At 57.9% G+C, this 113,335-nt stretch carries 106 protein-coding genes and 1 pseudogene (2 of these 107 running past the window's edge); 50 read left to right on the plus strand and 57 right to left on the minus strand.

The window, feature by feature from the left end; translation table 11 throughout:
- The 3 genes in view from gnd to AB4N73_RS08090 are tightly spaced (each overlapping or abutting the next) and all read left to right on the plus strand, a layout consistent with a single transcriptional unit that may run on beyond the window.
- Positions 1-464, plus strand: partial view of a phosphogluconate dehydrogenase (NAD(+)-dependent, decarboxylating) gene (gene gnd / locus AB4N73_RS08080; RefSeq protein ID WP_095179978.1) — the final stretch only. 517 nt of this gene lie to the left of the window's left edge; 464 of the gene's 981 nt are visible here — the last part of the coding sequence; the start codon falls outside the window, past its left edge; it ends in the stop codon at positions 462-464.
- Positions 461-1,984: a glucose-6-phosphate dehydrogenase gene (zwf, locus tag AB4N73_RS08085; protein ID WP_256809779.1), complete on the plus strand. Its 1,524-nt coding sequence runs from the start codon at positions 461-463 to the stop codon at positions 1,982-1,984. The genes gnd and zwf overlap by 4 nt, the downstream gene beginning before the upstream one ends.
- Positions 1,981-2,802 carry an HAD family hydrolase gene (locus AB4N73_RS08090; RefSeq protein WP_256809780.1) on the plus strand — a complete coding sequence of 274 codons (822 nt, stop codon included), beginning with the start codon at positions 1,981-1,983 and terminating at the stop codon, positions 2,800-2,802. Before zwf ends, AB4N73_RS08090 begins: the two co-directional genes overlap by 4 nt.
- Before the next feature lie 160 nt (positions 2,803-2,962).
- On the opposite strand, the gene nhaB is transcribed toward AB4N73_RS08090, so the two are convergent.
- The 3 genes from nhaB to AB4N73_RS08105 all read right to left on the minus strand — a co-directional run bounded on the left by nhaB (position 2,963) and on the right by AB4N73_RS08105 (position 6,384).
- Positions 2,963-4,465, minus strand: a complete 1,503-nt coding sequence (gene nhaB / locus AB4N73_RS08095) for a sodium/proton antiporter NhaB (RefSeq protein WP_056785902.1) — start codon at positions 4,463-4,465, stop codon at positions 2,963-2,965.
- Positions 4,466-4,563: 98 nt separating this feature from the next.
- Positions 4,564-5,853 (minus strand): NHL repeat-containing protein, encoded by a 1,290-nt coding sequence (locus tag AB4N73_RS08100; RefSeq protein ID WP_256809781.1) that lies wholly within the window; start codon positions 5,851-5,853, stop codon positions 4,564-4,566.
- 264 nt (positions 5,854-6,117) lie between these two features.
- The gene (locus AB4N73_RS08105) at positions 6,118-6,384 is read right to left on the minus strand and encodes a hypothetical protein (RefSeq protein WP_095179983.1); all 267 of its coding nucleotides are present in this window, start codon (positions 6,382-6,384) and stop codon (positions 6,118-6,120) included.
- A 522-nt stretch (positions 6,385-6,906) separates the two neighbouring features.
- Between AB4N73_RS08105 and AB4N73_RS08110 the strand changes: the two genes are divergently transcribed.
- Entirely contained in the window at positions 6,907-8,232 is a 1,326-nt protein-coding gene (locus AB4N73_RS08110; protein ID WP_041479695.1) for a sigma-54 dependent transcriptional regulator, read from the plus strand.
- A gap of 42 nt (positions 8,233-8,274) precedes the next feature.
- Here AB4N73_RS08110 and AB4N73_RS08115 read toward each other — a convergent pair whose 3' ends face one another.
- The 10 genes from AB4N73_RS08115 to AB4N73_RS08160 form a co-directional block, all read right to left on the minus strand.
- Positions 8,275-10,485, minus strand: coding sequence for a hypothetical protein (locus AB4N73_RS08115; RefSeq protein WP_256809782.1), 2,211 nt, complete (start codon positions 10,483-10,485; stop codon positions 8,275-8,277).
- Positions 10,486-10,707: 222 nt separating this feature from the next.
- The gene (locus AB4N73_RS08120; protein WP_056785917.1) at positions 10,708-12,024 is read right to left on the minus strand and encodes a hypothetical protein; all 1,317 of its coding nucleotides are present in this window, start codon (positions 12,022-12,024) and stop codon (positions 10,708-10,710) included.
- A gap of 45 nt (positions 12,025-12,069) precedes the next feature.
- Positions 12,070-12,816, minus strand: coding sequence for a hypothetical protein (locus AB4N73_RS08125; RefSeq protein WP_041479693.1), 747 nt, complete (start codon positions 12,814-12,816; stop codon positions 12,070-12,072).
- A gap of 43 nt (positions 12,817-12,859) precedes the next feature.
- A complete protein-coding gene (locus tag AB4N73_RS08130) occupies positions 12,860-13,540 on the minus strand; it encodes a C39 family peptidase (RefSeq protein ID WP_024012915.1) in 681 nt (226 codons plus the stop codon).
- 64 nt (positions 13,541-13,604) lie between these two features.
- Positions 13,605-14,597 (minus strand): heme utilization protein, encoded by a 993-nt coding sequence (locus AB4N73_RS08135; RefSeq protein WP_150635355.1) that lies wholly within the window; start codon positions 14,595-14,597, stop codon positions 13,605-13,607.
- 73 nt (positions 14,598-14,670) lie between these two features.
- Positions 14,671-15,243, minus strand: a complete 573-nt coding sequence (locus AB4N73_RS08140; RefSeq protein WP_041479691.1) for a hypothetical protein — start codon at positions 15,241-15,243, stop codon at positions 14,671-14,673.
- Between the two features lies 1 nt (position 15,244).
- Positions 15,245-15,694, minus strand: a complete 450-nt coding sequence (locus tag AB4N73_RS08145; protein WP_041479690.1) for a hypothetical protein — start codon at positions 15,692-15,694, stop codon at positions 15,245-15,247.
- A gap of 331 nt (positions 15,695-16,025) precedes the next feature.
- Positions 16,026-16,550 (minus strand): AAA family ATPase, encoded by a 525-nt coding sequence (locus AB4N73_RS08150; protein ID WP_460143223.1) that lies wholly within the window; start codon positions 16,548-16,550, stop codon positions 16,026-16,028.
- Complete coding sequence (gene pnuC / locus AB4N73_RS08155) at positions 16,547-17,110, minus strand: nicotinamide riboside transporter PnuC (protein ID WP_460143224.1); 564 nt, start codon at positions 17,108-17,110, stop codon at positions 16,547-16,549. The genes AB4N73_RS08150 and pnuC overlap by 4 nt, the downstream gene beginning before the upstream one ends.
- 1,102 nt (positions 17,111-18,212) lie before the next feature.
- Positions 18,213-19,847, minus strand: a complete 1,635-nt coding sequence (locus AB4N73_RS08160) for a methyl-accepting chemotaxis protein (protein WP_423661429.1) — start codon at positions 19,845-19,847, stop codon at positions 18,213-18,215.
- 304 nt (positions 19,848-20,151) lie between these two features.
- Between AB4N73_RS08160 and AB4N73_RS08165 the strand changes: the two genes are divergently transcribed.
- Positions 20,152-20,982, plus strand: coding sequence for an undecaprenyl-diphosphate phosphatase (locus tag AB4N73_RS08165; protein WP_016774688.1), 831 nt, complete (start codon positions 20,152-20,154; stop codon positions 20,980-20,982).
- On the plus strand, positions 20,979-21,407 hold the full coding sequence (locus AB4N73_RS08170; RefSeq protein WP_071172405.1) for a DUF1294 domain-containing protein: 429 nt from the start codon (positions 20,979-20,981) through the stop codon (positions 21,405-21,407). Before AB4N73_RS08165 ends, AB4N73_RS08170 begins: the two co-directional genes overlap by 4 nt.
- A gap of 166 nt (positions 21,408-21,573) precedes the next feature.
- Here AB4N73_RS08170 and AB4N73_RS08175 read toward each other — a convergent pair whose 3' ends face one another.
- Positions 21,574-21,933, minus strand: coding sequence for an MmcQ/YjbR family DNA-binding protein (locus AB4N73_RS08175; protein WP_110645259.1), 360 nt, complete (start codon positions 21,931-21,933; stop codon positions 21,574-21,576).
- On the minus strand, positions 21,930-22,838 hold the full coding sequence (locus AB4N73_RS08180; RefSeq protein ID WP_056785936.1) for a LysR substrate-binding domain-containing protein: 909 nt from the start codon (positions 22,836-22,838) through the stop codon (positions 21,930-21,932). Before AB4N73_RS08180 ends, AB4N73_RS08175 begins: the two co-directional genes overlap by 4 nt.
- Before the next feature lie 126 nt (positions 22,839-22,964).
- Between AB4N73_RS08180 and AB4N73_RS08185 the strand changes: the two genes are divergently transcribed.
- Together AB4N73_RS08185 and AB4N73_RS08190 are read left to right on the plus strand one after the other, a co-directional pair.
- Positions 22,965-23,576, plus strand: coding sequence for an FMN-dependent NADH-azoreductase (locus AB4N73_RS08185; protein WP_460143225.1), 612 nt, complete (start codon positions 22,965-22,967; stop codon positions 23,574-23,576).
- A gap of 167 nt (positions 23,577-23,743) precedes the next feature.
- Positions 23,744-24,781 (plus strand): alpha/beta hydrolase family protein, encoded by a 1,038-nt coding sequence (locus tag AB4N73_RS08190; RefSeq protein WP_460143226.1) that lies wholly within the window; start codon positions 23,744-23,746, stop codon positions 24,779-24,781.
- Positions 24,782-24,838: 57 nt separating this feature from the next.
- Here the strand turns inward: AB4N73_RS08190 and AB4N73_RS08195 are convergent, their stop codons facing one another.
- The 9 genes and pseudogenes from AB4N73_RS08195 to AB4N73_RS08235 all read right to left on the minus strand — a co-directional run bounded on the left by AB4N73_RS08195 (position 24,839) and on the right by AB4N73_RS08235 (position 32,983).
- Positions 24,839-26,026, minus strand: a complete 1,188-nt coding sequence (locus AB4N73_RS08195; protein ID WP_024012925.1) for an MFS transporter — start codon at positions 26,024-26,026, stop codon at positions 24,839-24,841.
- 282 nt (positions 26,027-26,308) lie between these two features.
- A complete protein-coding gene (locus AB4N73_RS08200; RefSeq protein WP_016774693.1) occupies positions 26,309-27,895 on the minus strand; it encodes an ABC-F family ATPase in 1,587 nt (528 codons plus the stop codon).
- A 20-nt stretch (positions 27,896-27,915) separates the two neighbouring features.
- A pseudogene (locus AB4N73_RS08205) lies at positions 27,916-29,108 on the minus strand (tyrosine-type recombinase/integrase).
- A gap of 177 nt (positions 29,109-29,285) precedes the next feature.
- A complete protein-coding gene (locus AB4N73_RS08210) occupies positions 29,286-30,065 on the minus strand; it encodes a DNA cytosine methyltransferase (RefSeq protein WP_460143227.1) in 780 nt (259 codons plus the stop codon).
- Entirely contained in the window at positions 30,062-30,529 is a 468-nt protein-coding gene (locus tag AB4N73_RS08215) for a hypothetical protein (RefSeq protein WP_460143228.1), read from the minus strand. Before AB4N73_RS08215 ends, AB4N73_RS08210 begins: the two co-directional genes overlap by 4 nt.
- A complete protein-coding gene (locus AB4N73_RS08220) occupies positions 30,526-30,906 on the minus strand; it encodes a pyocin activator PrtN family protein (protein WP_460143229.1) in 381 nt (126 codons plus the stop codon). Before AB4N73_RS08220 ends, AB4N73_RS08215 begins: the two co-directional genes overlap by 4 nt.
- A gap of 158 nt (positions 30,907-31,064) precedes the next feature.
- Positions 31,065-31,346 carry a phage antirepressor KilAC domain-containing protein gene (locus AB4N73_RS08225; protein ID WP_083368984.1) on the minus strand — a complete coding sequence of 94 codons (282 nt, stop codon included), beginning with the start codon at positions 31,344-31,346 and terminating at the stop codon, positions 31,065-31,067.
- A 9-nt stretch (positions 31,347-31,355) separates the two neighbouring features.
- The gene (locus AB4N73_RS08230; RefSeq protein WP_460143230.1) at positions 31,356-31,946 is read right to left on the minus strand and encodes a hypothetical protein; all 591 of its coding nucleotides are present in this window, start codon (positions 31,944-31,946) and stop codon (positions 31,356-31,358) included.
- Between the two features lie 254 nt (positions 31,947-32,200).
- Positions 32,201-32,983: a S24 family peptidase gene (locus AB4N73_RS08235; RefSeq protein ID WP_460143231.1), complete on the minus strand. Its 783-nt coding sequence runs from the start codon at positions 32,981-32,983 to the stop codon at positions 32,201-32,203.
- 661 nt (positions 32,984-33,644) lie between these two features.
- Here AB4N73_RS08235 and AB4N73_RS08240 point away from each other — a divergent pair.
- From AB4N73_RS08240 to AB4N73_RS08265, 6 genes are all read left to right on the plus strand, one after another.
- Complete coding sequence (locus tag AB4N73_RS08240; protein ID WP_083368989.1) at positions 33,645-34,163, plus strand: phage regulatory CII family protein; 519 nt, start codon at positions 33,645-33,647, stop codon at positions 34,161-34,163.
- Positions 34,156-34,380 carry a TraR/DksA family transcriptional regulator gene (locus AB4N73_RS08245; protein ID WP_116254822.1) on the plus strand — a complete coding sequence of 75 codons (225 nt, stop codon included), beginning with the start codon at positions 34,156-34,158 and terminating at the stop codon, positions 34,378-34,380. Before AB4N73_RS08240 ends, AB4N73_RS08245 begins: the two co-directional genes overlap by 8 nt.
- A complete protein-coding gene (locus AB4N73_RS08250) occupies positions 34,370-36,589 on the plus strand; it encodes a VapE domain-containing protein (protein ID WP_460143232.1) in 2,220 nt (739 codons plus the stop codon). The genes AB4N73_RS08245 and AB4N73_RS08250 overlap by 11 nt, the downstream gene beginning before the upstream one ends.
- Entirely contained in the window at positions 36,582-36,941 is a 360-nt protein-coding gene (locus AB4N73_RS08255) for a PA0613 family protein (protein ID WP_460143233.1), read from the plus strand. Before AB4N73_RS08250 ends, AB4N73_RS08255 begins: the two co-directional genes overlap by 8 nt.
- A 529-nt stretch (positions 36,942-37,470) precedes the next feature.
- The gene (locus AB4N73_RS08260; RefSeq protein WP_047598490.1) at positions 37,471-37,803 is read left to right on the plus strand and encodes a phage holin family protein; all 333 of its coding nucleotides are present in this window, start codon (positions 37,471-37,473) and stop codon (positions 37,801-37,803) included.
- Between the two features lie 329 nt (positions 37,804-38,132).
- Entirely contained in the window at positions 38,133-38,735 is a 603-nt protein-coding gene (locus tag AB4N73_RS08265) for a terminase small subunit (protein WP_460099357.1), read from the plus strand.
- 276 nt (positions 38,736-39,011) lie between these two features.
- Here the strand turns inward: AB4N73_RS08265 and AB4N73_RS08270 are convergent, their stop codons facing one another.
- The 5 genes from AB4N73_RS08270 to AB4N73_RS08290 all read right to left on the minus strand — a co-directional run bounded on the left by AB4N73_RS08270 (position 39,012) and on the right by AB4N73_RS08290 (position 44,454).
- Positions 39,012-40,244 (minus strand): MFS transporter, encoded by a 1,233-nt coding sequence (locus AB4N73_RS08270; protein ID WP_460143234.1) that lies wholly within the window; start codon positions 40,242-40,244, stop codon positions 39,012-39,014.
- A gap of 374 nt (positions 40,245-40,618) precedes the next feature.
- Positions 40,619-41,365 carry an SDR family NAD(P)-dependent oxidoreductase gene (locus tag AB4N73_RS08275; protein WP_150734421.1) on the minus strand — a complete coding sequence of 249 codons (747 nt, stop codon included), beginning with the start codon at positions 41,363-41,365 and terminating at the stop codon, positions 40,619-40,621.
- 48 nt (positions 41,366-41,413) lie between these two features.
- Positions 41,414-42,163: an SDR family NAD(P)-dependent oxidoreductase gene (locus AB4N73_RS08280; protein ID WP_092280701.1), complete on the minus strand. Its 750-nt coding sequence runs from the start codon at positions 42,161-42,163 to the stop codon at positions 41,414-41,416.
- A gap of 147 nt (positions 42,164-42,310) precedes the next feature.
- The gene (locus AB4N73_RS08285; protein WP_460143235.1) at positions 42,311-43,318 is read right to left on the minus strand and encodes an alpha/beta fold hydrolase; all 1,008 of its coding nucleotides are present in this window, start codon (positions 43,316-43,318) and stop codon (positions 42,311-42,313) included.
- 254 nt (positions 43,319-43,572) lie between these two features.
- Entirely contained in the window at positions 43,573-44,454 is an 882-nt protein-coding gene (locus tag AB4N73_RS08290; RefSeq protein ID WP_092280705.1) for an NmrA family NAD(P)-binding protein, read from the minus strand.
- Positions 44,455-44,559: 105 nt separating this feature from the next.
- Here AB4N73_RS08290 and AB4N73_RS08295 point away from each other — a divergent pair, with 105 nt between their 5' ends.
- Positions 44,560-45,135: a TetR/AcrR family transcriptional regulator gene (locus AB4N73_RS08295; protein WP_150734419.1), complete on the plus strand. Its 576-nt coding sequence runs from the start codon at positions 44,560-44,562 to the stop codon at positions 45,133-45,135.
- Here the strand turns inward: AB4N73_RS08295 and AB4N73_RS08300 are convergent.
- A complete protein-coding gene (locus AB4N73_RS08300) occupies positions 45,132-45,725 on the minus strand; it encodes a TetR/AcrR family transcriptional regulator (RefSeq protein ID WP_212621872.1) in 594 nt (197 codons plus the stop codon). The two genes, AB4N73_RS08295 and AB4N73_RS08300, sit on opposite strands and share 4 nt — an antisense overlap.
- Before the next feature lie 126 nt (positions 45,726-45,851).
- On the opposite strand from AB4N73_RS08300, the gene AB4N73_RS08305 reads away from it, so the two are divergent.
- A complete protein-coding gene (locus AB4N73_RS08305) occupies positions 45,852-46,829 on the plus strand; it encodes a zinc-dependent alcohol dehydrogenase family protein (RefSeq protein ID WP_150734417.1) in 978 nt (325 codons plus the stop codon).
- Positions 46,830-46,877: 48 nt separating this feature from the next.
- Here the strand turns inward: AB4N73_RS08305 and AB4N73_RS08310 are convergent, their stop codons facing one another.
- Positions 46,878-47,543, minus strand: a complete 666-nt coding sequence (locus tag AB4N73_RS08310) for a glutathione S-transferase family protein (protein ID WP_212621873.1) — start codon at positions 47,541-47,543, stop codon at positions 46,878-46,880.
- Between the two features lie 150 nt (positions 47,544-47,693).
- Between AB4N73_RS08310 and AB4N73_RS08315 the strand changes: the two genes are divergently transcribed.
- Positions 47,694-48,605 carry a LysR family transcriptional regulator gene (locus AB4N73_RS08315; protein ID WP_460099374.1) on the plus strand — a complete coding sequence of 304 codons (912 nt, stop codon included), beginning with the start codon at positions 47,694-47,696 and terminating at the stop codon, positions 48,603-48,605.
- Here the strand turns inward: AB4N73_RS08315 and AB4N73_RS08320 are convergent.
- Positions 48,602-49,237, minus strand: coding sequence for a TetR/AcrR family transcriptional regulator (locus AB4N73_RS08320; RefSeq protein WP_212621874.1), 636 nt, complete (start codon positions 49,235-49,237; stop codon positions 48,602-48,604). The genes AB4N73_RS08315 and AB4N73_RS08320 overlap by 4 nt on opposite strands.
- Before the next feature lie 110 nt (positions 49,238-49,347).
- Between AB4N73_RS08320 and AB4N73_RS08325 the strand changes: the two genes are divergently transcribed.
- From AB4N73_RS08325 to AB4N73_RS08335, 3 genes are read left to right on the plus strand one after another with little or no spacing between them, the layout of a single operon-like run.
- Entirely contained in the window at positions 49,348-49,950 is a 603-nt protein-coding gene (locus tag AB4N73_RS08325; RefSeq protein ID WP_150734414.1) for an NADPH-dependent F420 reductase, read from the plus strand.
- 41 nt (positions 49,951-49,991) lie between these two features.
- On the plus strand, positions 49,992-50,321 hold the full coding sequence (locus tag AB4N73_RS08330) for a YciI family protein (protein WP_092280719.1): 330 nt from the start codon (positions 49,992-49,994) through the stop codon (positions 50,319-50,321).
- A 47-nt stretch (positions 50,322-50,368) separates the two neighbouring features.
- A complete protein-coding gene (locus AB4N73_RS08335) occupies positions 50,369-50,698 on the plus strand; it encodes a YciI family protein (protein WP_092280721.1) in 330 nt (109 codons plus the stop codon).
- A gap of 62 nt (positions 50,699-50,760) precedes the next feature.
- On the opposite strand, the gene AB4N73_RS08340 is transcribed toward AB4N73_RS08335, so the two are convergent.
- Positions 50,761-51,336, minus strand: a complete 576-nt coding sequence (locus tag AB4N73_RS08340; protein ID WP_150734413.1) for a TetR/AcrR family transcriptional regulator — start codon at positions 51,334-51,336, stop codon at positions 50,761-50,763.
- A gap of 168 nt (positions 51,337-51,504) precedes the next feature.
- Between AB4N73_RS08340 and AB4N73_RS08345 the strand changes: the two genes are divergently transcribed.
- The 4 genes from AB4N73_RS08345 to AB4N73_RS08360 all read left to right on the plus strand — a co-directional run bounded on the left by AB4N73_RS08345 (position 51,505) and on the right by AB4N73_RS08360 (position 57,788).
- Positions 51,505-51,783, plus strand: a complete 279-nt coding sequence (locus AB4N73_RS08345; protein ID WP_092280725.1) for a LysR family transcriptional regulator — start codon at positions 51,505-51,507, stop codon at positions 51,781-51,783.
- A 141-nt stretch (positions 51,784-51,924) separates the two neighbouring features.
- Positions 51,925-53,184, plus strand: coding sequence for a multidrug efflux RND transporter periplasmic adaptor subunit MexE (mexE, locus tag AB4N73_RS08350; RefSeq protein WP_150734412.1), 1,260 nt, complete (start codon positions 51,925-51,927; stop codon positions 53,182-53,184).
- 12 nt (positions 53,185-53,196) lie between these two features.
- Positions 53,197-56,388 (plus strand): efflux RND transporter permease subunit, encoded by a 3,192-nt coding sequence (locus tag AB4N73_RS08355; RefSeq protein WP_150734411.1) that lies wholly within the window; start codon positions 53,197-53,199, stop codon positions 56,386-56,388.
- On the plus strand, positions 56,388-57,788 hold the full coding sequence (locus AB4N73_RS08360; protein WP_212621877.1) for an efflux transporter outer membrane subunit: 1,401 nt from the start codon (positions 56,388-56,390) through the stop codon (positions 57,786-57,788). Before AB4N73_RS08355 ends, AB4N73_RS08360 begins: the two co-directional genes overlap by 1 nt.
- Before the next feature lie 48 nt (positions 57,789-57,836).
- On the opposite strand, the gene AB4N73_RS08365 is transcribed toward AB4N73_RS08360, so the two are convergent.
- Positions 57,837-58,733: an NAD-dependent epimerase/dehydratase family protein gene (locus tag AB4N73_RS08365; RefSeq protein WP_150734409.1), complete on the minus strand. Its 897-nt coding sequence runs from the start codon at positions 58,731-58,733 to the stop codon at positions 57,837-57,839.
- Between the two features lie 62 nt (positions 58,734-58,795).
- Here AB4N73_RS08365 and AB4N73_RS08370 point away from each other — a divergent pair, with 62 nt between their 5' ends.
- From AB4N73_RS08370 to AB4N73_RS08380, 3 genes are all read left to right on the plus strand, one after another.
- Positions 58,796-59,755 carry a LysR family transcriptional regulator gene (locus AB4N73_RS08370; protein WP_460143236.1) on the plus strand — a complete coding sequence of 320 codons (960 nt, stop codon included), beginning with the start codon at positions 58,796-58,798 and terminating at the stop codon, positions 59,753-59,755.
- 206 nt (positions 59,756-59,961) lie between these two features.
- Entirely contained in the window at positions 59,962-60,624 is a 663-nt protein-coding gene (locus AB4N73_RS08375) for an EF-hand domain-containing protein (RefSeq protein WP_460143237.1), read from the plus strand.
- 37 nt (positions 60,625-60,661) lie between these two features.
- Positions 60,662-61,276 (plus strand): glutathione S-transferase family protein, encoded by a 615-nt coding sequence (locus AB4N73_RS08380; RefSeq protein ID WP_460099390.1) that lies wholly within the window; start codon positions 60,662-60,664, stop codon positions 61,274-61,276.
- A 108-nt stretch (positions 61,277-61,384) separates the two neighbouring features.
- Here AB4N73_RS08380 and AB4N73_RS08385 read toward each other — a convergent pair whose 3' ends face one another.
- From AB4N73_RS08385 to AB4N73_RS08395, 3 genes are all read right to left on the minus strand, one after another.
- Entirely contained in the window at positions 61,385-62,434 is a 1,050-nt protein-coding gene (locus AB4N73_RS08385; RefSeq protein WP_212621878.1) for an SDR family oxidoreductase, read from the minus strand.
- A 662-nt stretch (positions 62,435-63,096) separates the two neighbouring features.
- On the minus strand, positions 63,097-63,843 hold the full coding sequence (locus AB4N73_RS08390) for a hypothetical protein (protein ID WP_460143238.1): 747 nt from the start codon (positions 63,841-63,843) through the stop codon (positions 63,097-63,099).
- A 5-nt stretch (positions 63,844-63,848) separates the two neighbouring features.
- Positions 63,849-64,931, minus strand: coding sequence for a hypothetical protein (locus AB4N73_RS08395; protein ID WP_460143239.1), 1,083 nt, complete (start codon positions 64,929-64,931; stop codon positions 63,849-63,851).
- 526 nt (positions 64,932-65,457) lie between these two features.
- Between AB4N73_RS08395 and AB4N73_RS08400 the strand changes: the two genes are divergently transcribed.
- Positions 65,458-67,146, plus strand: a complete 1,689-nt coding sequence (locus tag AB4N73_RS08400; protein WP_460143240.1) for an RNA-directed DNA polymerase — start codon at positions 65,458-65,460, stop codon at positions 67,144-67,146.
- Positions 67,136-67,858 carry a hypothetical protein gene (locus AB4N73_RS08405; protein WP_460143241.1) on the plus strand — a complete coding sequence of 241 codons (723 nt, stop codon included), beginning with the start codon at positions 67,136-67,138 and terminating at the stop codon, positions 67,856-67,858. The genes AB4N73_RS08400 and AB4N73_RS08405 overlap by 11 nt, the downstream gene beginning before the upstream one ends.
- Before the next feature lie 206 nt (positions 67,859-68,064).
- On the opposite strand, the gene AB4N73_RS08410 is transcribed toward AB4N73_RS08405, so the two are convergent.
- Positions 68,065-68,925: a hypothetical protein gene (locus tag AB4N73_RS08410; RefSeq protein WP_460143242.1), complete on the minus strand. Its 861-nt coding sequence runs from the start codon at positions 68,923-68,925 to the stop codon at positions 68,065-68,067.
- 710 nt (positions 68,926-69,635) lie between these two features.
- Between AB4N73_RS08410 and AB4N73_RS08415 the strand changes: the two genes are divergently transcribed.
- From AB4N73_RS08415 to AB4N73_RS08430, 4 genes are all read left to right on the plus strand, one after another.
- On the plus strand, positions 69,636-70,862 hold the full coding sequence (locus AB4N73_RS08415; RefSeq protein WP_460143243.1) for a zinc-dependent alcohol dehydrogenase: 1,227 nt from the start codon (positions 69,636-69,638) through the stop codon (positions 70,860-70,862).
- Positions 70,863-70,877: 15 nt separating this feature from the next.
- Positions 70,878-71,807 (plus strand): ZIP family metal transporter, encoded by a 930-nt coding sequence (locus AB4N73_RS08420; protein ID WP_460143244.1) that lies wholly within the window; start codon positions 70,878-70,880, stop codon positions 71,805-71,807.
- A gap of 109 nt (positions 71,808-71,916) precedes the next feature.
- Positions 71,917-73,284 carry an iron-containing redox enzyme family protein gene (locus AB4N73_RS08425; RefSeq protein WP_460143245.1) on the plus strand — a complete coding sequence of 456 codons (1,368 nt, stop codon included), beginning with the start codon at positions 71,917-71,919 and terminating at the stop codon, positions 73,282-73,284.
- Positions 73,285-73,298: 14 nt separating this feature from the next.
- Positions 73,299-74,243: a methyltransferase gene (locus tag AB4N73_RS08430; protein ID WP_460143246.1), complete on the plus strand. Its 945-nt coding sequence runs from the start codon at positions 73,299-73,301 to the stop codon at positions 74,241-74,243.
- A 33-nt stretch (positions 74,244-74,276) separates the two neighbouring features.
- Here the strand turns inward: AB4N73_RS08430 and AB4N73_RS08435 are convergent, their stop codons facing one another.
- Complete coding sequence (locus tag AB4N73_RS08435) at positions 74,277-74,711, minus strand: short chain dehydrogenase (protein WP_150742113.1); 435 nt, start codon at positions 74,709-74,711, stop codon at positions 74,277-74,279.
- A gap of 309 nt (positions 74,712-75,020) precedes the next feature.
- Here AB4N73_RS08435 and lpxO point away from each other — a divergent pair, with 309 nt between their 5' ends.
- Complete coding sequence (lpxO, locus tag AB4N73_RS08440) at positions 75,021-75,920, plus strand: lipid A hydroxylase LpxO (RefSeq protein ID WP_150635344.1); 900 nt, start codon at positions 75,021-75,023, stop codon at positions 75,918-75,920.
- A 131-nt stretch (positions 75,921-76,051) separates the two neighbouring features.
- Here the strand turns inward: lpxO and ku are convergent, their stop codons facing one another.
- A complete protein-coding gene (gene ku, locus AB4N73_RS08445) occupies positions 76,052-76,918 on the minus strand; it encodes a non-homologous end joining protein Ku (RefSeq protein ID WP_056785952.1) in 867 nt (288 codons plus the stop codon).
- Positions 76,919-77,106: 188 nt separating this feature from the next.
- Between ku and AB4N73_RS08450 the strand changes: the two genes are divergently transcribed.
- The 4 genes from AB4N73_RS08450 to nudC all read left to right on the plus strand — a co-directional run bounded on the left by AB4N73_RS08450 (position 77,107) and on the right by nudC (position 80,481).
- Positions 77,107-77,427 (plus strand): hypothetical protein, encoded by a 321-nt coding sequence (locus tag AB4N73_RS08450; RefSeq protein ID WP_056785955.1) that lies wholly within the window; start codon positions 77,107-77,109, stop codon positions 77,425-77,427.
- Between the two features lie 52 nt (positions 77,428-77,479).
- Entirely contained in the window at positions 77,480-78,625 is a 1,146-nt protein-coding gene (locus AB4N73_RS08455) for a PQQ-dependent sugar dehydrogenase (protein WP_460143247.1), read from the plus strand.
- 205 nt (positions 78,626-78,830) lie between these two features.
- Positions 78,831-79,643: a crotonase/enoyl-CoA hydratase family protein gene (locus tag AB4N73_RS08460; protein WP_310215941.1), complete on the plus strand. Its 813-nt coding sequence runs from the start codon at positions 78,831-78,833 to the stop codon at positions 79,641-79,643.
- Positions 79,644-79,650: 7 nt separating this feature from the next.
- Entirely contained in the window at positions 79,651-80,481 is an 831-nt protein-coding gene (gene nudC / locus AB4N73_RS08465) for an NAD(+) diphosphatase (RefSeq protein ID WP_095180000.1), read from the plus strand.
- Here the strand turns inward: nudC and AB4N73_RS08470 are convergent.
- From AB4N73_RS08470 to AB4N73_RS08480, 3 genes are all read right to left on the minus strand, one after another.
- Positions 80,449-81,228 carry a TSUP family transporter gene (locus AB4N73_RS08470; RefSeq protein ID WP_016774706.1) on the minus strand — a complete coding sequence of 260 codons (780 nt, stop codon included), beginning with the start codon at positions 81,226-81,228 and terminating at the stop codon, positions 80,449-80,451. The two genes, nudC and AB4N73_RS08470, sit on opposite strands and share 33 nt — an antisense overlap.
- A 252-nt stretch (positions 81,229-81,480) precedes the next feature.
- Positions 81,481-81,960 (minus strand): nuclear transport factor 2 family protein, encoded by a 480-nt coding sequence (locus tag AB4N73_RS08475; protein ID WP_460143248.1) that lies wholly within the window; start codon positions 81,958-81,960, stop codon positions 81,481-81,483.
- 54 nt (positions 81,961-82,014) lie between these two features.
- Entirely contained in the window at positions 82,015-82,578 is a 564-nt protein-coding gene (locus AB4N73_RS08480) for a TetR/AcrR family transcriptional regulator (protein WP_460062419.1), read from the minus strand.
- A gap of 215 nt (positions 82,579-82,793) precedes the next feature.
- Here AB4N73_RS08480 and pssA point away from each other — a divergent pair, with 215 nt between their 5' ends.
- Positions 82,794-84,137 carry a CDP-diacylglycerol--serine O-phosphatidyltransferase gene (pssA, locus tag AB4N73_RS08485; RefSeq protein WP_460143249.1) on the plus strand — a complete coding sequence of 448 codons (1,344 nt, stop codon included), beginning with the start codon at positions 82,794-82,796 and terminating at the stop codon, positions 84,135-84,137.
- Positions 84,138-84,242: 105 nt separating this feature from the next.
- Here pssA and efeO (AB4N73_RS08490) read toward each other — a convergent pair whose 3' ends face one another.
- The 4 genes from efeO (AB4N73_RS08490) to efeU are packed head-to-tail and all read right to left on the minus strand — an operon-like array spanning position 84,243 to position 88,442.
- Positions 84,243-85,067: an iron uptake system protein EfeO gene (efeO, locus tag AB4N73_RS08490; protein WP_252867591.1), complete on the minus strand. Its 825-nt coding sequence runs from the start codon at positions 85,065-85,067 to the stop codon at positions 84,243-84,245.
- 26 nt (positions 85,068-85,093) lie between these two features.
- Entirely contained in the window at positions 85,094-86,392 is a 1,299-nt protein-coding gene (gene efeB, locus AB4N73_RS08495) for an iron uptake transporter deferrochelatase/peroxidase subunit (protein WP_460061317.1), read from the minus strand.
- A gap of 17 nt (positions 86,393-86,409) precedes the next feature.
- Complete coding sequence (efeO, locus tag AB4N73_RS08500; RefSeq protein ID WP_460143250.1) at positions 86,410-87,594, minus strand: iron uptake system protein EfeO; 1,185 nt, start codon at positions 87,592-87,594, stop codon at positions 86,410-86,412.
- Positions 87,595-87,602: 8 nt separating this feature from the next.
- A complete protein-coding gene (gene efeU / locus AB4N73_RS08505; RefSeq protein ID WP_460095404.1) occupies positions 87,603-88,442 on the minus strand; it encodes an iron uptake transporter permease EfeU in 840 nt (279 codons plus the stop codon).
- 273 nt (positions 88,443-88,715) lie between these two features.
- Between efeU and AB4N73_RS08510 the strand changes: the two genes are divergently transcribed.
- The 7 genes from AB4N73_RS08510 (at position 88,716) to AB4N73_RS08540 (ending at position 97,004) form a co-directional block, all read left to right on the plus strand.
- On the plus strand, positions 88,716-89,732 hold the full coding sequence (locus AB4N73_RS08510) for an AraC family transcriptional regulator (RefSeq protein ID WP_406229119.1): 1,017 nt from the start codon (positions 88,716-88,718) through the stop codon (positions 89,730-89,732).
- Between the two features lie 291 nt (positions 89,733-90,023).
- Positions 90,024-91,688, plus strand: a complete 1,665-nt coding sequence (locus AB4N73_RS08515) for an AMP-binding protein (protein ID WP_460143251.1) — start codon at positions 90,024-90,026, stop codon at positions 91,686-91,688.
- Positions 91,689-91,706: 18 nt separating this feature from the next.
- Positions 91,707-92,468, plus strand: a complete 762-nt coding sequence (locus tag AB4N73_RS08520) for an SDR family NAD(P)-dependent oxidoreductase (RefSeq protein WP_460143252.1) — start codon at positions 91,707-91,709, stop codon at positions 92,466-92,468.
- 12 nt (positions 92,469-92,480) lie between these two features.
- A complete protein-coding gene (locus tag AB4N73_RS08525; RefSeq protein WP_460143253.1) occupies positions 92,481-93,674 on the plus strand; it encodes an acetyl-CoA C-acyltransferase in 1,194 nt (397 codons plus the stop codon).
- 142 nt (positions 93,675-93,816) lie between these two features.
- The gene (locus AB4N73_RS08530; protein ID WP_073474453.1) at positions 93,817-94,944 is read left to right on the plus strand and encodes an acyl-CoA dehydrogenase; all 1,128 of its coding nucleotides are present in this window, start codon (positions 93,817-93,819) and stop codon (positions 94,942-94,944) included.
- Between the two features lie 15 nt (positions 94,945-94,959).
- Positions 94,960-95,733, plus strand: coding sequence for an enoyl-CoA hydratase (locus AB4N73_RS08535; RefSeq protein WP_095180013.1), 774 nt, complete (start codon positions 94,960-94,962; stop codon positions 95,731-95,733).
- Between the two features lie 128 nt (positions 95,734-95,861).
- Entirely contained in the window at positions 95,862-97,004 is a 1,143-nt protein-coding gene (locus tag AB4N73_RS08540) for an IS481 family transposase (RefSeq protein WP_460143254.1), read from the plus strand.
- A gap of 285 nt (positions 97,005-97,289) precedes the next feature.
- Here AB4N73_RS08540 and AB4N73_RS08545 read toward each other — a convergent pair whose 3' ends face one another.
- The 5 genes from AB4N73_RS08545 to AB4N73_RS08565 all read right to left on the minus strand — a co-directional run bounded on the left by AB4N73_RS08545 (position 97,290) and on the right by AB4N73_RS08565 (position 103,441).
- Entirely contained in the window at positions 97,290-98,441 is a 1,152-nt protein-coding gene (locus AB4N73_RS08545) for an acyl-CoA dehydrogenase family protein (protein ID WP_460061334.1), read from the minus strand.
- A 3-nt stretch (positions 98,442-98,444) separates the two neighbouring features.
- Positions 98,445-99,551 carry an enoyl-CoA hydratase/isomerase family protein gene (locus AB4N73_RS08550; RefSeq protein WP_460143255.1) on the minus strand — a complete coding sequence of 369 codons (1,107 nt, stop codon included), beginning with the start codon at positions 99,549-99,551 and terminating at the stop codon, positions 98,445-98,447.
- Between the two features lie 244 nt (positions 99,552-99,795).
- Positions 99,796-100,482, minus strand: a complete 687-nt coding sequence (locus AB4N73_RS08555) for an HPP family protein (RefSeq protein WP_460119283.1) — start codon at positions 100,480-100,482, stop codon at positions 99,796-99,798.
- A 156-nt stretch (positions 100,483-100,638) separates the two neighbouring features.
- The gene (locus tag AB4N73_RS08560) at positions 100,639-101,817 is read right to left on the minus strand and encodes an MFS transporter (protein WP_460061341.1); all 1,179 of its coding nucleotides are present in this window, start codon (positions 101,815-101,817) and stop codon (positions 100,639-100,641) included.
- 244 nt (positions 101,818-102,061) lie between these two features.
- A complete protein-coding gene (locus AB4N73_RS08565; protein WP_460143256.1) occupies positions 102,062-103,441 on the minus strand; it encodes a UDP-glucose dehydrogenase family protein in 1,380 nt (459 codons plus the stop codon).
- A 241-nt stretch (positions 103,442-103,682) separates the two neighbouring features.
- Between AB4N73_RS08565 and AB4N73_RS08570 the strand changes: the two genes are divergently transcribed.
- Positions 103,683-104,621, plus strand: a complete 939-nt coding sequence (locus AB4N73_RS08570) for a site-specific integrase (RefSeq protein WP_460143257.1) — start codon at positions 103,683-103,685, stop codon at positions 104,619-104,621.
- A 6-nt stretch (positions 104,622-104,627) separates the two neighbouring features.
- Here AB4N73_RS08570 and AB4N73_RS08575 read toward each other — a convergent pair whose 3' ends face one another.
- The 5 genes from AB4N73_RS08575 to AB4N73_RS08595 all read right to left on the minus strand — a co-directional run bounded on the left by AB4N73_RS08575 (position 104,628) and on the right by AB4N73_RS08595 (position 110,993).
- Positions 104,628-105,176, minus strand: coding sequence for a PqiC family protein (locus tag AB4N73_RS08575; protein WP_460143258.1), 549 nt, complete (start codon positions 105,174-105,176; stop codon positions 104,628-104,630).
- Between the two features lie 17 nt (positions 105,177-105,193).
- The gene (locus AB4N73_RS08580; RefSeq protein ID WP_252876296.1) at positions 105,194-106,849 is read right to left on the minus strand and encodes a PqiB family protein; all 1,656 of its coding nucleotides are present in this window, start codon (positions 106,847-106,849) and stop codon (positions 105,194-105,196) included.
- Between the two features lie 244 nt (positions 106,850-107,093).
- Positions 107,094-108,395, minus strand: a complete 1,302-nt coding sequence (locus AB4N73_RS08585) for an NAD(P)/FAD-dependent oxidoreductase (RefSeq protein WP_460143259.1) — start codon at positions 108,393-108,395, stop codon at positions 107,094-107,096.
- Positions 108,392-109,480, minus strand: coding sequence for a polyamine ABC transporter substrate-binding protein (locus tag AB4N73_RS08590; protein ID WP_460143260.1), 1,089 nt, complete (start codon positions 109,478-109,480; stop codon positions 108,392-108,394). The genes AB4N73_RS08585 and AB4N73_RS08590 overlap by 4 nt, the downstream gene beginning before the upstream one ends.
- A gap of 154 nt (positions 109,481-109,634) precedes the next feature.
- Positions 109,635-110,993: a glutamine synthetase family protein gene (locus AB4N73_RS08595; protein WP_016774729.1), complete on the minus strand. Its 1,359-nt coding sequence runs from the start codon at positions 110,991-110,993 to the stop codon at positions 109,635-109,637.
- 162 nt (positions 110,994-111,155) lie between these two features.
- On the opposite strand from AB4N73_RS08595, the gene AB4N73_RS08600 reads away from it, so the two are divergent.
- From AB4N73_RS08600 to AB4N73_RS08610, 3 genes are all read left to right on the plus strand, one after another.
- Complete coding sequence (locus AB4N73_RS08600; protein WP_460143261.1) at positions 111,156-112,052, plus strand: helix-turn-helix domain-containing protein; 897 nt, start codon at positions 111,156-111,158, stop codon at positions 112,050-112,052.
- A gap of 81 nt (positions 112,053-112,133) precedes the next feature.
- Positions 112,134-112,643, plus strand: coding sequence for a sigma-70 family RNA polymerase sigma factor (locus tag AB4N73_RS08605; RefSeq protein ID WP_375123712.1), 510 nt, complete (start codon positions 112,134-112,136; stop codon positions 112,641-112,643).
- A protein-coding gene (locus tag AB4N73_RS08610) for a FecR domain-containing protein (RefSeq protein ID WP_460143262.1) crosses the window boundary here: on the plus strand, positions 112,643-113,335 show its 5' portion. 258 nt of this gene lie beyond the right edge of the window; 693 of the gene's 951 nt are visible here — the first part of the coding sequence; the start codon lies at positions 112,643-112,645; its stop codon lies beyond the right edge, outside the window. Before AB4N73_RS08605 ends, AB4N73_RS08610 begins: the two co-directional genes overlap by 1 nt.

Below are 113,335 nucleotides of genomic sequence, written 5' to 3' on the forward strand. Positions count from 1 at the left end.
AGCACGGTTACATCCACGCCGGTCCCGCCGGCGCCGGGCACTTCGTGAAGATGATTCACAACGGCATCGAGTACGGCATGATGGCCGCGTTCGCCGAGGGCTTCGATATTCTCAAGACCAAATCCAGCGAACGCCTGCCGGAAGATCAGCGATTTGATCTGAACGTGGCCGATATCGCTGAAGTCTGGCGTCGTGGCAGCGTGGTGTCGTCGTGGTTGCTTGACCTGACTGCCGACGCACTGGCCAGCGATCCGAAGCTCGACGGTTTCTCCGGTTCCGTGGCTGACAGCGGCGAAGGCCAATGGACCATCGAAGCGGCCATGGAGCAAGCAGTGCCAGTACCGGTGCTGTCCAACTCGCTGTTCTCCCGTTACCGCTCGCGCGGGCAGGGCACCTTCGGTGACAAGATCCTGTCGGCACAACGCTTCGGCTTCGGCGGCCACGTGGAGACCGCGAAAAAATGACCCGTACGATCCGCAGAAAATCCAAGGCAGAACCCGCACCACCGACCACGCTGTTCCTGTTCGGTGCCCACGGCGACCTGGTCAAGCGCCTGCTCATGCCGGCGCTGTACAACCTCAGTCGCGACGGCCTGCTCGACGACAATCTGCGGATCGTCGGCGTTGATCACAACGCCATTACCGATGAAGCCTTTGCGCAGAAGCTCGAAGACTTCATCCGTACCGAAGTGGCGGCGAAGGTCGGCAAGGGCGATCAGATGCTTGATCCGGTCTTGTGGGCCAAGCTCGCCAAAGGCATCAGCTACGTCCAGGGCGATTTCCTGGACGACAACACCTATTCAGCGCTGGCGGCGAAAATCGCCGACAGCGGTACCGGCAATGCGGTGTTCTACCTGGCCACCGCGCCGCGTTTCTTCAGCGAAGTAGTGCGCCGCCTCGGCAGCGCCGGTTTGCTTGAAGAAACCCCCGAAGCGTTCAGAAGAGTGGTGATCGAGAAGCCGTTCGGCTCCGACCTGCACACCGCCGAATCCCTGAACGCTTGCCTGCTCAAGGTCATGAGCGAGAAGCAGATCTACCGGATCGACCATTACCTGGGCAAGGAAACCGTGCAGAACATCCTGGTCAGCCGGTTCTCCAACAGCCTGTTCGAAGCGTTCTGGAACAATCATTACATCGACCACGTGCAGATCACCGCGGCGGAAACCGTCGGTGTGGAAACCCGTGGCAGCTTTTACGAACACACCGGCGCACTGCGCGACATGGTGCCCAATCACCTGTTCCAGCTGTTGGCCATGGTCGCCATGGAACCTCCCGCTGCTTTCGGCGCTGACGCGGTGCGCGGCGAGAAAGCCAAAGTGGTCGGGGCGATTCGTCCCTGGTCGACAGAGGAGGCCCGGGCCAACTCGGTGCGCGGCCAGTACAGCGCCGGCGAGCGCGATGGCCAGCCATTGAAGGGTTATCGCGAAGAAGCCAACGTGTCGCCCGACAGCACCACGGAAACCTACGTAGCGCTCAAGGTGATGATCGATAACTGGCGCTGGGTCGGCGTGCCGTTCTATCTGCGCACCGGCAAGCGCATGAGCGTGCGCGACACAGAGATCGTCATCTGCTTCAAACCGGCGCCGTACGCGCAGTTCCGCGACACCGAAGTCGACGAGTTGCAGCCGACTTACCTGCGCATCCAGATCCAGCCAAACGAAGGCATGTGGTTCGACTTGCTGGCCAAGCGCCCGGGGCCGGCGCTGAACATGGCCAATATCGAACTGGGTTTTGCGTATAAGGATTTCTTCGAGATGCAGCCTTCCACCGGCTACGAAACCTTGATCTACGACTGCCTGACCGGTGATCAGACGCTGTTCCAGCGTGCCGACAACATCGAGAACGGTTGGCGAGCCGTGCAGCCTTTCCTTGATGCCTGGCAGCAGGATGCGAGCGTCGAGACGTATGCGGCCGGCGAAGATGGCCCGCAAGCAGCCGAAGATCTCCTGACTCGCGATGGTCGCGTCTGGCATGGTCTCGGATGAGTGATTTGCCGAAACAACCCATACGTTTTCTGCTCAGCGACATGGACGGCACGCTGTTGCTGCCGGATCACACGCTGAACCAACGCACCATCGACGCCGTGCGCTCGCTGCGCGATGCCGGCGTGCTGTTCAGCCTCGCCAGCGGCCGTCCGCCGAAAGCCATGTTGCAGCAGATCGAGGCGCTAGGCGTTGATCTGCCGACAGCGGCGTTCAATGGCGGCACCATCGTCAAAGCGGACGGCACGCTGTTGGCCGCGCATTATTTGCCGGCGACGACCGCGCTGATTGCTCTGGCGCAGTTTGCCGATCAACCGGAGGTGGAAATCTGGGTGTTCAGCGGTGGCGACTGGCTGCTCAAGGACCCGCACGGGCCGATGGTCCCACGTGAACAGAGTGGCCTCGGCTATCCGCCGGTGGTGGTCGAGAGTTTTGAACCGTATCTGGAGCGCATCGACAAGATCGTCGCTACCAGCAACAACACTGAGTTGCTGATTGAGCTGGAGGCGCAGTTGTTGCCCAAGGTCAACGGCATGGCGCAAGTGTCGCGCTCGCAGCCGGTGTATCTCGACGTTACGGCGCTTGAGGCCAACAAAGGCACGGCATTGACGACCATCGCCGAATACCTCGGCGTGCCGCTGGAGCAAACCGCTGTCATCGGCGACGGCGGCAACGACCCGGCGATGTTCAAATGCGCTGGCTTTTCGATTGCCATGGGCCAGGCGGAAGAGGCGGTGAAGCACCAGGCTGATGTCGTTACAGCGCCAAACACTGAAGACGGCGTCGTCCTGGCGATCGAAAAATACATCCTCCCGCACTGACCCAACACCAAAACCAATGTGGGAGCGAGCCTGCTCGCGAAGGCGGTGTGTCATTCAACAGATTCGTTGCCTGACACGACCTCTTCGCGAGCAGGCTCGCTCCCACAGGTTTTCGCGGCGCGTGCAAACCCCGGTAACCCACAGGTTTATTCAGTGTTGCTTAGAGCCAATAGCTCACCGCATACCAGCCCAGCAGTCCCATCACCACGGTATACGGCACCGCCATCCACACCATGCGCCCGTACGACAAACGCACCAGCGGTGCAATCGCCGAGGTCAGCAGGAACAGAAACGCTGCCTGACCATTAGGGGTCGCCACGCTCGGCAGGTTGGTGCCGGTATTGATCGCAATCGCCAATGTCTCGAAGTGCTCGCGAGTCATGTGCCCGGCGAGAAAAGCCTGTTTCACTTCGGTAATGTAAATGGTCGCAACGAATACGTTGTCGCTGATCGCCGAGAGCAAGCCGTTGGCGATGAACAACATGCCCGGCTGTTGATCCATCGGCAGCGCCAAGACCCACTCGATCAGTGGGACGAACAGATGCTGATCGTGAATGACCGCCACCACGGCAAAAAACACCACCAGCAGTGCAGTAAACGGCATGGCGTCCTTGAACGCGCTGCCCAGACGATGCTCGTCGGTGATCCCGGTAAACGCGGTGATCAACACGATTACCATCAACCCGATCAGGCCAACTTCAGCCAAGTGAAACGCCAGGCATCCAATCAGGATAAGCGCCGCCGCCCCTTGCACCAGCAGCGCCGCCGTCTGACGAGGCGTGCGTTTGGCGTTGTCCTCGGCGGCGTAGTTGGCCAACACGGCGCGGACGTTGTCTGGCAGCAGCGTGCCGTATCCGAACCAGCGCAGCTTCTCCAGCAGCACGCAAGTGACCAGACCCGCCGCCAGTACCGGCAGCGACACCGGGGCTACCTTCTGGAAGAACTCGCCGAAATGCCAGCCCATCTCATGGCCGATCAACAGGTTCTGCGGCTCACCGACCAAGGTGCAAACCCCACCGAGCGCTGTGCCGACCGCTCCGTGCATCAACAGGCTGCGCAGGAAAGCGCGGAATTGATTCAAGTCCTCATGGTGTCGCGACGGTAAATGCTGATCGTCAGCGAATTCGCTGTCCTTGCGTGGATCATTGCCCGACGCGACGCGGTGATACACCGAGTAAAAGCCGACAGCCGCACTGATGATCACCGCCGTCACGGTCAGCGCATCCAGAAACGCAGAGAGGAACGCTGACAAGAAGCAGAACATCAGCGCCAGAATCGCTTTCGAGCGCACGCCCAACAGGAGCCGCGAGAAGAGAAACAGCAGCAGATCTTTCATGAAGTAGATGCCGGCAACCATGAACATCAGCAGCAGGATCACCGGAAAGTTGTGCAGCAACTCATCGTAAAGCGCTTGCGGCGTGGTCATCTTCAACAGCAACGCTTCAATCAACAGCAGGCCGCCAGGCATCAACGGATAACACTTGAGGGCCATGGCCAGGGTGAAGATGAATTCGATCACCAGCAACCAGCCTGCGGCGACCGGCCCGACGGTGAACAGCACCACGGCGTTGAGAATGAGAAAACCGACGATGGTCGCCTTGTACCAGCGTGGCGATTGCCCGAGGAAGTTGTGCGCGAACGCCTGGGCGATTGAACCGGACATCGGCTGCTCCTTTTATTTAGAAGCGCGAAAGTTGCCGGATGTTTCAGGGAAGATCAAGTCGCCGATAACCTCGATCCTCATGTCGGCTGTTGAATGCTCTATGGATTCAGATAACGCGCAACCATTGCCCGGTAGTTGCCATCCAGCGAATAGCCACCTACCACAATCGCCCCGTCAGTATGTACGGTCAGTGAATTGGCGGTATCGAGACTTCGCCCCAGTCGCGTGCGCAACCAGCCATGGCCCTCACCGAACGCTGGATCAAGGCTGCCATCGAGTTGATAGCGCGCCACCATGAAGTCAGCTTCGACTCCGCCGATGGTCGCGCCCACGGCGACGATGCGGCCGTCGCTCATTTGCTGGGCGGCGTTCCATTGGCATCCGCTGGGGCCGATGTCCAACACCTGTGGCTGGCCATGATGACAGTGCAGGTCCGGTCGACCGTTGGCGTGCAGGACAAACGTCAAACAGCGGATTGGATCGCGGCTGCTGCCGAAGCAATAAAGCCTGTCGTCGGACTCAATAATCTGGCTGACCTGAGCGCTGTTGCCGTGAGCCTTGAAGGCCATGAAGCCATCGACGGCGAAGCGCTCGTCCAGGCTGCCATCGGGCCGATACACCGCCAGCAGGCCTTGCTGAGGAAAGTCGATGGAACCTGCGACGACGATGCGCCCATCCTCCTTCAACAACAGCGTGCTCAGCCAGGTATTGAGCAGCAGGTGGCGGACCACTACAAATCCGCGTCCGTTGAATGATTCGTCGAGAAATCCATCGGGTTGCAGGCGGATCAATATGCCGGCGTGGTCGGCAAGGCTGAAATGATGGTTGGCGATCAGTAGAATACGGCCGTCTTCCTGCACCACAAAGTCACAGGCTTCGACGCCCGGCACGCCCGGCGGCAACCAGTTGTCGCGGGTGCCCATGGACAGCTCGCCGGGCAGTCGCACCACCTGGAAACCGTCATCGCCGAAGAATCGGTCTGGCTGGCCGTTGGCATCGAACAGGGCGAGGGCGGGCAGGGTGCGTTGGGTATTTTCATAATGCAGGCCGGCCAGCAGAATCTTGCCGTCGGCTAACACCTGAACCTTGCCGGCCTTGGCTTCGAAACCCTCGACGAAACTGCCGATCACGCTGCCCTGAAAGCCGAACGACAAATCCGCCGAACCATCGGCCAGCAGCCGCGCGAGGCCAAAACGACTCCCCTTGGATGTACCGACCTTGGCGGCGACCAGAATCCGACCCTGTGCATCGAGCGTGACATGTTGGGTCTGGCTGGACAAACTGCCGGCAAAGTACACCTGCGCAACACCGCCAATGGCGAATGTCGGGTCGAGCGAACCGGGGGCGGTCCATGCAGTAGGCAGCGCGTAAGGGCTCAGGGTGGACATGCACGCGTCTCCTTGTGCCTGAGCCGATACCCAGTGGTTGGGAGGCTGACTGCACGAGCGAAACATTCAATCCCTGAACCGCGAGAAGTACAACTGGGGGAACTAACAGAAGGACGGTCGCACTGTGCCAGAACAGTGTCTTGTTGAACCACTCGCAAGCGAGCCAAGTACTTTGGATGAAACTGCGCTGCAAGTACGTTGCTTATTTGACTACGCATACAACAAGGGCGGATGACTTTAACGTCATCCGCCCTTGTTCGGTAATCAGTGTGGCATCGACCACGATTGCAGTGTGTGGCCGTCTTCGCTGAGCTCAGCGCGGGCCTGCTGCAGCAGTTGTTCGAGTTGCGCCGGGTCAGAGTAGGCGCTGCTCGGGATCTGTTTGCGACCGATGTGGGAGTTGGTGCGGTCGACGACGGTCAGGCTCAGTTCGCCATTGCCGTCTTGTGGCGCCCAGGCCACGCATTGAAAAGGCTTGAACGCGTGGTTGGCAATCAAAAGAGCTTCGTTGATACGCAGCGGGGCAGTCATGGGGTCTTCTCTCTATTGGCGCCCAATCAAATGATGTGCCGTCGGTTGGGCTTACCGTGCGGCGGGTTACTTGTACTGATGCACGCAACCGGGGGGCGGGTCACACGTGAAACAAAGAAATTTCAGATTCTTTACATAACGTAAGTTCGTTTCGTTAATCCTGCACATGTCCGAACACCGCGCTGAATTCACCCCTCACGCCAGCCACTCCCCGAGGAGAGGGAGCCGAGTTGTGGGCCTTTCAAACTCGAGTTCGGCTCGGTCTTTCAGATCGGCTGACCTCGCGTAAACACCTCGGTCAGTTCCCTCTCCCTCGGGAGAGGGCTAGGGTGAGGGGCCGCTCTTTGATTCACGGCAAATAGTCGATAGCTAACTAACAACCAACTTTCTTATAACTCTTTTAATACCCAGCCTATAAGCAATCGGTACAAGCCCCCGTCAAAATCTTGCTAGTGTTACAACCGGGTCTGCCAAATGACTGTTTTTACGATCATTTATCAAATTTGGCGCCAAGGAACAGTCATGAGCGAAGCGCCTGCATCGAGACGTTTACTGGTGGTCGATCCCTGCGACGACTGTTATCGCCTGTTGCCCGGATTGCGCGCTGTGGGTTGGGATGTCGACAGTTGTAATCTGGAAAACGCCGCATCCCGGGCCTGCGATGTCGGCCTGCTGCGTTTGCAGCCCTACCACCTGGAACGACCCGAAGCCGTCAAAGAGCTGATCAGCCGCAGCGGCACCGAGTGGATCGCCGTGCTCAATCAGGAAGTCCTGCGCTTGCAGAACGTAGGTGACTTCGTCTGTGAATGGTTTTTCGATTTCCACACCTTGCCCTTCGACGTTTCCCGCGTACAGGTCACCCTCGGCCGCGCCTTCGGCATGGCACGCCTGCGCGGGCAGGGTACGATTCATGTCGATCAGCCGGAGCACGAACTGCTCGGCGACAGCAAACCGATCCGCGAACTGCGCAAACTCCTTAGCAAACTGGCCCCGACCGAATCGCCCGTGCTGATTCGCGGCGAAAGCGGCACCGGCAAGGAACTCGTCGCGCGCACCTTGCACCGCCAATCCCAGCGCCACAACAAACCGTTCGTAGCGATCAACTGCGGGGCGATCCCAGAGCATTTGATTCAGTCCGAATTGTTTGGCCACGAAAAGGGCGCGTTCACCGGCGCACACCAGCGCAAGGTCGGACGCATCGAAGCGGCCAATGGCGGCACGTTGTTCCTCGACGAAATCGGCGACCTGCCGCTGGAATTGCAGGCCAACCTCCTGCGTTTTCTGCAGGAAAAGCATATTGAACGGGTAGGGGGCAGTCAGCCGATACCGGTGGATGTGCGCGTGTTGGCCGCAACCCACGTTGACCTGGAAGCAGCAATCGAGAAGAAGCGCTTTCGTGAAGACCTTTATTACCGGCTGAACGTCCTGCAAGTGGTGACCGCGCCGTTGCGTGAACGTCATGGCGATCTATCGATGCTGGCCAACCATTTCTCGCACTTCTACAGCCATGAAACCGGGCGCCGACCAAGAAGCTTCAGCGAAGACGCGCTGATTGCCATGGGCAAGCACGACTGGCCGGGCAATGTGCGCGAGCTGGCTAACCGGGTCAGGCGTGGGTTGGTGTTGGCCGAAGGCCGCCAGATCGAGGCGCGGGATTTAGGGTTGATCAGTCAGCATTCCATCGCCACGCCGATGGGCACGCTGGAGGATTATAAGACGCGGGCGGAACGGCAGGCGTTGTGTGATGTGTTGAACCGGCACAGTGATAATTTGAGTGTGGCCGCGAAAGTTTTAGGGGTTTCGCGGCCTACGTTTTATCGGTTGTTGCATAAGCATCAGATTAGGTGAGCGTTACGGTTTAATCTTCATAATTAAAATTTTAAATACTAATCATAGTTTTCTCAGTCGTAGATTTTTGATAGAGAAAATGTGTGTGGGGCTGTACGCAGAATAACTCAGCATCAAAGTTCCCGGCGTAGAAGACTTCGCAGAGTAAAAGCGTACGACTGTGGTCTGCCATATTTCGCTTTTAGCGACCTGTTCGTAATGCTCTTCGACGCCATTTTGAAAAAGTCGAATGTCTAATGGAGTTGAAGACCTGTGATCAAGGCTGAATTCAAATGGAGAGTCCGTCTCGATCCCTTGAAAGCACTTGCTAAGCCATGTGTTGGGATGGTACGAGGGGTTACTGATTGATTCTAAAAAATACTCGTTATCAGCAAGCGTAATCTTTGATGGTATCTGATAATTGGATAATGCCCAATGATTCCAGTCATAGCCATCAAACGTAGTCAAATCATCCAACCCAGCCTTGACCCCATAACTCCTCACCCGACACGCCACCGCGTCACTCTCAACCGCCCCCGCATGCAATCCCACCTTCAATACAACAGCCAACTTCGAATCAGCCTTACACCCGCGCAACCACTCCACCTCAGCCAAATAATCAAGCCCCCCTACCTGATCATGCGCCGCCCCGACAAACTGCTCCTTGACGCGCTCTCCACCACTCGTGAACGTCTCCACATACCTTAACCAGATCGGTAATCCCGCCTGCTGAAATGGCCAAGCCTCACACAAAACCTTCGTGTCATCGTTGAGCATTCCAACATCCAGCACCTCACCATCAAAACCCTCAAGTTTCGGCATCGGCATGCTCGATTGCAGCAACTCGCCAATCAACAACGTCACGCTCTGCACAGGCGTCGGCTGGCCATTGACGATCAAGTTGTATTTCAATTCCACACTGCGCTGCAGATTTGCCCCGGTGATAGAAGAATCGATATCGAATTGCACTTTCGACTGTCCCGCCACCGGCTTGTGCTGGGGAGGCACTGAGCCGGCGCCGGGTCTGCCGGCGATTTCCAGTTGCACTTCGTGATTGGCGCCAAACGTCGAAGTGTCAAACACCACGGTAAATCCGCTTTGATGCAGATTCGGGTTCAGCCTGTAATCGGGCGCCTGCACAACCGTTGGCGGTTTCAACTGACTGGCTTCGCCGGTGACCGCGATCACAATGTCATTGGAGGGGCGCGCAGGTGCGCCGGCGCGCAGCAGCTGAAAGCCGACCTTGGCCGAACCGTTGACGATCGCTGTGATCTTGTCGTTCGGGATCGGGAAGTCGTGATGGCCGGGCACGCTGTCGACAGTTTTTTCCAGCGGGCCGACGGTCACGGGCTGTCCTCCAGACGTCGTGCCGGACCAGGTCAGGACGACCTTGTCACCAGCCTGGTAGTCGGGGCCTGTGAAGTAAACCCGGGCAGCGGCGTCGCTCGTGCCCAGTACCTTCAGGTCGATGGTGGTGACGTTCTGGCCGTTGACCCAGATCGTCGGCGCCGGCAAGCGATTGTTCAGATCCACCGAGACGTAAGTGATTTTCGCCCACCGTGCCTTCGGATCCGGCAGATTACCCACCCGGTCGACGACCTGATAGCTCACTTCGATATTGTTGCCGTTGCCTTGCGCCCTGATGACGTCCTCGGTGAAGGTAGCGAAGATCGGATGGTTGACCGGATCGTCGATTTGCTCTCTGGTGACCGGGTAGTACGTCACCACCTGATCACCCCAACGGCACCGAAGGGTGTCGAAGATGGCGATGTTCTCATAGGGTACGATGTTCATGCGGATTCCCCGCCGGGCCAAATCCTCATTCACGCCATTGGACGGATCCGGACTAAGCGTATAGATCAGGCCGGAGTTGCCTTCTTCGCTGTCGCTGTCGGTGCCACCTGGTTGTGTGAGTTGGACCCACACACGCCGTACCGGCTCGGAGCTAACCGGGTCCTGACCCAAGCGCTGTACGGTGTAAACGATCAGTGCTTCGCCATTGGTGACTTGACCCTTGGGGACTTTGAATTCGAGCCGCTTATTCAAGTTGCTTTCATCGACCGGAATTGTCCCAACTTCGACGCCATCAAAATACATTTTACAGTTGTCATACATCGCCATCCCTACCCACGGATCTACGATGATCAGCAAATCATTTTCGACGGTCTCGAGCGAAATGCCACCGTCGTAGCCCCCATCCTTCAAAACGGCCTGTTTCAAAACAAAGGGTGGATTCAGAGCGAGAATGCGGTTTTCATCCGGCGTCTGGTTCATGTCGATGCTCCGTTACGGCCTGTTGCAAGGTGCGAGGCGCTGGAGTCATGTAAGCGGATTCAGCGGTAGGGCGCACCTGTCAGATCTGACAGGTGCGGACGTATTTCCGATAAGTGGTCGCGAGTTGCACCAGCAGCGAAAAGCCGACAGATCAAAGGATCGCAGCCTTCGGCAGCGCCTACACGAACTGTAGGCGCTGCCGAAGGCTGCGATCTTTTGCTTTTAGAAGTAATACGGGAATTTCAGGCTGAACGAGAAGTCCGGCGCATCATCGGTCATGCCGATCGACAAGTTCGGCACGATCGTCAGGTTGTCGGTGGCCGCAATGGTCATGCCGACGTTGAAGTAACCGGCGTTGGCATCACTGGACACCACCGATTCCCAATCGCCGCCGTCCTGTTTCAGCTTGCTTTTGCGTTGCACCAGGTCGGAGACCGAGAACGACATACTCATCTTCTCGTTGAGCGCGAAGGCGATACCGGCACCGATCTGGAAGCTGTCGCCGATGCGCACCTTGCCCGGGTTTTTCTGGTTGACCGTGGAACTGATGTCGTCGAACGACTCCTCGAGGTTGTGGGTGTAGGAGAGGCTGCCGAACAGCACCGCCGGGTCAAACGTCTTGACCAGCGAGATACCCGGCGTGATCGACCAGACGCCGTTGCCGGTGGGCAGGGTGTCGGGGACGAACAGGTTGGAGTTGGCGTCGGTCTGGCGCAGTTTGATGCCGAACGGGTCTTTGCCGGTCGGCGCCTTGACGCGCAAGGTGACGACGGCGTCCGGGGTGTTGACCGATTCGTCGAGGAACTTGTAGGCGATACCGAAGTTGACGTCGCCGATGGTTGGATCCTTGGTGACGGTTTCTTCTGTTGTTACGCCAGCCGCGCCCTCGTTGCCGCCGCCGGATTGATACGTCGACTCGCGATAGATCACCGGCACGTTCAGGTCGAACTGCCAGCGGTTATCGAAGTTGTAGCGGCCGGTGAGGTCCAGGGTCCAGGTGTCGGCCTTGATCCGGTCGAGGTTGATGTTGCCCAAAAAGATCGAATCCAGCGCGAGGAACCCGTTCAGGATCAACTGACGGGTGTCGTAGCGTGAATAGGTCAGGCCGGTTTCCACGCTGAACTTGCCGCCGCCAAAGAAACCGCTGGCTTCGTCATACAGGTTGGAAACGCTCTGCGCCGGTTGTGAATCATCGGCCAGCGATTGGCCATAGGAAGCGCCACTGCCCCCGGCGGCGCCTCCCGATGCAGCGGCCGCACCGGTGCCTGTGGCGGCTCCGGCGGCGACGCGATTGCCTTTCATGTCGGACGGCGATTTCGCCAGTCGTTTTGGCGGTGGGGCCGCGGGTGTTTCTTCTACCTGGCGGACCCGTTGTTCAAGTACCGCCAGCGCTTGTTGTTGTTGTTCGTATCGTTGTCTCAGTTCCAGAAGTTCCCGTTTCAGGGCTTCTACATCGGCGTCGGGTGCTGCTTGCAGCATTGCCGCCGGGAGAAGGGTACTCAAACACACTGCGGCACGCAGTGATACTGATCGATACATGAATAAGCCGTCCCTTTAAGCCCAATGATCGAGACTCAGCGTAGTTCAATATCCGATATTGCGTAGGGCCCCGAGTTGGGTCAGGTTGCAATCCAGTGCACCGGCGCTTCTGCCGTTATTGTTCAGTACGACGTTGAGTTGCGTAAGGTTGTTGACCACGTTGGCGCTGCCCAGCAATCGGGTGTTCTGCAGCAGCCCGCCCTGGGCGACTTGTTGCAGTGCCGTGCCTTGATTGCCGCTGGCCTGAATGGCCATTTGCACGCCACCGCCATTGGCTGAAACCGCGACACTGCCGGCGCCGTTGCTGCCAGTAATGGTTTGTCCGGCGATAAGGGCCTGGCCTTGCGATGGCACCAGTGCCGGGGCCTGACTGGCTTCGCTGACGTTGATCGCGACGTTGTTGTTGGCGGTGTTGCCATCGCCGGCGGCGCGTACGCTTTGCGTCACACCCTGGCTGCTGTTGAGGCCGGCGCCACCGATTACGCTGCCGGTGCCTGCGGTGAGGGCGCTGCCGTTGCCCGACTCCTTGATGGTCGAGACGTAGAATTCCGGTTTGACGGTTGCGGCCTGGATCTGCATCGAGGTCGCGGCCCCAATCAAGTCGCCGCTGGCGTTGCGCCAGGTGCTGCTCATGACAATGCCGAAGCTGATGATCCGCCCCGGCATGACGTACCGACCGCGCAGCTCGGCGAGCTCCTGGTCCTTGATTTCGATGGGTTTGAATCCGGCATGGGCTAAACCTGACGCACTCGCTGCCAGGCAGGCGGCGGCCAGCCAGTATGAGCTTTTCATCTGCTGCTCCCGGGACATCCAGTCCCATTCTCTAACTCGGCGATTAAAAGAAGTCGCTCTGAATGAACCCGAAATCCATCAATTCCGCATCTTTGACCGGGTTGAAACTGTCCAGCGAGTTCTTCGCCGTCAGCGGCACGGGAGGGCTGCGCAAGGCGTTGGCCTTGTCGTAACCGGGGCCGACGATGGCAAAGACAATGCCGTTCCAACCTTTGACAAAGTCGTCGTGCTTGTAGCGCTTGTGGCCGAGAACCGGGTCACCGATGTAGACCCAATCCTTGTCCGAACGCTGCAGGACGACGAAATGCTTGTAACCACGAATGTCCATCAGAACCACCACCGGAATGGTCACCGCTTCGAGTTTCTCGGGCGGGATCCGGTAGCCACGGGCACGCATGCCGATGCTTTCTACGTAGCGCTTCATGTCGAGCATGGAGAAACCCTGGGTTCGCACCAGGTCCTGGTCAGCGTTGACCAGCATGCCTTTGATGATGTGCTCCTCATCGACGTCGAGCCAATAGGCCTGGCGCAGGACCGTCGCCAGTGCAGCAGCGCCGCAGCTGAAGTCGGTTTTCTGTTCGACGATGTCGGCAAACTTGCGCTCACGAATGCTTTGCACATCCTTGTAGACCAGCACGCCACCCGGCAGGGCAGCGACGGGCATCTGGGCCGCCTGAGTCAGGCCGCACAGACAAAGCAGAGCGAGGAGGGCAGGAGTCCGCATGATCGAATACGCCTTGTGGAACCGAGGAAAAGCCCCGTTGCCGGGGCTTTCGTTTCGATCGCGATTACATGCAGGCTTTGCAACCTGCGGCGATGGACAGCGAGTTGCTTTGTTGGTTGCCCACACCCGCCGAGACGTTGGCTCCGCCGTTGCCGGAGAAGTTGTTCATCGAGTTGGTCATGTTGGCGTTGTTGACGACAGGAGTTTTCCAGCCATCTTTGGTCAACACTTGTTGGGTGGTGACGCCAGCGAGGCCAAAAGTACCCACGGCTTCGAACTTGGCTTTCTGATCATCGTTGCCGCCATGGCCGCCGCCACGGTTACCCCAACCACCATGGTCGTTGTCGTCTTCGATGGTCGCAGTGCCTTTGGCTTTGAACACGCCAGCGGCTGCATAAGTACCGGTAAGGGTGTCGGTTTTGTAAGCCTGCACGCCTTTGTTTTCCACGACCAGGCCAGTCGAGGACTGGTTGGCAGAGGCGGCAGCCTGCGCTACACGACCACCGGAAACGGCGATGGCGAGGTTGTTTTTCTGTTGGTTGAAGTTGCCGGCGGTCACGTTGATGCCGATGTTGCCGGAACCGTTGTTGCCAGTATTGGTGAGGTTGGCGTTGTTGAAGGTGGAAGAGTTTTTCACATAGTTGTTGGTGTTCACCTGAGTCGCGCTCGAGGCGGCAACAGCATTGCCGAAGATGAAGCTTTCGTCAGCGGTGGCCAGTGCAGCAGCGTTGTCCTGCTGGTTGCCGTCGCCGCCCGCCACGTTGGCACCCATGTTGCCGTTGGAGCCGTTGAGCGAGTCGCTGGCATTGGCGTTGTTCAGGGTGCCCTGGTTTTTCACCACGTTGCCGTCGCTGTTTTGTGCGTCAAGTACAGCGGCGCCGGCGCCTGCGGTGATCTGCAGCAGTTGTTCAAGATTCGGACCTTGTGGCTGGCCGTGACCATTGCCGTGCCCGTTACCATGACCGTTGTTGTCACCACGGCCGCCAGCCTGTGCTGCCATTGCCATCACTGCTGCGAGTGCGAAAACCAGTGGTTTGAGAGCCATTGTAGGTTTCATGGTTGTTTCTCCGTCGTGCTTATTAGTTGGTTAAGTGTTGGGACTTTTCTAATTGCACTGCTTTTTGTTTGGGTCAGTCTGCGACCCGGATGCTCAGGGTGTTAGCCATGCGGTTCCCCACCCCGGCACTCTGGTTCACCTGGATTACCCCGCGGCTGCCGGTGAAGGCCTGATCACTTGTCGTGACCTGGCGACTGCCGATTGAGGTACCAGTTGCTCCTGAGCTCGGTAAAAACGCCACGTTCTGTTGTGAAAGGGCGCTGTCGTCAACGCTCTGCGGGCCGGCACTGATGCTGACGCGCGTGACGTTGGCCATTTGGTTGTTGGCACCGGCGCCCTGGTTCACACCGAGGATGCCGTTGCCATTGCTGAAAGAGTTGCCGCCGATGTTGGCGCTCGCGTCGATGGCGCGGCTGGCGGGCGTGTCGATGGTCTGCCTGACGCTGGTGGTGGCATGGGCTTCGGTGCCGATGGCAATCGCCTTGGTGTTGGCTTGTTGCATCTGGTCACCGGCAGCCTGGTTGACATTGAAGTTGCCGCGATACTGAGCGCCGGAATCCTGAATGTTTGCCTTGTTGACTGAAGCCGAATCGGCCATGGCGCTGGTGCAGCCGAGCAGGGCGAGAAGCAGCAGGGTGCGATTCATGTCATTGGCCTCCGGCCATACGAGTCAGAGGCGCCAGCCCGGTGCTCATCGCCCGGTTGACGGTATTGGAGATCGAGGCGCCAGAACCACCGCCGCTGCCAGTGCGCATACCGGGCAGGCCGTTCTGATTGGTCAGGGTGTTCATGCCGGGCAGGTTGGAGCTTGGCGTGGTCATGTTGCCGCGAATCGATGAGCCGCTGGCGACGCTGGCGAAATCACCGTCAGTGAGTTCGGTACTGCTGAGGGTCTGGTTGATCCGCGCCGAAGGGTTGGCGTTGACCGTGGTCGGATAGGGGTCTTTGCCGCCATTGCGCCCGATCGCGATGGGTTGAACGTCGCGGTTGAGGACGATCACGCCGTTGCCTTCAGCCTGGGCGCTGACGCTGATCAAAGCGCTGGCGGCTGATCCGATCAGCAGGAGGCAGGTCAGGCCTTTATTGAAATTCCCCACGGCTGCAATTCCTTCTTCAGTGGGCTGGGTTATTCAGCGTTGTGAAGAAGAGAGCGAAAGCTGTGCCGGTTTTGAATTATCGTTTTATTTCAACGACTTACATGCTTTGGGAAGTTCCCTGTTGCGGGCACTGTTTCAGCGCTGAGACACAGGGCGGATCGCTTGCGGGGCAATGGGCGCCGAAAAGCTCTGGAACAAGGGTTTGCGCCGAGGTGTTTCATCGGCGTAACAGATCACGTGACGCAATGATGAATGACGCTTGGGCGGGGCCTTTGCGCGGTCGGGAGTGTTTCAAAAACGGACAGTTTTGCGTTAAAAGCCGCCGGGCGGCTTATCTGGACAGCAAACGCTCGACCGCCGCAAAGGCTTGTGTCTGGCGCTCGGCCCAATTTCCTTCGATCACTTGCAACGGCTGTTGGTGCTGGATCAGCCAAACGCGGGTGGCTTCGTAGAACGTCAAGCGATCCGCAAGATCCGGTTGGCAGCGCTGGCCGTCTTCGGTCCAGTCGATCTGTTGTGGGGACAACAGCAGGTGCAGGTCGTAATGGCGCGCCAGTAACTCGGTTTCCAGCCAGTCCGGGCAGGCGCCAAACAAAGTCTGGCTCCAGAGGATGTTGCTGAGCAGGTGGGTGTCGAGAATCAGCAGTGGGGGCTGTTTCGCGCGCGCCTGATCTTCCCATTGCAACTGGCCCTGGGCGATATCAGGGATATCCGCAAGGCAAGTGTCGCGTGGGTTGTCTTCGATGAACCGACGAACATATTCATCAACGCGCACGCCGCCGAAACGCTGCTCCAGCCCTGCCGCCAGCCAACTCTTGCCGGTGGATTCCGGGCCAGTCAGAACGACGACTTTCATGTGCGCAACGCCGGATCGGCGCGCCATTCCCGCCAGCCTTGCACCGCGAGCAAGGTAAACAGCGCGTAGAGCGCGGCGGTCAGGTACAGGCCTTTGTAGATGAACAAGCCGACAAAGATCACATCGAGGACGAACCACAGCGGCCAGCATTGCAGACGTTTTTGCGCCATCCACAGTTGCGCGACCAGACTGAAACCGGTGAGCGCGGCATCGAGCCACGGCTGTGCGGCGTCGGTCCAGTGCGCCATCGCCGCGCCCAGCAACACACTGCCGATCGCCCCAACGCCGAGGCCGAGCACCATCGAGCGTGCATCGAGGCGGGTAACCTGGCGACCGTCATGCATCGTCCCGGCGCGGGTCCACTGCCACCAGCCGTAGATCTGCAGCGCGGCGTAGATCACTTGCAGCAACATGTCCGAATACAGCTTCACCTCAAAGAAGATCCAGCTGTAGAGCAACACCATGACCAGCCCGATCGGCCAGCACCACGGATTCTGCTTGACCGTCAGCCACACGGCGATGACACCGAGGGCAGCGGCAAACAGTTCAAGCCCGGACATGAGTGATCCTTGGGGGAGTTGAGAAGGGGGCGGATTGTACTGCATTAGTCAGGTCAAAAGCCCCTCACCCTAACCCTCTCCCGGAGGGGAGAGGGAACTGACCGCGTTGTTTGGTCGAGGTACGCCGACTTGGAATAACGCGTCGAACGCAGATCATGAAAAGCGCAGTGATCTGCGATCAAAAGCCCCTCACCCTAACCCTCTCCCGGAGGGAGAGGGAACTGACCGCGTTGTTTGGTCGAGGTACGCCGACCTGGAATAACGCGTCGAACGCAGATCATGAAAAGCGCAGTGATCTGCGATCAAAAGCCCCTCACTCTGACCCTCTCCCGGAGGGAGAGGGAACTGACCGCGTTGTTTGGTCGAGGTACGCCGACCTGAAATAACGCGTCGAACGCAGATCATGAAAAGCGCAGTGATCTGCGATCAAAAGCCCCTCACCCTAACCCTCTCCCGGAGGGAGAGGGAGCTGATCGCGTTGTTTGGTCGAGGTACGCCGACCTGGAATAACGCGTCGAACGCAGATCATGAAACGCCCAGTGATCTGCGACCAAAAGTCCCCTCACCCTAACCCTCTCCCGGAGGGAGAGGGAACTGAGCGCGTTGTTTGGTCGAGGTACGCCGACCTGGAATAACGCGTCGAACGCAGATCATGAAACGCCCAGTGATCTGCGATCAAAAGCCCCTCACCCTAACCCTCTCCCGGAGGGGAGAGGGAACTGACCGCGTTGTTTGGTCGAGGTACGCCGACCTGGAATATCGCGTCGAACGCAGATCATGAAAAGCGCAGTGATCTGCGATCAAAAGCCCCTCACCCTAACCCTCTCCCGGAGGGGAGAGGGAACTGACCGCGTTGTTTGGTCGAGGTACGCCGACCTGGAATATCGCGTCGAACGCAGATCATGAAAAGCGCAGTGATCTGCGATCAAAAGCCCCTCACCCTAACCCTCTCCCGGAGGGGAGAGGGAACTGACCGCGTTGTTTGGTCGAGGTACGCCGACCTGGAATAACGCGTCGAACGCAGATCATGAAAAGCGCAGTGATCTGCTCCCTCTCCTCGGGGAGAGGGCTGGGGTGAGGGGGGGCTCACCTCGGTGACCGGTCAGACCCGGAACTGGCGCAGCAACCCGTTGAGCTGTTCGCTCAGTTCCCCAAGCCGCAGGCTGGCTGCACTGGATTGCTCAGCCGCCAACGCGGTGCTATGGGAAAGCCCGGCCGCCTGGGTGACGTTCTGGTTGATGTCCTCAACCACTTGCGCCTGTTGCAGCGTAGCGCTGGCAATCGACGCATTGAGACCGTTGAGATTACGTAATGCCTGGCCAATCGCATTAAGGCTCGCCCCGGCCAGTCCCGCCTGTTCGATGGTCAATTGCGAGGCCTTGCTGCTGTCGCCGATCACCTTCACCGCAGCCTCCGAATGATTCTGCAAACGCTCGATCATCGACTGAATCTCCGCCGTCGATTTCTGCGTACGCTGGGCCAGCAAGCGCACCTCATCGGCGACTACGGCGAACCCGCGACCCTGTTCTCCCGCGCGCGCCGCTTCAATCGCCGCGTTCAAGGCCAGCAGGTTGGTCTGTTCGGCAATCGAACGAATCACCTCCAGCACGCTGCCAATCTGCGTACTCTCCGCCGCCAGGGTGCGGATCACTTCCACCGCCTGATCGATCGTGCCCGAGAGCTTGTCGATCTGTTGCAGGCTGCCGTCAATATTGATCTGCCCCTGTTGCGCCTGCGCTTCGGCATCGCGCATTTCTGCGGCGGCGTGTTCGGCGTTTTTCGCCACGTCCTGCACGCCGTAGGTGACTTCGTTGATCGCTGTGGCCACCAGTTCCATCTGCTGCGACTGCTGCTGGCTGCGCTGCTGCGCCTGCGAGGCATCGTTACCCAGCTCGCTGGAAGACTGGCCCAAAGCGCTGGCCGAGACCTGCAGATCACCAATCACTCGGCGCAGCTTGGCCGTGAACGCATTGAAATGATGGGCCAGTTCGGTGACTTCATCCTTGCCATGGGTATCGAGGCTGCGGGTCAGGTCGCTTTCGCCGCTGGCGATGTTGGCCATCGCATTCACGGTTTCCTGCAACGGACGGACGATGCTGCGTGCGATCAGAATCACCAGCAGCGCCATGATCAGCGCAATCGCCAGGCCGATGGCCGACGCCTTGATCATCTGCCCCTGGAATTCGGCTTGCACATCGTCGACGTACACGCCGGAGCCGATCACCCAGCCCCACGGCTCAAACAGCTTCACATAAGAAGTCTTGGCAACGGGATCAGTCGCTCCCGGCTTCGGCCAGCGATAATTGACCATGCCCGCGCCTTTTGCCTTGGCGATGGCGACCATTTCGTTGAACACCGCAAAGCCGTCCGGGTCGCGGATCGCCGAAAGGTTCTGGCCTTCGAGTTTGGGGTTGGTCGGGTGCATGACCATCACGGGCGTGAGGTCGTTGATCCAGAAGTAGTCGCTCTGGTCGTAGCGCAGGCCACGGATCGCGGTCAGCGCCTGCTTTTGCGCGGCATCCCTGGTCAGGGTGCCAGCGGTCTCAAGACCTTGGTAATAGGTGAGCAGGCCACTGGCGGTCTGCACCACGTGCTGGGTTTTCTGCGCCTTGGCGTGGTAGAGGTCGTCATGGATCTGCTTGAGCATCAGCACGCCCAAGGTCAGCAACATGACCACCGCCACGATCAAGATGAGCCACAAGCGTCGGCTGATCGACACACTGCGCAAGCTGTTCATAACGCTGTCACTCCGGATTCTTGTTCTTGTAATAAACGATCGCCAGCATCCAGCCACCGCTGTGGGCTCGCGATTGCGCGACTTGAGCCGCCTAACGCGGGGAGCGCTATTAAGGCTTGTCTGTTAGGATTTCGGCCCCGCGCGCGAAAACCTGAATCCGGTTTTGATATTTCACGGAATTTTTACCGTTTCGTGTGGATCCTGTGCGCGCGCAATCGCTACAGCTTTTACCGGCTACGCTGGACGCAGTGAACGAAAAAATACTATCGGGGCATGCCCGCGTGCATCGCTCTTTGGGGGATTGATGGATCTTTGGACCGCCTTGCAGGCACTGATTCTAGGAGTTGTAGAAGGGCTGACGGAGTTTTTGCCCATTTCGAGCACCGGACACCAGATCATCGTCGCCGATTTGCTGAACTTCGGCGGCGAACGGGCCATGGCGTTCAACATCATCATCCAGCTCGGCGCGATCCTCGCGGTGGTCTGGGAGTTTCGGCGCAAGATCCTCGACGTGGTGATCGGCCTGCCGACCCAGCCGAGCGCACGACGTTTCACCGCCAACCTGCTGATCGCCTTCCTGCCGGCCGTAGTGCTCGGCGTAATTTTTGCCGATCTGATCCACGAATACCTGTTCAACCCGATTACCGTCGCGGCAGCGCTGGTCATCGGCGGGATCATCATGTTGTGGGCCGAACAGCGCCAGCATGAAGTGCATGCGGAAACCGTCGACGAGATTCGCTGGACCGACGCGCTGAAAATCGGCTTCGCGCAATGCCTGGCGATGATTCCCGGCACCTCGCGTTCTGGCTCGACGATTATTGGCGGCTTGCTGTTCGGCCTGTCGCGCAAGACGGCCACCGAGTTCTCGTTCTTCCTCGCCATGCCAACCATGGTCGGTGCGGCGGTGTATTCGGGTTACAAATACCGCGACCTGTTCGTGCCGGCGGATTTCCCGGTGTTCGCCATTGGTTTTGTCACGGCGTTCATCTTCGCCATGATCGCTGTACGCGGCCTGCTCAAGTTCATTGGCAGCCACAGCTACGCAGCGTTTGCCTGGTACCGGATTGCGTTCGGCCTGTTCATTCTGGCCACCTGGCAGTTCGGCTGGGTGGACTGGTCGGCGGCCAAAGCATGAATGATTCGCGCACGCGCCGCCCTGAGGGGCGACCTTCTGGCGGGCGCGTTCAGCATCTGAAATTGAAGCTTGTGGTGCTGCTGATCGTCTGCGCGCTGCCGCTGTTCGGCTCGCTGTCGATGTGGCTCAGCGGCATCTCGCGGGTGCCGTTGGCGGCGTACGGGATTGTCAGTGTGCTGGCGTTCTTTCTGTACTGGGCCGACAAACGCAAAGCCCGCGCCGATGCCTGGCGCACCCCGGAAAATATCCTGCATGCGGTCGAACTGGCGGGCGGCTGGCCGGGAGCGTTGATTGCGCAGCAGGTGTTTCGGCACAAAACGCGCAAGGTGTCGTTTCAGATTCTGTTCTGGGCGATCGTGTTGCTGCATCAGGTGTTCTGGATTGACCAGATTTTCCTCGGTTCCAACCTGTTGTCTTTGATCTAAAGAACACACTTACCCCTGTAGGAGCTGCCGAAGGCTGCGATCTTTTGGGACGCAGAGCGTCCCCGGCTGCATTCCCACGCAGAGCGTGGGAACGATCAATCCTCGCTGATGAGTCGCCTGACAAACCGCCTTCGCGAGCAGGCTCGCTCCCACAGGATTTGCGTGCTTACAAAAGCAGGCCGATTTGGGTTTTCTTAGGCAACTTGCCCACCACCAGTTGATGCGATCGCTGCAACAAACCCTGTAATTCCTCGGCACCCAGCGGGTAGGGCGGGTGCATGATGATCCACTGCGCCCGCGCCAGATACGGCGCCGGATGAATCCCCGGGCGGTCGCAATGGCCGAGAAACAGATCCTTGTCGACCTTGAACGCCAGCGAATCTCCTCGCAGCCCCTGCAAGGCAAACATCTTGTTGCCGGCAATCGAGAACACCCGCACGCCGCCCCATTTGTAATCTTCCCGCGCGCCGGGCAGAGCCAGACAAAACTCGGCGACCTCGGCTTCGCTCATTCTTCCTTGTTTCATAGAAATCTGTCCCCGCATGCATTGAACGATTCGACCAAGTGATCGATCCATGCGCGCACCGCTGGCATTACCCCGCGCCTGTGCGGGTACACCGCTTGCAGCCAGCCGCCAGGCAATGACCATTGCGGCAGCACTTGCACCAGTGTGCCGTTACGCAATTCGGTTTCGCAGAACATCATCGGCAGCACGGTAAAGCCCTGACCGGCGAGCACGCAGGCCTTGCGCACCACGAAGTCATCAATGCCCAGCCGCGCTTCCATGCTCAGATCGACGCTCTTGCCTTGCTGATCGAGCAGACGGACGTGAACCATGCGGTCGGCTTCCAGCGCGCCGAGTACCGGCAGGTTTTTCAGGTCCTGCGGATGAGTGATCGTCTTGCCTTGCATGAACGCCGGGCTGGCGATCACCACTGCTTGCGCCTGCCGCAAGCGCCGGGTGACCAGCAACGGGTCTTCATCGCCGTGATCGCGCACACGCAAGGCGACATCGATGCCTTCGGTGACCAGATCGACCCGGCGGTTGAGCAGGACGACCTCCAGCTGCACCTGAGGAAACTTGCCGAGGAAATCGCTGATCACCGTCGGCAGCATTTCATGGGCAAGCCCGGTCGGGCACGACACCCGCAAGCGTCCGCGAGGCTCGCTGGACATGCTCGCCACGGCCTCGTCAGCCATTTCCGCTTCCAGCAGCATCGCCTGGCAGTGGCGCAAATAGCGTTCGCCCACGGCAGTGAGGCTCAGTTGGCGAGTGGTGCGTTGCAGCAGACGTGCACCGAGGCGCTCTTCCAGCTCGGCAATTCTTCTCGAAAGCCGTGACTTGGGAATACCGAGCAAGCGCCCGGCGGCGGCAAAACCGCCGGCTTCGACCACTTTGGCGAAATAGTAGAGATCGTTGAGGTCCTGCATGCGCGTTTCCAGTCGTTCTATCAATGGGACGAACTATCGCATTGTCGGCGACTAATCAGCTATTGGTTTGTTGCGTAGGATTGTCTCCATTCCGTCGCCGCCGGCGATTCTTTCAGGAGAACCCACATGAAACTGTTGCACATCGATTCGAGCATTCTCGGCGACAACTCGGCTTCCCGTCAGTTGAGCCGTCAAGTCGTCGACGCCTGGCAAGCCGCCGAGCCGAGCGCCGTGGTCACCTACCGCGACCTGGCGGCCGATGCGATCAGCCACTTCTCGTCGACCACGCTGGTTGCCGCCGGCACCACCGCCGAACTGCGCGACGCTGCGCAACAGCACGAAGCCGAGCTGAGCGCTTCGACCCTGGCCGAATTCATCGCCGCCGACGCCGTGGTGATTGCCGCGCCGATGTACAACTTCACCGTGCCGACCCAGCTCAAAGCGTGGATCGACCGCGTCGCCGTCGCCGGCCAGACGTTCCGCTACACCGAAGCCGGCCCTGAAGGCCTGTGCGGCGGCAAGAAAGTGGTGATCGTGTCGACTTCGGGTGGCATTCATGCCGGTCAGGCCAGCGGCATCGCTCACGAAGAGTATCTGAAGCTGGTACTGGACTTCCTCGGCATCACCGATATCGAAATCGTCCGCGCTGAAGGTCTGGCCTATGGCGAAGAAGTGCGCAACAACGCCATGAGCGCTGCGCAGGCAAAGATCAGCGAGCAACTGTTCGCCGCCGCGTAAGGCTTGCGTAAAGAACAGCGTCTGTTCAGGCAATCCCCGAAAAACTCTGTATTCTGGTTCCGCAAGGGCTGAATACGGAGTTTTTTGTTTCTGGCTGTTACATAATCTGGCCCGGGTTATGCAGTTTCAGCACATCCGACGATGTGGTCCGACAGGGTGGGGCATTCATGAGGCATCTTTGTGCAATGTTGCTGATTTGCCTGCTGGGCAGCCTGAATTCAGTGCAGGCCGCGCCGGGGCGGCACCCTGTCTGGAGCGTCGGTTATCACGAGATGACCTTTCTCGACCCGCTCGATCTGCAACCGATGCGCGCCATCGCTTTTTACCCGTCCAGTGACCGTGAGCATATGAGTTTGCTTGAGGGCTATTCGGTCGAGGCTGGAGAAGACACCAAAGTTGCCATCGGCCGCTTTCCCATGTTGATGCTCTCCCATGGCAATACCGGCACGCCGCTGGCCTTGCATGATCTGGCCACTTCGCTGGCGCGCAAGGGGTTTGTCGTGGTGGCGGTGATTCATCCCGGCGACAACTGGCGCGACCATAGCCGACTTGGCACGTTGAGCAATCTCTACGGCCGGCCAATCCAGATTTCCCAAGCGATCACCGCGACCCTCGGCGACAGCATGCTGGCGCCGTACGTCAACGCTGAACAGGTCGGTGTGATCGGTTATTCGGCTGGAGGCGAGACCGCGCTGATTCTCTCAGGGGCGCAACCGGATCTGGATCGTCTGCGCCGCTATTGCCAGGAACGTCCGGACGATCACGACGCCTGCAACACCCAGGGCGAGCTGATTGTTGATCGCGATGACTTGCAGCCAGTGGCCGATCCACGGGTTCACGCGTTATTGCTGATGGCACCGCTGAGCCTGAAGTTCGGCCGCCACACCCTTGCCGATGTGCACGTACCGGTGCTGCTCTACAGCGGCGACGGCGACAAACTGGTGGCCTTCGATAAAAACGCTGCGGCCCTGGCGCGCAAACTGCCCACCGCGCCGGACTTCAAACTGCTCGCCGGAGCAGGGCACTTCGTGTTCATGGCGCCGTGCACCGAAGAGCAGATCCGCGCCATGCCGGCGTTGTGTACCGATGCCGACGGGGTGGATCGCGAGGATATACACCGCAACCTGATCTCCGAGGCCGGACGGTTTTTTGCCCAGGCACTGGGTAAATCGAGCAGGGCGGGGATGCAGACGGCGGATCAATAACTTCATCGCCGCCACCAATTCCTGTAGGAGCTGACGAGTGCAAGGGGATCGGTGGTTTCAGGAGGTAGCGCGACGCTTGAGCAACAAGGTCAGGCCCAGCCCGGTCACCGACAACAACGCCGCGCTGAAGAAAATCCACGAATAGCCCAGATTCAACGCCACCGCGCCCATCAACGGTCCCGCGATCGCCAGTGCCAGATCGAAGAACACTGCATAAGCCCCCAACCCTGAACCACGGCTGGAACTCGGCACCTGTTTGATCGCTTCCACCCCGAGCGCCGGGTACACCAACGACAGCCCAAATCCCGCCAGTCCTGCGCCAATCAACGCATACGCAGTGGAGGGCGCCAGCCACAACATCACCAGCCCGACAGTTTCAACCGACATGCAAACGATGGCTGAGGCAAACCCGCCAAAGCGGGCGATGGCCGAGATAAACAGCAACCGCGAGAGAATGAAGCACACGCCAAACACGGTCAGGCAGTACGCCGCGCCGGTCCAGCCTCGGTTGAGGTAATAAAGAGTGATGAAGGTGGTCAGGGTGCCGTAGCCGATCGAGGCCAGCGTCAGGCTGGTGCCGTACGGCGCAATCTTGCCGAACACGGCCCAGAACGAAAGGCGCTCGCCACGAATCACCGGCACCGAAGGTTTGTTGCGGATCAACCACAGCGCACCTGCCGCCAACGCCGATAGCGCGAGGCCAAGGCTGACAAAACCATATTCGGCAACCATAACCACGCCCAGAGGCGCACCAATGGCGATCGCGCCGTAAGAGGCGATGCCGTTCCAGCCGATGGATTTTGCCGTGTGCTCGACACCGACCTGGCCCATGCACCAACTGATGGTGCCGACACCGATCAGGCCTTGGGCAATGCCAAGCAGCAGGCGCCCGGCGATCAGGATCAACAGGCTGGTCAGCGGAAAACTTTGCAGCAAGGTCGACAGCAACGTCAGCGCGCCACTGAGAACAATCCCCCACAAGCCATAAATGATCGCCCGCTTGGTGCCGAGGGTGTCCGACATGCGCCCGGCCATTGGCCGGCTGAGCAGGGTGGCCAGATACTGCGAACCGATCACCAGGCCGGCAATGATCGCGCTGAAACCCAGTTGCTCATGGACGTAACCGGGCAATACCGCGATCGGCAACCCGATACAGAGAAAGGCAATGAAGGTATAGAAAACGATGGAGACGATCTGCAGGGTGATCGCCAGGGAGCTTTGCGGTGGCAGTGGCTGCGCAGACATGAGCACTCGTTCGCGGGCGGCGGTGGGAGAGTTGCCGACATCATGGCGCGGGGCTGGGATAAAAGAAAGCAGGCTAACTACTTTCCCTTGGGATTGATGGGGCTGCTGACGGCCCATTCGCGAGCAGGCTCGCTCCCACATTTGAAATGCATTCCCCTGTGGGAGCGAGCCTGCTCGCGAATATCTGCGCACCCACAACTCCCAAACGCCGAATGCAAAAAGCCCCGTCACAGGGACAGGGCTTTTAACTTGGAGCTTGCAGCTTGAAACTAAAAGCTGCTCTTAAAAAACGACGCCCTGGCTACGCAGGTAGTCGTCATAAGTGCCGCTGAAGTCGGTCACGCCGTTCGGGCTCAGCTCGATGATGCGCGTGGCCAGGGACGATACAAACTCACGGTCGTGACTGACGAAGATCAACGTGCCCGGGTAGTTTTCCAGCGCCAGGTTCAGCGCCTCGATCGATTCCATGTCCAAGTGGTTGGTCGGTTCGTCCATGATCAGCACGTTCGGCTTTTGCAGGATCAGCTTGCCGAACAGCATGCGACCTTGCTCACCACCGGAGATGACCTTGACCGACTTGAGGATCTCGTCGTTGGAGAACAGCATCCGGCCCAAAGTACCGCGAATCATCTGCTCGCCCTGGGTCCACTGACCCATCCAGTCGAACAGGGTGACGTCGTCTTCGAAGTCGTGAGCGTGGTCCTGAGCGTAGTAGCCCAGTTCAGCGGCGTCAGTCCATTTCACGCTACCGGCATCCGGGGTCAGTTCGTTGACCAGGGTGCGCAGCAGGGTGGTCTTGCCGATACCGTTCGGGCCGATGATCGCAACGCGCTCGCCGGCTTCAACCTGGAAGCTGAAGTCCTTGAACAATGGCTTGCCATCGAAACCCTTGGCCATTTTCTCGACCATGACCGCCTGACGGTGCAGCTTCTTGTTCTGCTCGAAACGAATGAACGGGCTGACGCGGCTGGAAGGCTTGACCTCGGCCAGCTGGATCTTGTCGATCGCCTTGGCGCGGGAGGTGGCCTGCTTGGCTTTCGAGGCGTTGGCCGAGAAGCGGCTGACGAACGATTGCAGCTCGGAGATCTGCGCTTTCTTCTTGGCGTTGTCCGACAGCAGTTGCTCGCGGGACTGGGTCGCCACGGTCATGTATTCGTCGTAGTTGCCCGGGAACAGGCGCAGCTCGCCGTAATCCAGGTCAGCCATGTGCGTGCACACGCTGTTCAGGAAGTGACGGTCGTGGGAGATGATGATCATCAGGCTGTTGCGCTGGGTGAGGATGTTTTCCAGCCAGCGAATGGTGTTGATGTCCAGATGGTTGGTCGGTTCGTCGAGCAACAGCACTTCCGGATCGGAGAACAGTGCCTGCGCCAGCAACACGCGCAGTTTCCAGCCTGGCGAGACTTCGCTCATCGGGCCGAAATGCTGTTCCAGCGGAATGCCCAGACCCAGCAACAATTCGCCGGCACGGGATTCGGCGGTGTAGCCGTCCATCTCGGCGAACTCGGTTTCCAGCTCGGCAACGGCCATGCCGTCTTCTTCGGACATTTCAGCCAGCGAGTAGATGCGATCGCGCTCGGCCTTGACCTTCCACAGCTCTTCGTGACCCATGATCACGGTGTCGATCACGGTGAATTCTTCGTAGGCGAACTGATCCTGGCGCAGCTTACCCAGACGCACGTTCGGCTCGAGCATGACCTGGCCACCGGACGGATCGAGATCGCCGCCGAGGATTTTCATGAAGGTCGACTTGCCGCAACCGTTGGCACCGATCAGACCGTAGCGATTGCCTGCGCCGAATTTGACCGAAACGTTTTCGAACAGCGGCTTGGCGCCAAACTGCATCGTGATGTTAGCTGTGGAGATCAATTACCTTACCTATCAATGGTTTAGAGCTGGTCTTTTTTGCCTGATACCGATTTGATACCAATCTGGAGCTTTTCCAGCTCCCCCAGTCTGAGCTTGAGTTGAGCCAACGCGCATACGTCGTCAGCAACATTTGGACGCTGTGGCCAAGTTGCTGAGCGATGAATGCGGGGTTCATGTTGGACATTAAGCATATTGTCGCATAAGTATGACGGCAGTTGTACGGCGGCCGATAAGGCATCGCTAGCGCCTTCAGAGCTGGCCTCCATTGTTTGTGCAGGTCCGAGGTCTGTTTGATGTACTCGCTGTTCTTCGAAGGCGGGAACACGTAAGGCGTGGTTTTGATCTTGCCGATGCCATTTGCGCGACGCTCTGCGTATTGACGGGCGAACTCGAGGGCGTGGAGGGCTCGTTCATTCAGCAGAACAAAGCGGTCCTTGCCGGTCTTGGTTCGCTCCTCGACGAGGCCAAGAGCCACGGTGCGGCAGACATGAACCTGGCGTTTCACCAAGTCGACCGCATCCCAGCGCAGCGCCGCGACTTCCGACAGTCGCAGCCCGGTGAAGAATGCGAACTCAAAGAACGCGGCGTAGATCCCGCTCGGCCAGTGTGTTGTCTGATACAGGTGGGCAATGATGCTGTTGGCTTCGTCTAGGGAGAATGGGCTGATCTCCTTTCGCGATCGCTTGGGGCGGTCTATTGTCGTTGCCGGGTTCTTCTTGATCAGATCTTCAGCGACTGCCGCCTCCAAAATCGTCGAGAGTTTGACCAGAGCGTTACGCCGAACACCAGGCGATGTCCACTCCGTGGCCGCAATAACGCGGCGTAGGAGTGCGGGAGTGATTTGATCGAGGCGTATCAGTGCCAGTGGCGGAATCCAGTACAGGTTGAGCGCGCCTTTGTAGTTCTTGCGCGTGCCGGTAGTAATAACCCGACCATCTAGCCAAAGCTGGGCGTACTCGTGAAACGTCGGAATGCTGTTTAGCAGAACGACCGAGCCGGGGAACAGCTCGGCGTACTTGGTATCATCCAAGAGGCCGAGCTTGATCAGGCTTCTTACTTGATCGCGTAGTTGGGATGCAGCTTTAATACCTTTCGGCGTCGCGGGGTAAGGGAGCGTTTCGCATCTTCGGGCGCCATTCCAAGTAAAACGAATCCGGAGGGATTTGCGGAAGATTTCCACTCCACTGGGCAAATCCATTGTGATTCTTGCCATTCTTCATACCTTTTTCTGCTGTACATAATGCGGTTCCCCTGCTTATTCCAGACACCTTCAGGTATCTGTTTGCGTGCGCGACGAGTCGCAAGAGCCCTAAAGGAGATGCCCAAGATATGGGCCATAGCCTCTTCAGAAACCTTATCAACGTCGGGATGAGGCACCGTTTCCAACGTGCTATTTGTCATAAAATTTGCCCTCGCTTATGCGTGTACGGAGCGCTTCGAATGCGCTTGCTGCCACGACTGGAACCTGTCCGTTGCCAATGGCCTTAAGTCGGTCCACCCGATGGGCCATCCCATTAGCCACTCGGCCCATTCCGGGTTCAGATGACCACCATCCAATGCCATCACGGCGTGATCCAGACGATCTTTCGAGCGGTCGGCCCCGGATCGGCGAGTCAGTGCGGCGGGGGAGGATCCCTTTGCCATGCTCGCCACCGGTGTTGGCCATCGTCTGACGTGTGTCCTCTGCGATGAGCCAGATCCGGTCTCGCTGATGAGGGGCGCCGAGGTCAGCCGCTCCGATAACACCCCATCGCGTGTCATACCCCATTTCGGCAAGGTCACCGAGCACCACGGCAAGTCCTCTTCCCACAAGCAATGGTGAGTTCTCCAGGTCGACGTAGCGCGGTCGTACCTCATCGGTAATTCGTGCCATCTGCCGCCACAGTCCGGAGCGGGCGCCGGCGATACCGAGGCCGTTGCCTGCGACCGAGATGTCCTGACAAGGAAATCCTCCCGAAACCACGTCAACAAGGCCTCGCCAAGGGCGTCCGTCAAAACTGCACACGTCAGACCAAATCGGGAAAGGCGGGAGCAGTCCATCGGTTTGTCGTTGCGCCAGTATTTGTGCGGCGTAGGCATCACGCTCAACGGCGCAGACGGTGCGCCAGCCGAGGAGGTTTCCGCCGAGTATTCCGCCACCAGCGCCTGCGAAAAGAGCCAGCTCATTCACGCAGCCTCCACAGTGACTTTCTCGGCGCTGGCGAGTGGTTTTCCGGCCAGGCTGTCTTCGATTTCTGACTGCGGTTGCGCAGTCATTGCAAGCACCTGTTCGCGCAGGGACCAAGCATCAAGCTCGAGTTTCTTGCCAGTACGAAAGGCGCTGAAGGTCTCAGCGGCGATCCGCAGCAGCTCGCCGATGGCGATCAGCGTCTGGTGCTCGGCCGGGCCGAACAGCTGACCTGCTTCAAGTCGTTTGCAGGTGTGTGCCAGACGCGTGTGATCGGCCCGGATGAACTGCAGGGAGGCTTGAAGCTCGCGGATGGTTTTGGCACTCGCGGCGCGCTGGATGTCTTCACCCTCGCGCAGACCTGTCTCCAGACCATCACTGCGGCCCATGATGTAACCGCCCCAAAGCAACAGGGCGGCCAGAACTATCAGGATGACGAGTGCACCGATTTGTATTGGGGTCATCATGTGGTGTGCTCCTGGAATTGTCGTTGGCCGGTGGTGACGGCCGTCAGTGGTGTGGGGGCAACACGGCATTGGCCGTCCTGCTGTCGCTGCATGTCTTCATCAGCCTTGTAGGCGCGGATGTCGATCAGCGAGGCGACGTGGCGGATGTGCGCGTACTTCAAGGCCTTGCGGCTGGTGTCCAGCGTGGTGATCGGAAGCTGGATTCGGCCGCTGTTGATCTCCGTCACGAACGACTGTTCGTTGAGATTGCGAAAGTACTGCTCGCGGACTTTTTCCAGCGGGATCAGGACGTCACCGAAGATTCGATAGAGCAGTTCAACGGTGGCCGACTCGGGCGCCGGATGCAGTCGAAGCGGATTCTGTGCAGCGTTACTCATGGCCTTTTCGAGCCTCCTTGCGTTGTTGTCGTGCCGGGTGGTTCCAAGCGTTCAGGCAGTGGCGTTTAGTCAGCTCGCGCAGATGTTCGGGCACTTCGAGGAGCGCGGCGTTGCGCTCCTCGCGTGTGCGCATAGAAACGATCTGGCGGGCGTACTCCCTAGGCCACGTCACGGCGATCTGCCGGAATGGCAGGAAGATCGATGTCCAGCTGCTCGGCCAGCCAGCGGATGCCGGCTTGCATGACGCGTGTCGACTGGCTGTACTGCATTCCGCATTTTTCGTCATACCAAGGGCTGTCCTTGATCCGCAGGTACGCTTTGTCGCGCTTCGGGTCCGCCGGCAGGTTTCCCTTGAGCAAACCTTTTTCCCGCATGAGAGCGATTAGTTTGGGGCGAGTGAGGCCGAGTTGAGCGGCTGCTTGGGCAAGGGTGCGTTCCATTGCGTCCCCTCATGCCGCGTGCGCAGCAGGAGTGGCTGCTGCAGCAAGGTGGTTGATGGACTCAATGAGCCTTGCGTAGATCTCGGCATCGGGGTCGTACAAGGTGAAGCAGCGTGTATGCGGACTCTTGTTGCCGATGCTCAAGATGGCGGTGACGCCGCGGCGCGTATGAGTGCGATGCAGAGCCACATGCAGGGGAAGTTCAAAACCCATGTCGAGGCTCAGCACGCCGCCGGTGTGCACCAGTTCGAACACGCGCTGCTTGTCCTGGACATCAAAACGGCCGTATTGACGATCGGCATGCGGGAGATGCGCCAAGTCGCTGGAGTTGCGCGCGTCGAACGGACCGTTGGCAATCTCTTCAATAAAGTCGGCCAGTTTGAGGTGCATTTTCTTGTCGTTTGGCAGGGTCAGCGTGTGGCGTTCGCTGCCCAGCTCCACGACAAAAGTGCTTTCCACTGCGCCGCGCTCAGCCTTGAGACGGAATGCCAGGCATTCACGCTTCGGGGCTGTGCGCAGGACGTGGTTGAAGGTCTCGGTCAGGTTGACCTGGGCGTTGAGCAACTGCAGGGTGCGGTTGTCGATTTTGTACTTGATCATGCCGCGTGCCCTCCACCGTTCGGATCGATAGGAGAGGGCTGGCAGGACTTGGCAACAAGCTTGGGTTTGCTGTTATGAATGACGACCAGACAGCCCGTGGCGAGCTGTAGCTGTTCGATCAGTTTGCGATTGCTGACGCATGCAGGATGGACATGTAGGGATGCGGTGGCGCGCATGGTGATGCCTCACTGTGGTTGGAGAGTGAGGCAAGTAAACAATTTGTTTGGTTTTTGGTCAACACATTTTGTTTGGTGTCAGATCAGAGAGGGGCCTTTCAATGGACGTATTGATGACCACCAAAATATGCGGCCAAGAATTACCACCCGTTGAGCCATGATCTGATCGAAGTCATAGTCTTCGTCAGCGTATTCCTGTGAATTGAAGCTCCTCATCTTGATGCCGTTGGCAGTACGTTGAAGAAACTTAATCCGAAAATGCCCGTCGTGGTCGATTGCGTACATTTCGCCGTCAACGATTCGCGTCATTCCCGTATCAATGCCGACTGTCGCTCCCGAAAGAATCAGTGGGTGATTACTGTTCCCGCTGTTGGTGGCAAATACAGCGTTTGAGGGATCTACTCCGCAAGTCCTCATCGTAGCTCGTGAAAAACGAAGCTTAGGCCCAGCGATCTCCTGAACCTCTGTACGCGCAACCTTTCCAGGTCCAGAGGATAACTCCACTTCCTTGTACAACCTTAGCTCCACCTCGTCATTGTCTATTGGTGTTTCTGAGTCCCAAGGAGCCATTGGCTCCAGCACGTAAAGCGGCGAATCGTTAGCAGCCGGGCGTAACGGGTTTCGCTCAGTGCTCTTGGTCCGCATTGGTACATCTTTCCCTTCTAGCCACTCGCGCTCCACGACAAGTGTCAGCGCAACTTCGCCGACCATGTACGCGGGGACGCCCCTAGCTTTCCAGTTCGTGATGTTCTGGTCGTTCTCGAGATCGAGAATTCGAGCGAGCTGGGCCCCCGTCAATCCGGAGTCTTCGAGCGCTTCACGGAAGCGTTGGCCTTTGAGGTTTTGCGTGTGTTTACTCATAAACAGAATGTTACAGCGCTTGCATTCAGATGATAACAAACGTATTGTTTGGTCTTGCCGTTCAAATTGTTTGGTATGGATAACGTCATGAGTACACCTGCTCAGATATTTGATTTAGTACTGCAGGTTGCTGAGGCCTCCGGCAAAAGCCCTTCCCAGCTTTCGCGAGAGTGCAAAATCAGCCCTCAGAGATTCTTTAATTGGCGTCGGCGAGGTATTCCAGTCGCACAGGTTCGACATCTATCGAAAGCACTTTCTGGAGTGCTGCTACCTCATCAGCTTAGGCCGGATTTACCCGAGATATTCCCAGCCGAATCCGACGCTGAAATACAAGCTGCATAGAAAAAAGGCGACCCAAGGGTCGCCCAGTTCCTCCCGACAGCATCACCACAATGCTATCGGGTCGCGATGTCAGCAGGCGAGCACACCACATGCCGCCGACTTTCATCGCGTGTCCAAGGCTCGGAAGCCTTGGTGTTGCTGCCGTTCTTACCACAGAGCTGGCAGCTGTTGCGCCAGGGGTGAACAACGGATTGTTCGCTCCGGCACGGTGCCGGTGTTGGTCTTAGGAACCTAGCCGGCTTTGGGCCTCTCCAGACCACGCGGCAAATGTATCACCAACTTCTGTCGCGCGGCACTGGCAACTTTTAGGATTAATGCCATGAGCCGTATCGCTCTGAGTTCTCTGGAACGGGCGCAGCGGGAAATCCTGCCGCTCGATTTAGCGCTGTACCACGCCGCTCGCGATTACCCGGGCGGCGCTGCTGCCATCGCAGCCACCACTGGCCGCAACCCGACCACGCTTCAGCACAAGCTGTCGCCAACCCACCCGAGCCACTCCATCAACATTCAGGAGTTTGGCGAGATCCTCGAACTGACCAAGGATCGCCGCATTCTCGATGCGGTGCATGCGCTGGTCGGTGACACGGTCTGGCAGGAACTGGCCGACACCTACACCAACGATATGCCGGAGACTCTGACGACGGGTATCGCCGAGTACTTCCGCCAGGTCGCAGATCTAGCCGAGACCTGGGCCAAGAGCATCGGCGACGGTGTGGTGACTGATCAGGAACTGGCGGCGATTCGCCTGCAGGTGTTCCGGGGTATTCAAGGGCTGCTGGGTTTGTTCAACCGCGCCACCTACGTCAACCAGACGACGCGAGGTGCTGACCGTGGCTGACATCGCCGATTTCGCCAATGATCTGGTGCAGGAACGCATCGATCAGGCCATGGCTGCACGCAGCGCTGCCAAGGCCGAAAGCGCTGCCCATTCCTTGCTGTTCTGTGAGGCCTGTGACGATCCGATTCCGGAAGCCCGTCGCCTGGCCTCACCGGGTTGCTCGCAGTGCATCAGCTGCCAGTCCCTTTCTGAGCGGGGGATTCAGCATGCTCGATGAGGTATTGGTCCAATTCGCCGATTACGGTCTGGAGCCAGCGCAACCGCTGGTGTTCGGCAAGCTGACCCGCTGCAAGACATCGCAGGACAAGGGCAAGGAAAAGAACGGTTGGTACGTGGTCCACGAGCAGCGCACGGAGAAGGGCGACACCCTGATCTTCGGAGCCTTCGGTGACTGGCGTTCGGGCGAGACGCAGAAGATCAAGGTCAAGGCCGGTCGCATGTCGCCGGAAGAACGCGAAGTGATGCGCGCCCGCCAGGAGGAGGCCAAACGCCGCGCCGCCGAAATCGCGAGTAACGCTGCGCGGCGGGCCGCGAAAAGGGCGCAGGGTTTGTTTGAGCGCATGCCGACCACCGGGCGCAGCGAATACCTGGACCGCAAGCAGATCGTCGGTATCAAGGTGCGTTACGCGCCGCGCACCGGTGCGGTACTGGTCCCGATGAACAATGCTCGTGATCAGATCATGGGCCTGCAGGTGATCTTCCCGAACAAGCAGGAAGACACCGGCCGCGACAAATCCTACTGGCCCTACGGCATGGCGAAGGAGGGCACCTTTCACCTGCTCGGTCCGCATCCGGTACCGGGCGAACCAGTGCTGGTCTGCGAGGGTTACGCCACCGGCGCCAGCCTGCACATGGCGACCTCGCTCGCTGTGGCCGTAGCCTTCGATGCGGGCAATCTCTTGGCTGTGTGCAAGGTCATGCGCGAGCGGTTTGCGGGTTGCCCGCTGATCATCTGCCGCGATGACGACTGGAAGACCACCAAGCCTAATGGCGATGCGTGGAACCCGGGCGAGGAGAAAGCGAGTAATGCGGCCCTGATCGTCGGCGCCCAGGTGGTCGCGCCGATCTTTTCGATTGAACGTCACGACAAGAGGACCGACTTCAACGACCTGCACGTCGCCGAAGGTTTGGACGCGGTTCGCCGCCAAGTGTTGGCCGTGGTCCGCCCACCGGCTGCCGGCGGCTGGAAAGATCAACTGGCCCGCAGCGAAAGCGGGGCACTGATCGCGCACATGCAGAACGTCGAACTGATCCTCGCCCATGATGAACGCTGGGCCGGGGTGATCAGCTACTGCGCCTTCAGCTCGAAGATCGTCAAGCTGCGAGCCGCTCCTTATGGCGGTGGTACCGGCGAATGGGCCGACATCGATGACGTGCGCGTGATGAAGTGGCTCGCGCAGCAGTACAACCTGCGCGTGAAGTCGTCGCACGTGATCGAGGCCGTCAGCGTCGTGGCCCACGACCACGCCTTTCACCCGGTGCGCGAGTACCTGAGAAAACTCGAATGGGATCGCGTGCCGCGCCTGGAGCGTTGGCTGACGGATGTCATGGGTGTGAAGGCAACGGACTACACGTCCAAGGTCGGTAAGCGCTGGATGATCTCGGCCGTGGCGCGGGTGATGAAACCCGGCTGCAAGGCTGACTCGGTGATGATCCTCGAAGGCGTACAAGGCGCCGGTAAGTCGACCGCCATGAGCGTGCTCGGCGGTGAGTGGTTCATGGACACGCCGTTTGCCCTCGGCGACAAGGACGGCTTTCAGGCGATCCGCGGCAAGTGGATCGTCGAGCTCGGCGAGCTGGACAGCTTCAACAAGGCCGAGAGCACCAAGGCCAAGCAGTTCTTCTCGGCGTCGACCGACACCTACCGCGAAAGCTATGGCCGCAGAACGTTGGACGTGCCACGCCAGTGTGTTTTCGTCGGTACCACCAACCAGGACGAGTACCTCAAGGACGCCACCGGCAACCGACGTTATTGGCCGGTGGCCTGTACCAAGGTCGACGTGGCGTTGCTGCGCGAGATCCGCGACCAGCTGTGGGCCGAAGCGATGTTTTGCTTTGAGGCCGGCGACCTCTGGTGGGTAACACGAGAGGAAGCGCCGATGTTCAGCGAGGAACAGGACGAACGCTTTGTGGTGGACGAATGGGAAACGCCAATCCTGACCTGGCTCGAAGAATCGCAGATCGGCGAGACCACCACCGGCAGTGAAGTGATGAGTCAGGCGCTCAAGCTCGATCCCGGCCACTGGGGCAAACCGGAGCAGATGCGCGTGGGTGCGATCCTGCATCGATTGGGGTGGCGACGGTTCCGTTTGGGTGCCTTGAGCAAGAGCGGCCAGCGGCCTTGGGCGTACAAGAAACCTGAGGGTTGGGGCAGGGCGCAGGCGCTGGAACAACCTGAGTTCGAGGAGCCGTGCTTCGATGATTAAGGCGATCGATATGGCGCTCAAGCAATGGGCGCAGGAGCTGCACAGCGATGAGGTGGCCGCCGGTTACTCGGGCGGCAACATGGTCGCCATGATGATGGAGAACGGTGGTCAGCTTGTGCGCGGAAGGCGCGGGAGCAGGGTGCCGCTGGAGGCCTCCCTGGACATCGAGCGCATCGTCAAGAAACGCCTTGATCCCGAGTTGATGACGGTGGTCCAAGTGCATTACTTCCAGCCTGATGCGCCTCTGACTGCGCGTCTGGCTGAGAGTGGCTGCACACGCAACCTCTACTACCAGCGCCTGCATGACGCTCACATCGTGGTTGAGCACTTCCTCCTGGGGGAAGCGGCTTGATCGTGGGCATTACTCTGGCTCACGCCGTCCCACTGGCCTGCCTCCGTCCCACTGCTTTTTGCGGTGGTGGGACGGGCGCAGGCCCCGTCGTTGTTGGGCTGTCCCACCGTCCCACCTTTTTCATGCCTCCCGCCCGTGTATGCGTAGCGGGCATCAATGCGCGTGTTCACGCGCACGCGTGTTTTTAAATATTCTCTCTATACACGAGAAAAGAGAGATAAAAGTAGGACGGTGGGGCAAAGCCCCAATCTGCGGGGCTTTCAGACGTCCCACCTTGATTTAGAGAGGTGGGACGCATGGGACGCCAGAAAAGCAAAAGACAGCCGGGATAGATATTCACCGACATTCGCCAGCCGTTCACCGGGCGTAAGCCACACATTCACCGGATGGCATTAAAACGGTCTTGCTGCCACCAGAATCGATCTGTAAAAAGGGGCCATCTTCGATGGGTGCGACCGCAAAGCGCGGCAGGCCACCCACCACCTGACCCGGCCATTGCGCCGGGTCTTTTTGTTTAAGGGGCAGGGCAATGACGAACGAGCAACAGGCACTGGCAGAGATGCCGATCTGGTTGGTGATTGCCCTGTCATTGGTTGGAGGCGTGTCCGGCGAGATGTGGCGTGCTGACAAGGATGGGGCGCGAGGCTGGGCGTTACTGCGCCGGTTAGCACTTCGGTCCGGTGCCTGCATCGTTTGCGGCGTGTCAGCGATGATGTTGTTGTTTGGTGCGGGCCTGTCGATCTGGACGGCGGGCGCTCTGGGTTGCCTGACCGCAATGGCCGGCGCGGATGTCGCCATCGGCTTGTACGAACGCTGGGTGGCCAAGCGGCTGGACCTGAATGAGGCCGAACCGAAGGCATGAGCTGGGCAGGCCGGGTGGCGCTCCGATTTTACGGGTCCTCCTCAAGGGCCGCCCCCTACACGGGTTATCGAACTCGCGGATTCTTTCTAGCTGAAACCTTTGCTGGGATGTCCGTCTTTCCAAAAGGATGGGGGCAGGGCATGGCACTCGGATGTTGAGTCGACCGACCGGACCGGGCAGAAAACCGCCGGGGACCACGGGGACTTTCGAAGGGTACGGGGTCGGAAACCCGCGGGATCTTGTTAGTGGGAGGCCCACCAGCTTACTGAAATTTCAATCCACTGAAATCTTGAAAAGATTCATTGAAAAGCAGCTGAAAAGGAGGGCTTATGAGCACAGCTACATACCTGTCAAAGAGCGCCTTCGCTGCGCACATCGGCCGATCACCGAGCTACATCACCTGGCTCAAGGAAAACGGCCGACTGGTCCTGTCTCCAAATGGCAAGCAGGTCGACGTTCTGGCCACCGAAGCATTGATCCGCGATACCGCTGATCCGAGCAAGGCTGCCGTCGCTGCTCGCCACCAACAGGAGCGGCTTCAGCGTGATGTGTACAGCCACGTCGCTGCACAATCCGAACCGACTAACATGGCTGCGCCGCCGCCCGCTGATCCTGCGCAAGCGCAGACCCCAGACTTTCAGAAAGCACGAGCGCATCGCGAGCATTACCTGGCGCGGATGGCGGAGATGGAGTTTCGCAAGGCGCAGGGGGAACTGGTGGAAATCAGCTTTGTGCAGAAAGCCGCTTTTGAAACGGCGCGTTCGCTCAATCATTCGTTGATGAGCCTGTCGCCCCAATTGGCACCGCTGTTAGCTGCCCTATCTGATCCATGGGAAGTAGAGCGGCAGCTAACCGCCGCGCTGCGCCAGCGGCTCAACGAGGCGGCTCAGGTGTCCAGCGACGACTTTGGATTAGCATTGGACGATTGCTGATGATGTGCCGATCTTATTCGTCCGGAATGATCGTTTAGCACCGCTCGCTTTCGGCAAGAAGTGGACGTTCTGGCGTCTCATTCTTCATCGAGACTTATTCACTTTTCGAAAGCTGTATTAAGATCGGCAGTTGGATCTGAAATCCGATGGCGCGGGAATCGCGTCATGCAACAAAATGACTTCGGCTCGCAGAATGCAGTTGAATCGCACTGCCCGATGGTTGGCCAGCTCAACGAAAATCGCATTCGCTGAGCGGGCACCCGTCTTTAGCAAATCTCAAGTGGTAGCGAATTCAGACACAGGTTTCTTCTGTCTAATGGTCATGATGATAGCTGCAGCAAACAAGCACAGTACACCTGCCGTGAAAAACGCTGGCAGGTAGCTAAGCAGATTTACTCGGGACCACCCAGCTCCGTAAGCGGCTACCGCAGCACCAATCTGATGGCCGGCGAATACCCATCCGAACACCAATCCAGCACGCTCTGGCCCGAACTTGTTGACGGCGAGGCGAACTGTGGGTGGCACGGTGGCAATCCAGTCGAGTCCGTAGAATATTGCGAAGACCGACAAACCGAAGATCGTAAAGTCTGAATACGGTAGCGCGATCAGCGATAGGCCGCGCAATCCGTAGTACCAAAACAGCAGGTGCCGGCTGTCGTAACGGTCTGAAAGCCAGCCTGAGAGAACAGTGCCAATCAGATCAAAAACACCCATGGCTGCTAGCAGCCCCGACGCTTGGATCTGGTTAATACCGAAGTCACCGCACAGCGGAATCAGGTGCACTTGGACCAAGCCAGCGGTACTCGCGCCACAGATAAAAAAGGTGGCGAATAGAACCCAGAAGACACGTGTTCTGGATGCATCACGCAGTGTATGCAAAGTCGCCATAAACACTGACTCGCCACTTGCGACGGGCTCGACGATTGGACCTGTGTTCGTGTTGCCGTATGGTCGCAGTCCTAGATCGCTCGGACGGTCGCGCATGAACATGAGCACTGCGAACGCCGCCAGCGCAAGCAGCGTAGAGAGCAAAACGAGCGCCCAACGCCAGCCATAATGTTCGGTAACGCTTGCGAGCAGCGGCATGAATACAAGTTGACCTGTGGCGTTACTCGCGGTCAACACACCGATCACAAGACCTCGGCGCTGGTCGAACCAACGCGATGACACGACAGCCCCTAGTACCAAGGCGGTCATGCCTGCGCCTACACCAACACCCACTCCCCATAATGCAATTAACTGCCAGACCTGCGTCATATTGAGCGACACAAGAAGGCAGGTCATTATCAAGGTGATAGCTACAACCGTGACATTGCGCGGCCCATATTTGCTCATTAATGCAGCAGCGAACGGAGCCGTCAGTCCAAACAAGACAAATCGAATCGAAAGTGCTGATGAGATGTCCGTAGTGTTCCAGCCAAATTCCATCTGCATGGGTACGATGAAAATGCCGGGCGCACCTACCGCTGCTGCACTTACCAGGGCAGCCATAAATGTTACGGCGATCATGGCCCAGGCATAGTGGGAACCTCGTCGCGCGAGGAGGTTGGAGAGCCATTCTGAAAGCATAGGTACCCCTTAAATTTTCACTTGGAGATTAGAAAAAGAACTGCCAGGTGGCTTGGTTTGATTGAAAGCAATCCCGTTAATGGCCCGAGCGGGACTTTATTGCCGAAATTCTTTCTTATAAGGGCGAGCGATCCGTCCCTGATACTCCAGTAACTAGTGCGAGAGGTGGGACAGGATCTGAAAGGTCGCTGAAAACCTAGGAGCCTGAAGGCAACTTGGTGGAAGCAGCCGCTGTTGAAACGGCGCCTCCAAGCCTTCTACTGTTCTAAATTAGGTATTTGCCAAGCGTATAACGGGGATTGGCCGATAGCACTCTAGATCTGGGTGAAGCCGCCATCTACGAACATTTCCGAGCCCGTGGTGAAGCTACTGTCGTCGGAAAGTAGGAACACGGCTGCTTTGGCGATTTCTTCAGAACGGGCCATTCGACCTAGTGGAATAGTCGATGCAATCCGGGTCTTGATCTGAGCGGTCTGCTCGGCTCCTCCCGGTGAATCGAATGCGGGAGTATCAGTGGGGCCAGGACTAATTGCGTTAACACGGATATTACGAGACTTGAGGTCATTGGCCCAAGACCGTGCAAATGATCGAACCGCCGCCTTCGAAGCTCCGTAGATGCTGCGACCGGGGTTGCCTTTTGACCCAGCGACGGATGCCATCAGCAGAACGGAAGCGCCGTCAGACAACAACGGTAAAGCGCCCTGTACGGTAAACAAAGTGCCGCGCACATTCACGTCAAAAACGCGGTTGTACTGCTCGATGTCTATCGCACCCAACGGCGCGCTGGCTTGAGCTGCCGCATTGGCAAATACCATGTCGAGCCGGCCTTTCTCTTCGGTGATGAGTTTGAACAACCGATCCACGTCATCAAGATTACTCGTGTCGCCCTGGACCCCCGTCACATTGCGACCAATCGAACGGACAGCTTCATCCAGATTAGCCTGACGACGACCCGTGATGAATACGTGCGCGCCTTCTTCGACCAGCAAGCGTGCTGTCGCCAAACCAATGCCAGAGGTGCCACCGGTGACGAGTGCAATTTTCCCTTCAAGTTTTTTCATGCTGTATTCCCCAGTAATTTCAGCCGAGTCATCCGCGTGCTGCGGCGACTAGATGTTGTAGCCGCCATCGGCATCGATGATCGTGCCAGTGATGTAGGACGCGGCAGGGCTGGCTAGAAAGAGAATGGGTGCAACGACTTCTTCCAGTCGGCCAAATCGCGGGAAACACAAGCGCTCTACCAAAGGCGCCAAAGCGTCCCGCAGATGTGCGTTGAGGTCGGTTTTCATAAACCCAGCGTGCACCACGTTGACGGTAATGTTGCGCTCGGCCAGGTCACGGGCGACCCCCCTGGAATAGCCATCGATGGCTGCACGCAATGCTGCGAGATCGGCGATACCCGACATGCCAGGTCGGTTACCTAGGTTAGAGCCGATCATCACGATTCGGCCTTGGTCGCTGAGTACTTTGGACGCCGCGCGCACAGTCGCCATGAACCCCGAAAGCGTAACGGCCCAGAAGCGATCGAATGCTTCGGCGTCGCGGGCGGGATCATCGACTCTGCCCAGCTGATCGATGGAGGCGTTGTTGATGAGGATGTCGATACGGCCGAACTTGGCCATTACTCGATCAATAAGCGATTGCGCGGCGTCGACGTCCGCCTGATCCGCTTGAAATGCTTCGCCTCGCACGCCTTGAGCGGTCACGTACTCGATCACGTTGAGTGCCTGCTCTTCGGCGAACACGTAACTGATGGCTACGTCGGCGCCTTGCTCGGCGAGGGCCTTGGCGGTCGCTGCGCCTAAGCCACGCGACCCGCCAGTTACCAAGGCGACTTTGCCGGTAAATAATTTTGTCATGCTGAATCCCGTAATGGCTGAAGACTTTCGTTGATGAGTCTTGAGCCAAAAATAACCGGGAGAAGGGCGGGTGATAATTGCCCGAGCCACGATAAAACCTATCGATAGGCGGAATAAATCAACATGACATGAACACGGCCGGTTATGTCAGGCCAGGATGTGCTTGGCTACCTCGTCAGGCAGATCGAACTGCGGCCAATGTTCTGCATCGAGTGTCGTCAGCGTCGCGTGAGGGCAATGGCTGGCGATATCTTTAGCGACGGCCGTGTTGAGGTATTTGTCCAGACCACCCCAGATCAGTTTGACCGGCTTATTGAATTTAGCCAGTTCAGGACGGCGCCGGTCATTTGCCGCAAGGTTTGCGTACGCATTCCCGGTCATGGCCAGGAAAGCGGGCATTGCACTCGGCTGCTGGGTGAAGTTGTGCGCAATGATAGGTTGCAACACCGTTTCGAAGCGCGTCCTCATTGCCGGCGTCATGTTGGCCAACAGTAGGCCCTGCTGAAAATTGAAGAGGTAAGCTGCTTGCTTAGGGTCCGTCATCATCGCGTGGGCCAAAAGTTTGGTTTTCGGATTGCAGCACAGTTCAATGAAGTCGGGAAAGGCCAGCACTGAGGCGTTGGCGTAATAACAATTGAGCAGAACAAGCGAGTCCACGCGATCCTGATTATCCAGTGCGAAGTTGACCGCTGCCGGCCCCCCTGCGTCGTGCCCGACCGGGATGACTGAATTCAATTTTAGATCATTGACTACAGCGTTGAAGTCGGCCAATTGCTGTTCAAAGTCGTAGCGGAAGTTTGTTGGTTTGTCGGACGCGCCGAAGCCAAGAAAATCGAAAGCGATGACGCGTCTGCCAGCGGCGCTCAGACGTGGGGCCAAGTCTTCATAGATACGACAGTTATCGGGAAAGCCATGCAGAAGGACATAAGCAGGTTCTTTGCCGGGATAGTCGCGAACGTAGATTCGATGGTTGTCCCTCAATACGATTTTTTCAGTGAAACCTGATGCGAGTTTTGGGTTACTGGGAGGTGCCGGCGACTCTGAAGTGGCTGCCCAAGCGGAGCCATGATTGATCGCCGCCATTGCTGCGGCCAAGAGCATGGATTGCTTGAGTACGTCGCGGCGTGACAACTCACTGCGCTTGAGGCTTTTCATTTTTCTTCCCCGTTTTGTTCCCGTGCAAATCAGCCACTTGGGAATGGGTTTCCAGTTCAATGGAAATCCAGCAGCACCTGCGATTGCTCAGCAACAGATAACGAGCAATAGCCTTCATGATTTATTGAAGGCGGTCACTATGAATGTGTCAAGGCAGAACGTCGTCATCGGGGCGCCCCGCGATCAACGTGATCAAGCGCGAAGTTTTTCAGAGAGGATGAGCCCGCGCATGACACAGGCTCAACTCACCGTCTTCATACGTCGAACAGATCTTTGTGAAGAGTGACGAACTCTTGCACGGTCATTGGCGCTTGTCCGGTGACTTCTCGAATGATCTTGTCTTCGCCTTCGAACACACCATGCTGGTAATCCAACGCTACTTCGACCAGATGTTGAACGACGAATGGAGGTAAACCTGCTTCAAGCAGTTCGTGTTTGTATTCTTCAAGGCTGATTTGCTGATAGGCGATTTTGCGCCCCAGCACTTCGCCGATAGCGTCGGCGACACCTTGCTGGTTCAACTCGGTAGGGCCATGCAGGGTGTAGGTTTGGCCTTCATGCTGGCTCGGATTTTCGAGAATGGCGGCAATCAGACGAGCTTGATCCTCAGCGGCGATTGGGGCGTGCCGGCCTTCACCAAACGGTAGGCGGATCTCACCTTTTTCCAGGATGTGCGAGCGGAAATGGGGATAGATCAGCCACTGTGCAAAATAGGTTGGGCGTAGGTGAGTCATTGCCAGTCCTGACCAATCGAAAACCCGCTCTGCCGTCCAATGATCAAGCGCCGCATTGCTCTTGGCTTCGCGTCTCGCGGAAATCTGCGACATGTTGACGACGGCTTCGACGCCGGCTTCCTTCGCTGCTTGAGCGAAACGAGCGGTCGCATCAATCAAACCCGGAGTAATCGGGTACACGAAGTAGGCGGTGCGAATACCTTCGAGTGCGCTGCGCACGGCATTCAGGTCCAGCAGATCACCGAGCACCACTTCGGCGCCCATTGCACGAAGCTCTGCCGAACGTTCATCTTCCTTGTGCACCAGGGCTCTAACCGGAACACCTTTAGAGGTAAGGATTTCGACGGTTCTACGACCGGTGTAACCAGTAGCGCCTGTTACGAGAATGGTAGCTTGCGTCATGTTGGTAGCCTCAGGTTATGGTGCGAAAGGTTAAATATTACGCTCGTCATAAATATAGATGTTAAGTAACATCTAAGTCAAACACCATTGATCAGGATTTTTGGCATGCGCAAATCACGGCAGGAAACCAGCGAGACCCGGCAACGAATCGTTGATGCTGCCAGCGTCGAGTTTCGCAAGAACGGTATTGGCGGGACGGGACTTTCTGGTTTGATGTCTGCGGCGGGCCTGACGCACGGCGGCTTCTACCGCCACTTTCAATCCAAGGATCAGGTCGTGGCAGAGGCATGCGGCGCAGCAGTTGACGGACTAATGTCAGAGCTGGAGAAGGTCGCTGACGACGGAGGCTTTGATGCAATCGTGGGGCATTACCTTTCGCCTCTACACCGGGATGCCTTGGAGCAAAGCTGCCCCTATGCGGCGCTTGGGAGCGAACTGGTCCGGAGCAACGAGCAGGTAAAGCAGGTCGCGACCCAAGGTCTGGAAAGGATCATCGAGTTATTGGTCGCTCAGTCCAAATCTGAGAAAGGCGAGTCGGAACGCGCTCGTGCACTCGTCGCGATGTGCACGATGATGGGGGCGCTCACCTTGTCGAGAATGGCATCGCGCTCGGCGCTGTCAGCTGAAATTTTGGAGACAGCGGTAACTCATCTGACTCACGCCGAGCTGTCAGATGCTTAGGAACCGGCTGAGTTGGCAACCGCCTTCAGATTCTGTCTAGTTGCCGTAATGATTTCATCAGCAAGCAGAGGGTTCGTGGTTTTGGTCGCCCGCGCGATGGCGACACTGCCGACCATACTGCACATGAAAAACAATGCTTCGCGACGAGCAGTTTCATCCGCGAAATCCCGAGCCAGCACTTCCTGGAGGATTGCGACCATGTCCTCAAAACCGTGGGTGAAAGTGTTTTGGATGGCTTCATCCTGACTTTTGATTTCGCATGTATAAGCAGCCATCGGACAGCCCTCAGCGACGGCCTCGACGTGCTCGGGGGACACATAGGCGTCAATTAGCGTTTCCAAGTCGTTCGCAGCCGTGCCCATCATGGCGCGCCATGAGTCGCGACCGTTGGCCATAGCTTTCCGGCAAGCAGCTTCGACCAACCGGCTCTTAGATTTAAAATGTCCGTAAAAACCACCCTGGGTTAGTCCCGCCTCCTCGCTGATTTGCGCGACGCCAGTGGCGGCGAAGCCCTGCGTCTGGAACAGGCTGGAAGCCGCAGCAGTGAGCGCTTCACGGTTGTAAGCATTTTGTTCTTTTGAAACCTTCACGCATCACTCCTGAACTACACTGATCCATTCATTGTGATCGCTTCCAATAGAATGGATACTTTTGCGGGCGATCACTATGATAGGTGTTCGGCATGGACATTTAAACCCTCACGCAGGTACTCCCACATGAAAGCGATACAGATCAACGCTTACGGCAACCCCCTCGAAAGTCTGGAGTTGGTCGACATCGCTGAGCCACCGCCACCCGGATCGGGCGAGGTGCTGATCGGTCTAGAGTTCGCCCCAGTTAACCACAACGATTTACTGTTGTTTGGCGGTAAGTTTCCGGTGCATCCGCCATTACCGAGTGTTGTCGGCAACGAAGGCGTTGGTATCGTGTTGGTCGTTGGAGCGGGCGTGGACAATGTAAAGGTCGGGGATCGCGTGACGCCACCGCTCTATAGCTTTACCTGGCGCGAGCGGATGGTCATTCCCGCCGCAGATCTCTTCGCTTTGCCCGTGGACGCGGATATTCAGCAGCTCGCCATGTTGCGTATCAATCCGCCCACAGCGGCACTTTTGCTGAGTGAATTCGTTGACCTAAAACCCGGCGATTGGGTGGTGCAGAATTGCGCGAACTCCGGGGTGGGTAGGGCGGTGATCGCCATCGCCAAGGGGCGCGGGTTACGGACGGTCAATTTTGTGCGGCGACAGGAGCAAGTCGCTGAGGTGGAAGCGGCTGGTGGAGACATTGTTTTGGTGGATGAAAATGATGCGACTGAGCGCGTTCAAGACATGGTCGGTGACGGTGCAGTGCGCTTGGCGCTCTGCGGCATCAGCGGAGTGGCGACTGCGCGATTGGTTAGCGCGTTATCGGCTGGGGGATCGTTGGTCAACTACGCACAAATGAGCGGCGACATGTCTGCACCGGGAGATCTCAGGCCGCTGATGAGAAAGAGCATCACGATGCACAACTTTTATCAGAACAAACCCGCATTCAGGGTGAAAGTGCCTGAAATATTGCATGAAGCGGTCGAGTTGATCAGATCCGGAAGTCTGCAAGTACCGGTTGCAAAGGTGTATCCGCTGGCAGCCTTTAAGGACGCCATCGTCCACACTCAAAAAGGCGGCAAGGTGTTGTTAGAGATCAACGGGGCTCACTGACGGTTTGGTTGAGGAGGCGCCGATGTTCGGCGCCCCCGCACAGTCAGATCAGAACGTGATACCGAACGCGGAAAACGCTCGGTCCATGCGGTCGTCCAGCAGCTCTTTGGTTTCTTTCCAGGCCGGAACTTCATCCAGCAGGCGTTGCTGCCAAGCCATGATGTTCGGGAATTCATCGTACGGCGTTTTGGTTCTGGCCATCTGCGAGAACGGTGCTGCGATATCGAAGTCCGCCAGCGTCACCTGGTCACCGACGATGTATTTTTTGCCTTCGAGGTGTTTGTCGAGCATGGCGGCGTTGCTGCGGATGTTGGTGAAGATGAACTCGACCATAGTCGGGTCTTCCGCCACGCCCATCACGCGTTTGCCGATGCGTTCGTTGAAAAGGTAGGACGAAAATACGCGCCAGTGTTCAGCGGACCAGAACATCCACTGCAAGGTTTCATACCGGGCGGTGCCCTTGGGCAACAGCGGCGAGTCGAACTTCTCCGCCAAGTAGAGGTTGATGGCCGAAGCTTCGGAGATGACGATATCGCCATCGACCAAGACCGGTACGCGACCGACCGGGCTGATCGCCAGAAATTCCGGCGCTTGGCTTTCGCCTTTCAACAAGTCGACCGGGATATGTTCGAACTGAATGCCCATGTGTTTTGCAGCGGTCCATACGCGGCGAAAACTGCCGGAACCACTGTCGCCGTAGATGCTGATGGTCATGACTGACTCCATAAAACTGAATGTTAAGGGCGTTGCGCAGAGCCAGACTAATAGAGCGGTTCAAAAGTGATAATTGGTTGGCCGGCGATAAAATTTATCGCCGGCCGGAATATATATGCAGGCCGGGTATGACAGCGGTAGAGGGGCGGTGTGGACAGATTTTCGGCGTTAGAAATCTTCGTGAGGGTTGTCGAGATCGGCAGCTTTTCGCGCACGGCGATTGAGCTGTCGATCAGTCAATCTACGGTCAGCAAGCAAATTACCGATTTGGAAAAACAGTTACAGGCGAAGCTATTTTCACGTACCACCCGCCGGTTGTTTTTGACCGATGCCGGTGAGCGGTTTTATGAGCAGGCGAAGCTTATTCTTGAGCAATACGCCATGGCTTTAGGAGATGTATTCAATACCCGTCAGACGCCTTCAGGCACCTTACGTATCGCTACACCAATTCTGCTCGGGCGAAAGCAATTGACTCCGTTACTGCCGCGCTTTTTCCAGCGCTACCCCGACATTGTGTTGGAGCATTTCCTGAGTGATTCGGCGACAGATCTGATTCGCGATGGCGTAGACGTGTCTATCCGCGTTGGCGAAATGAAAGATAGCTCTCACCAAGCGCGAAAACTTGGTGCTCTGCAACCGGTCACCGTAGCCTCGCCGGCGTTCCTGGAGGACCATCCAGCGATTCTTCATCCTCGTGATTTGGCTCGTGTACCGTGCCTGATTTACCTGCGCAACCCGACGCCTTTCGAGTGGACGTTCAGCGATGTCAACGGTGAGATAGTGTCGGTTGAAGTTCAGGGATCCTATCGGGTGAACGTGTTTGAAGCGCTTTGCGAAGCCGCGATCGCAGGGCTTGGAGTTTTGAGAGCGCCATTGTCGGCCTGCGGCGAGGATCTGGAGGCCGGTAGATTGGTTAGGCTCCTGGCAGATTACGACGCCGCTTTCGTTCCCATCTATGCGGTGATGCCTGCCTCATCCTGGATCCCACAGAAGACCCGCGTGATGGTGGATTTCCTAGTGGAAGAGTTCCAGAACAATCCGTGGCTTAGAGGGCCAGACTAAAGCTCTGGGCCAGCTGGAAACGCTTGCATGGCGATCTGCACGATCTCCAGAAGTTGGTCAGAAGTTGCACCATCTCTGGCTTGCACAGCCAATCCTCGGGCCAGCACATTGAAGTAGGCGGCTAATGCTTTGACATTGGTGTCGGCGGACACGTCACCTTCATCGATGCCGCGCTGAATCCTCGCCTCCATTGCATGGCGTGCCATCGATCTGTGCTCGGTCATCATTTCGCGAACCGAATGCAACGCTGGAGGAACGTGAACGCATGCTACGGAAATCATGCAGCCGGAGGGTAGATCGTCTCGGGTGAACTCGGTAGCGGTCGCCTCCATCAATCGTCTGAAGGCGGTTCGCGTGTCAGTCGCATCATTCAAGATGCCGAGAAACCACTCACCTGACGCTGCCAGATAGGCATTAGTCGCCTCTGCGTAGAGCTGCTCTTTACCCCCAAACGAGTTGTAAAAGCTCGACGCACTGATTCCCATAACCGCAATCAGGCTTTCGAAGGATGTGCCTTCGTAGCCCGACTCCCAAAACAATTTCATTGCTTGGTGTACGGCAATCGCCCGGTCGAAATTCGATGGCCGCCCGCGACCACGTTTTTTGGGTTCAGATAATTTTGGTTCAATCACTCCAATATTCCTTGACGAGGGGATTTCCATCGCCATAGTATTGCATATCGGAGTGATCACTCCAAAAAACATTTCCCTGGATTTAACGCATCGCTAATGAGGTCGCTTTTATGAAAATTGGGATGTTGGGCTCGGGCACTGTGGCGCTGTCCATTGCTAAGCACGCGATTGATCAGGGCCATGAGGTCTTGCTGAGTAATCGCAGCGGAGCGACTAAATTGGGCGATGCACTGTCGCAGTTGGGGCCTAAGGCTTCCGTCGTCACGCTCGCCGAAGCCGCCGCAGCACCAGTGGTGCTGCTAGCTACGCCTTGGACAACTATCAAGACAGTTCTCAACGGACTGCCAGCTTGGAACAGCCGAATCCTAATTGATGCTACTAACCCGTTTTTGGAGACAACGCCCGAGTGGGTGTTTGACGACCTTGGAGGGCGTGGCGCGAGTGAAATTGTTGCCGAACTGGCACCGGGAGCGAGGGTGGTTAAGGCGTTCAACAATCTTGAAATGGCTAACTTCAATGCTGGCCCCGTCCACAACCAAGGTCGAAGGGTGCTGTTCGTGTCAGGCGATGACAGCGAAGCCAAAGAATTCGTGACCGAGTTTATTCACAAGATTGGCTTTCGCACCGTCGATCTCGGGGAACTCAAAGAGGGTGGAAAAATGCAACAGGCCGGCGGCCCTCTGGCCGGGCACGACTTCTTACTCCCTCAATAATCATTCTTTCTAAACAAACTATCCTTCTGGAGTGCAAAACGATGATTGACGAAAACGGGCCACACTATTTTGTAGCCTTTCACACCCCAGGGCCGAAATGGGTACCGGGCGTGAAATACAACGAACAACCTGAATTTATGACTCATGTGAATTACATGATCGAACTGCATCAGAAGGGGCTGATTGTGCTCAGCGGCCCTTTCATGGAAAAGGCGGGCGGGCTCAATGGAGTGTTGGCAAACGGCGGCATGTCGATTTTCAAGGCCGCTGATTTTGAAGACGCAAAAAAAATCGCCGGCGACGATCCAACGGTCAAGTCCGGCTTCCTAAACCTCGAAGTCAAAATGATGTGGGTCCCATTCCATACCTGACAGCACATCGCTTTTGAATCCCCCATTTTCCTTTTGGAGTAACAATCATGATTGACGAAAACGGCCCGCACTACTTTGTCGCCTTCCAATCGCCGGGCCCGAACTGGGTTCAAGGCGTTAAGTACAACGAACAGCCTGGGTTCATGGATCACGTGGGCTACATGATCGAAATGCAGGAGAAAGGCCTCACCGTGCTCAGCGGGCCGTTCATGGAGAAAGCCGGTGGCCTCAACGGTGTGCTGGCAGACGGTGGCATGACGATCTTCAAGGCCGCTGACCTCGAAGAAGCCATCAAGATCGGCACTGACGATCCAACGGTTAAGTCAGGCCTACTGAATGTCGAAGTGAAGATGATGTGGGTGCCGTTCCATACCTGATAAGCCCAGGAAGACTCATATGATGTTCTTCGGGGTTTAGTTTTCATCCTTTGAGCGGCGCTTTACAGCCCGCTCTTTTTTTCAGGCGCGGCAGGCCAGCCACTGATGACCGACTGCAAGAACTGCTCAGATAATTGAGGGCTGTCCAGCGCTCTGGCAATCAGCATTGCACCAGCGATTGAGGAAAGTATGCGAAGAGATTCCCGGTACTTCTCGTCATGAGTTTCGCCTTTGACCAGCGCCATCAGCGTTTCAATCAAGTCCTCAATACCTTTGGTAAACGCACTGCTGACTGCACCGCCAGTGCGAGCGACGTCTGCACCTAAAGCGGGGATGGGGCAGCCCTCCATCCAGTTATCCAGATGCGCTTGCGTCAAGTAACCCTGTATGAGTTCTGAGATGGATTTTGCGCTCTGCCACTCCTGGATGTTTGACTCGAAGGTTCTGCTGACGGCTTCCGATGCTAGCTGTTCCTTTCCGCCAGGAAACTGTCCGTAAAATCCGCCATGGGTCAGACCCACTGATCGTGAGAGTTCACCAATGCCAATTCCATCTATACCTTTTTCGCGGTATAGGCGGGATGCAGCGGTGAGGATCGCCTCCTTATTCGCCGCCGCTTGTTCTTTCGTGACTTTCATGAGGTGTTCCTCTAGGACAGGCGAACCTGCTTGGACCGGTTTGCTACGATGCTAGCATTGATTACGGTGATCATATAACGTCGTAGACGAACGTCTATCGGGCCTCCGCGATGCTAGGCGTGTCCCGAGTCTGCGACTCTAGTCAAAATCTATACGGGGATCTGTCCCATGAAACGTAATGAGCTGCGCAGTATCGATTTGAACCTGCTCGTTGTCTTCGAAACGCTCATCCAGGAACGTAACTTAACTCGTGCAGGTAAGAGGCTATCGCTCGGCCAGCCAGCGGTGAGCGCTGCGTTGATCCGACTTCGTAGGCTGTTCAACGACCCATTGTTTGAGCGCAATGGTCGCACAATGGTGCCAACGCCTAGAGCTTTAAGTGCAGCGCAAATGCTGGGCCCGGCGCTTGATTCTGTTTGTGTTGCTCTTGCGGATACCAAGGGTTGAACAGGGCCAATTCTTCTTTCGGCTTTAAACATGATGCCTATCATTAATAGTGATACCTAAGTTCACTCCGTTCAATTCGTCGAGGCCTCGCGTGAGGCCGAGAATCCACAAATCCCTAAACCCGTCTGGCGGACACATCCCATGGAACAGTCACTAAAACCTTTGCGTTATCCTCTTGCTGCGTTGGCCCTGACAGTTCTGGCAGCGTGTGACCGCACACCTGATGCAGCGTTGGCTTCAGCAGCGCCACACGTCACCGTTGCCAAGGTGCTCGAACAGCCCATCACCGAGTGGGATGAAGTCACCGCTCGACTGGAGGCGCCAGAAACCGTCGAGGTTCGTCCTCGGGTTTCGGGTCAGATCGACCGTGTGGCCTTCACCGATGGTGCGCTGGTAAAAAGAGGTGATTTGCTGTTTCAGATTGATGCACGTCCGTTCGAACATGAAGTCCATCGCATCGAAGCGCAGCTGCAACAAGCCCGAGCAACTTTGGTTCGCACAGGCAATGAAGCTCAGCGCGGCCAGCGCTTGTTAAGCAGCAACGCGATTTCCGCAGAGTTAGCCGACACTCGCACTACCACTGCACAAGAAGCGCGGGCCGGTGTCGATGCCATTCAGGCGCAGCTGGATCTCGCACGCTTGAACCTCAGTTTCACCCGCGTTACCGCACCGATCACCGGTCGAGTCAGTCGGGCGGAAATCACCGCCGGCAACATCGTCACCGCTGACACCACGCCGCTTACCAGCGTTGTCTCCACCGATAAGGTCTACGCCTATTTCGATGCTGACGAGCGCATGTTCCTTAAATACAGTCTGCTTTCCCGCCAAGGACAGCGCGGTCAAGCCACTCCGGTGTACATGGGCCTGTCAAACGAGGAGGGCAACAGCCACGTTGGGCAGATGAACTTTGTCGACAACCAGGTCAACTCGAAAACCGGCACTATTCGCGGCCGCGCGGTATTCGATAACGCTGACGGTCAGTACACCCCCGGACTGTATGCCCGCTTGAAGTTAGTCGGCAGCGCTGCCTACCCCGGCTTGCTGATCAAAGACGAAGCGGTGGGGACTGACCTCGGCAAGAAGTTTGTGCTGGTCGTCGATAAAGACAACAAAGCTGTCTATCGCAGCGTCGATCTGGGACCAAAGCTTGAGGGGCTGCGCATCGTTCGCAGTGGTTTGCAGAAAGAAGATCGCATTGTCATCAACGGCCTTCAACGCGTTCGTCCTGGCGCGGTGATTGATCCGCAGGATGCGCCAATGGCTAGCCCGGAAACGGTTGCCACACTGGCGAGCCAGCGTCAGGCAATTGAAGCCAGTAATCGTCCCGTCATCCAGTCGCCCGTCTCTGTCAAATCACCCGAACTGGTGAAGACGGAAACTGCGATTTCGCCTCGCGGTTAATGGAGATCTGACATGAAATTTTCCCAGTTCTTCATTACGCGGCCAATTTTCGCCGCCGTACTGTCTCTGCTGATTTTAATTGCTGGCACTATCTCGCTGTTCCAATTGCCCATCAGCGAATACCCCGAGGTGGTTCCTCCGACCGTGGTGGTCCACGCCAACTATCCGGGTGCCAACCCAAAAGTTATTGGGGAAACGGTGGCTGCTCCACTGGAGCAAGCCATTACTGGCGTAGAGAACATGCTGTACATGTCCTCGCAATCAACCGCTGACGGTCGCCTGACTCTGACAGTGACCTTCGCCCTCGGCACCGATCTCGACAACGCCCAAGTTCAGGTGCAAAACCGCGTGACCCGCACCGAGCCAAAGCTGCCGGAAGAAGTGACGCGCATCGGTATTACCGTCGACAAAGCCTCGCCTGAACTGACGTTGCTGGTGCATTTGGTGTCGCCGGACAAGCGCTACGACATGCTCTACCTGTCGAACTACGCAATCCTCAATGTAAAGGATGAATTGGCCCGCCTGAACGGTATCGGCGACGTGCAGTTGTTCGGTATGGGCGACTACTCGCTGCGCATTTGGCTCGACCCAAACAAGACCGCTTCGCGCAATCTGACCGCAACTGATGTAGTCAGCGCGGTACGTGAGCAAAACCGTCAGGTCGCTGCTGGGCAACTCGGTGCGCCACCGGCGCCGAATGCCACCAGTTTCCAAATGTCGATCAACTCCCAGGGACGGCTGGTCACTGAAGAAGAGTTTGAAAACGTGATCATTCGCAGCGGTGCCAACGGCGAAATAACGCGCCTGAAGGACATCGCCCGAGTTGAACTCGGCTCAAACCAGTACGCTTTGCGCGCCTTGCTGAACAACCAGGAAGCGGTAGCGATGCCGATTTTCCAGCGCCCCGGTTCCAACGCCATCGACATCTCTAACCAGGTGCGGGCGAAAATGGCCGAGCTGAAGAAAAACTTTCCGGAAGGCATGGATTTCGAGATCGTTTACGACCCGACTATCTTCGTTCGTAGCTCCATTGAGGCGGTGGTCCACACCCTGTTCGAAGCCCTTATTCTCGTGGTGCTGGTGGTAATCCTGTTCCTGCAAACCTGGCGCGCCTCGATCATTCCCCTGGTCGCGGTACCTGTTTCGCTGATCGGTACCTTTGCCGTGATGCACCTGCTCGGATTCTCGCTTAACGCCTTGTCGCTGTTCGGACTGGTATTGGCCATCGGTATCGTGGTCGACGATGCGATCGTGGTGGTGGAGAACGTCGAGCGAAATATCGAGGGCGGGCTGGAGCCGATCGAAGCGACCAAGAAAGCCATGGGCGAAGTGACGGGGCCAATCATCGCCACGGCATTGGTGCTCTGTGCGGTATTCGTACCGGCGGCGTTCATCTCTGGCCTTACCGGGCAGTTCTATAAGCAATTCGCGTTAACCATTGCCATCTCGACGGTCATTTCGGCATTCAACTCGCTGACCCTTTCGCCGGCACTGGCGGCGGTATTGCTCAAGGCCCACGGCGCGCCGAAGGATCGCTTCTCGAAAGTGCTCGATCGTTTGCTAGGTGGCTGGTTGTTCAAACCTTTCAACCGCTTCTTCGAAAAGGCCAGCCACGGTTATGTGGTGGCAGTAGCCAAGATCATTCGGGGCAGTAGCGTTGCGTTGCTGATTTACGCTGGCCTGATCGCGATGACCTACATGGGCTTCAGCACCACCCCAACCGGGTTCGTGCCGACGCAAGACAAGAAGTACCTGGTGACCTTCGCCCAATTGCCAGACGCCGCCAGCCTGGATCGCACTGAGAATGTAATCCGTCGCATGAGCACCATCGCCATGAACGAACCGGGCTTCGACAGCGCCGTGGCGTTTCCGGGCCTGTCGATCAACGGCTTCACTAACAGCCCGAACGCCGGTATCGCGTTCATCGGGTTGAGCAACTTCGAAGAACGCACCGACCCGAGCCTTTCGGCGATGGGGATTTCCGCATCGCTGAACGCCAAGTTCGGCGGCATCCAGGACGCCTACATCGCGGTGTTCCCGCCACCACCGGTACAAGGCCTGGGTACCATCGGTGGTTTCCGTTTGCAGATCGAGGACCGGGGCAACTTGGGCTACGACGAGCTGTACAAGGAAACCATGAACATCATCACCAAAAGCCGTTCGGTACCGGAATTGGCCAACCTGTTCACCAGCTACACGGTCAACGTGCCGCAGGTCGAAGCAAACATCGATCGCGAGAAAGCCAAGACTCACGGCGTGGCGATTAGCGATATTTTCGACACCTTGCAGGTCTATCTCGGCTCGCTGTACGCCAACGACTTCAATCGATTTGGCCGCACATATCAGGTCAACGTCCAGGCTGAACAGCAGTTCCGCCAGGAGCCTGAACAGATCGGCCAGTTGAAGGTGCGCAACGACCGTGGCGAGATGATCCCGCTGGCGACCTTCGTCAAGGTCACGCCGACCTCCGGCCCGGATCGGGTGATGCACTACAACGGCTTTATCACAGCGGAAATCAACGGCGGCGCGGCACCGGGCTACAGCTCCGGCCAGGCTCAGGCAGCGATAGAAAAACTGCTCAAGGAGGAACTGCCCAACGGCATGACCTACGAATGGACCGACCTGACCTTCCAGCAGATTTTGTCCGGCGACACCGCGTTGCTGGTGTTCCCGCTCTGCGTACTGTTGGCGTTCCTGGTATTGGCGGCACTGTACGAAAGCTGGAGCCTGCCGTTAGCGGTGATCCTGATTGTACCGATGACCCTGTTGTCGGCGATTGCGGGGGTAATCATCTCCAAGGGCGACAACAATATCTTCACCCAGATTGGCCTGATCGTACTGGTGGGCCTGGCGTGCAAAAACGCGATCCTGATCGTCGAGTTCGCCAAGGACAAACAGGATCAAGGGCTGTCGCCACTGGACGCGGTGCTTGAAGCCTGCCGTATGCGTCTGCGCCCGATTCTGATGACTTCGTTTGCGTTCATCATGGGTGTGATTCCGCTCGTGACATCGACCGGTGCCGGATCGGAAATGCGCCGTGCCATGGGCGTTGCGGTGTTCTCCGGGATGCTCGGCGTGACCTTCTTCGGCTTGCTACTGACACCCGTGTTCTTCGTGTTGATTCGCCGCTACATCGAACGCAAAAACGCCCGCAAGGTTGGCAAGGCTGAGCAAACCCACGCTTCGAATCCGGAGGCACACTGATGAACACTCTTAAGCTTTTTTTACCCAGCCTTCTGGTTCTAGCCCTCGCAGCCTGCACGGTAGGTCCGGACTACAAGGCACCCGATACCGCTCCCGCGACGATCGCGGCAGCGCACACCAGCCAGTACGATCAGTCGCGATTTGAAACGGTATGGTGGCAACAGTTCGATGACCCCACGCTCAATCAGTTAGTGAGCAAATCCCTGCAAGGCAACCGCGATCTTCGTGTTGCGTTCGCTCGCTGGAAAGCGGCACGGGCGATACGCGATGACGTCAGCAATGACAATTTGCCGGTGGTCACAAGCCGTATTAGTAGCGAGCAAGGGCGGGCTCAAGTGCCGGGCCAAACGGAACGCCGAGTCAATCAGGAACGTTACGATCTTGGTTTGGACATGGCTTGGGAAGTCGATCTGTTTGGGCGTATCCAGCGTCAACTGGAGTCCAGTAATGCGCAGGAGGGCGCAGCAGCGGCCGATCTATACCAACTGCGCGTGACGATGATTGCCGAATTGGTGGACGCCTACGGACAACTGCGCGGCGCCCAACTGCGAGAAAAAATCGCCTTGGCGAACCTGAAGAACCAACAGGACTCGCGCACCGTAACAGTTAGTCTGCGCGATGCCGGAGTCGGTAATGAACTCGATGTAGTGCGCGCCGATGCGCGTCTGGCTGCTGTCGAGGCAACTGTTCCGCAGCTACAAGCGGAGCAGGTGCGGCAGCAAAACCGAATCGCCACGCTGTTGGGTGAGCGCCCGGATAAACTGAGCGTATCGTTGGCCCCTGCGGACTTGCCGGCCATCGCGAAAGCGCTGCCAGTAGGTGATCCAGCCGAGTTGCTGCGCCGACGTCCGGACGTGCTCGCTGCCGAACGCAGACTGGCATCCGCCACTGCGGATATCGGCGTGGCCACCGCAGACCTGTTCCCGAGGGTGAGCTTGAGCGGCTTTCTGGGTTTCACCGCCGGCCGAGGTTCGCAGATTGGCTCCAGTGCTGCCAGAGCCTGGGGGCTCGGACCTAGCATTACCTGGGCGGCATTTGACTTGGGCAGCGTTCGCGCACGCATTCGTGGCGCCGACGCCGACGCTGAAGGCGCCTTGGCCACCTACGAGCAACAAGTGTTGCTGGCTCTGGAAGAGTCGGAGAACGCATTCAGTGATTACGGAAAACGCCAACAACGGCTGCTATCGCTGATCCGGCAGAGTGAGTCGAGCCGTGCAGCAGCTGATCTGGCAGCCATCCAATACAAAGAAGGGACCGTGGATTATCTGGTGTTATTGGACGCACAGCGTGAGCGCCTCAACGCCGAGGATGCTCAGGCGCTCGGCGAAACCGATCAATACCGTGCGATCGTTGCGATCTACAAAGCACTGGGAGGAGGCTGGGATAGCGATAAAGGTTGATCAGGCCCCTAAGTCTCAGCGATTTGCATCGCTGAGACGGTTTGTTAATCAGAGCCCTTGTTCAACTGCTTGCTCAAGCGACGGACCACTAGGTTGCCAATCCAAAAGCTTGCGCGCGTTGATGGCGCGTACACGTGCGTTTGTCGCCAGCGCAATCCGAGCGAAACCACCTAGTTCAGACATCGCATCATTTATGTCCCAACTTAGGGTTTTGCCTTCGAAGCCAAGGGACTTGCTCACTGCGCGCGCGATTGATTCGAAGGTGCTTTCACCATTCTCTGCAAAGAAAAATGCTCCGGATGGCGCGCGTTCCAAGGCTGAAAGGTAAAGATCCACAAGGTCGTTGATGTTGACGTTGGACCAGATCGTTTTGCCGCTGCCGATGTAAACCCCGGCACCCAGTTCTTTGGATTTCGCGACGATTTTGGGTAATTGGTCACTCACGACTTTCATGCCTAGGCCGTTGCCGTAAACCGTCGACGGGCTGATTACAAATGCGCGCAAACCTTGGTTGACGCCCGCAGTCCTGACCATGCGATCGATTTCAATTCGGGGCACGCGGTGCAGCATGGGTGTGAAAGGCTGATCATCTCCGTAAATGGCCTGACTAGGTTCACCTCCCATCGCGTCGTCACAGACGATGCTGGCTCCGCTGGTATGGATGAGCGTTTTCCCAGTACCGGCCAACGCAGTGATCAATGCTCGAATGGAGAAGTAATGATCTGAGTTCGCGGCATTGATAGTGGCGTCGGCGGAGCGCGCGATCTCTTGAAGCAAATCGGCGTCATCAAGCGTTCCGATCTGCGCAGCAATGTTCCGTGCTTCCAGCCATTCAGCTTGTGCAGCCGTCCTTACCAAGCCGATAACCTCATGTCCGTTTTCGACCAAGCGGTGGCTGATGGAACCGCCTAAGTAACCCGATGCTCCAGTGACAAATACTTTCATCTTCAATCCTCTGTGGTGGCGTTTTAGCTCACCACGCTGTGCATCACAGCGCGGCGCAGAGCGTGTTGAAGAATGGTGCGGTATTCGCAAAATGGAGACTATCGGCTGATTATGAATATCACCTATCCGAGATAAAAATGAGTGATCGTTTCCAAGAGTTAAAGGTGTTCGTGAGAGCGGCTGAGACAGCGAGCTTTTCGGCAGCAGCCCGGGAGCTTGGATTATCTCAGCCCTCCATCTCTCGAATAATTTCTGAACTCGAATCAAGATTAAATACGCGGCTATTGCTGCGTAGTACCCGTCGAATTGTACCAACGGAGGCCGGACAGGTTTTTTTGCAAAAAGCACGGCAAATTCTGTTTGATTTGGAGGAGGCCGACCACGTCGCGATGGGGATGGACAGCCTGAAAGGTGTACTGCGAGTGGCGCTGCCCTCCATCCTGGCGGGAAGGATCGTCATCCCCCAGTTGTCGAGATTTTTGGCAATTCATCCTGAGCTGAAACTGGAGCTTCTGACGTTGGACAGAATGCATGATTTAGTAGCTGAAGGCGCTGATATGGCGATCCGTTTTGGTGAATTGGAAGACTCGTCATTTGGTTTCAAGCGGCTAGCAATTGAGCACAGGTTGCTGGTTGCCTCGCCATCGTTTTTGGATGCCGTGGGCACTCCTCAGCATCCATCGGATCTGGTGAATTTTCACTGCATTGCAGGGCCTGGCGGGTCAGCAAGTCCGGGCTGGAATTTCAGCCGTGATGGCGTATCGACGGTGGTGAAGATGTCACCGCGTATCCGTGTCGCTTCGGCAGAGGCTGCCTTGGCCAGCGCATGTTCGGGGCTAGGATTGACCATTGCGTCTGCTTGGATATGTGAAGCTGAGTTGGACTCTGGGCAACTGATTTCTGTGTTGCCGGACTGGTCGCTGGATTCAATTGAGGTCAACGCCGTTTACCCTGCCGGACGGGTACCTTCGCAAAAAGTACGGCTTTTCACGGAGTTTCTTTCAGAGGTGCTGTCGCTTTGAGTGGCAACAAGCTGGGTTGAGCTGTAAAGCTTGTAGGCCTTACTGGATGCTGCTCTATTCAATCGCGTGAATCCGATATTCCGCTCCCCAAAAAGAAAAAAACTTTGCTGATTTTTTCATTGAGCTGTTAGATTCTCTTTAATGATAGCGATCGCTATCAATGTTGTTGGTAGTCCAACGTAAGCTCAATGGTGGGGCCTTCCAGCATGTCAGTATCAAGCGTCAGCAATGCAGCCGGTACATACTCTCAACAAGCCTTGTTTACTTCCAGGCCGAAACCCCAGACAACCGATGTAACTACAAATACTGACCGTCCAGCCGACGTCGTCAACGAACCATCTCCATCCACTGTAGTGACTCTTAGCGAGGCGGCGAAGAATCCTGCCTCACAGGTTGATGCAGAGAAATTTCCGGGGCTTGCCGCTTACGCCCGAGGTGAGAAAAACATCACTCTTACCGTTGAGGAAGGGAATGAGGGCGTGCGTCTCGGCATCATCAAAGTTGGAGTAGACAAAAGCTCCATGCCGCTTAGCGAGGCTTGGGCGCCACAGCTTTTCGTTCAAGCAGGCGGCGGCAAGGATCTCGATCGCAGCCGTTTCGTGAAGCAGCTAAATCGCGCTGGAGTCAGCGACGCCAACGCCCAAATCATGTTCAAGATCTTCGACAAGTCTGGTGATGGCAGCCTATCGCTTGATGAGTACTACGCCGGTATCAAGTCGGGCGGCAGCCAGAACACCGAACTGTTTCAGAGGCTCATCGACACCTACACACGCAATGCGGATGGCAGTGTAAACGACACCGCTACCAACCAGTTCCTGGCTCAGGGTTTGGCCGTCGCCACCGCGTTCTGGTCACGCCATAACGATTGATTCACTGCTTGGACTCTGAACTCCATAAGAGTGTCTTATGAACAATTTGATAGAGCTGTATGGCGCAAACACAGGAAACAGTTTTCGGGCTGCAATTGCGTTGGAAGAAGCGGGTATTGCCTACGCTGCCAGAAAAGTGGATCTGTGGGCACATGAACAGCGCGACGTACCCTACAAGGCTCTCAATCCTGCCGGTAAAGTTCCTACTCTGGTCGACCATTCGGAGACGCCAGTGCTGATCATCAATCAGTCGAACGCGATCATCCAATACGCCGATGCCAAAGTTCCAGGTCAGCTCGCGCCAATTTGGCCCGGCCCAGAAACTGTCAGAGTTTATGATCGCTACTTCTTTTTCGTGACTGACGTTATTGCTCCTAGCCACGCCGCATTCTTCCTACGCCAAGCGGGATTGGACGATGCCGCCGCAGTGATGGGCGAGCGTGTCATCGAGCAGCTCATTTTTGCAGAGAGTTTTCTGACACAGGGATTTATGGCCGGAGATCGTTTCTCTATGGCAGATATTTCTGCATTTACGATCGCTTCATCTGTTCGCGACCGTTTGGACTGGAAAAGCCATCCTCGACTGGCAGAATGGTTTCACGCCATCGAAGCAAGGCCCGCCGTTCAGCGGGGCTTGAACACTTTCCAATAGCAGGGAGAGTAAGTGTTGCTGGCGAGGTAAGGTTAGTCGCCAAGATCTCAACGTCTTGGCGTAGTTGTGTGGAAGAGTTTTTTAACGTCAGTGTGGATACCAAACAAATCACGGCAAAAAGCGTTTTGCTCGCAAGCTAGCAATCATTTCGAGCAACGCGACTTCGGTGTGCATAGGCTCTGTGAAACCGGCACGGCGAATCTTACCCATGTCAGATAACAGGTCCTGTTGGAAGTTGAACACAAAGTCTCCGAACCCCCAGTTCACTAACTGTGCAAATGGTATGGGTTGCAAGTCGTGTTTCTCTGCGAGGTGCTGCCAAACATCTGCCTGATCAGCCATGTGTGTGCTCATCGACATCGGTTGTGGCTCATCGATCGGCAAGTCAAGGGCTTCACCCAGCTTCTTCCACAGGTGATTCCAGCGGAACGGTTCACCCACTAAGTTAAAGGCCTCATTGCGCGCACTATCGGCAGTTGCGGCCCATAGGCTTGCGCGTCCAAGCCAGCGGGCATCTGTTAATTGAGCGTAAATGCCACGATAGGTGTGTGGCGAACCGGGGAATTTGAGTGGCACGCCGGATTCGCGGCACAGTGCCGCGTAAGCACCGATGACCATGGAGATATTGAAAGGATTGCCAGCGATGTCGCCCAATACGGCATCCGGCCGCAGAATTGACCATTCTAACTCGCCGGCGAGCTGGCGTTCACGCAGGACGTCTTCCTGAGCGAAATACAAATTCGCCGCCAGATGCCGAGACGCATCTTCGTAAAACGGCGTAGGAACCGGCCCGCCCAAGTGGCCGCCGTAGACTTTCGCGCCCTGGTACAGCACGACCCGGTGAACGTTGGCTCCAGCGGCTTTCAACCCGTCGAGGACGTTGCGCAACATCGCCGCATTGGTCTGTGCCTCAATGAGAGCATTGCCATTGGGCTGGTAAGCCGCGAAAAAAACGTGGGTGATATCGCTGACATCCCGCAGTGCGGCCTTGGTAGCTGCTGCATCTGTGAGGTCGCACTCGATGGAATCGACATCCGGGTTCAGACTGCGGCGTAGGGCGCGGACACTCCATTGGGGATCTGCCACCAAGGTCTCCACCACCGCATTACCGATGATGCCGCTGGCTCCAACGACCAACGCATGAAGATGAGTATTCATGCTCGGCCCTCCTTGGTCATGCAGACACACGTACGGCGGGCTGCAATTTGAGCGCTTGAAAGGTTGTTGCCATAGCTGAACGAAAGCACCATGAGAATTCCTGAGCAGATAAGAATGGCGTCACGCGACGAGCAGCTATGCTGCGTCATTCATCATTCCTTCGGTATCCACTAACCGTGAACATCAGATATCCGAAACTCAAATGAGTAGTGGTTTTGAGGAAGTGACACGGCTGATCAGTCGTGCCATTTCGTGGCTTTCAGAGCACATTATTGACTAACCGCTATTGGCCAAAAGCAGCCTACTGCTCAATTAAAAACTCGTCTGTCGCATTAAATCTGGCAACTGAAATTGACGGGATGAGGGCGGACTGGAAAGAAGGGTTGCGGAAATTGCTGAAAAGATGCGGAAACGATCCACAAAAAGAGGAGCAAAATTTCTGAATGCCAGAAACGACAAAGCCCTGAATAATCAGGGCTTTGTCGTACATAAGATGGCGGAGGCGATGGGATTCGAACTCATGGACCTGTTACAGTCGACGGTTTTCAAGTCCACTGCCTATTTTCGTCATTTCAACAGCTTAGGGTTACGCGTTCCGCTTAGCTTCTACCACGGCTGATTTCGTTAAATAAAAATCGAGGTGCTATAAATAAGAAAACTGCCTATTGTTTTTTTTCGTCCACTGAAATGATTACATAGGACGATGCGAACCAAATAGAATCCTTCCCGTTTATTTTGCTTCCTCCTTCGATGTTTTGCTTGGCGTTAAAGCTGCACTCGCTATTACTTGATTCTGGTGCGGCATCCTTTGAGGAGAGTGCAGAAAAAGTAACGTAATAAACACCGGGTTCTTTAACGGCGGCAAAAAAACTTAATTTTCTCTCCGAAGCAATTGGGACGCGTAAATCGTAAAGTGGGTTGTTTTTTATTTTTGGATTGTCTGAGATTTTTTCGTAGTATAGAGGGAAGACGGTTTTGTCCGCTCTGGCCTGGCCTTCAAAGTTATAGGCGATCTTGCTAACTGATAACGAGTCTGGGCATAACTTGAAATAAATAGCTTCATTACTGCTATTTTTAATCGTGACTGTGGGGGTGAGGTAGTACCCATCAGTCGATTTAGATACGGGGACTTCCACTGATAGGAGCGTGGATTCAGTGTCCCTGATTCGTTTCTGAATATCGGCTAGCTCTGCAATCGCTCGATCTTTTTGTTGAAGAGCATCAAAAGTATATGCGCCCCATACTAAAGTTGCCAAGGCGCATGAGGCTATTACAAAATTATTGTAGGCCTGATGATGTCTCAAAAAGTCGCAAGCTCGCGTAACTAGCGCGGCTCTGAAGTAAATTATCGCAACTAGTAGGGCAATCAGCCCCCCGAACGAGATAAGCCATATCAACGTGGTAGACATGTTTTTTACCTAGTTGAGTATCGCGGGGCGCCATCTTCTGGGAACAGTTCCGATGATGGCTCTTGATCTACAAAAGATCTGTTTTGACCTGCTGGCTTGACCCAAAGCGTCTTTTTGACGGCGTCCAAATCTACATTGTCTTTAACCGCAGAAAGATTTTGCATTACGATTGGAGTTACATCGTTCTTAACTTTTTCTAGATTTTCATCGGCGAATGCAATCGTCTGATTGAAAAGCATAGCTAAGCCAACGAGAAATGCCACACCCGATCGAATTGAGTTAGATTTGAAGCCGTACCATAAGTCTCCAGGAGACATGACCACTTGCTGAGACGTGAGAACCAGCAAACTTTTTTCATCGAAGAGCTTCATAAAGCCTAGGAGAGTCTCAAGGGACACAGGCCCCTCTCCTAGAAAAGAGGTCTCCTCACTACCAATCATCAAGGATAATACTTGAAGTCTATCCATCACCTCTGAAAGATTCTTGAGTGAATGGTGACTAAGGTCGCCAGCCTGATTGACCCTAAGACTGCTGTAATAAGTCCCGTCACTTACAAAGAAAGCGCTAAGCCAGTGATGGATTTCTTTTGAGTTGTCACCTAAAGAAAAAACGGCTTGATAGGCATGAAAGCTTTTGGCAAGAGTTATAGGGATCTTGCTACGCTCAATTGGGTCACCCCAAGTAACGGTGCGTCTAACTATGAATCGCTCTGAGCCAGAGAATGCTTCATTTGCCACATAAGGAGTGCTAGTAATGACTCCAGGATAAATATTCGCACCAGACAAAGTGAAAACAACATCGCCGACGGCCATTTCCTTTATAAAAGACAGCACCTGGCCTCGAACATTAATAGTCAGGTTGGGTGCCAGCTCGTTGCAAATGGTAAATATTGCCTCTCCTTCTGCTTCGCGAAGCTCTTCAAAAACCTCCTCGTCGGGGCTGACGTCATCCAAATGCGCCATTGCAATACAGCCAAGCTCTAGGAAGTTATTAATAAACTTGTACCTGGCTCCAGGTCGCACTACCCAGCACTTTGATTTGAGATTGGCGTGTCTGACTATAATGTTGGAGTCTTGGAGCTCATCCATGGCTTGACTTTAACTCTTCTTTGATGGTGCTGATTTGTGTGTGATGGCGCAAAGCTATATCACCCATTCGAAATTGTCAATAATGAGCATTTAGGACGCTCTGCCGACGGTCCCTGGCAGCCTCGCGAGTGATATTTTCCGATGGCTTTATTTGCAATAAGTGACCACTTAGAGTGATATATTTTGTGAGGTTGCGTCTGGCATGGAATCTGCTTGATTTGTTTTTAATTGCTTCAGAAAATTTCACTTGATGTTTTTTCTTTCAGAGGAATGTGGGTCTTTATGTTAGGAGGCTAAAAATAGTTCAATTTTAATTCGTATATAGGGAGGAGCTTGAATTGGTTTTGATTTGAAGAACTATTGACGGTTGGTGAGGGCGGTTTTTTTGTTATGAGGCTTACGCAGGTGGAGTCCAGCAAAAACACTTAAGTGGGACTACAATCCATGTGACATCCGAATGAGCCGGTGAAGCTATGAATCTGGCTCCTCGCGATACTAAATTCACAAGTCAAAGGATTATCAATTGTTGAAGCCTGCTCTGCGTCATTTTGAACGTGCTGCGTGTGAAATTGCTGCACACGGGGATAACGACACGCTTCCATTTGATTTGGATGTCCGGTTCTGTGGCGACCGAGCCCAAGAGCTTGCTTTCATTGCATTTGGCTTTTACGAAGAACTACGCGACGGTCCTTTAAAGGAGAATCACGACCGGATAGCGGCAATACGTGTGAATGGAGAGAGGCTGATCGCGGCTTCAGGTCCGACCGGATTTCGAGTCGTAACAAAGATTCATCTTTTCTGGAATATTTATCTCAATGGCTTGGCCATTGCGATTGCTGAGGCGTTAGAGCCGCAACGAGCGATCTATGCGCATTCGTACAGATTCATGACTCTCGGTGATGAAGAACTTTTTGATTCAAAGCGCTCATGGCGTGCCTTCAAGGAGGCCACCATTTCACGAGCAAGCTTTGAGGGCCAAGATGCAGTTGTCGTCCAGACCGACATCTCCAGCTTTTACGAGCATGTATCGCATCATTACATCGAGAATTTCATTAATGATCTCGGTGGTGATGGCAAGCAAGTCTCGAAACAGATCAATGTGCTGCTGAGCAAGCTTTCAGCAGGGAGATCCTTTGGGCTCCCTGTAGGTGGGCAGGGCGCGCGCGTGTTGGCAGAGCTACTGCTTAATCAAGTAGATTCGGCTTTAACGGCATCAGGGATAAAATGGGACCGATATGTTGACGACTATGTTTTGATCGCCGCCAGCACGGCTGACGCCTATCGCTCACTTGGGGTCCTAGCCCAATGTCTGATGGATTACGGCCTTAGTCTAAACAGGTCGAAGAGCGTGTTCTTGTCATCGAAACACTATCGAGATTACGTCCAGTCTCAGTTGGGCGATGGAGATGATGAAGCGGTCAAGCTTCGAACGATCGATCTGAAGTTCGACCCTTACTCTGACACCCCGGATAAGGATTACGAGTCGTTGAAGGAAACCGTCGAGACACTTGAGGTAAGACTACTACTCAACCGAGAGCTGGAAAAGGCACTCCCAGACACGTTCTTGGTTGCGCAGATTGGACGAACGATGCGACTGCACGAACCTAAAATCGCACTTGAGATTGCGTCTACATTGTTGAATAGTAAAAATCTTCATGCGTTCCGTTCATCCTTTTCTACCATCATGCGTGGCATCGCCACCCTACGAGGCGACGTGCGTTTCACGTCGATCCATGAGCGTATTGACTCATTGCTAGACGCTGTCCCACAAAACTCATCGCACCTTCTTAATGTCGACACTAGCCTTTTGCATTACATGCGCTGCTTAAGATTTTGCAGTACTTCGGAGCGTTCTAAATATGTGCGGAATCTCTTTGACACAACTCAGCTTGACACAGTTAGACGCGCATGTTTGGGTTGCTGGCGAAACTGGGGTGATAGGGCTGGGTTTAATTACTTGCGCAACCGCTGGCAACAAATGACCGCTGAGTGCCAGCGCCTTTTTTGGCTGGCCACCTATGAATTTGGTGATGAAGGAGCAGCTGCACGACGTCAGTTTCGCCACTCTATTCCTCAAGGATGGGCGCTAGGCGTAGAAGTCTTATTGGATGAGGAGAAGGACCGGGAAAAACTCAAAAAACACCGTCGCGGTGCAGAGCCTCGGTTCGCGGCCGTATATGCGACATGGGCAAAAGAGACTAAAAATGCAGATTGACCCGCGTTCAGTTGCTCGCGATATTCCAGGTGTTTTTTATGAAGTATTTCCACAACTGACTCCAGGAATTGTGGCCCACTTCAATTCATATGCCGACAAATTTAAAATGCAACTACTGCCGCCAGATCTGCTTTCTCAGTCTGCTCTACAGCGACCTATGCTGTTTGAGCTCGGGTATGCAGTCGGGGAGTGTTTAGTAACTGGAGTCGAGATAGATTGGTGTGAGTGTTTTGACTTGACTTTGAGGCGGCAAAGGGTGTTCTTCGATGCAGTACTACCCGACCAACTTACTTCAGGAGACCAGAAGCTAGCTGAAATTGTTGGACGGAATCTGTCAGCGGAGCTCATAGCAATGAGTCTCCAAAGTGAAGCGACAATCGTTCTGCGTCCAAGAATTCCAGGCTTCGAATGGATTTCGAGTGGAAACGGTGATTTTTCGATAGGTCATACCCTTATTGAAGTCAAATGCGCAGCCAAGCGCTTTTCATCGGCAGATTACCGTCAAGTAGCCATCTACTGGCTCCTCAGTTACGCAGCAGCCATCGAGGGTAGAGGCGAAGAGTGGAAGCATTTTGTTCTGTTGAATCCACGCAATGGTGAAAAGGTATCAATGAGCTATGACTCCTTCCTTGCGGTAATCAGTAGCGGACGAACGAAGGTAGACATCCTCCAATTGTTCCAATCGCTAGTCGGTACTCGGTTTAAGCGTTAGTGATAATCTCTCTCATTAGTCTCGATTTATATTTCCTCAGCTCATCTATGAAAACTAGGTTTTTCGTGCCAGAAAGTACTTCCGCAATTTTTTTGGACCCTTGTGTCTACTAGTTTTTATGGTCTCAAGAAACTGAGATATGCGGAAAAATAAGCACGGTAACTATTTGAAAAATAAGAATATCTGGGCGGACTTAAAATCCCTTGCTAAGAGGGAATGGGTTTTTCTTGGTGGGTGGGTTTTTCCACAACTGCTGCGGCCATCATGGCTTCCAGTGTGAAGCGACGATAAAATTTTATAAAGCTCAAGTAAAACAAGTAAGAGACTACGCTTAACGCTGGCAAGGTGATTGCTATTGTTAGTAGACTCGCATCACTGTATATGAGGTGCCAACTAGCCACCCAGAATAGCAAAATGAAATAAAATGTTAGTGTCCGCATTAAGCCAAAAAGAGCTACGTAGTTTTGCATCTTTGGCACGTGTTGAGGCGCGTTTTCCAGCGCGAAGTGATAGATGAACAGGAAGTAGTTTGTTTCTATCAGGGAATCTGCAAGCAGAGTATCTGAGCTGGAAACTCTTTTAAGTGTGTCTTCCATTTTCTGTTTGAGCAGTTCTCTAGTAGCCGGGTCAAGTTCTTTGTTGATGATTTTTTGTGTTTTGAGAGTCTTGCTTAGGAAGAAGTCTATTCCGCTGAGAGGTAGAAGCAATAGGGCAACCATCAAACGGATAATGTTTTTTTGAATGCTGAACTCGCCACGCGTGAAATAGCTTTTTTGATAGATACCGAGAAGAGTTTTTGAAGGAAAACCATACATCCAATTTAAATGTTTTTCGACGGTTATGGCAGATATGAAGTTTATCAAATGCCCGGAAATATAGGCTATTAAGATTAGTGGAGTGTAGAGCTCAACACCTTTCAAGTCGGACAGGTTGATTATTTTTAAAAGTGAACTCTCCTTGAAGGACGCGTGTGCAGAGATGCTGAAAAGCAAATAAACGACCAAGGATCCAGGTACGAAATAGCCGAGGAAGTCATAAAAAGAAAATGGGTTTTGTTTGATTTCCATTTTTTGTTTTCAATCTTGAGCCGCCACGGTGGCCACTGCGCGTTGGAGAGATTAGCAGTGGTCACTGAAAACGCTCAAAAATGCTAAACGATTGAGGCTGCGAGCGAAGGATTCGTGCCGGTGCAAATAGACGAGCTGCGGGGAAGCCCTGGCGACTAGCTCGGGATTGCGGAGGCGACTAGACTTGGGCTTTATTGATACCATTTCTGATACCAAAGCCGTGTATCGGGGCGTTTTTTAGCGATTTCTTGCGAGCTAAGCCGTTGATTTTTATACGCTTGAGGCAACATCACAATGCTAATAAGATCGCATCGTGATGTTAGCTGTGGAGATCAATTACCTTACCTATCAATGGGTTAGAGCTGGTCTGTGGTGCCTGGTACAAACCTGAGTACCAATCTGGAGCTTTTCCAGCTCCCCCAGTCTGTGCTTGAGTTGAGCCAACGCGCATAAGCCGTCCGCAACTGGGGCCGTTGAAGGCAAGCTGCTGAGCGACGAGTACGGGGTTCTTGTTGGACATTGGCGCGCATTGTCGCATAACTCAGACGGCAGTTATATGGCAGGCAAACGGGCGTACGCATCGGCTCGTCCGAGAAGTCCCCGATATCCGCTGATCAAAATCTCGAAAACCCGAATGAACTCACTCGGCCATTTTCACTTCGGAAAGTGGAGCAGCAGCCATTTTCGTTCAAACGAGTGAGGACCAAGCCATGCGAGCAATGACCTATCACGGCGCCCATGACGTGCGCGTCGAAACCGTACCGGACCCGAAACTTGAAGCCGCCGACGACATCATCCTGCGCGTCACCGCTACCGCCATCTGCGGGTCGGACCTGCACCTGTACCGAGGCAAGATACCCACCGTCGAGCACGGCGATATCTTCGGTCATGAGTTCATGGGGATCGTCGAAGAAAGCGGGCCAGCCGTCACGGCCGTGCAGCGCGGCGACCGAGTGGTGATTCCGTTCGTGATCGCCTGTGGCGATTGCTTCTTCTGCCAGCAAGAGCTTTACGCCGCTTGCGAGACCACCAACGAAGGCCCCGGCGCTGCGCTGAACAAGAAAATGATTCCGCCGCCAGCAGCGCTGTTCGGCTACAGCCGTATGTATGGCGGAATTCCCGGTGGCCAGGCGGAACTGGTGCGCGTGCCGAAAGCCAATACCGGCCCGTTCAAGGTACCGGGCACGCTGTCGGACGAGAAAGTGCTGTTTCTCTCTGACATCCTGCCGACTGCCTGGCAAGCGGTGATCAACGCCGGCGTTAAACAGGGTTCGAGTCTGGCGATCTACGGCGCCGGGCCGGTCGGTTTGCTCACCGCAGCCTGCGCGAGAATGCTCGGTGCCGAGCTGATCTTCATGGTCGACCATCACCAGTACCGCCTCGATTATGCCCAGCGCACCTACGGCGTGATTCCGATCAACTTCGATAAGGACGATGACCCGGCGGATACCATTACCAGCCAGACTCCCGGCCATCGCGGCGTTGATGCCGTGGTCGATGCCGTCGGCCTTGAAGCCAAGGGCAGCACCACCCAAACGGTCATGGCTACACTCAAACTTGAAGGCAGCAGCGGCAAGGCCTTGCGCCAGTGCATCGCCGCCGTCCGGCGCGGTGGTGTGGTCAGCGTTCCGGGGGTGTATGCAGGATTTATCCATGGCTTCATGTTCGGCGATGCTTTCGACAAGGGCCTGACCTTCAAAATGGGCCAGACTCACGTACAGCGTTTTCTCCCGGAGCTGCTTGGCTACATCGAAACCGGCAAGTTGCAGCCCGAGGCGATCATCACACACAGGCTGTCGCTGGAGCAGGCGGCCGAGGGTTACAAGATCTTCAATAAGAAGCAGGAAGAATGCCGCAAGGTGATTCTGACCCCGGGTGGCAGCGATGTTCCGCTGGCGCAGCTGGATGAAACCACGCCGTTCGTACCGGCCACCTGAAACCGAGGACTTTTCATGGCGCTACCGTCATCTTCGTTCGCCGCCCCCGTGCGAGCATGGTTTGTAAACCTGTCGCGCACGGGCTGGGGAGGGCGGGTTTTCTGGCTGACCCTGGTCGGTGTAACCGTGTTGTTGCTGATCAGCGGCTACACCGGTTTGGTCAGTACCGGCCGCGACACGCTACGCCTCGCCACCCTCGGCGGGCTGTCGGGTTTTGCCGCCACGGCAATCGGTGCGTTGCTGGCCCTGGCGTTGCGGGCGATTACTTCGCGAACTCAAGACACCATGCTCGGGTTTGCGGCAGGGATGATGTTGGCTGCCAGTTCCTTTTCACTGATCCTGCCGGGGATTGCGGCGGCGAAGGAAGCGGTGAGCAGTCCCATGCTCGCCGCTGCCGTCGTTGTGGCCGGCATGGCTTTAGGCGTGGCGTTGATGGTCGGTCTCGACCGCTTCGTCCCCCACGAACATGAAAAAAGCGGCCGGCGCGGGCCTGAAGCCAAGCGCTTCAATCGGGTCTGGCTGTTCGTGCTGGCGATCACTCTGCACAACCTTCCGGAAGGCATGGCGATCGGCGTCAGCTTCGCCACCGGCGACATGAAAATCGGCTTGCCGCTGACCACCGCCATTGCCATTCAGGACATCCCCGAAGGTCTGGCTGTGGCGTTGGCGCTGCGGGTGACCGGCATTTCCGCAGGGCGTGCAGCGTTGATTGCCGCCGCTTCAGGATTGATGGAACCGTTGGGCGCGATTGTCGGATTGGGCATCACCAACAGTTTTGCGTTGGGTTTTCCGGTGGCGATGGGCCTGGCGGCGGGCGCGATGATCTTTGTGGTGTCGCATGAAGTGATCCCGGAAACTCACCGCAACGGCCACGAGACGCCTGCCACGCTCGGGCTGATGCTTGGGTTCGGCGTGATGATGTTTCTCGATACCGCTTTGGGTTAAAAAACGACGTGCACCACTGAGCCTATCGTCTCGCACAAAAAAGGAATTTTTTTCAGCGCCAATCACTCTTTCGTTTATAGGCAATGCCAATAACGCAGGGGAATGAGTCATGTCGCTGATCGAAATCCCGACCAGGAAGTCTTCGGGTAAAACATCCACGCCGGCGGATACCGAGCGCCGGCTTTATGACCGATTGCTGGCGGAAGACTCCACGGTTGATCGTGCGGCACTGGACTTCCTGCGCCGGCAGCTGAGCAAGGCGGCTGCGCTGTCTGACGATTTGCCGGCCAGCGCCGAAGAGCTGCTGCAATGGTCGGAAACCCGCTGCGCTAGCGTGGCGGCCGAGTACGCCGATTACCTCGAACAACGTCAGCAGGGCGCGCCGCGCCGCTATTTCCGCAACAAATCCCACGCGTTGTATTTCATCTTGCATGTGGCACCGACCAAAGAGGTCGATGGCGCTTGGCTGGCTGGGCTGTTGCCGCAGTGGCAGGACCCGCGTTTCGACGATTTGCTCGATACCTATCTTGAAGAGCTGGGCGAGGGCGTGCCACGGCAGAATCATGTGGTGATCTATCGCAAGCTGCTCGCCGAGCATGAATGCTCTGATCTGAGCGGTCTTGCCGACGAGTATTTTCTGCAAGGCGCGGTGCAGCTGGCACTGGGACGTTTCGGCGGGCAGTTTCTGCCAGAAGTCATCGGCTTCAACCTCGGCTATGAACAACTGCCGCTGCACTTGTTGATCAGTGCTTATGAGCTAGCGGAGCTGGGCATCGATCCGCACTATTTCCGCCTGCACGTGACCATCGACAACGCCAGCACCGGCCATGCGCGCAAGGCTGTGCAATCAATGCTCGAACTGATGCCGCTGGGCGATGAACGCGATGAGTTCTACCGGCGCATGGCCGTCGGTTATCGCCTCAACGACGTGGGCAAAGGCACAACCGCCGTCATCACAGAGTTTGATCTGGACCACGAAGTCATCGCCATGCTTGAGCGCAAGGCGGTCTTTGGCCGGCACATGCATTCCGACTACTGCCGTATCGAAAACCGCACCATCAATCAGTGGCTGGCCACGCCGGGACAGATGGGCGAGTTTCTTTCGGCGCTGGAGCGCAAAAGCTGGATCAAACGCGGTGAGGCGGTGGAAGAAAGTCGTTTCTGGCGTTTGATCGACGGCAGCGATGCGGCGATGTTCGGGGTGTTCAATGGCTATGAGAAACAGCTGTTGCGCGACTGGATCACTCAGGATTGCCCGGCCTCCCAGCCTCGGCCTTACGTACGCCGCGAAGCTGCCGTCGAAGAAACCTTTGACGATGACGCCGATCTGCTCAACCTGGAAGCGGCACTGGCCGACAAGCCTGCCGCCGAACAGATGTCATTGTTGATGCCATGGCTGCAACCCCAGCGGCACTGGCGTCCGGCCGGACTTTTCGCGACGCGTCGCTTCATGCAACTGCGCGCCCGCTTGCGTTGAAACAAGGAGGCTTCATGTCGGCACAAGAAACATCGGACAGAGCGCTGTTCGAGTTGGGCAAGCGCCTGCTCGACAGCGGTTATCACTTCATTACCCCAACGCCGTTGACCCACGAACGTTTTCTGCAGCGCTTTGCCACGCCGTTGGCGAAAGATCTGCGTGATGTGTTTGGCTGGTCGATGCCGTTTCCTTCAGAGCTGTTTCGCGCAGAAGAACTGGCCACGCTGGAGCAGGCCGGCGTAGTCGAACGCGATGGCGCGGTGTGGCGCAGTCGTGTGCGCTGGTCGACGCTGAATGACCGGTTATTCGCCCACTCGGCGTTTCCGACCACCGCGAGCGATGCGGTGTTCTTTGGCCCGGACACTTATCGTTTTGCTCAGGCGATCGAAGCGCAGTTGCAGCAGCGCTTTTCGCCGATCAGGCGCGCAGTGGACATCGGCTGCGGCAGCGGCGCCGGGGCGGTGCTCATCGCCAAGGCACGGCCGGATGCCCAAGTGCTGGCGGTGGATATCAATCCGCAGGCGTTGCGCATGAGTGCCGTCAACGCTGAGCTGGCCGGGGCCAGCAACGTGTCGGTGTACCACAGCGATCTGCTCGCCAGTGTCGAAGGTCAGTTCGACTTGATCATCGCCAACCCGCCGTATATGAACGACCAGCAACAGCGCGCCTATCGCCACGGCGGCGGGGCGCTGGGCGAAGGCTTGTCGGTGCGTATCGTGCGTGAGGCGTTACCACGTCTGGAGGTCGGCGGCACGTTGCTGGTGTACACCGGCGTGGCGATCGTGGGCGGGCAGGACCCGTTCCGCGAGGCCGTGGCGCCTCTGCTCAAGGGCGAACGTTTTGGCTGGACTTATCGTGAACTCGATCCGGACGTGTTCAGTGAGGAATTGCTCAAGCCGGAATATGAGCGCGCCGAGCGAATCGCCGTGGTCGCACTGACGGTAACCCGCGAGCAGTGACCGACGTGTGGGCCACTGCTGACGCGGTGGCCTTCAGCGATTTCTGATGCGCGAGATCGTCAGCAGACAAACTCCTACCAGCATCGCGGCCCCAGCCACCAAAAGCGGCGACGGGCGAATCGGCTGTCGCGAGATACGCTCGATGCGCCCGGCGAGGGAGGCGCGCACCGGCGCAAGGGGTTCCGCCAGATAAGGCGCTTCTTCGATCTCCAGGCGTAAGCCGTCCGGCATCACCAGCGTCAGCCCTTCAATCGTACCGGCAATTCTGCCCGGATAAACCGGCTCACCGGTCGGGTCGAGCTGGTCGTAGAAAAACATTTGCCCTTCAAGCCAGCCGACGGCGGTCTGCAATTCAGGCCCCAGGTAATACTTTCCATCGAGAAAAAAGCCAGAGAATTGCGGCGCGCGCTCGACGCTTTCAATTCGATAGCGCTGACCTGGTTTCATACCGGTTTGTGGGGCGATCATGGGGGTTCCTCCGTTATTGGTAAGCGATAGAGGAGCGCGTGCCAAGCGTGGTTCCATCCAAATGAGCAACGGGCGTTTGTATGGATTCAAGTGTGCTGGAGCTTTACACGCAAACGCGCAAGACAGTTTTTCACAGTTGAGGGTTCACTATCGGTTACGAACTGTGGCTAAAATGCCACCCTTTCACCGAGCGCCCGGAAACGGCGCGGGCCATGGACGCGCCCTGTGCATCAAGACCGCTGCATAAGACGCTGGGCCTCAGGTCGCCACGCGCGCAGTTTGTTCACTTTTGACGTGTGACCCTTTTCCGTGAAACTCATCATTGCCGCTGTTTATGTCATCTCCATTGCTTACGTTCACTTGCGTGGACGCGTGCGCCACAAGCTGGGGCGGCAACTGAGTGACCACTCGACGTTCCTCGCGCCGATCAACTGCTTCCTCTATCTGTTTTCGAAAATTCCCAACAAGCCGTATCTGAACCCGGCGGACTTTCCCGATCTGAGCCCGTTGCAGGCGCACTGGCAAGAGATTCGCGAGGAGGGCCAGAATCTGTTGCGTGCCGGCGAGATCAAGCGCTCGAATCAGTATGACGATGTCGGCTTCAACTCTTTCTTCAAGACTGGCTGGAAGCGCTTCTACCTCAAGTGGTACGGCGACAGCCATCCATCGGCGATGAAGCTGTGCCCGCGCACCACTGAATTGGTGCAGAGCATCGGCTCAATCAAGGCGGCGATGTTTGCCGAGCTGCCGCCGGGCTCGAAGCTGGTGCGCCATCGCGATCCTTACGCCGGTTCCTATCGCTATCACCTGGGTCTGGATACGCCGAACGATCCTGGCTGCTACATCAACGTCGACGGTGAGAACTATCACTGGCGCGATGGCGAAGCGGTGATGTTCGACGAGACGTTTATTCATTACGCCGAAAACACCACGGATCAGAACCGGATCATTCTGTTCTGTGATATTGAGCGGCCGTTGAAGTACCACTGGGCGGCGGCGTTCAACCGCTGGTTCAGCCGCACCGTGATGTCAGCGGCAGGCGCGCCGAATGATGCGGGGGACAAGACCGGTGGTATCAACCGCTTGTTTACCAAGATCTACAAGATCCGTTTGCGCGGCAAAGAGCTGAAGAAGCGCAACCGTACGCGGTATTACCTGGAGAAGTGGGCGATTTTTGCGGCGTTGTTGGCGATCTTTATTCTGATCTGAGACTTGCGGTGTCAGTACCGGCCTCTTCGCGAGCAGGCTCGCTCCCACATTTTGAAATGCGTTTCCCTGTGGGAGCGAGCCTGCTCGCGAAGGCGGCCTCACTTCAAACATACCTCTAGCTGGCCCAACGCTTACTCCCCGGACGCCTTCCGAGTCTTCTTGGCCGGCGCCGCCTTACTGCTTGATTTGGCCTTGGGCTTGGCCGGTGCCTTGCCACCGAGGCTGCGTTTGAGCAGCTCGGTCAAGTCGATAACATCGGCAGTCTTGCGTTCTTCCTCGCCAGTGGTGGTCTCGACGTCCTCAATCTTGCCTTCGTGGGCTTTTTTCTCGACCAGCGCCATGATCTTGTCTTCGAACTCGTCCTTGTAGTCCTCAGGCGACCACTCCGAGGTCATGTCTTCAACCAGACGTTTAGCCATGTCCAGCTCACCCTTGGCCAATTGCGGCTTGGTCACTTCACTGCCCAGCGCCAATTCATCAAGACTGCGCACTTCCTGCGGCCAGCGCAGTTTCACCAGAACCAGCGCCGACTCCAGCGGCATCAACGCGGCCAGGTATTGACGGGTATGCAGGACAACGCGGGCGAGGGCGACCTTGTTGGTTTTGCTCAGGGTTTCGCGCAGCAACGCGTAGACCTTGCCGCCGCGCTTGTCTGGCGCCAAATAGTAGGGCGTATCGATGTTCTGCAGCGGAATCTGCTCGGCGTCGACGAAAGAGAAAATATCGATGGTCTGTGTCGAGACGGGGTGCGCCGAGCGGATTTCTTCCTCGCTGAGCACCACGTAGCGGCCCTTTTCGTAGGCCACGCCTTTGACGATGTTTTCTTTGGTGACTTCCTTGCCGGTGACCTTGTTGATGCGTTTGTAGCCCACCGGGTCCATGCTGCGGCTGTCGAGCCAGTCGAAGTCCACGCCTTGGGACGACGTCGCTGAAACCAGCGCCACGGGGATGTGTACCAGTCCAAAACTGATTGCGCCTTTCCAGATTGCCCGAGCCATGACCTGTCCTCCGAGTGATGATCAGGTGACCCGTGGCGCGGCGAGAAAGTTTCCAGTGATTGCGCGGCTTCCAGCGGTACGGTCAAGCCGTGTTACATGTTGTTTAAGGCACGAGGGTTAACAAATCCGAACCCACGGCGTAGCTTGGGCTCCAAGGCTCTAGTCCACGCACATCGAGAGGTATTCCCATGAACCGGTTTCTGATTGGCATCGCCGTCCTCGTCTTAAGTGGTGGCCTGGTTCATGCCGATGTCGTGCTCGCACAAAGCCCCACCGGGAACAGCAACAATCCCTACAACAGCCCGATCCGCCGGGCCAATCCCAACAGCATGCAGGGCACCCAGCCCAGCGCTCCGCCGCTTCGCGGGCCGAACACCGTTCCCGTGCCACGTCAGCCGACCGTTGAAAATCGCGGCATCGGCAATGGTCAACCGATTCGTTCGGTGCCGAGCAATCCGCCAACCTTCATTCCCAACCCGCCCTCACGGGGCACCGGCAGCAACCGTTGAACGGCAGGACTGATGTTCTGTCAGCCTTTCACACGAACAAAAGGAATCGTGCATGTTGCGTAAAACCCTCCTAGCCACCTGCTGCGCCGCCGCGCTGATCAGTGCCCCGGCGTTCGCCGCCGCGCCCAAAGAGCTGAAAAGCGAACAGGGCATTCTTGAAGTCACCACCATTGCCCAAGGCCTGGAACATCCCCGGGCACTGGCGTTTCTGCCTGATCAGAAGGGCATGCTGGTGACCGAACGTCCGGGTCATCTGCGCGTTGTGAGCAAGGACGGCAAACTGTCGGAGCCGATCAGTGGCGTGCCGCAAGTCTGGGCCAAAGGGCAGGGCGGTTTGCTTGATGTGGCGCTGTCGCCAGACTTCAAGCAGGACCGCATGGTCTATCTGTCGTATGCCGAAGGCGGTGGTGAGGGCGGCAAGGCTGGTACGGCGGTAGGGCGCGGACGGCTTTCCGATGACCTGAAGACGCTGAAGGACTTCAATGTGATCTTCCGTCAGGAACCGAAGCTGTCGGTGAGCAACCACTTCGGTTCACGGCTGGTGTTCGATCGCGACGGGTATCTGTTCATCACCCTCGGCGAAAACAACGATCGGCCGACTGCGCAGGACCTCGACAAGTTGCAAGGCAAAGTCGTACGCATCTTCCCGGATGGCAAGGTGCCGGACGATAACCCTTTTGTTGGCCAATCCGGTGTCAGGCCTGAAATCTGGTCCTACGGCCTGCGTAACCCGCAAGGCGCGGCGCTCAATCCGTGGACCGGCACGCTGTGGGAGAACGAGCACGGGCCACGTGGCGGCGACGAAGTGAACATCATCGAACGTGGCAAGAACTACGGCTGGCCGTTGGCGACCCATGGCATCAACTACTCGATGCAACCGATTCCTGAGGCGAAGGGCAAAACTGCTGAAGGCACCGTGGCGCCGCATCATGTCTGGGAAAAATCCCCCGGGGTTACCGGCATGGCCTTCTATGACGCGGATCGCTTCACGCCGTGGCAGCACAACGCGTTTATCGGCGCACTGGTGACCCAGGAGCTGATTCGCCTGCAATTCGATGGTGACAAGGTAGTCCATGAGGAGCGTTTGCTGGGTGAGTTGAATCAGCGTATCCGTGACGTGCGCCAAGGGCCGGATGGCTATCTGTATGTGCTGACGGATGAAGAGAATGGCTCGCTTTACAGGCTGGGGCTGAAATAATTGCGTGCGGTGAATGATCCGACGCCTTCGCGAGCAGGCTCGCTCCCACATTGAAATGCAGTCTCCCTGTGGGAGCGAGCCTGCTCGCGAAGAGGCCCGCGCATCTTGCGCAGACTTCGGGCAGTCCCGCATTTGGCCGAACCGCCGCCCCCTTGCCTTGTTATAGTTCGAGGCTTATTTCCCAGCCCGGTAAAGGATCACTGCCATGACTCAATACTCCGCCTTCAGCGTCGAACTGGCCGACAACATCGCCCATGTGCAGATCAATCGCCCGGAAAAGATCAACGCAATGAACGCGGCGTTCTGGAGCGAAATCGTCGAAATCTTTCACTGGGTTGACGATACCGACGAAGTCCGCGTGGTGGTGCTCAGCGGTAACGGCAAGCATTTTTCATCGGGCATCGACCTGATGATGCTCGCCGGTGTCGCCAATGAACTGGGCAAGGACGTGGGCCGTAATGCGCGCCTGTTGCGGCGCAAGATTCTCAATCTGCAAGCCTCGTTCAACGCCGTCGACAATTGCCGCAAACCGGTGCTTGCTGCAATTCAGGGCTATTGCCTGGGCGGGGCAATCGATCTGATCGCCGCCTGTGACATGCGTTATGCCGCCGAGGACGCGCAATTTTCCATCAAGGAAATTGACATCGGCATGGCCGCTGATGTCGGCACGTTGCAACGGTTGCCGCGAATCATCGGAGACGGCATGCTGCGTGAACTGGCTTACACCGGTCGCACCTTTGGCGCCGAGGAAGCACGCAGCATGGGCCTGGTCAATCGCGTCTACGGCGATAAGGACACGCTGCTCGAAGGCGTGTTCGGCATTGCCCGTGACATCGCTGCGAAGTCGCCGATCGCCGTGACCGGTACCAAGGAAATGATCAGCTACATGCGCGACCATCGCATCGACGATGGTCTTGAATACGTTGCCACCTGGAACGCCGCCATGTTGCAATCCACCGATCTGCGCGTGGCCATGGCCGCCCACATGAGCAAACAGAAACCCGAATTTCTGGATTGAGTTAATCATGATCTCTCGCTGGACCACTGCAGTACTCGACACCGATCAACCCGGCGGCTGGGCCGTAGCGCGCAGCCCCGAAGGCTTCCTGTTCGATGACAACGGCGCACTGTTCCCGCGCGAGTGGCTCAAGCGCCAGGACCTTTCAGTCCTCGCTGAGCACGGGATTGGTCATCTCGACGGCGAACCGGTCTATCTGCTTGAGTTGCACAGCGTCAGCGATGTGCCCGGTTGCGGCTGGAAGGGGCTGCGAGCGTTCATGCTCGAAGGCGATCACACGCTGTACAAAGTGCTCGGTTATGCCGCTCAGATCGGCACTTGGGCACGAGAGCATCGCTTCTGCGGCAACTGCGGCCAGCCAATGACGCAAGTCCCGCGCGAACGAGCGATGTATTGCCAGCCGTGCGATCTGCGCAGTTATCCGCGCATTTCACCAAGCATGATCGTGCTGATCACCCGTGGCGACGAAATCCTTCTGGCGCGCTCGCCGCGTTTCGTCACCGGGGTTTACAGCACGCTGGCCGGTTTCGCCGAGCCGGGGGAATCGGCCGAGGATTGCCTGATTCGCGAAGTGCGTGAAGAAGTGCAGATCGAAGTGAAGAACATCCAGTACATCGGCAGCCAGTGCTGGCCGTTCCCGCACTCGATGATGCTCGGCTTCCATGCCGAATATGCCGGTGGCGAAATTGTCTGTCAGGAAGACGAGATCGAGGACGCCCAGTGGTTCAACGTGCATGACTTGCCGCCGTTGCCGGCGTCGCGTTCAATTGCCCGTTACCTGATCGACGTCTACGTCGCGCGGCGCTTAGGCCACGCTGAACCAGTGCTGCCAGGCTAGGCGCACAGTCAGGCCAAGCACTACGGTGATGAACACTGGACGAATGAATTTGGCGCCGCCGCTGATTGCGGTGCGCGCGCCAAAGAAAGCCCCGACCATCACCGACAGGCCCATGCATAGGCCAATGATCCAGTCGACCTGTCCGGAGAAGATGAACACCGACAGCGCCGCGATGTTGCTGACAAAGTTCATGCTGCGCGCCACGCCGCTGGCCTTGACCAGGTCGATCGGGTACAGCAGCAGACTGCTCACGGTCCAGAATGCGCCCGTGCCGGGACCGGCCACGCCATCGTAGAAGCCGAGGCTGAAGCCTTGGGTCGATTGCCATTTCTTTTTGATCGGCGCGTCGCTGTCCAGCGGCGCTTTCGGCGTGCCGCCAAACAGCAAATACAGGCCACAGGCGAAAACGATCACCGGCAGCATCTTGTTCAGCCACTCGGCCGGCAGGTAATGCGCAACCACCGCGCCAGTGAGCGCGCCGACCAGGGTGCCGACAATCGCGTGGGTCCACTGGCGTGGATGAAACAGTTTGCGTTTGTAGAAGGTGAAGCTGGCGGTCGCCGAACCGAAGGTCGAGCTCAGCTTGTTGGTGCCCAGCACCAGATGCGGCGGCAGGCCCGCCGTCAGCAGCGCCGGCGTGGTCAACAGACCGCCACCGCCAGCGATGGCATCGATGAAACCGGCAAGGAAAGCAACAGCAGCCAGAATGGCCAGGGTGGTGAGGTCAACGCTGAGTTCGAAAGGCATGGAGTCGGCTTATTCGGCAAGGCGCAGAACGTGGGCTGCGGGGAGGGCGGTTATGTTACCTGTATCGAACTGTTGCGGCGAGCCAGAGCATGCCGTCGTCAATTACAGTCTGGAATACATTCCTGTGTAGGAGCTGCCGAAGGCTGCGATCTTCTCGGGCGCGGAGCGCCCCGGCTGCTGCGCGTGGGAACGATCAAATCAAGATCAAAAGATCGCAGCCTTCGGCAGCTCCTACACATGGGTGGGTTGGCTTTAGAGACCGAGTTCACTCAGCCCCGGATGATCATCCGGCCGGCGGCCCAGCGGCCAATGGAATTTGCGCTCGCTTTCCTTGATCGGCATGTCGTTGATGCAGGCATAGCGCTGGAACATCAGGCCGTTGTCATCGAACTCCCAGTTCTCGTTGCCGTACGAGCGGAACCAGTTGCCGGAATCGTCGTGCCATTCATAGGCATAACGTACCGCGATACGCGTATCGGAGTAGGCCCAGAGTTCTTTGATCAAGCGATAATCCAGTTCCTTCGCCCATTTGCGCATCAGAAACGCCTTGGCCTCTTCGCGGTTGTTGGCAAACTCGGCGCGATTGCGCCATTTGGTGTCGAGGGTGTAAGCGAGCGAAACCTTTTCCGGATCGCGGCTGTTCCAGCCATCCTCGGCCAGACGCACCTTCTCGATGGCTGACGCATGGTTGAACGGGGGCAATGGCGGACGTACCTGGGCTGCAGTCGACATGTTCAATCTCCTGTTTCATTTAATGTATGAACAACAAGTCCGGCTTATTAAGAGTTACAGGCCCAATAACTTTCGCGCCATGCATTGCGCATTATCGGCGGCACTGTGATCACCCATCACAAGCGCTATGGTAATGGCGCCTTCAATCAGGATCAGCAACTGTCTGGCCAATAGTTGCGGATCCTCGGCACCATATTCGGTACATAGCTCGCACACGTAGTCGAGCAGCTTCTGTTTGTGTTCTTTGGCCACCAGCCGCACTGGATCCTGTGGATCGCCGGTTTCGCCGCTAGTGTTGATAAAGGCGCAGCCGCGAAAGCCTTCCGAGTCGAACCAGCCCTTGAGCACAGTAAACAGGTTGAGCAGACGATCGGCCGGGGTTTCGACCTGATCGACGGCACTTGTGAACCAGTGCATCCAGCGAATATCCCGCCGTTGCAGGGCTGCGACCACCAAGGCGTCCTTATCGGCAAAGTAACGGTAAATGCTTTTTCTGGAGACGCCGGCGGTCTTCACCAGCAGATCCATGCTGGTGGCAGCGATGCCACTTTTGTAGATCAACTTTTCGGTGACATCCAGAATGATGTCGCGTGTGTCATTGCTGATTGATTCGTTCATGTGGCGAACAGTAGAACGACTGTTCTCCTTGGTCAAGCGAATTTCTTCGGCGTGTGTGAAAACGCTTTCGCGAGCAGGCTCGCTCCCACAGGGGAATGCATTTTAACGGTGGGAGCGAGCCTGCTCGCGAAGGGGCCATTACTGACACTGACAAGACCCGGCGCAGACGATGGTGTAAGCTCTCAAACTCTTCGGAATCGAACCTTGCGAGCCTTATGCCGTTGCTTTTCAAACGTTCTCTGCTGCCCAAACTGCGCAGCTTCGCGCTGACCGCCGAGGCGGTGAGCATTCTGTCCAGTGCTGCCGAATTCCGACGCTGCCTGCTCGAGCAAATCGCCGCAGCGACGCAGCGCATCTACATCGTCGCGCTGTATCTGCAGCAGGACGAAGCCGGTCAGGAAATCCTCGATGCCCTGCACGCAGCCAAGCTCAAGCGTCCCGAGCTGGAAATCGCCGTGGTGGTCGACTGGTTGCGTGCCCAGCGCGGTCTGATCGGCGCGGGCAAGCAGCCGGGCAACGCCGCCTGGTATCAGGACATGACCCGCACGCACCAGAGCGAAGTGCCGATCTACGGCGTGCCGGTGCAGACCCGCGAGCTGTTCGGCGTGCTGCACCTCAAAGGTTTCGTGATCGACGACAAGGTGGTCTACAGCGGCGCGAGTCTGAACAACGTCTACCTGCACAAACTCGACAAGTACCGCTTCGACCGCTACCACGTGCTGCACAGTCGCGAGCTGGCGGATTCGATGCATCATCTGGTCAAGCACGGCCTGATCGAATCGAAAGCCGTGCACCGCCTCGACCTGCCCAACCTGCCGACTACCCGCAGCCTGCGCAACGACATCGGCGACCTGCGCAGCCGTCTCAAGTACGCGACTTACGACACCGGGGCCGGCAGCACAAGTAAAGAAGGGCTGTCGGTCACGCCACTGCTCGGCGTCGGCAAGAACAACCCGCTGAACCGGGCGATTCTGGAACTGATTGCCAGCGCGCAAAAGCAGCTGACCATCTGCACTCCGTACTTCAACCTGCCCCTGGGCGTGATCCGTGAGATCAATCGAGCGCTGGCCCGTGGCGTGAAGATCGATATCGTGGTTGGCGACAAGACCGCCAACGATTTCTACATTCCGCCGAACGAGCCGTTCAAGGTGATCGCCGCGCTGCCGTATCTATACGAGATCAGCCTGCGCCGCTTCGCCAAACGCCATCAGCACAGCATCGACAGCGGCCAGTTGAACCTGCACCTGTGGCGCGACGGCGACAACACCTATCACCTCAAGGGCATGTGGATCGATCAGCGTTACACCTTGCTGACTGGCAACAACCTCAATCCGCGCGCGTTTCGCCTCGACCTGGAAAACGCGCTGCTGATTGAAGACCCGAAAGGCGAGTGGCTGGAGCCACGGGCGAAAGAGCTGGAAAACATCTTCCGCCATACCACGCGGATCGATAACTTCCAGTCGCTTGAAACGCTGCCGGATTACCCGGCAGGGGTGGCGAAGTTTCTCAAGCGGGTGAGTCGGGTGAGGATTGAGCGGTTGCTCTACAGGATTCTCTAGCGCGTCCGGAATTGCTTTCGCGAGCAGGCTCGCTCCCACAGGGAAATGCATTCCAACTGTGGGAGCGAGCCTGCTCGCGAAGGGGCCAGACCAGAGGCTAAAAAATCAGTTCAGACCCAACTTCCCGCGCATCATCGAAAGATCCTCCGCCAGCGTATTCACCGGCCCGACCAGCGCTTTGCGGTCGTTGTCCTTGACCTTGTCATAGGTCTCAAACCCGCCATCCGCCGTTTTGTACTTGGCGAGTATCTTGTCGACCGTGGCGAAGTTCTTGTCGACCTTGGCAACAAACGCCTTGTCCTGCTGTTCGATCTGCGGACGGAACAGATCAACGATCTTCTTCGCCCCGTCGATGTTGCCCTGGAAGTCGTACAGGTCGGTGTGGCTGTAGCGGTCTTCCTCGCCGGAAATCTTCGTCGCCGCGACTTCTTCCAACAGCGCAGCAGCGCCGCCGACGACCTTCTCTGGCGGGAAGGTCAGACCGGCCACACGGGTTTGCAGGTCCTGCACGTCTTTGTTCAAACCGTCGGCCAATGCATCCAGGCCCTTAGTGGACTTCTCCGCGAACAACGAATATTCGATCCGGTGAAAGCCAGTGAAGTCCTCGGCCTTAACGCCTTTTTCGTGATCGTCAACGCGAGAATCGATGGACGCATCGAGATCGCTGAACAGCTCGGCGATCGGCTCGATCGACTCGTAATAGACCCGCGTCGGCGCGTAGAGCTTCTGCGCGGTGGCGAGATCGCCTTTCTTCACCGCGTCGGTGAACTGCTGGGTGTGGCTGGCCAGCTCATCGAGTTTCTCGGTGACGTAAATCTTGTAGTCCGACACCGGCCCCACCAGATCCAGCGGCGCGGTCGCGGCGAACGCCGCCAGCGGGGTGTTGAGCAAACCAAGGGTCAGCAATAACGCGAGTGGCGTCTTTTTCATGGGGCGGCTCCAGTGTCGGTTGGGTGTCATGCGGTTTTGTTTTGGGAGGTGGCAGCGAGTAACGAGCGACCGATGAAGTCGTCATCGCCGGTAGCGCCGGGCAGGGTGAAGAAGTAACCGCCGCCAACCGGTTTGAGGTATTCCTCGAGCGGTTCACCGTTGAGGCGGGTCTGCACGGTGATGAAGCCTTGTTCCAGGTCAGCCTGGTAACAGATGAACAGCAGGCCCATGTCGAGCTGGCCGTTCTTGTTGACGCCGTTGGAGTAGTTGAACGGCCGGCGCAGGATCAGATTGGCCTGGGTCGCGGCGGTGCGCGGGTTGGCCAGACGAATGTGCGCATCGAGCCTGGTCAGCTTGCCGGCCGGATCCTTGCTGTAATCCGGCACTTCGCTTTCAGTGTGGCCACCGATGGGCGCGCCGCTGCTCTTGACCCGGCCGAGAATGCTTTCCTGCTCCTGCAACGGCGTGCGATCCCAGCGCTCGACGAAGTTGCGGATGATGCGTACCGCTTGATAACTGCCATGGGCAGCCCAGGCCGGCTCGTCGCTGCCCGGTTGCACCCAGACGATGCGGTCCATGGCCTTGGCGTCGTTGGAATCAGGGTTGGCCGAGCCATCGCGAAAACCGAGAAAGTTGCGCGCCGACTGCGCCGGTACGCCGGGTTTGGCCGGCGCTTGCGGCGGGACGCTGCCTTCCTGTTTCCAGCGCACCAGCAGCAGGTCAGGCAGGTTTTTGACGATGTCGCGCAGGGCGTGAATGTTGGTGTCGGCGGTGTTGGCGCAGAACTGCAGACTGAGGTCGCCATGGCAGCAATCGGCGTCCAGTGCATCGTTGGGAAAACCGACCATGCGTTGCAGACGCTTGGGCTTTGCCGCCGCGAGACCGAAGCGCTCGTCGAACAGCGAGTCGCCGACGGAAACGGTGATGGTCAGGTTGTCCGGGGTGACCACCGGGCCGAGGATGCCGGAGTCCAGCGGCGGCAGTTTCGGGTCGATCTGCGCGACCGGGCCGCCCTTCATCAAAAACGCGATGCGTTCGTTGAGGGTGCGAAACAGCCGCTCGAGGTCTTCGCGATCGCTGGCCAGCACATCGAACGCCACCAGCATCCCGGAGGCCGGGCGCGGGGTGACGATGCCGGCCTGGTGCACACCGTGGAAGTCGTGGCGGTCTTCGGTCTTGTCGCTGCTCGGCGCTTCGGTGACTTGCGCAGGCTGCGCGGCCATGGCCGGGCAACTCAGCGCCGATCCGGCAAGGGCGACACCGGCGGCGCCCATGCCCATAAGCACGCGGCGCCGTTGCAGGTTGAGAGGTTCTGAATCGTTCATCTGTCGTGGTCTTCTGCTTACAGGCCGGAAAGGCCGAGGGCGGGGTCGATGCCATCCAGTGCCGTGGCCAGAGCCTTGGCTTTGGCGGCGATCTGCTGGCGTTGCGCAGCGGTCACGGCGTCGTAACTGACGTAGCCATCGGCGGATTTGAAGGCGTTGAGCTGGCTGTCGAAATCGTCCAGCGCCTGGTCGATCTTCGGCAACAGCTCAGCAGCGGATTTGCTCAGCATCGGGCGCAACAGGTCGACGACCTTGCGCGCAGTCTGCGCGTTGGCGGCGAAACCGTTGAGGTCGCTGTGGCTGTAGCGTTCTTCTTCGCCGCTGCCGGCGCGCACATCGGCGAGGCTGTTGAGGTTGCGCACGACGATACTCACCAGTTGCTCCGGTGGCAGCGACTGCGCGAGCAACTGTTGCTTGAGGGTGGTGACATCTGCGAGCAAGCGCTGGGCAATCGGCGCAACGTTGTCGAGATTGCGCTGCTGGAACAGCGCGTATTCGAGGCGATGGAAACCGACGAACGCCGGATCCTGCTCGCGCTTTTCGAAATAATCGGCGCGGGCATTGATGTGGTTGTCCAGCTCGGCCAGACGCTGCGCCGCCGGCGCCAGACGCTGATAGGCAGCACGCGCCGGCAGGTACAACGCTTGCGCCTGCGCCAGATCACCACTGGCGATCGCCTGATTCAGCGCCGTCGCCGCTTTGATCAACGCGCTGCCCTGAACGGCCAGATACACGCGAAATTCCGACAGCGGCCCGACGAACGCGACCATCGACGGCTTGGCCTTGGCCGCGGCATCCGAGGCTGCCGTCGGCGTCACGTGCAAAGTGCCGCGCGGGTTGCTGAGCAAGCCGCAGGTGATCGCATAGTCGCCCGGTTGCAGGTTGGCGTTAATCACCTGGCTCAGGCCCGGCGCGATGTTTTCCCGCTCTTCGACCACCAGCACGCCGTCGAGAATTTCCCACTCGACCGCCCGCTCGGAGCGGTTGACGATGCGGAAACTGGCGCGGCCGGCGGGCACCGTCAGTGTGTTCGGCTCGCAACTGTGCGGATGGATGTTGACGACGATTTCGTCATGGTTGTGCTGACGCTTGGCGGCGGCCATGTTCGAGGCGTACCAGAACAGCCCGCCGGCGGCGACCATCAGCAGCACCGAGCCGGCCAGCGCCCAACGCAGGGCCGGAGGGGTTTGGGTAGTAGACATGAAGGGCCTTATTGGCTGGAAACGGAAGTCGTTGGCGTCGCCTGGCGCGGCGCGGGCATGAAGAACATCACCAGCGCCAGCAGCAGATAAACCAGGTACGCGCCAAGAGTGCTGACGGTCGGCGCATCCTGATAGCCGAACATGCCGGCCAGCACCGAGCCCAGCGGGCCGTCCATCGGCAGCGTCGCGCTGAAGTCGAACAGCACCGTTTGCAGGTGATTCCACAGCCCGGCTTCATGCAGCGCCTGCACCGAGTTGGCGAGGATCCCGGCAGCGACCACGAGGATGAACAATCCGGTCCACTTGAAGAATGCCGACAGATTCAGGCGCATGCTGCCGCTGTAGATCAGGAAACCGACAATCACCGCCAGGATCAGGCCGAGCAGGGCGCCGATCGGCGCGCCCGGGCCTTCGCTTTGCTGGAACACGGCGAGCAGGAAGAATACGGTTTCCAGGCCTTCGCGAGCGACGGCGAAAAACACCATGGCGATCAGTGCAATCACTTGATGCCTGGATTGCGTCAGCGCTTGATCCAGAGAGGCTTGCAGCGAGTGCTTGATCGACCGCGCGACCTTGCGCATCCAGAACACCATCGAACTGAGAATACCCACGGCGACCAGACCGACGACGCCCTCGAACAACTCCTGCTGCTTCTGTGGGAATTCAGCGCTCACCAACTCCAGGCCACCGCCGACCAGCAGGGCAAGGGCAGCAGCGAGGAAGACGCCGATCCACACCGCTGGCATCCATTGGCCACGGCCGGTCTGCTGCAAATAACTGGCAATGATGCCGACGATGAGCGCGGCCTCGATGCCTTCGCGCAACATGATCAAAAAGGGAACGAGCATTGGCGAGCCACAGCGATTTAGATAGGAGGCTAAGTTGTAACATAATGACACTCATTCCCAAATGGCATTCATTGACATTTAGCTGAACGCTAGCTGAACAACTGTGATTCCTGTGGGAGCGAGCCTGCTCGCGAATGCGGTATGCCTGTGACATTTGTTTATCTGACACATCGCGTTCGCGAGCAGGCTCGCTCCCACATTGGCCCTGCGGTGAAATCAGCAGCTGGGTTAAGATGCCCACCACCCAAAAAACAATAAGGCTCATCTCGCTCCATGGCGGAAAAAGACACCATTGCCATTCAACTGGTGCGCGAAGCGCTGCTGCAAAGTTGTGCCCCGGGTGCGGCAACGGATGAGGCGTTGAGCAAGGTCGGCATCGATCCGGCTTTGTTAGCGGCCGATGAGGGCAGGGTGCCGGCCTCGCAATACGCCAGACTCTGGCGCCTGCTGGCGCGACGCTGTGATGACGAGTTCTTCGGCATGGACCCGCGCCCGCTCAAATCCGGCAGCCTGGCGTTTTTGTGTCGCAGCGCCATGGCGCAACCGACGCTGGCGGCGGCGCTGGATACTGGTCTGACGTTCCTGTCGCTGATGCTGGAAAAACTGCCGGCGCAACTGGTGCATCAGCAGAGCCTTGCGGAAATCGTCCTGCTCGAAGACGACGCCGAACCGCGCCGCGCCTTCACCTACTTTACTTACTGGATGATCGTGCACGGCGTCGCGTGCTGGCTGGCCGGGCGGCGGATTCCGATTCTGGCGATTGAACTGCGCTGCGCTGAACCGGATTTCACTGATGACTATCGGGTGATGTTTTCCGAAAACCTGCGGTTTGAGCGCCCACGTACGCGGATGATCTTTTCCGCCGATTGCCTCGATCTGCCGATCAAGCGCAGTGCCGAAGAACTCAAGCGCTTTCTCGCCCAGGCGCCGGCCAACATTCTGGTCAAGTACCGCGACCCCGACAGCCTCGCCAGTCGGATCAAGCAGGATCTGCGGCAAGTGCCCGCCGAGCATTGGCCGGAAACCGAGGCGCTGGCTCAGCAATTTTGTATGTCCGCGTCGACATTACGCCGGCGTCTGGCCGAGGAAGGGCAGACCTATCAGGGCCTCAAGGACAGCGTGCGCAAGGAGCTGGCAATCACTTGGCTGGCGGAGCCTTCGATCAGTTTTGTCGAGATTGCTGCACGGCTGGGCTTTGCTGATGCCAGTTCGTTCTACAAAGCGTTTCGCAAGTGGTCGGGGTCGAACCCAGGGCATTACCGGACGCTGATCCTCAATGAGGTGGTCTGACCCGACGCCTTCGCGAGCAGGCTCGCTCCCACATTTTTGAAATGCGTTCCCCTGTAGGCGCTGCCGAAGGCTGCGATCTTTTGATCTTGTACTTGATGGTAAAAATCAAGATCAAAAGATCGCAGCCTCGTTGCACTCGTCAGCTCCTACAGGGCATGCGGCCGCAACCTCTTGGCCAAACCAGTCAACCACGTTGATAGCTTTGACCATTGCCCCAAGGCCCGCGCGGCGCGACTATCCCTGTGTTGTTTACGGTTCCCAGCCTAATAAAAACACCGAGGGATTCTGGCAATGCGCGATTACTTGTCTGCCACCGAACAGTTCGATTATCAGCACACTGTCGATGCGTCGCTCAGCGGCACGCTGGCGGCACTCAACGCCTGCGTTGAATGTTGCGACCGCCATGCCTTGCCCGGGCGCATTGCGTTGTTCTGGGAAGGTCGCGACGGCTCAAGTGCGACTTACACCTTCACTGATCTGCAAGACAAAGCCGCGCGTTTCGCCAATTTCCTCCTCGCCCAGGGCGTGCAGAAGGGCGATAAAGTCGCTGGCCTGCTGCCACGCAACGTCGAATTGCTCATCACCGTGCTCGCCACCTGGCGCATCGGCGCGGTGTATCAGCCGCTATTCACCGCATTCGGGCCGAAAGCGCTAGAGCACCGCCTGAACAGCTCGGGGGCTAAAATCGTGGTCACCGACGCGGTCAACCGGCCCAAGCTCAATGAAGTCAGCGCATGCCCGACCATCGTCACCGTGGCCGGCGCCAAAGGTCAGGGCATTGTTCGTGGTGATTTCAGTTTCTGGGCTGAGCTGGCCAACCACTCCAATGTTTGCGAACCGGTATTGCTGACCGGCGAAGACCCGTTCCTGCTGATGTTCACCTCGGGCACCACTGGCCCTGCGAAAGCCTTGGCGGTGCCGCTCAAAGCCATCGTCGCTTTCCAGAGCTACACCCGCGATGCGGTGGACCTGCGTCCCGAAGACGCGTTCTGGAACGTCGCCGATCCGGGCTGGGCCTATGGCATCTATTTCGGCGTCACCGGGCCATTGGCGCTGGGGCACCCGATTACCTTCTATGATGGCCCGTTCACCCTCGAAAGCACCTGCCGGGTGATCAACAAATACGGCATTACCAATCTCACCGGCTCGCCCACTGCCTATCGTTTGCTGATTGCCGGTGGCGAGGAGTTCGCCAGATCGATCAAGGGCAAACTGCGCATCGTCAGCAGCGCCGGTGAGCCGCTGAACCCGGAAGTGATCCGCTGGTTCGCCGATAACCTCGACGTGGTCATCCACGACCACTACGGCCAGACCGAACTGGGCATGGTGCTGTGCAATCATCACGGCCTCGAGCACCCGGTGCATGTCGGCGCGGCCGGTTTCGCTTCGCCGGGCCATCGCATTGTCGTGCTTGATGAGCAGTACAACGAACTCGGCGTCGGTCAACCGGGCATTCTCGCCATCGACCGCCCGCAGTCGCCGATGTGCTGGTTCGGCGGCTACGAAGGCGCGCCGACCAAGGCCTTCGTCGGCAACTACTACCTGAGCGGCGACACCGTGGAGTGGAATCCGGACGGCAGCATCAGCTTCGTCGGCCGCAGTGATGATGTGATCACCACTTCGGGCTACCGCGTCGGCCCGTTCGACGTGGAAAGCGCGCTGATCGAACACCCGGCCGTGGTCGAGGCGGCGGTCGTCGGCAAACCCGACCCGGAACGCACCGAACTGGTTAAAGCCTTTGTCGTGCTGAGCGCCCAGTACCGCGCCGCGCCGGAGTTGGCCGAAGAACTGCGCCAACACGTGCGCAAGCGTCTGGCCGCGCATTCGTACCCGCGTGAAATCGAATTTGTCAGCGAATTGCCCAAAACCCCGAGTGGCAAATTGCAGCGCTTTATCTTGCGCAACCAGGAAATCGCCAAGGCTCAAGAGGCCGCGGCGCACAGAGTTTCAGCTTGAATCCAAGGGAACACCGTCATGCAGATCGAGAACAAGGTTTTTATCGTCACCGGCGGCGCGTCAGGCCTCGGTGCCGCGAGCGCGGAATTGCTGGTCAGTGCCGGCGCCAAAGTCATGCTGGTCGACATGAACGCTGAAGCCGTCGCCGCTCAGGCGCAGCGCCTGGGTGCGCAAAGCGTGGTTGCCGACATCAGCAATGAAGCCGACGCCGAAGCCGCTGTGCAGGCGACCGTTGCCGCATTTGGCAGCCTCAACGGCCTGATCAACTGCGCCGGCATCGTTCGCGGCGAGAAAATTCTCGGCAAGAACGGCCCGCACGCCCTGAGCAGTTTTGCTCAAGTGATCAACGTCAACCTGATCGGCAGTTTCAACATGCTGCGCCTGGCTGCGGCGGCGATCGCCGAGAGCGAAGCCAATGCTGACGGCGAGCGTGGAGTGATCATCAACACCGCCTCGGTCGCAGCGTTCGACGGCCAGATTGGCCAGGCCGCGTACTCGGCCTCGAAAGGTGCGATCGCCAGCCTGACTCTGCCGGCCGCCCGCGAGCTGGCGCGCTTCGGCATCCGCGTGATGACCATCGCACCGGGCATTTTCGAAACGCCGATGATGGCCGGCATGACCCCGGAAGTGCGCGATTCGCTGGCCGCGGGTGTGCCATTCCCGCCGCGTCTGGGCAAGCCTGCCGAATACGCCGCGCTCGTGCGCCACATCATCGAAAACAGCATGCTCAACGGCGAGGTGATCCGTCTCGACGGCGCCTTGCGCATGGCCGCCAAGTAAGGAGGATTAGTCATGACTATGTCCAATGATCCGATTGTTATCGTCAGCGCCGTCCGCACGCCGATGGGCGGTTTTCAAGGTGAACTGAAAAGCCTCACCGCACCGCAACTCGGCGCGGCGGCGATCAAGGCTGCGGTCGAACGCGCCGGTGTCGCCAGCGACGCGGTTGATGAAGTGCTGTTTGGTTGCGTACTGCCCGCCGGCCTCGGTCAGGCGCCGGCACGTCAGGCTGCGCTGGGCGCCGGGCTGGATAAATCGACGCGCTGCACCACGGTGAACAAGATGTGCGGCTCGGGCATGCAGACCACCATCATGGCTCACGACATGCTGCTTGCCGGCAGCGCCGACGTGGTGATCGCCGGCGGCATGGAAAGCATGTCCAACTCGCCGTACCTGCTCGATCGCGCCCGCGCCGGCTATCGCATGGGTCATGGCCGCGTGCTTGATTCGATGTTCCTCGACGGCCTCGAAGACGCCTACGACAAGGGCCGCCTGATGGGCACCTTCGCCGAGGATTGCGCCGAGGCCAACAGCTTCAGCCGCGAAGCGCAGGATGCTTTCGCCATTACCTCGACTACCCGCGCGCAACAGGCGATCAAGGATGGCAGCTTCAAGGACGAAATCGTCCCGCTGACTGTGAGTGTCGGTAAAGAGCAGGTGGTGATCAGCAACGATGAACAGCCGCCAAAAGCCAAACTCGACAAGGTTGCCTCGCTGAAACCGGCGTTCCGCGAGGGCGGCACGGTCACCGCGGCCAACTCCAGCTCGATTTCCGACGGTGCGGCGGCGCTGGTGCTGATGCGCCAGTCCCACGCGCAGCAACTGGGCCTCAAGCCGCTGGCGGTGATTCATGGGCATGCTGCGTTCGCTGATACCCCTGGCCTGTTTCCCACCGCGCCAATTGGCGCGATCAAGAAACTGGTGAACAAGACCGGTTGGGCGCTGGATCAGGTGGATCTGTTTGAAGTGAACGAGGCGTTTGCCGTGGTCGGCATGGCGGCGATGACGCACCTGGAGATTCCCCACGACAAGCTCAATGTGCATGGCGGCGCCTGCGCGCTGGGCCATCCGATCGGCGCCTCGGGAGCGAGGATTCTGGTGACGTTGCTCGCGGCACTGCGGCAGAAACAACTCAAGCGCGGCATTGCAGCGATCTGCATTGGCGGCGGCGAAGCCACGGCCATGGCTGTGGAATGCGTTTACTGAAGGCATCGCCGATCAACTGTGGGAGCGAGCCTGCTCGCGAAGACGTCGTTTCAGCCAGCACATGCGTGACTGACACACCGCTTTCGCGAGCAGGCTCGCTCCCACAGCGTTCAATGTCGTACTCAGATTTCAAGGAATCACCATGATCCCCAACGAAGACCAGACCCAGATCCGCGACATGGCCCGGCAGTTTGCCGAGGAACGGCTCAAGCCGTTCGCCGCCGAGTGGGATCGCGAGCACCGTTTCCCCAAGGAAGCCATCGCCGAGATGGCTGAGCTGGGCTTCTTCGGCATGCTCGTGCCGGAGCAGTGGGGCGGCTGTGACACCGGCTACCTCGCGTACGCCATGGCTTTGGAAGAAATCGCCGCAGGCGACGGTGCCTGCTCGACGATCATGAGCGTGCACAACTCGGTCGGCTGTGTGCCGATTCTCAAGTTCGGCAATGACGACCAGCGCGAGCGCTTCCTCAAACCGTTGGCCAGCGGCGCGATGCTCGGCGCCTTCGCCCTCACCGAACCCCAGGCTGGTTCCGATGCCAGCAGCCTGAAAACCCGCGCACGACTGGAAGGCGATCACTACGTGCTCAACGGCTGCAAACAGTTCATCACCTCCGGGCAGAACGCCGGCATCGTGATCGTGTTTGCCGTGACTGACCCGAGCGCCGGCAAGCGCGGGATCAGCGCGTTTATCGTGCCGACCGACTCGCCGGGCTACAAAGTCGCGCGGGTCGAAGACAAACTCGGCCAGCACGCGTCCGACACCTGCCAGATTCTTTTTGAAGATGTGAAAGTGCCGGTCGCCAACCGCCTTGGCGAGGAGGGCGAGGGCTACAAGATTGCCTTGGCCAACCTTGAAGGCGGCCGCGTCGGTATCGCCTCGCAAGCCGTCGGCATGGCCCGCGCCGCGTTCGAAGCCGCTCGTGATTACGCCCGCGAGCGTGACACCTTCGGCAAGCCGATCATCGAGCATCAGGCCGTGGCGTTCCGCCTGGCGGACATGGCCACGCAAATTGCCGTCGCCCGGCAAATGGTGCATTACGCCGCAGCCTTGCGTGACAGCGGCCAACCGGCGCTGGTCGAGGCGTCGATGGCCAAGCTGTTCGCCTCGGAAATGGCTGAGAAGGTCTGCTCCATGGCCTTGCAAACCCTTGGCGGTTACGGTTACCTCAACGACTTTCCGCTGGAACGCATCTACCGCGACGTGCGCGTCTGCCAGATCTACGAAGGCACCAGCGACATTCAGCGCATGGTCATTTCGCGCAATCTCTGACAAGGAATTTTATTCATGACTTACGAAACGATTCTGCTGGAAACCCGCGACCGCGTCGGCCTGATCACCCTCAACCGGCCACAGGCATTGAACGCGCTGAACGCGCAACTGGTCAGCGAAGTGAACCACGCCCTCGATACGCTGGAAGCCGATGCGCACATTGGCTGCATCGTCCTCACCGGTTCGAAAAAAGCTTTCGCCGCTGGCGCCGACATCAAGGAAATGGCTGAGCTGACCTATCCGCAGATCTACATGGACGATCTGTTCAGCGACAGCGATCGCGTGGCCAACCGGCGCAAGCCGATCATCGCCGCGGTCAATGGTTTCGCCCTCGGCGGCGGCTGTGAACTGGCACTGATGTGCGACTTCATTCTGGCTGGCGACAACGCCAGATTCGGCCAGCCGGAAATCAACCTCGGCGTGCTGCCGGGCATGGGCGGCACCCAGCGCCTGACCCGCGCGGTGGGCAAAGCCAAGGCCATGGAAATGTGCCTGAGCGGGCGCATGATCGACGCGGTGGAAGCCGAGCGCTGCGGCATCGTCGCGCGGATCGTGCCAAGCGATGAGCTGCTTGATGAAGCGCTGAAAGTCGCGGCGGTGATCGCCGGCAAATCACTGCCGATTGCGATGATGATCAAGGAGAGCGTCAACCGCGCGTTCGAGGTCAACCTGAGCGAGGGCGTGCGTTTCGAGCGCCGGGTGTTTCATGCAGCGTTTGCGACGCAGGATCAGAAGGAAGGGATGGCGGCGTTTATTGCCAAGCGTCAGGCTGAATTCCAAGGCAAATAGTGTGTGAGCTTCAAAAGCCCCTCACCCTAGCCCTCTCCTGTATGTACCGGACACATGGTGGACAGGTGTTCGGAGACATGGTGGACACTTTTTAATAGGCACATTGCTCATCATCAAGGAAATGACCTGTGTCCTGGCAAGAGGCATCCACCATGCAACTTCGTACAGAGTTTGTGCATTTGGTTCGGCAAGAAGGGGTGAATATTCGGCAGCTTTGCCGTCGATTCAATATCAGCCCAAGTACTGCCTACAAATGGCTCAACAGGTTTGAAACCTCGGGTGCAGAGGGCTTGCACGATCAGTCCCGGCGACCAAAAACATCCCCCAAACGTTGTGCTGATGAGGTTGAGCAGCAAATTTTGACCATGAGTCAGCAATACGAGGCTTGGGGCGCCCGCAAGCTCAAGCGCGTGCTGGAAGATGAAGGCGCTGTGATGCCCTCCGTCAGCACGGTGCATGCGGTTTTGCAGCGTCATTCGCGTGTTGATCCAAAGGCTGCCGAGATCAAACCATTTATCCGCTTTGAGCACGAGGCGCCTAACGATCTATGGCAGATCGACTTCAAGGGACATTTCAGTCTGAGCCACGGACGTTGTCATCCATTCACAGCCCTGGATGATCACTCACGCTTTTCGCTGTGCATTGCCGCATGTGCCAATGAACAGCGCCAAACGGTACAGGACCATCTAATCCGGTCGTTTCGACGCTACGGCCTGCCGTTGCGCATGACGATGGACAACGGCTCGCCATGGGGCGATCAGACAGGCGTTTACACCGCGCTGGAAGTCTGGCTGATGAGCCAGGGCATCAAGGTCGGCCACTCCCGGCCTTATCACCCGCAGACTCAGGGAAAACTGGAGCGCTTCCACCGCAGCCTGAAAAATGAAGTCCTGCAAGGCCGGTTTTTCACCGATCTCGACGACGCACAACGGGCGTTTGATACCTGGCGCGACATCTACAACCAGAAACGCCCTCATCAGGCGCTGGGCATGGCGGTGCCGGCGACTCGTTACAGTGGCAGCCCACGGGAATATCAGGAGCAACCGGCGGAGCCGGAGTACAACGACGCAGATGTGGTCAGGAAGGTACAGGTGGGAGGCGAAATCTTCTGGAGGAATCGGGAATACAAGATCGGAAAGGCTTTTTATGGCAGGTGCATAGCGATCAGGGAGACGACGGAGGACGGCATCCACGATGTCTACTGGAGTAGACATCGTGTCGCTCGAATCGACTTGAACTTGCAGATCGTGACGGCAGGTAAGAAGATCTAAAACCGTCCACCATGTCTCCGAACATGTGTCCACCATGTCCCCGGTACATACACTCCCCAGGGAGAGGGGACTGACCGCGTGATATGGGCGAATTACGCCGACCTGAAAAGTTGCCGCTGAATCCGTAACCGACCCGGTCGGCTCCCTCTCCCTGGGGAGAGGGGACTGACCGCGTGATATGGGCGAATTACGCCGACCTGAAAGGTTGCCGCTGAATCCGTAACCGACTCGGTCGGCTCCCTCTCCCTGGGGAGAGGGCTGGGGTGAGGGGAAGGGCCAACGCCATTACAACTGATAGTTCTTCAAATCCCGCGCAATCACCATCCGCTGTATCTCGCTCGACCCTTCATAGATCTGGGTAATCCGCGCATCGCGGTAGTACTTCTCGACCGGGTAGTCCTCCAGATAGCCATAGCCGCCATGAATCTGGATCGCCGACGAGCACACCTTCTCGGCCATTTCCGATGCGAACAGCTTGGCCTGCGAAGCCTCGGACAAGCATGGTTTACCCGCCGTGCGCAGCCGCGCTGCATGGAGGATCAGCAACCGTGCGGCGTTGATCTGCATGTGCATGTCAGCCAGCAGATTGGCGATGCTCTGGTGCTCGATGATCGGCTTGTCGAATTGCACGCGTTCCTTCGAATATGCCAGCGCCGCTTCAAAAGCCGCCCGGGCAATGCCCAATGCCTGCGCGGCGATGCCGATGCGTCCGCCTTCAAGGTTGGACAGGGCAATCGCCAGGCCCTTGCCACGCTCGCCGAGCAGATTGGCCTCGGGGATGCTGCAGTTGTTCAGCGTCACCGCGCAGGTGTCGGAGGCGCGGATGCCCATCTTGTGTTCGGTGCGATCGACGATGAAACCCGGTGTGTCGGTCGGCACCAGAAACGCTGACAGGCCTTTTTTGCCGAGATCCGGATCGGTTACCGCGAAGACGATCGCCAGTTTTGCCCGTTTGCCGTTGCTGACGAATTGCTTGGCACCGTTGATCACCCATTGGCCGTCGCGCAGTTCGGCGCGGGTGCGCAGGTTGTGCGCTTCGGAACCGGCCTGCGGTTCGGTCAGACAGAAGCAACCGATGGTTTGCCCACTGGCCAGATCGGCGAGCCAGGTTTGTTTCTGCTCATTGCTGCCGTAGTTGAGCACCGGGCCGCAGCCGACCGAGTTGTGGATGCTCATGAACGCACCGGTGGCGCCATCGCCGGCGGAGATTTCCTCAACGGCCAGCGCATAGGCGACGTAATCGACGTAAGTGCCGCCCCATTCCTCAGGTACGACCATGCCGAGCAAGCCCAGCTCACCCATCTTCGCCACCAGAGCATCGTCGATCCAGCCGGCCTTTTCCCAGGCCTGGGCGTGCGGGGCGATTTCGCCACGGGCAAAGTCCCGGGCCATGTCGCGGATCATCACTTGTTCTTCAGTCAGTTCGAGATCGTGCATGGCTCAGCTCCCGCTCTCATCAAAACCATGGAAGAAACTTGCGACCTGCGCAGCGTCCAGCTCAGCGACGGTCGGCGGGTTCCAGCGCGGTGACTTGTCCTTGTCGATCAACAGGGCGCGAACGCCCTCGATCAGGTCGCCACGGGCAAACCACTGGCGATCCAGATGCAGCTCCAGAGCAAAGCAATTCTCCAGACTCAGGTGCCTGCCACGACGGAGCATTTCCAGGGTCACGGCCATGGCCAGCGGCGAGCGGGTTTCCAGCAGATCTGCCGTGGTGAGCGCCCATTCGTGGCTGTCGGCAACGGTGACGGCGCGCAATTGCTCGATCATGCTCGGCACATCGGGCAGGGCGAAGAAGTGGTCGATGGCCGGACGCAGCGCCTCGAGTGGCGCATCCGACAGGGTTTGCACGGCATGCTTGGCCAGCAGATTCTGCAGCGACTTGAGCGGCGTGTCCTGCCATTCCATCTGATCGAGTTTCTCATCGAGCAGGGCCAGTTTGCTGCTGTCCAGGTACCAGTCGGCGAGGCCGCAGTACAGCGCATCGGCCGCGCGAATCTGCACGCCGCTGACGCCCAGATAAATCCCCAGCTCACCGGGAATGCGCGGCAGGAAGTAGCTGCCGCCGACATCGGGAAAATAGCCGATGGCCACTTCCGGCATCGCCAGACGGCTCTTTTCGGTGACCACGCGCAGATCGGCGCCTTGCACCAGGCCCATGCCACCGCCGAGGACGAAACCATCCATCAAGGCCAGCACCGGTTTGCGGTAGTGATGAATGGTCAGGTCGAGGGCGTATTCCTCGACGAAGAAATCTTCGTGCAGCGTGTCGCCGCTTTTGTAGCTGTCGTACAGCGAACGGATATCACCGCCGGCGCAGAAAGCCTTTTCACCGGCACCGCGCAACACCACGGCGTGCACATCGGCGTCAGACGCCCAGGCATCGAGCTGCTGTTGCAGCAGACGCACCATGTCGAGGGTGATTGCATTGAGGCCCGCAGGGCGGTTGAGGGTCAGGTGGCCGATATGGTTGCGCACCTCGGCCAGCAAGTCGTTTTGCATGGCATCCATGGACGGGGTCCGCCGGGATGAAGCCTGAGCTGTCATCAGTAACTCCCTGCTTTTATTGTCTTTATTCGAGAAGCCCGGGTGGGGGCGTTAGCGGATCGTAACAGTGCAAATTTGTCGTGTACAACGGGGATATGTGCAGGGGGAATCTGCGTTTTTCTCTCAGGGCCGCTTTCTGTGCGCGTAGGAGCTGACGAGTGCAACGAGGCTGCGATCTCTGGATTTCAAGAAACAAGATCAAAAGATCGCAGCCTCGTTGCACTCGTCAGCTCCTACAAGGCGATCATCGGAAGGTTTCGGTAATGCTGCGGCGTTTGGCGTGCAGCTCGCTGGCATGGATCAGGCGTTCGAGGTCTTCGGGGGTGACGTCGATGAAGGCTTCCATGTCGGCGAGCGCCAGTTTCAGGTCTTCGACAGTAATCGCCTGGCTGTCGACCGGGACCACGGGCGGCGCAGGATCGGCGGGGCGTTTCGGGTAGCGGATGCGGGTCAGATTATTGTAGGCCAGCGCGCTGGCGAGCATGCACAGGGCGCCGAGCATCACCGGCTCCATGGCTTTCCAGTCCATGGCGATGGTCGCAGGGTCGGCCAGTACCAGCGTCAATGCCAAGGCACCGGCCGGTGGATGCAGGCAACGCAGCCAGCACATCAGAATCACCGCCATCCCGGCGGCGAGGCAGGCGCTGCCCAGCGTTCGCCCGAGCACATGGGCGACAAGCAAAGCGACCACGCCGGCGCATAAGTACCCGCCCAGAATCGACCATGGCTGGGCGAGAGCGCCGGACGACACGGCGAACAACAGCACCGCCGAAGCACCCAGCGGGCCGATCAGGTGAAAGGCAACGTCATGCCCGAATACCTGCGCACACATCCACACGCTGAACAGCGTACCCAGGCTCATGCCGATCGCGGCACGGCTCCATTCGGTGGGGCGAGTGTTGATGGCGGCGGGCAACCAGCGAGCAAGCATGTAGAACTGATCCTGTGCAAAATCCGGGGCAAAAAAAAGGACTTGTCCGGCAAATCCGGAAAGCCCTAGAAGCGTTCCAACATTGGGGGAGGAACGCGCGTAGTTTGCCGATCAAAATCGATGCTGACAAATTCATATAAATGCAGTTTTAGTGCACTATTTTTGCATTGAAGCGGTGCGCCGAGCGCTGACGAAGCACAGATAACCGCCCAGCGCCGCCAAGCCGCTCAAGGCGTAGAACATGCTTGGCGCAGGCGTGTGCATCAATAGAAAACCGCACATTACCGGGCTGGCAGCCCCGCCAAGCGCTGACAGGTTCTGCGCGCCGTAGTAACTGCCGCGCAGTGCCTCCGGGGCGAGGGTGTCAACGAACAGGAAGTCAGCGGGGTAAATGATCATCTCGCCCAGGGTGAAGATGAACATCGCCACGCACCAGCCGAGCAGGCTGTCCGCCAGACTGAAACCGATCAACCCGACGATGAACAGCGCGGTGCCGCCGGCAATCCAGTGACGCAGGTGTTCGCGACTGAGCCAGCGACCCACCTGGTACTGCAGCAGGATCACCGTGATTGCGTTGCAGGCGAGCAGGGCGGCCATGGTGTCGAGCGTTTGTTGCTGGGTGTGGGTGACCAGCAGGTATTGCGACAGGTACAGCGTAAAGCGCCCGTGCACCAATGTGCTGAGCAGGCAACCGAGGGTGAACAGCACCATGGTGCGGTCGTTTTTCAGGATCATCAGCGTGTCGAGGAAACTTTGCGGCGCACTGCCGGAAGTTATCGGACTGGCATCCCTGGTCGCGCCGAGCAGCAGAAAAATACTGCCAATGGCGATCGCACCGGCAACGATGAACGGCGCGGACGGCTGCACCCCGGCAATCACCACGCCAATCATCGGGCCGACGGCGTAGCCGATATTGGTCAGCGTGTAATTGAGGGAAAACGCCTTGACCCGCTGGCCCACCGGCAGCTGTTCACTGAGGGTCGCCTTGGAGCCGATGAGGAACAGCGCCGACGCGGTTTCGCTGATGATTAGCACCAAGGTGACCACATACAGATTCTGCGCGAAGGTCAGCAGAATCAGGCCGATACCGCTGGAGAGCATGGCCAGGACCAGCAACTGGCGCTTGTCCAGCTTGTCGATGATGTAACCGCCGTACAGCGACAGCAATGTTGCGCTGAACACGGCGATGCCGAGCAGCAAGCCGACATCCTGCGGATTGAGGCCAAGCTTGTTGCTGAGGAACAGCGTCAGCAGCGGGCTGATCAGGGCGCGGCTGATGACCACGGTCAGCGAGCTGAGCATCAGCCGGCGAATGAACGGCGAATAGATGGCCAAGGGAGGGGGAATGTCCTTATTCGGATTGCCTAGGGCGAACGCCATCCTCTCTGGGCAGCCGCCACCGGTCAAGCTGATACACCAGCGTCTCTCGGAGCACATGATTTCCCTGTGGGAGCGAGCCTGCTCGCGAAGGCGGCGGATCAGTCACCTGCTATGTCGCTGACATACCGTATTCGCGAGCAGGCTCGCTCCCACAGGGTCTGTGTAGCTCACAATTTGCAATGACTCCCACAGGGCCAGTTCAAGCCACATCCGAAGCCGCGGGCCACTGCCGCAAGGTGATCGGCAACTTGCACGATTCACCGCGCCCCATCGGGAAATACTGAAAGCCATTGCGCGTCAGGCGCTCGGCGTCGTACAGGTTACGGCCGTCGAAGATCACCGGGCTATTGAGGCGCTGTTTGATCAGCTCGAAATCCGGGGCCTTGAACTGTTGCCATTCGGTGCAGATGATCAGCGCATCGGCGCCGGCCAGTACCGATTCCGGCGTGCCCATCAACATCAGCTTCGACTCATCTGGATAGAGCTTTTGCGTTTCGACCATGGCCTCCGGATCAAACGCGCGCACGCTGGCCCCGGCAGCCCATAAATCTTCTAGCAGAACCCGGCTCGGCGCGTCGCGCATGTCGTCGGTGTTGGGCTTGAACGCCAGGCCCCACAGGGCAAAGGTCTTGCCGCGCAAATCGCCCCGGTAGAACGCGTTGATGCGCTCAAACAGCTTGTGCTTCTGGCGCTGGTTGATCGCCTCGACCGCTTGCAGCAAGTCGCTGGAACAGTGCGCTTGTTCGGCACTGTGAATCAACGCGCGCATGTCTTTGGGAAAACACGAACCGCCGTAGCCGCAACCCGGATAGATAAAGTGATAGCCAATCCGCGTATCGGCACCGATGCCCTGGCGCACTGATTCGATGTCCGCGCCGAGGTGCTCGGCGAGTTCGGCGATCTGGTTGATGAAACTGATCTTGGTCGCCAGCATGCAGTTGGCGGCGTATTTGGTCAGCTCGGCGCTGCGCAGGTCCATGAACAGGATGCGGTCATGGTTCCGGTTGAACGGCGCGTACAGATCGCGCATCACATCGCGCACTTCAGTACCTTCGCAACCAATGACAATGCGATCCGGTCGCCGGCAATCAGCAACCGCTGAACCTTCCTTGAGAAATTCCGGGTTGGAGACAATATCGAACTGCAGCAGGCGGCCAATCTTGATCAGGGCCTTTTCGATGTGGCTGCGCAAAGCGTCGCCCGTGCCCACCGGCACCGTGGACTTTTCCACCACGATCAATGGCTGCTCGCGATGTCGGGCAATCGCGTCGCCAACCGAGAGGACGTAGCGCAGGTCCGCCGAACCATCCTCGCGTGACGGCGTGCCCACCGCGATGAACGCCACACGCCCATGCAACACCGCAAACCGCTCATCGGTGGTGAATTGCAGGCGTTTCGAATCCAGGCCTTCACGCACCAGACTGGCCAGCCCCGGCTCGTAAATACTGACGTGCCCCTGGCCCAATTGCTCGATCTTCTGCGCGTCGACATCCATGCACACGACGTCGTGACCGACCTCGGCCAGCACCGCCGCTTGCACCAGACCGACATAACCACTGCCAAACACCGTGATCTTCATGCCGCACTCCTGCTCGCAGTTCCCTGCACTGAACATAAGAGCGCGATGTTTCAGTTCGCCTACTGCTGAAGAATCAGCAAACAGACCGTTCGGGGAATGCCCGATTGACTTTTACCGCCTCGAACGGCAGGTTGTCGGCCTTTCGCGGTAACCCTTGTCATCGAGTCATGCCGTTTTTTGCTTTTCATTTCATGCATTTATTGTTTTTGTTGAATCGTTTTTTATTTCAAGGCCGTTTCGTTTGAGTGATTTGTCGAGTACCCAACCTGCACCGTCCAACAACAATCCGCTGACCGTTTACCTGGCGCGACTGGCACCTTCCAGCCAGTTGACCATGCGTTATGTGCTGCAAGACGCCGCTGACCGCCTCGGTTTCGAGGACGTCGATATCGAAGAAATCCCCTGGCACGGCCTGCAACCGGAAGACGTGGTGGCGCTGGTCGCCGCTTTGCGTGCCGATGGTTATGCACCGAACACCTCGTCGCTGTACGTGAACGCCGTACGCGGGGTGATGAACGAAGCATGGCGCATGAGCCTGATCAGCCAGGATCACCTGCTGAAGATGCGTTCGGTCAAGGGCATAGCCGGCACGCGGCTGTCCCAGGGGCGCAACCTCAAGCGCACGCTGATTCATGAACTGATGGAAGTCTGCGCTGCCGACCCGCGCCCGCAGGGCCTGCGTGATGCGGCGGTGATTGCGCTGCTGTACGGCACCGGCATGCGCAAGTCGGAATCGGTGGATCTGGATCTGAGCCAGATCGACTTTCACGAACGCAGCCTGACGGTGACCGGCAAGGGCAACAAGCAGTTGATCAAATACGCGCCGGCCTGGGCCTTTGCCAAGCTCGACGCCTGGCTGGAACTGCGTCGTTCACAGCTCAAGGAGGGCGAGAGCGACGATGCGTTTCTGTTCAACCGTATTCGCCGGGGCAGCCACATCACCCGCGAGCGCATCACCAAACACGCGATTTACTACATTGCCCGCCAGCGCGGTACGCAGGTCGGGGTGAAAATCATGCCCCATGACTTCCGTCGTTCATTCATCACCCGGGTGATCGAAGAGCACGACCTGTCGATCGCACAGAAACTGGCGCATCACAGCAATATCCAGACGACTGCCAACTACGATGTGCGTGATGACAACGAGCGGCGGCGGGCGGTGGATCGCTTCGATTTGTAAACGGTGTCAGGTCTGCGGCGGGCAGCGCGAGCCGCTGGCACCCTGCGCGATGTGCGCAGCGAGGCGTTTGATGTTGTTCTGTTGCGCGGTCACCAGTTCGTCGATGCTCGGCCCTGAAGGCGTCTGCAAGACCGAGCGACAGCTCAGCAGCGCCGCGTCCGCCGCACCTAATGGGCGCACTCGCCATTTCACGTCGATCAAGGCGTACTGACCGGGAATCGAATCGAAACGCTGCACGTCGATACGCACGGAAGCGCGCTGCTGGCCGACGCCGCCGCTCAACTGATCGGCCAGCGCACCGCGCAACTCATCGGCGAGGGTGGCGCTCCACCAATCGGTATCCAGGATGGCCACGCCGCTGTTGCCTTGGCGAATCACGATCTGCGCGCGATCGACCTGCGGCGGCACGCTGATGCTTTCGATGGCGATATCGGCGCCGGTGCGGCTGGCGCCCGGTTGCGCCGGGGTCAGCGTGTGGAAGCTGATCGGGTCGCTACGGCACGCGGCCAGCAGCACCAGCGCAGCGAGCAGGGTGATCTTCAACGGTAAAACCATGGATTCAGCTCCTGTGCTCAATTGCGTGGCGGTCCTTTGAGGTCCAGCGGCGCGGCGTTGTCCGGCCGCCCGCGAATCAGCGACTCAGGGTGGCGACCGAGGTAATCCGACAGCTCTCGCAACGAGCGCGACATGCGCCCGAGCTCGTCGAGGGTCTCGGTCAGTTGCTCGCGTTGCGGTGAGTCCTCGGCGAGAGTCGAATTGGCGGACTGCAAGGTCTTGCTGACATCGGCGAGGGTGCTCTGTACACCCGGCAGAGTCCTGGCGTTGAACTGCTTCAGGCCTTTGCGCAGCTCGACCAGATTGCCGTCGAGGTTGCTGGCGATGCGCTCCACCGGCAGCGCGTTGATCTTGTTGACCATCGCCTCGAGTTTTTCCTGCAATTGCTCGAGGCTGCCAGGGACGGTCGGAATGGTCACCGGCCGTGCCGTAGGGTCAAAAGCGACTTTCGGCGCTTTGGGGTAGAAATCCAGGGAGATATACAACTGACCGGTGAGCAGGTTGCCGTTGCGGGCCTGGGCGCGAAGGCCGTTTTCGATGAACGTGCCGATCAGGCGCGCGCCGGTGGCCTCATCGTTTTCGTCGCCATGGTAAGCCTTGAGCATTTTCGTGTGAGCGCGGCCCAGACGCTGCGGATAGATGACGATGCCGACATTCACCGGGAAGGTGCGCTTGACCTCGTCGAAGTCGAGATTGACTGCCACCACCCGGCCGATTTCAACTCCGAGGAACTCCACCGGCGCGTCAACCTTGAGCCCGCGCAAGGCTTGATCGAAGCGCAGCGCCAGATATTGTGCCTTGCCGTTTGGCGGGGCGAGGGCGGTGGCCTGGTCGGCGAACAGTTCGAAACCCTTGTCTTCACTGGCTGGCGAATCGTTGGGACTGTAATCCGGAGCGCGGAAAGCGATGCCGCCCACCAGCAGGGTCGACAGCGACTCGGTTTTCACCGCAAAGCCGTTGGCACCGACATTGATGTCGATGCCGCTGGCGTTCCAGAAACGGGTGTTTTCGGTGACGTAGGCGTCGTTCGGAGAATGCACGAAGACTTCGATGTTGACCCCTTTGCCGTCCTGGTCCAAGGCATAGGACACCACTTGGCCAACCGGGATCTTGCGGTAATAGACGGGGGAGCCGATGTCCAGCGAGCCGAGGTCGGCGGTGTGCAGGGTGAAACGCTTGCCCGGTTCGCCATAGGTGATCGGCGGCGGGTTCTCCAGACCCTTGAAGTTTTTTGAGCGGGTATTGGCCTGGCCAATGTCGGCACCGATGTAGTCGCCCGACAGCAATGTGTCGATGCCCGATACCCCGCCGGCGCCGATGCGCGGACGTACCACCCAGAATTGCGAGTCCTCGCGGGTGAAGGCTTCGGCCTGCTTGGCGAGTTTGATCGTGGCGTTGACGTGTTTATGGTCGTTGGCCAGTTCGACGTCGGAGACATGGCCGATGACTACGTTGCGGTACCTGACTTCGGTCTTGTTGGCGGTCAGGCCATCGCCGGTCTTGAAGGTGACGGTGATCGTCGGGCCTTCCTGGAGGATGTTGTGAATCACCAGCGAAATGCCCACCAGCACCGCCACGATCGGCACGATCCATACCAGCGAGATACCGAATCGGCGGGTTTTGATCGGCGCCTGACCGGGTGCTCGCGGCTCGTCGCTGGCTGACGACTTCATCCATGTCCTCCTCAATTAATCGGGCACTGAGCGTCAGGAACGCAAAAGCACTTCATCAATATAGAAGTGCTTGGCGATAGAGCAAATGTGTATAGCTGGCGTGGGACGCGATTGCAGTCCAGGAGCTGCCGAAGGTTGCGACCTGATCGTTCCCATGCTCTGCGTGGGAATGCAGCCCGGGACGCTCTGCGTCCCAAGATCGCAGCCTTCGGCAGCTCCTACAGGGGCCAGAGTCGTGGCGGGCTCAGCCGAGCATTTCGCGCAGGCGATACCAGAACATGCCCAGCGCCAACAACGGCGAACGCAACGCCGGGCCGCCGGGGAACGTCATGTGCGGCACGCTGCTGAACACGTCCATGCCCTGGCTATGCCCGGCGTGAATGGCTTCGCCCAGCAATTTCGCGCACCAATGGGTGACGTTGAGGCCATGGCCGGAATAGCCCTGCGCGTAAAACACGTTCGGGTGCTGTTTGAGCCGGCCAACCTGGGGGAAACGATTGGCGGTAATACCGATCTTCCCGCCCCATTGGTAGTCGATGCGCACGTCGGCCAGTTGCGGGAACACCTTGAGCATTTTCGGTCGCATGTAGGCGGCGATATCCGCCGGATCGCGCCCGGAGTAATGACAAGCACCGCCGAACAGCAGACGTCGATCCGCCGAGAGACGGTAATAATCGAGCCCGACTTTCTGATCGCACAGCGCCAGGTTCTGCGGGATCAACTGCGCGGCGCGAGTTTCGCCCAGCGGCTCGGTGGCAATGATGTAACTGCCAGCGGGCAGAACTTTGCCGCTGAGTTTCGGCTCGAGGTCATCCAGATGCGCGTTGCAGCCAAGCACCAGGCTGCCGGCGCGTACTGAACCGGTGGCGCAGCGCACCTCGACGGTCGGGCCATGGAGGATTTCCAGGACCGGACTCTGCTCAAAGATCCGCACGCCCAGCGACGCGGCGAGACGCGCTTCGCCCTGAACCAGATCAAGCGGATGCAAATGGCCCGAACCCATGTCGATCAATCCGCCGGCGTACACACCGGCGTCGACCACTTGCGCACGGATCTGCTCCGGCCCGACCAGCCTGGTTGCGTGGGCATAGTCGAGTTCGGCAAGGCTGTCCTGCTCTTGCTGGAGCGCGGAAAATTGCGCGGCGGTGTTGGCCAGTTCGCAAAAGCCCCAGCGCAGATCACAGTCGATGGCGTTTTCAGTGATGCGCTGGCGCACCAGCTCCACCGAATCGATGCCGGCGCGCTGCAGATAGCGCACGCCGTCCTGGCCGACGTAACGGGCGAAACCCTCGACTTCATGGCCGATGCCGCGAATCAGCTGCCCGCCATTGCGCCCGCTGGCGCCCCAGCCGATACGTCGCGCCTCGAGTAACACCACCGATAAACCGCGCTGCGCCAGTTCAATCGCCGTATTGACGCCGGTAAAGCCGCCCCCGATCACGCAGACGTCGGCAATCAGATCGCCGTCAAGCGACGGGTAGGGCGTGCTCGCCCGTGCAGAAGCTGCGTAATAGGAACGTGCGTGTTGTGGGCTGTGCTGAGTCATTTGTTCGACTTCACTTTGCTCCAAGACCGGGTCATCAGGCGCATGATCGCTTGGGGCGGGGTCGAGGAAATGTAGAGTTTGTCGAGTACCGACTGCGGCGGATAAACCTCAGGGTTGTTGACCAGCTCCTGATCCATGAACGGCTTGGCCGCCGGGTTCGGGTTGGCGTAGCCGACGGTGGCGCTGACCTTGGCGATCACCTGCGGATCGAGCAGGTAATTGATGAAGGCGTGGGCCTCTTTGGCGTTGCTCGCGTCGGCCGGAATCGCCAGCAGATCGAACCACAGGTTGGCGCCTTCCTTGGGAATGGCGTAGGCGATATTCACGCCGTTCTTGGCTTCCCTGGCGCGATTGGCGGCCTGGAACACATCGCCGGAGTAACCGAACGCGACGCAGATGTCGCCATTGGCCAGGTCCGACACGTACTTGGAAGAATGGAAATAGGTGATGTACGGACGGATGCTCAGCAGCTTGGCTTCGGCCTTTTTGTAGTCTTCAGGGTTTTCACTGCGCGGATCCATGCCCATGTAGTTGAGGATGGCCGGGAAGACTTCGTCGGCGGAGTCCATCATCGACACACCGCACTGGCTGAGCTTCTTCAGATTCTCCGGTTCAAACAACACGGCCCAGGAATCGATGTGGTCGATGCCGAGCACTTGCTTGACCTTGTCGACGTTGTAACCGATGCCGTTGGTGCCCCACAGGTAAGGCACCGAGTGCGCATTGCCGGGATCATTTTTCTCTAGCAATTCAAGCAGTTTCGGGTCCAAGTTCTTCCAGTTTGGTAACTGTGAACGGTCGAGCTTCATAAACGCGCCGGCCTTTACCTGACGGGCGAGGAAGTGGTTGGACGGCACCACCACGTCGTAACCGGTCCGGCCGGCGAGGAGTTTGCCTTCAAGGGTTTCGTTGGAGTCGAAGACGTCGTAGATCACCTTGATCCCGGTCTTGCTCTGGAAGTCGGCGAGGGTGGTTTCGCCGATGTAGTCGGTCCAGTTGTAGACGCTGACCTGGGGCTCGGCGTGGGCTGCTGCACTGAACAGCGCGCTCAGTGCGACCGGGAGTACGGATTTCATTAGACGCATATCGACACCTCTTGGATTTATTGGAATTCTCAGGCGCTGCACAATCCCATGTGGGAGCGAGCCTGCTCGCGAAAGCGGTGTTCCAGTCGACGTCAATATTGAATGTACTGACGTCTTCGCGAGCAGGCTCGCTCCCACAGGGACGGGCGCGCCGTCAGACGCTGAGCAGTAGAAATTCACGCTCCCACGAGCTGATCACGCGCTTGAAGTTTTCGTGCTCGGCGCGTTTGACCGCGACGTAGCCGCGGACGAATTTACTGCCCAGGTACTCGGCGACCTTCGGGCACTCTTCCATCTGCGTCAGGGCTTCTTCGATGGTGATGGGCAGGCGCAGATTGCGGCGCTCGTAGGCCCGGCCTTCGACCGCCGCGCTCGGCTCGATCTTCTCGACCATGCCGATGTAGCCGCACAGCAGGCTTGCGGCAATCGCCAGGTACGGGTTGGCGTCGGCGCCCGGCAAGCGGTTCTCCACGCGCATCGATTCAGGACCAGAAGTCGGCACACGCAGGCCAACCGTGCGGTTCTCTTCGCCCCATTCGACGTTGACCGGCGCCGAGGTGTCCGGCAGGAAGCGGCGGAACGAATTGACGTTCGGCGCGAACATCGGCAGCACTTTCGGGATGTATTTCTGCAAGCCACCGATGTGATGACGGAACAGCTCGCTCATGTTGCCCTCGGCATCGGCAAAGATCGGCTGACCCGTCGCGATCTCGACCACACTCTGGTGCAAGTGCATGGCGCTGCCGGGCTCGTCGCCGATCGGCTTGGCCATGAACGTCGCGGTGACGTTGTGCTTGAGCGCTGCTTCGCGCAGGGTGCGTTTGAACACGGTGATCTGGTCAGCCAGATCCAGCGCATCGCCGTGGCGGAAGTTGATTTCCATCTGCGCCGGGCCGTCTTCGTGGATCAGCGTGTCGAGATCCAGACCTTGCAGTTCGCACCAGTCGTAGACGTCTTCGAACAGCGGATCGAACTCGTTGGCGGCATCGATCGAGAATGACTGGCGACCGCTTTCCGCACGACCCGAACGACCCAGTGGTGCCTTGAGCGGCAGGTCCGGGTCTTCACAGCGTTGGGTCAGATAGAACTCCATTTCCGGCGCGACAATCGGCTTCCAGCCCTTGTCGGTGTAGAGCTGCAGAACTTTCTTCAGAACGTTGCGCGGCGACAGTTCGATCGGATTGCCAAACTTGTCGAAGGTGTCGTGGATGACGATGGCAGTCGGCTCGATTGCCCAAGGAATGACATACACGGCATCGGAAACCGGCTTGCAAACCATGTCGATGTCAGCCGGGTCGAGCAGGTCGTAGTAGATGTCGTCGTCGACAAAATCCCCGGTTACCGTTTGCAGCAGCACGCTTTCCGGCAGGCGCATGCCGCGCTCATGCAGGAACTTGTTGGTCGGTGCAATCTTGCCGCGGGCGATGCCGGTCAGGTCGCTGACCACGCATTCGACTTCGGTAATCTTGTGATCTTTCAGCCAGGTGAACAGCTGATCGAAAGGGGCGTTCATAAAGACCTCGTTATTGGTTTTGTAGACGCCGGGGAGGGCGGGTTTCATCTTCCGCCCCTTCCCCTGTGGCGCGTTGGCGACTATCTTGGGCGCGGCTTGCGATTCCATCTATCCACTTTCAGCAGCACCAAAGCGCACCAAAAGAGTGCGCAGGGTCACCCCATGACAACGTGCAATCCGCTTCAGGTTCAAGCGTTCAATACCGCCGATGTGGCCGAGCAAATCCGCGCTACACCGGGCTGGGTCCAGCATTACCAGCAGATGTCGCCGGGGCATTTCGCTGGGCAGATTCGCTATCTGGATCTGCAGGGCGTCGAGGTTTACGAAGAACAGATGAACACCCGGGTCGAACAGAATTTCAGCGCGCCATCCGGGGCTCTGGCGTTCTGTTTTGATCGCAGTGACAACGCGCTGTATCTGCTCAACGAAGAGAGCCGCAACATCTGGATCACCCCGGAGAACTACCGGGAAATCGCTGTGGTGTTCGGCCCGGATTTTGTCCGCGAGCACGGTTTACAAGTGGCAAAGCTCGAGGGATTGTTCATGTCGCCGCTGAACTGCGGACAGAACGCTTTGTTCAGCGGCTGGTTAAGCTCGACTCTCACGAAGTTATCGCAAGCTGCTGATCCACTTGATAAAGATCGCCTGACTCGGCAACTGCTCGAGGACTGCCTGTTCATCCTCGACAACGCTCAAACCCGTCTTGATCGTGGAGGATTGCAGCAGCGCAACAACGAACGCCAAATCATGAAGCGAGTAGGGGAGTGGGCGGCTGATTCGCCGGAAGACACGGTCAATCTGCTCGAAGTTTCCCACGTTGCCGGCGTACCCCTGCGCCAGTTGCAGCAAGCTTTCAAGGCCTACACCGGGATGACCCCGAGCCACTGGTTGCGCCTGAGGCGGCTAAACAGTGCGCACCGTGAATTGCTCAAGCGCCGACCTTGCGAAACCACCGTTGCCGAAGTGGCGATGCGCTGGTCGTTCTGGCATCTGGGGCGGTTTTCCAGCAGTTACCGCGCGCTGTTCAAGGAGCTGCCGAGCGAAACGCTCAAGCGCTGAGCAGAAAAAGGCTTTGTGTCCTCGCAGAAGTTAAATAGAATCAGTCTCATTTGAATCTACCTTCGCGCAGGGTCTCTTGAGATGATTGAAGCCACGTCACCGTCGGAGCAGAGCCTGCAGCAGTTGTATCGCGAGCACCGCGGCTGGCTGGAAACCTGGCTGCGCCGGCGCATGGGCAATGCGTGGGATGCGGCGGACCTCAGTCAGGACACCTTTCTACGCGTCCTGTGCAACGCGCCGCCACTGGCCGAGTTGCGCGAGCCGCGTGCGTATTTGCTCACCGTTGGCAAACGGCTGCTGAGCAATTTCTACACGCGGCGCCATCTGGAAAAAGCCTACCTCGATGCCTTGGCGCAATTGCCGGAAGCGTGCGCACCGTCGCCGGAGCAGCGCTGGTTGCTGCTGGAAACCTTGCAGGCGCTGGATGAATTGCTCGATGGCTTGCCGCGCCCGGTGCGCCGGGCATTTCTTTGGAGTCAACTCGAGGGCCTTGGCTACCGCGAGATTGCCGAGCGCTTGCAGGTTTCCGAGCGCACGGTGAAACGTTACATGGCCCAAGCGTACGAGCATTGCTTGCTGGCGGATCTGTGATGCGCGTTGCACCCAATGATGAAATGCGGGAAGTGGCGCGGGCAGCGGCGCACTGGCTGGCACTGCTCGAGTCCGGTGGTGCCAGCGAGGAAGATCACGCCCGATTGCAGCATTGGCGCGCCAGTGACAGTCGCCACGAGAACGCGTGGCAGAAAATCCAGCAGCTTCGCCAGCGTTTCGCAGGTTTGCCGCCGACGCTGGCCATGGCCACGCTGGATCGGCCGGATCCGGCGCGGCGCGCTGCTCTCAAGCGTGCCTTGGGCGTGGCGGCGCTGGTGCCGGCGGCGTGGTTGATCAGTCGGGAGCTGCCGCTGGAGGTCTGGCGCGCCGACCTGCACACCAGCACTGGCGAGCGGCGCAAAGTGCGTTTAGCGCAGGATTCTTCATTGCAGCTCAACACCGACAGCGCGGTGAATGTCGATCTGCCTGCACGTCAGCTGACGCTGATCCGTGGCGAGATGGCGCTCAACGTCGCGGGCGATTCAGCCTTTATCGTCAACGCGCCTTATGGGCGGATGATCGTCAATCACAGCGACATCTCGGTGCGCCTCAATGCGCGCGATTGCCAGGTCTGCGTGCTGCGTGGTTCGGTGCAATTGCAGCCACTGCACGGCCCGACGCTGGTATTGCAGCAGGGCCAGCAAGTCAGCCTGCAAGCTTCGGGCGCGGGAGCGGTGACGGCATTCGAAGCG

This window comes from Pseudomonas sp. S3_B08, assembly GCF_054667725.1.

Excerpts from the sequence above, each read along its gene's own strand:
- zwf (WP_256809779.1), top strand. The coding sequence starts at position 461 with ATGACCCGTACGATCCGCAGAAAATCCAAGGCAGAACCCGCACCACCG.
- AB4N73_RS08090 (WP_256809780.1), top strand. The coding sequence starts at position 1,981 with ATGAGTGATTTGCCGAAACAACCCATACGTTTTCTGCTCAGCGACATG.
- nhaB (WP_056785902.1), bottom strand. The coding sequence starts at position 4,465 with ATGTCCGGTTCAATCGCCCAGGCGTTCGCGCACAACTTCCTCGGGCAA.
- AB4N73_RS08100 (WP_256809781.1), bottom strand. The coding sequence starts at position 5,853 with ATGTCCACCCTGAGCCCTTACGCGCTGCCTACTGCATGGACCGCCCCC.
- AB4N73_RS08105 (WP_095179983.1), bottom strand. The coding sequence starts at position 6,384 with ATGACTGCCCCGCTGCGTATCAACGAAGCTCTTTTGATTGCCAACCAC.
- AB4N73_RS08110 (WP_041479695.1), top strand. The coding sequence starts at position 6,907 with ATGAGCGAAGCGCCTGCATCGAGACGTTTACTGGTGGTCGATCCCTGC.
- AB4N73_RS08115 (WP_256809782.1), bottom strand. The coding sequence starts at position 10,485 with ATGAACCAGACGCCGGATGAAAACCGCATTCTCGCTCTGAATCCACCC.
- AB4N73_RS08120 (WP_056785917.1), bottom strand. The coding sequence starts at position 12,024 with ATGTATCGATCAGTATCACTGCGTGCCGCAGTGTGTTTGAGTACCCTT.
- AB4N73_RS08125 (WP_041479693.1), bottom strand. The coding sequence starts at position 12,816 with ATGAAAAGCTCATACTGGCTGGCCGCCGCCTGCCTGGCAGCGAGTGCG.
- AB4N73_RS08130 (WP_024012915.1), bottom strand. The coding sequence starts at position 13,540 with ATGCGGACTCCTGCCCTCCTCGCTCTGCTTTGTCTGTGCGGCCTGACT.
- AB4N73_RS08135 (WP_150635355.1), bottom strand. The coding sequence starts at position 14,597 with ATGAAACCTACAATGGCTCTCAAACCACTGGTTTTCGCACTCGCAGCA.
- AB4N73_RS08140 (WP_041479691.1), bottom strand. The coding sequence starts at position 15,243 with ATGAATCGCACCCTGCTGCTTCTCGCCCTGCTCGGCTGCACCAGCGCC.
- AB4N73_RS08150 (WP_460143223.1), bottom strand. The coding sequence starts at position 16,550 with ATGAAAGTCGTCGTTCTGACTGGCCCGGAATCCACCGGCAAGAGTTGG.
- pnuC (WP_460143224.1), bottom strand. The coding sequence starts at position 17,110 with ATGTCCGGGCTTGAACTGTTTGCCGCTGCCCTCGGTGTCATCGCCGTG.
- AB4N73_RS08160 (WP_423661429.1), bottom strand. The coding sequence starts at position 19,847 with ATGAACAGCTTGCGCAGTGTGTCGATCAGCCGACGCTTGTGGCTCATC.
- AB4N73_RS08165 (WP_016774688.1), top strand. The coding sequence starts at position 20,152 with ATGGATCTTTGGACCGCCTTGCAGGCACTGATTCTAGGAGTTGTAGAA.
- AB4N73_RS08170 (WP_071172405.1), top strand. The coding sequence starts at position 20,979 with ATGAATGATTCGCGCACGCGCCGCCCTGAGGGGCGACCTTCTGGCGGG.
- AB4N73_RS08175 (WP_110645259.1), bottom strand. The coding sequence starts at position 21,933 with ATGAAACAAGGAAGAATGAGCGAAGCCGAGGTCGCCGAGTTTTGTCTG.
- AB4N73_RS08180 (WP_056785936.1), bottom strand. The coding sequence starts at position 22,838 with ATGCAGGACCTCAACGATCTCTACTATTTCGCCAAAGTGGTCGAAGCC.
- AB4N73_RS08185 (WP_460143225.1), top strand. The coding sequence starts at position 22,965 with ATGAAACTGTTGCACATCGATTCGAGCATTCTCGGCGACAACTCGGCT.
- AB4N73_RS08190 (WP_460143226.1), top strand. The coding sequence starts at position 23,744 with ATGAGGCATCTTTGTGCAATGTTGCTGATTTGCCTGCTGGGCAGCCTG.
- AB4N73_RS08195 (WP_024012925.1), bottom strand. The coding sequence starts at position 26,026 with ATGTCTGCGCAGCCACTGCCACCGCAAAGCTCCCTGGCGATCACCCTG.
- AB4N73_RS08215 (WP_460143228.1), bottom strand. The coding sequence starts at position 30,529 with ATGATGACCCCAATACAAATCGGTGCACTCGTCATCCTGATAGTTCTG.
- AB4N73_RS08220 (WP_460143229.1), bottom strand. The coding sequence starts at position 30,906 with ATGAGTAACGCTGCACAGAATCCGCTTCGACTGCATCCGGCGCCCGAG.
- AB4N73_RS08225 (WP_083368984.1), bottom strand. The coding sequence starts at position 31,346 with ATGGAACGCACCCTTGCCCAAGCAGCCGCTCAACTCGGCCTCACTCGC.
- AB4N73_RS08230 (WP_460143230.1), bottom strand. The coding sequence starts at position 31,946 with ATGATCAAGTACAAAATCGACAACCGCACCCTGCAGTTGCTCAACGCC.
- AB4N73_RS08235 (WP_460143231.1), bottom strand. The coding sequence starts at position 32,983 with ATGAGTAAACACACGCAAAACCTCAAAGGCCAACGCTTCCGTGAAGCG.
- AB4N73_RS08240 (WP_083368989.1), top strand. The coding sequence starts at position 33,645 with ATGAGCCGTATCGCTCTGAGTTCTCTGGAACGGGCGCAGCGGGAAATC.
- AB4N73_RS08250 (WP_460143232.1), top strand. The coding sequence starts at position 34,370 with ATGCTCGATGAGGTATTGGTCCAATTCGCCGATTACGGTCTGGAGCCA.
- AB4N73_RS08255 (WP_460143233.1), top strand. The coding sequence starts at position 36,582 with ATGATTAAGGCGATCGATATGGCGCTCAAGCAATGGGCGCAGGAGCTG.
- AB4N73_RS08260 (WP_047598490.1), top strand. The coding sequence starts at position 37,471 with ATGACGAACGAGCAACAGGCACTGGCAGAGATGCCGATCTGGTTGGTG.
- AB4N73_RS08265 (WP_460099357.1), top strand. The coding sequence starts at position 38,133 with ATGAGCACAGCTACATACCTGTCAAAGAGCGCCTTCGCTGCGCACATC.
- AB4N73_RS08270 (WP_460143234.1), bottom strand. The coding sequence starts at position 40,244 with ATGATCGCCGTAACATTTATGGCTGCCCTGGTAAGTGCAGCAGCGGTA.
- AB4N73_RS08275 (WP_150734421.1), bottom strand. The coding sequence starts at position 41,365 with ATGAAAAAACTTGAAGGGAAAATTGCACTCGTCACCGGTGGCACCTCT.
- AB4N73_RS08280 (WP_092280701.1), bottom strand. The coding sequence starts at position 42,163 with ATGACAAAATTATTTACCGGCAAAGTCGCCTTGGTAACTGGCGGGTCG.
- AB4N73_RS08285 (WP_460143235.1), bottom strand. The coding sequence starts at position 43,318 with ATGAAAAGCCTCAAGCGCAGTGAGTTGTCACGCCGCGACGTACTCAAG.
- AB4N73_RS08290 (WP_092280705.1), bottom strand. The coding sequence starts at position 44,454 with ATGACGCAAGCTACCATTCTCGTAACAGGCGCTACTGGTTACACCGGT.
- AB4N73_RS08295 (WP_150734419.1), top strand. The coding sequence starts at position 44,560 with ATGCGCAAATCACGGCAGGAAACCAGCGAGACCCGGCAACGAATCGTT.
- AB4N73_RS08305 (WP_150734417.1), top strand. The coding sequence starts at position 45,852 with ATGAAAGCGATACAGATCAACGCTTACGGCAACCCCCTCGAAAGTCTG.
- AB4N73_RS08310 (WP_212621873.1), bottom strand. The coding sequence starts at position 47,543 with ATGACCATCAGCATCTACGGCGACAGTGGTTCCGGCAGTTTTCGCCGC.
- AB4N73_RS08325 (WP_150734414.1), top strand. The coding sequence starts at position 49,348 with ATGAAAATTGGGATGTTGGGCTCGGGCACTGTGGCGCTGTCCATTGCT.
- AB4N73_RS08330 (WP_092280719.1), top strand. The coding sequence starts at position 49,992 with ATGATTGACGAAAACGGGCCACACTATTTTGTAGCCTTTCACACCCCA.
- AB4N73_RS08335 (WP_092280721.1), top strand. The coding sequence starts at position 50,369 with ATGATTGACGAAAACGGCCCGCACTACTTTGTCGCCTTCCAATCGCCG.
- AB4N73_RS08340 (WP_150734413.1), bottom strand. The coding sequence starts at position 51,336 with ATGAAAGTCACGAAAGAACAAGCGGCGGCGAATAAGGAGGCGATCCTC.
- AB4N73_RS08345 (WP_092280725.1), top strand. The coding sequence starts at position 51,505 with ATGAAACGTAATGAGCTGCGCAGTATCGATTTGAACCTGCTCGTTGTC.
- mexE (WP_150734412.1), top strand. The coding sequence starts at position 51,925 with ATGGAACAGTCACTAAAACCTTTGCGTTATCCTCTTGCTGCGTTGGCC.
- AB4N73_RS08355 (WP_150734411.1), top strand. The coding sequence starts at position 53,197 with ATGAAATTTTCCCAGTTCTTCATTACGCGGCCAATTTTCGCCGCCGTA.
- AB4N73_RS08360 (WP_212621877.1), top strand. The coding sequence starts at position 56,388 with ATGAACACTCTTAAGCTTTTTTTACCCAGCCTTCTGGTTCTAGCCCTC.
- AB4N73_RS08365 (WP_150734409.1), bottom strand. The coding sequence starts at position 58,733 with ATGAAAGTATTTGTCACTGGAGCATCGGGTTACTTAGGCGGTTCCATC.
- AB4N73_RS08375 (WP_460143237.1), top strand. The coding sequence starts at position 59,962 with ATGTCAGTATCAAGCGTCAGCAATGCAGCCGGTACATACTCTCAACAA.
- AB4N73_RS08380 (WP_460099390.1), top strand. The coding sequence starts at position 60,662 with ATGAACAATTTGATAGAGCTGTATGGCGCAAACACAGGAAACAGTTTT.
- AB4N73_RS08385 (WP_212621878.1), bottom strand. The coding sequence starts at position 62,434 with ATGAATACTCATCTTCATGCGTTGGTCGTTGGAGCCAGCGGCATCATC.
- AB4N73_RS08390 (WP_460143238.1), bottom strand. The coding sequence starts at position 63,843 with ATGTCTACCACGTTGATATGGCTTATCTCGTTCGGGGGGCTGATTGCC.
- AB4N73_RS08395 (WP_460143239.1), bottom strand. The coding sequence starts at position 64,931 with ATGGATGAGCTCCAAGACTCCAACATTATAGTCAGACACGCCAATCTC.
- AB4N73_RS08405 (WP_460143241.1), top strand. The coding sequence starts at position 67,136 with ATGCAGATTGACCCGCGTTCAGTTGCTCGCGATATTCCAGGTGTTTTT.
- AB4N73_RS08410 (WP_460143242.1), bottom strand. The coding sequence starts at position 68,925 with ATGGAAATCAAACAAAACCCATTTTCTTTTTATGACTTCCTCGGCTAT.
- AB4N73_RS08415 (WP_460143243.1), top strand. The coding sequence starts at position 69,636 with ATGCGAGCAATGACCTATCACGGCGCCCATGACGTGCGCGTCGAAACC.
- AB4N73_RS08420 (WP_460143244.1), top strand. The coding sequence starts at position 70,878 with ATGGCGCTACCGTCATCTTCGTTCGCCGCCCCCGTGCGAGCATGGTTT.
- AB4N73_RS08425 (WP_460143245.1), top strand. The coding sequence starts at position 71,917 with ATGTCGCTGATCGAAATCCCGACCAGGAAGTCTTCGGGTAAAACATCC.
- AB4N73_RS08430 (WP_460143246.1), top strand. The coding sequence starts at position 73,299 with ATGTCGGCACAAGAAACATCGGACAGAGCGCTGTTCGAGTTGGGCAAG.
- AB4N73_RS08435 (WP_150742113.1), bottom strand. The coding sequence starts at position 74,711 with ATGATCGCCCCACAAACCGGTATGAAACCAGGTCAGCGCTATCGAATT.
- ku (WP_056785952.1), bottom strand. The coding sequence starts at position 76,918 with ATGGCTCGGGCAATCTGGAAAGGCGCAATCAGTTTTGGACTGGTACAC.
- AB4N73_RS08450 (WP_056785955.1), top strand. The coding sequence starts at position 77,107 with ATGAACCGGTTTCTGATTGGCATCGCCGTCCTCGTCTTAAGTGGTGGC.
- AB4N73_RS08455 (WP_460143247.1), top strand. The coding sequence starts at position 77,480 with ATGTTGCGTAAAACCCTCCTAGCCACCTGCTGCGCCGCCGCGCTGATC.
- AB4N73_RS08460 (WP_310215941.1), top strand. The coding sequence starts at position 78,831 with ATGACTCAATACTCCGCCTTCAGCGTCGAACTGGCCGACAACATCGCC.
- nudC (WP_095180000.1), top strand. The coding sequence starts at position 79,651 with ATGATCTCTCGCTGGACCACTGCAGTACTCGACACCGATCAACCCGGC.
- AB4N73_RS08470 (WP_016774706.1), bottom strand. The coding sequence starts at position 81,228 with ATGCCTTTCGAACTCAGCGTTGACCTCACCACCCTGGCCATTCTGGCT.
- AB4N73_RS08475 (WP_460143248.1), bottom strand. The coding sequence starts at position 81,960 with ATGTCGACTGCAGCCCAGGTACGTCCGCCATTGCCCCCGTTCAACCAT.
- AB4N73_RS08480 (WP_460062419.1), bottom strand. The coding sequence starts at position 82,578 with ATGAACGAATCAATCAGCAATGACACACGCGACATCATTCTGGATGTC.
- pssA (WP_460143249.1), top strand. The coding sequence starts at position 82,794 with ATGCCGTTGCTTTTCAAACGTTCTCTGCTGCCCAAACTGCGCAGCTTC.
- efeO (WP_252867591.1), bottom strand. The coding sequence starts at position 85,067 with ATGAAAAAGACGCCACTCGCGTTATTGCTGACCCTTGGTTTGCTCAAC.
- efeB (WP_460061317.1), bottom strand. The coding sequence starts at position 86,392 with ATGAACGATTCAGAACCTCTCAACCTGCAACGGCGCCGCGTGCTTATG.
- efeO (WP_460143250.1), bottom strand. The coding sequence starts at position 87,594 with ATGTCTACTACCCAAACCCCTCCGGCCCTGCGTTGGGCGCTGGCCGGC.
- efeU (WP_460095404.1), bottom strand. The coding sequence starts at position 88,442 with ATGCTCGTTCCCTTTTTGATCATGTTGCGCGAAGGCATCGAGGCCGCG.
- AB4N73_RS08510 (WP_406229119.1), top strand. The coding sequence starts at position 88,716 with ATGGCGGAAAAAGACACCATTGCCATTCAACTGGTGCGCGAAGCGCTG.
- AB4N73_RS08515 (WP_460143251.1), top strand. The coding sequence starts at position 90,024 with ATGCGCGATTACTTGTCTGCCACCGAACAGTTCGATTATCAGCACACT.
- AB4N73_RS08520 (WP_460143252.1), top strand. The coding sequence starts at position 91,707 with ATGCAGATCGAGAACAAGGTTTTTATCGTCACCGGCGGCGCGTCAGGC.
- AB4N73_RS08525 (WP_460143253.1), top strand. The coding sequence starts at position 92,481 with ATGACTATGTCCAATGATCCGATTGTTATCGTCAGCGCCGTCCGCACG.
- AB4N73_RS08530 (WP_073474453.1), top strand. The coding sequence starts at position 93,817 with ATGATCCCCAACGAAGACCAGACCCAGATCCGCGACATGGCCCGGCAG.
- AB4N73_RS08535 (WP_095180013.1), top strand. The coding sequence starts at position 94,960 with ATGACTTACGAAACGATTCTGCTGGAAACCCGCGACCGCGTCGGCCTG.
- AB4N73_RS08545 (WP_460061334.1), bottom strand. The coding sequence starts at position 98,441 with ATGCACGATCTCGAACTGACTGAAGAACAAGTGATGATCCGCGACATG.
- AB4N73_RS08550 (WP_460143255.1), bottom strand. The coding sequence starts at position 99,551 with ATGACAGCTCAGGCTTCATCCCGGCGGACCCCGTCCATGGATGCCATG.
- AB4N73_RS08555 (WP_460119283.1), bottom strand. The coding sequence starts at position 100,482 with ATGCTTGCTCGCTGGTTGCCCGCCGCCATCAACACTCGCCCCACCGAA.
- AB4N73_RS08565 (WP_460143256.1), bottom strand. The coding sequence starts at position 103,441 with ATGAAGATCACGGTGTTTGGCAGTGGTTATGTCGGTCTGGTGCAAGCG.
- AB4N73_RS08575 (WP_460143258.1), bottom strand. The coding sequence starts at position 105,176 with ATGGTTTTACCGTTGAAGATCACCCTGCTCGCTGCGCTGGTGCTGCTG.
- AB4N73_RS08580 (WP_252876296.1), bottom strand. The coding sequence starts at position 106,849 with ATGAAGTCGTCAGCCAGCGACGAGCCGCGAGCACCCGGTCAGGCGCCG.
- AB4N73_RS08585 (WP_460143259.1), bottom strand. The coding sequence starts at position 108,395 with ATGACTCAGCACAGCCCACAACACGCACGTTCCTATTACGCAGCTTCT.
- AB4N73_RS08590 (WP_460143260.1), bottom strand. The coding sequence starts at position 109,480 with ATGCGTCTAATGAAATCCGTACTCCCGGTCGCACTGAGCGCGCTGTTC.
- AB4N73_RS08595 (WP_016774729.1), bottom strand. The coding sequence starts at position 110,993 with ATGAACGCCCCTTTCGATCAGCTGTTCACCTGGCTGAAAGATCACAAG.
- AB4N73_RS08600 (WP_460143261.1), top strand. The coding sequence starts at position 111,156 with ATGACAACGTGCAATCCGCTTCAGGTTCAAGCGTTCAATACCGCCGAT.
- AB4N73_RS08605 (WP_375123712.1), top strand. The coding sequence starts at position 112,134 with ATGATTGAAGCCACGTCACCGTCGGAGCAGAGCCTGCAGCAGTTGTAT.